Genomic DNA, 115,343 nt, shown 5'->3' with positions numbered 1-115,343 from the left:
ATCCACCAGCAGGACCGCGGCGTGCGCCTCGAACTGCTGAATGCCCCGGCCGACGCCTTCGTCGATGGCGAAATGATCGCCAGCACCCGGGAAATGCTGTTCAGCGCCCTGCGCGACATCGTCTACACCGAAAACGAACTGGACAGCCAGCGCATCGACCTGAGCAGCTCCCAGGGCATCACCGACTACGTGTTCCACCTGCTGCGCAACGCCCGCACCCTGCGCCCGGGCGTGGAGCCGAAGATCGTGGTGTGCTGGGGCGGGCACTCGATCAATACCGAAGAATACAAATACACCAAGAAAGTCGGCCACGAACTGGGCCTGCGCAGCCTCGACGTGTGCACCGGCTGCGGCCCCGGCGTGATGAAAGGCCCGATGAAGGGCGCGACCATTTCCCACGCCAAGCAACGCATTACCGGCGGGCGCTACCTGGGCCTGACCGAGCCGGGGATCATCGCCGCCGAGGCACCGAACCCGATCGTCAATGAGCTGGTGATTTTGCCGGACATCGAAAAACGCCTCGAAGCCTTTGTGCGTGTCGGCCACGGCATCATCATCTTCCCGGGCGGCGCTGGCACGGCTGAAGAGTTCCTGTACCTGCTGGGCATCCTGATGCACCCGGACAACCGCGACGTACCGTTCCCGGTGATCCTCACCGGGCCGAAACACGCCGCGCCGTACCTGCAACAGCTGCACGCGTTTGTCGGCGCCACCCTCGGCGAAGCGGCTCAAGCCCACTACCAGATCATCATCGACGACCCGGCTGAAGTGGCACGGCAGATGACCGTCGGCTTGAAAGCGGTCAAACAGTTCCGCCGCGAGCGCAACGACGCGTTCCACTTCAACTGGCTGCTGAAGATCGACGAAGGCTTCCAGCGTCCGTTCGACCCGACCCACGCCAACATGGCCAGCCTGCAACTGAGCCACGCCCTGCCACCCCATGAACTGGCGGCCAACCTGCGCCGGGCGTTCTCCGGGATCGTGGCGGGCAACGTCAAGGACAAGGGCATCCGCCTGATCGAGCAAAACGGGCCGTATGAGATTCATGGCGACCCGGCGATCATGAAACCGCTGGATGAGTTGCTGAAAGCGTTTGTGGAGCAGCACCGGATGAAACTGCCGGGCGGCGCTGCCTACGTGCCGTGCTACCGCGTGGTGCAGTGAGTCAGCGCTGAACCGCGACGCACTTGATCTCCAGCAGCAAGCCTGGATTGGCCAGTTCTGATACGCCAATGACCGTCCAGGCGCACAACCCTCGGGGGAACAGGCGGTTTTTCACCTCACGGAAAACCGCCATGTGCTCGCTCAGGTTCACGTGGTAAGTGGTCATGTCGACCACGTCTTCGAAGGTACATCCACCCTCCTCCAATACCAGCCGCAGGCTCTCCCAGGCGGCGATGAATTGCGCCTCGGGGTCGGTGATGACTTCCAGGTTTTCCGTGCGGCCGACCTGGCCTGCGCAGTACAACGTCTTGCCGACTTTTACGGCCGGCACGTAGCCGGCGCGCTCGACGATGGGCTGCATGGAGGTGGGGATGATGAGGTGGCGGTCGGTCATATGTTGTATCTCTTTGAGCATCAGTATTCGATGCCGGGAAGAACGCGGTTGGGCTATCTTTTTACCGCCTAGCGCCACTCAGCGCATCCAAAAATTTGCCCAAGGGACCTGACTCATGAACAACAAACCTGAGCCTCAACTAACAACAGTCAGCGTTCAAGCGCTGAAAGGTCTGATTCGTTGCCCCGACAAACCGATCAGCATTGATCAGATGACACAAGCCTGCGCCAAGCAGGCATCAAAATCCTCCTGGCTGGCTGGAACTCTCTTTCACGGTTCGCGTAACCTTTGGCCTATCCACGTCATAGGCATGACTACTGACCCAAATCTGGAAGAACCAAAATGCGCGAACTTCCGCTACTTTTCCTGACGCTGATGCCCTCCCTCGCCCTTGCCGAAGCCATCACCTGGCCCGACCTGCCCTCCACCTGCTTCGTCAGCGGCCGCTCCGCCACCAGCCAGGATGTGGATACCGGTTGTGCGGCGTTTCTGATCAATGTGAAAGGCCAGGCGGCAGGCACGCCGATCAAGCTGGATATCCCGCAATACGCGATGCATGTCGACGAAGGCACAGGCAAGGAAACACCGGTGATCCTCATCCAGGCGGAAGAGAACGGCGATGTAAAAGCGGTCGGTTACAAGGAGCTGGGCACCGGCCAGTTGGGCGCGGCGCTGCTCAGGGAAGTTCGGCTTCTGGGTACGAAGAAGCCGATTTAAGCCACGCAAATACGGTCAGCGAACCCAACCACCGCCCTGCCAGTGATAGCCATCACTGCGCTGTACCCAATGCGGATGCACGTAGCGATAGCCTGGACGCTCCGGCTCCCAGTGACCATGCACCGCCACATAACGCCCGCCTTCCCAACGCCAGTAACCGCGCGACCACAGGTAGCCTGGCCGCCCTTCAGGCTCGACCTCGATGACCTGCACCGGTGGCGGTTGCGGCGCCACGACTTCTACATATTCACGCTGCACCGGTCGTCGATCATGCACGACCCGCTCCTCTACACACCCGGAAGCCGCGACGACCAGGGCCGCCAATGCCGCATAACGTAACAACATACAGAATCCTCGGGCGTCACCGCCCAGCGTTTACACCAGTAAAAAATGCCCCCTTGTTCCAGCCGCGCTCCTGCTTGGCTATAAGACTTTTTAACAGGTGCCAACTGTCAGGTTGCTGAACCCGCGGGCAGACGGCAGGTAAAGAAAAACTGACCTTTTCAAGAAGTACACGCTGCGGCCGGTTGTTTCAGACGCACCAGAATCAGCCCTGCCACCACCACGGCGATCCCTATATACGTGGATGCATAAATCACGTCGCCAAACATCAGCGCGGCCCATACCAATGTCACGGGTGGCTCCAGGTACACCAGCGCCGCCACGTGGGTGGCCGTCATCACCCGCAACAACATCCACAGGCTCAGGTAAGCCAGGAAGGTAGAAAACACCGTCAGCCAAATGATGGAGATCAACACGTCGGGAGCCCGGGGAATGCTCAGCGTGTCGGTGTATAACACTGCGGCGGCAAAGCCGATCAAGGTCAATAAAGACTGGATAAACAACGCCAGGGCAAGGTCGCCGGACTGGGCCTGGGCAGACCGTCGTTCATACAGCGTGGCCAATGTCAGCCCCAGTGCCGACACCAGGGGCAATAAGTACATGATCCACCCGACGTCGGCCCCGCTGTTGCGGTATTGCCCCGAGATCACAATCGATACGCCGGCAAAACCGATCATCAACCCCAGCCACTGCCAACCGCCACTGCGCTCGTTCACGCTGCCCGATGACAAAGCCGCCGTCATCAACGGTTGCAAGGCCGCGATGATCGCCGCAATCCCCGGCGGCAATCCGTTCTGGATCGCCACATAGACACAGGTCAAATAGAGAAACTGCGAGAGAAAACCGACCACCGCGTGATGGCGGATCCGGGCCCGGGAAACCTTCAGCAGCCGCACGTTCAAAAACAGCGCCAGGCACACAGACACCAGCAAAAAACGCCAGAACAGCACGTTGAACACCCCATCACTCCGGGCCGCCAATTTCGCGCCGATAAAGCCCGAACTCCACGACAGCACGAAGACTGTCTGTAACAGCAGCAGCCCTAAGGTCGATCGCTTCATTGAGCCTCCGGTTCGCGTGATTGACCGAAAGGCTAAGTGCTGCGCATGATTCTGTATATTTGAATAAGCCGCACTACTAATCCATAAAAGTGGAATTATGAGCAAGCAACTGAACATCGACCTGTTGCGCACCTTCCACGCGGTGGCCCGCTTCCAGCGATTCAACGAAGCCGCCAACCACGTACACCGCAGTGCCTCGACCGTGACCACCCAGATTCAAAAACTCGAAGACCAGGTCGGCCAACGCCTGTTCAACCGCAGCAACCAAGGGGTTGAGCTGACCATGTACGGCAGGAAACTCCTGGGTGAAACCACCGAATTCCTCAAGAGCCATGACCGCTTGCTGGCATCCCTCACACCGCAACGCATGCAGGGCAAAATCCGCCTGGGCCTGCCTGACTCGTACGCGCCGGATTTCATGCAGGACTTCCTGCCCCGCCTGGTCGCCGACAACCCACTGCTGGAATTGGAGGTGGAAGCACGCTCCAGCGGCGAACTGTTCACCTTGTTCAGCAGCCAGCAGCTGGATCTGGCCCTGATTGTCAGCGCCCAGCCGTTGGAACAAGGCGAGCGCCTGGGAGAGATCCAGCCGTTGTGGGTCGCCGCCGAACACTTCAGCTATCCATCGCAGGCGCCGTTGCCGATTGCCGTGCAACTGACCGGCTGCCCTTATCGTGCCGCGGCGATTCGGGCGCTGAAGGAGCACGGCACTTACTATCGCGTGCTGTTGGAAAGCGCCAGCTCACCCGCCGTTGAAGCGTGCATCCGCAGTGGCATGGCGGTGGGGTTGGTAGAAGAAAGCCGGATGGGCAAGGGATTGACGCGGGAGATTGCGGGGGTTGAATTGCCCCCTTTGCCGGTGCATCACCTGTACCTGCTTTGCGACAGCAGCAACCTGTTGGCGCTGCATGTGTATGAGCAGGTCAAAACCGGCTTCAGCGTCTAGGCCGGGCCGAAACGCAGCAGTACCGCATCGATGAATTGCCGCAGCTTGGCGGTGCGCTGGCGGTTCGCGGTGTAAAGCAAATGCATCTGTCGGCTTGGCGCTTCAAATTCCGGCAGCACGCGCACCAGTTCGCCGCGTTTCAGGGCCGAGCGTAAAAAATCCTCAGGCCCCAGCACAATGCCAAAACCATCCAGCGCCGCAGTCATCAAGGCCCGACTCTCATTCACGTGCAGGCGACTGGTGACCTGCGCCTTGTGCAAGACGGCGCCCTGGTAGAACGACCATTCGCGATCGACCGGGCGCGACCAGTAGGCGTATCCCAGGCATTCGTGGTGTTCAAGGTCTGCAGGAATCAGCGGCGTGCCGCGCTCGGCCAGGTATTTTGGTGCCGCGCAGACCACCAGGCGGTAGGGCTGCAGCGGCCGGCCGGTGAGGCTGCTGTTCGCCAGAGGGCCGATGCGGAACGCCACTTCGTAGCCCTCCTCCACCAGGTCGACAAACCGGTCGGTCAGGTGCAGGTCGATTTCCACCTCGGGGTTGTCCCGTAAAAACCCGGTCACCAATGGCATCAGGCTGTAGGAGCCAAAGGTCACCGGGGCGCTGATCTTGAGCGTGCCCCGCGGCGTGTCATGCATGATCTGGGCGAGGGAGTCCGCCGCCTCAGCCTCTGTGAGGATGTGTTTGCAGCGCTCGTAGTACGCGCTTCCCAGCTCCGTCAGGCTTTGCCGACGGGTGGTGCGGTTGAGCAAGCGGGCACCCAGCCGCTGCTCCAGGGCCGTCACATGCTTGGCCACCATCTGCGGCGACATGCTCAAGCGCTCCGCCGCACGGGCGTAAGAACCCAGCTCGGCAGCCATCACAAAGGCACTCATGCTTGAAAGGCGGTCCATCATTCACCACTCCCAGTAACAACACCAAGCCCAGAACGGCCATTTATCCTCATCCAGTAGCCAATCATCATAACCACTCTCTCAATTCAGGAGCACCGACATGAACATTGGCATCATCGGAGCAGGCTTTATCGGACGTGCCGTTGCGCAATTGGCATTGGCAGCCGGCCATGAAGTGATGTTGAGCAACTCCCGTGGCCCCCAGACGATGAGCAGCGTGGTGAGCGGCATTCGTGGCGTTCAAGTGGGCACGGCGCAGGAAGCGGCTGAATTTGGCGAACTGGTGCTGCTGGCCATTCCGTTCGAGCATTACCCCAGCGTGCCGGCGCAGTGGCTGGAAGGCAAAATCGTGATGGATGCCAACAACTACTACCCGGATCGCGATGGGCGCATTCCTGTGCTCGACCGTTTTGAAACCACCACCAGCCGGCTGGTGGCCGAGCACCTGTCGCAGTCGACAGTGGTGAAGGCGTTCAACGCCATCCGTGCGCCTGAGTTGACCCAGGATGCCCGCAGCCGCGGCGCACCCGACCGGCGTGCGCTCCCGGTGGCGGCGGATGATCCGGTCGCCAAGGCGCACGTGATTGCCTTGCTGGACGAGTTTGGCTTCGACGCGGTGGACGCCGGCGGGCTGGATGAAAGCTGGCGGTTTGAACGCGCCAAGCCTGCGTACTGTGTTGCGCTGGATAAAGAGGGACTGAAAGCGGCCTTGGCGGCAGCAGAACGGGAGGTCGAGTTGCCGCCCGTGGCACCGCCCAAACGCTAAATCCTGGAAAAAGGCCGCCGGCCGTTCTCGGTTCGGCGGGCCTCCACGCACTCCTGGCCCCGCAAATACGACCTATAGTCACACGACGAGCAATTTCGAAGGGTTGCTGCAAAATGCCATCTCGTCGCGTCCCCCTTTACGTGCATATTTCCTACCTGTTCGTCGGGTTGCTGCTGATCTTTGCACTGATCAACCTCAGCTATCAATTCCTCCAGACCAAGCGGTTCATGGCCGATGAAGCGCGCTCGCGCTTTGAGATCGCCGGGCAACTCACCCTCAAAGAGCTGCAAAGCCTGTATGGGCCCGCCGAACTCACCGTTGGCCTGCTGTCACAGCAACGGCTGATGAGCGCCACCACACTGGATGCACGCCTCGACAGCCTCCCGTTTCTGGTGACGATGCTGAAGGCGCAGCCGGCGGTCCGGGGTGTTTACATGGGGTATGGCAATGGCGACTTTTTCATGTTGTTCCGCGGGAATGAAAACCCGACACAGGACCCCACGCTTGCGCCGCCACCGGGTACCGCCTGGACCCTGCAGAACATACAGGCACAGGGTGGCAGACCCGTCGGCGAGTACCTTTATCTGAATGCCAACCTGTCCGTCATGGAGCGCCGGCCCGACCCCACCAATCAGTTCGATCCCCGTACACGCAGCTGGTACACAGGCGCGAAATCCGCAGGAACCTTATTTGTCACACCACCCTACCCGTTTTTTGGAACCGAGGAGGTGGGCGTCAGTTTTGCTCAGCCTACGCAAAATGGTGCCGGGGTGGCTGGCATCGATATCAGCCTGCACTCGATCGACCAACTGTTGCTGTCGACCAAAATAACCCCGGGTTCACACCTGACCGTACTCAATACAAAAAACGAGGTGATCAGTTCTGAAAAAGGCTCGCGGCTGATCGCCACCGGGAAGGGTGAAAATCGCCTGGCGCATCTTGATGAACTGAGCCTGCCAGTGACTCGACAATTTGTGGCAGCAGCCACCGCACAGCACAACGACCAATTGAGCCTCAGTACTGCCGATGGCGAATGGCAAGGCATGCGTGTTGAACTGCCGTTGGCGGGTACGCAAAACCTTTCGTTATGGATGACCACGCCGTATCGGGAGCTGATGGCCAGTGCCATAGCCACCCGCAATCACGGCTTGTTCATCTCCCTGGCGTTTCTGGCCGTGAGCATCCTTGTGGCCCTGGCAATGTCCCGGGCGGCATCCCGGCCGTTGGCGGCGTTGACCCGCCAAGCCACACAGATAGAACAATTCAACTTCGAGGCCTCCGCCCCGGTTAAATCGAACATCGCCGAAGTCATCGACCTGGCGCACGCCATGGACAGTATGAAATCCACCATTCAGCACTTTCTGGAGCTCTCGAGAGTGCTGTCCAGCGAGACTAACTTCCAGAACCTGCTGGCGCGTTTGTTGATGGAAATGCAAGGGACCACCGGGGCTAAAGGCGGCCTGATCTATCTGGCTGATGCCAATGCCAGCCACTTGAAAGTGGCGCGAGTGCGTTGGGGCAATGAGTTACAGGAAACAGCCGGGGATAAGCCGATTGAACTGGCCGATAACCCGAGCCACCCGCTGGTACGGGCGCTCAATACGCCACAGGCCAAGCCTGAGCGGTTAAGCCGGGAACAACTGCAGACTCACTTTGGTTTTCTGGGGGATATCCAGACGTCACTGACGCTTTGGGCTTTACCGCTGAAGGACCGGAGTGGCCTGTTACTGGGCGCCCTCGTGTTGCTGGTAGACGAGAACGAACGCCGACTGACGCCCTCGCTCATGGCCTTCGTCGAAGCACTGTCGAGCACCGCCGCCATCGCCCTTAACACCCAACACCTGATCGACGAGCAGAAGACTTTACTGGAGTCGTTTATCCAACTGATTGCCGGCGCGATCGATGCCAAGAGTCCCTACACCGGCGGCCACTGCCAGCGCGTACCCGAGCTGACCAAGATGCTTGCGCACGCGGCCTGCAATGAAAAAGACGGGCCACTCAAGGATTTCGCACTCAATGAAGAGCAATGGGAGGCGTTGCATATCGCGGCGTGGCTGCACGACTGCGGCAAAGTCACCACGCCCGAATACGTGGTGGATAAAGCCACCAAACTTGAAACGCTGTACGACCGCATCCATGAAGTGCGGATGCGCTTCGAGGTGCTCAAGCGCGACGCCGAACTCGATTACTGGAAGGGTATCGCTGCCGGCGGCCCTACCGAAACACTGCACACCGAACTGACTGAAAAACTCGCGCAACTGGATGACGATTTCGCCTTTGTTGCCCAATCCAATATCGGCGGAGAGTTCATGGCGCCGGACCGCGTCGAACGCATGCAGAAACTGGCCACCTGCACGTGGCGGCGGACACTGTCGGATCGTATCGGCATTTCCAACGATGAAACTGCCCGCAAACAACGCTCGGCCGAGGCAGCGCTTCCGGTGATGGAGCCCTTGCTGGCCGATCGTCCCGACCACCTGTTCCCGCGCAGCAGCCGCGACACCCTGGGTGACGACAATCCCTACGGCTTCAAGGTCAAGGTCCCGGAACACCTCTACAACCGCGGGGAGCTTTACAACCTGTGTATCGGCCGCGGCACCCTGACCGAAGAAGAGCGCTACAAGATCAACGAACACATCATCCAGACCATCAGCATGCTGGAAAAACTGCCGTTCCCGCGCCACCTCCAGGACGTCCCGGAAATAGCCGGCGGCCATCATGAAAAAATGGACGGCAACGGCTACCCGAAACGCCTCACCCGCGAGCAAATGAGCTGGCCGGCACGCATGATGGGGATCGCGGACATCTTCGAGGCATTGACCGCCGCCGACCGTCCCTACAAAAAGGGCAAGACGTTATCCGAGGCGATCAAGATCATGGTGGGCATGAAAAAAGACCAGCACATCGACCCGGAGATTTTCGACCTGTTCCTGCGCTCGGGCATCTACCTTGAGTACGCCAGGCGTTACTTGCCCGACGAGTTGATTGATGCCGTGGATATCCAGCCCTACCTGGACGTGAACCGGACTGAAGACGCTTGATCCGCAGCCAACAAAAAGCCCGCTGACCGTTACCGGTTCAGCGGGCTTTTCACATCGGCGGGGTCCTGAGTCAGGACCTCACCCACGTCTTACAGTGCGAGGTCAGAAGCGGGCTTGCTTGGCTCAGCCGCAGGCTTGGCAGCCTCGGTGGCTTTAGGCGCAGTCAGCTGCGGAATCGCTGGTGGAGGCGTCAGCTGCAGAATGTTGGCGGTGTAGGCCCATTCTTTAGCCACAGCTTCAGGGCTGTCGTTCAGCTTGGTGCCGTAGCTCGGCACGATCTGGTGCAGCTTTTCCTGCCAGGCCGGGGACGCAACCTGTTCCTTGAACACTTTCTGCAGCACGGTCAGCATGATCGGAGCCGCGGTGGACGCGCCTGGCGATGCACCCAACAGGCCTGCAATGGTGTTGTCGGCGGAGCTGACCACTTCGGTACCAAGTTTCAGGACGCCGCCCTGCTCTTCGTCACGCTTGATGATCTGCACGCGCTGACCGGCTTGCCACAGGCGCCAGTCTTCTTTCTTGGCGTTCGGGAAGTACTCTTGCAGCGCCTTGAAGCGGTCGTCATCCGACAGCATCAGTTGGCCGGCGAGGTACTCGACCAGTGGGTATTCGCGGATACCGACTTTGGTCATTGGCCAGATGTTGTGGGTGGTGGTGCTGGTCAGCAGGTCCAGGTACGAGCCTTCTTTCAGGAACTTGGTCGAGAAGGTGGCGAATGGGCCAAACAGAATCACGCGCTTGCCATCCAGCACGCGGGTGTCCAGGTGCGGAACCGACATCGGCGGTGCGCCAACGGAAGCTTTACCGTAGGCCTTGGCCAGGTGCTGCTCGGCAATCGTTGGGTTATCGGTCACCAGGAACGAACCGCCCACAGGGAAACCGGCGTATTCCTTGGCTTCAGGAATGCCCGACTTCTGCAGCAGGTGCAGTGCACCGCCGCCGGCGCCGATGAACACGAACTTGGCGTCGGTTTCAGTCTTGGTGCCGTCTTTCAGGTTTTTGTAGCTGACACGCCAGGTGCCATCGGCGTTCTTGGTGATGTCCTGCACTTCGCTCGACAGTTTCAGGTCGAACTTCGGCGTAGTTTGCAGGTGAGCGACGAACTGGCGGGTGATCTCGCCGAAGTTCACGTCGGTACCGATCGGGGTCCAGGTGGCCGCGATTTTCTGGTTCGGGTCACGCCCTTCCATCATCAGCGGGACCCATTTCTTGATCTGCACCGGGTCTTCGGAGTATTGCATGCCGGCGAACAGCGGGCTCGCCTGCAGCGCTTCATAACGCTTCTTCAGGAACTTGATGTTGTCATCGCCCCACACAAAGCTCATGTGCGGTGTGGAGTTGATGAACGAACGCGGGTTCTTCAGGACGCCCTGCTGAACCTGCCAGGACCAGAACTGACGGGAGATCTGGAACGCTTCGTTGATCTCGACCGCTTTCGGGATTTCAACGTTGCCGTTCTTGTCTTCCGGGGTGTAGTTCAGCTCAGCCAGGGCCGAGTGACCGGTACCGGCATTGTTCCAGCCGTTGGAGCTTTCTTCGGCCACGCCATCCAGGCGCTCGACCATCTCCATCGACCAGTCCGGTTGCAGCTCGTTGAGCCACACACCCAGGGTCGCACTCATGATGCCGCCGCCGATCAGCAGCACATCGACTTTCTTTGCCTCTTCCGCGTGAACGGAGGTGATCCCCATCGACAAAGCCAGCCCCAGCAGGGCAGTGTTTACTTTTTTAAACATCAGTAGCACCTATGATAGAACGCCATCCGCCCCACTGCCCCTGATCATGGGCAACCCTCAATCACGCTGCGCCAGGCAACGCACCGCGGGGTTTGCACATTCATTCGGGGACCGCAGGGTGGGCACACAAGGCCGACGTATCGACCTCACTTTTATGTCCCTTCTGCGCTGACTTCTTATCATTATTGGCTTCAGCTACCTGGGCGACAGCCAACCGCCGGGACGTATACGGGTGTACGCACCGGAGAAAGACTAGACCAAGACGGCGCGCAGAATATCACGGCAAACGGCCGGTATGCGCTGTTTGGCCAATTGACAGCTCTAAATCGCGGGTTTTAACGCGGCAGTGTCAAGCCTGACGGGCGCGACGTGGCGTCACAGGCCGTTTGATGAAACTGAACTCTGCGGCAAAAGGCTGTTCTAGACACCTTCGCCGCTGCTTGCGTAGCATCGGCGACGGTCCTTCGTGCACTTCATCCAAACAGAGTTACCCATGACTATCCAGCAAACACCCGGGCACGTGCTGCCCGCGCGCAGCGCCGCCAAAATGGAAGCTGCCATGGCCGTGGGCGCCTTCGCGATCGGCACCGGCGAATTCGCCATCATGGGCCTGATGCCCGACATCGCCCACAATTTGAACTTGAGTGAACCCCAGGTCGGCCACGCCATCAGCGCCTACGCGTTGGGCGTGATGGTCGGCGCCCCGCTGCTGGCCATCCTCGGCGCCAAACTGCTGCGCAAACACATGCTGCTGTTGCTGATGGGCCTATATGCCCTGGGCAACCTCGCCACCGCCTTCACCCCGACTTTCGGTTCGCTGGTGGCCTTCCGCTTCATCAGCGGGCTGCCCCATGGCGCCTACTTCGGTATTGCCGCCGTGGTCGCCTCCAGCATGGTGCCCAACGACAAACGCGCCGGCGCCGTGGCCCGCGTGATGATGGGCCTGACCCTGGCCATGCTGCTCGGCAACCCCATCGCCACCTTCCTCGGCCAACACCTGGGCTGGCGCTCGGCGTTCGCGCTGGTCAGCGCCATCGCCGTGTGCACCATCGCGCTGGTCTGGCAATTCGTACCGGATCGCCACGACGAACCCCGCAGCGACCCGCGAAAAGAACTGCGCGCTTTCACCAAACCCCAGGTGTGGATGGCGCTGTCGATTGGCGCTATTGGTTTTGCCGGGATGTTCTGCGTGTTCAGCTACCTGGCGCCGACCATGCTCGAAGTGACCAAAGTCTCGCCACAGTGGATTCCATTCGGTCTGGCCGCGTTTGGCGTAGGCGGCATCATCGGCAACATCGCCGGCGGCAAGCTGTTTGATCGCCTGCAATTTCGCGCCGTGGGCTGGATTATGGTGTGGTCGATGGCCGTGCTGATTTTCTTCACCTTCGCCGCCAGCTCGCTGTGGAGCGTCCTGCTGGGCATCGGCCTGGTCGGGACCATGATCGCCATGGCCGCGCCGCTGCAAATCCGCTTGATGGACATTGCTCATGAAGCGCCGAGCCTGGCGGCGGCGTCCAACCACGCGGCGTTCAACCTGGCGAATGCGCTAGGCCCGTGGTTGGGTGGGATGGCGATTACAGCGGGGTATGGGTGGACAAGCACGGGCTATATTGGCGCGGCTACGGCGCTGGTTGGGTTGGGTATTTACCTGATCGCACGGCGTATGAAGGGCGGGCACTAAACCCGAGGAATAAACACCGGGCTGCAAGCGTTATGTTATGGATAGGCCGCTGGTTGACCGACAACCCGGCCCCTTCCATCACTTATAAAAACAAGGGCCCCCATGGACATCACACTCCCCCTTATCAGCATCCTCGGCGCTATCGCCGTAGGCGCCGCCAGCCCTGGCCTCAGCTTCGTCTTCGTCACCCGTACGGCCATCGCCCTCTCCCGCCGTGATGCACTCGCGGCGGCGATGGGTATGGGCGTGGGTGGCGTGGTGTATGGCGGGCTTGGCCTGCTCGGCCTGCAAACCCTGTTGGCCCAGGCGCAATGGTTGTACGTGATTCTGAAGATACTGGGCGGCGCCTACCTTGTGTGGATCGCCGTGCAGCTATGGCGCTCGGCGAAAAGCCCGATTGTTGTGCCGACCACCGCGGATGGGCGACCGCAGAGCGTGCGCAAATCGTTCTCCCTCGCAGCGGTTACCCAATTGAGCAATCCGAAAGCGGCGATTGTGTATGGGAGTATTTTTGCAGCGTTTTTGCCCGCTGATCCGCCAGCCTGGACATTTGCCGTGTTGCTGCCGGCGATCTTCGCCATCGAAGCAGGTTGGTACACCGTGGTTGCGCTGGCCTTCTCATCCGAGCGCCCGCGCGCGCTGTACCTGCGGTCCAAGCATTGGTTTGACCGCACGGCTGGCGTGGTCATGGGCACACTGGGGCTACGGCTGATCCTTGGCTCGGGCCACGTTCAGGTCTGATACTGTTCCGATGCATCCCCCGCCCCAGTGGCGAGGGAGCTTGCTCCCGTCGGGCTGCGCAGCAGCCCAACGCTCCATCAGTCGTCGTGCATCAACCCCGAACCATACTCCCCATAACTACTGCCAAGCCCATTGCCCCCAAAACTCATCTTGGCGGCTTTGCCCGGGGTGTGGTCACCAAACGCCTGGCATCCCCCAGAAAAACAAGGGTCACTGCTCACCCCTGAAGAACCCGACGAACACGCGCTCAACAGCAACGCGCCGGCGATCATCACAACTTTGACGAGGTTCGCGATCATTTTTTCAGTTCCCTGTGGGCTGGAGGCGCGGGGGTCCTCTCTTAGCGAGGATCGTAAACCTCAAAGGCGTTGGGAATGATGAAACTTTTCAGGGGGACAGCGCTGGTTCAGGCTGCCTCCGTTTAACCGATCCCCCATTCACAATTGATCAAGATGCTCATGAATATGCCGGACAAGCTCCACAGCTGCAGCACTCGCCGTCCCTTTTGATCTCAGCAGCGAAATCGCAAACGGCGGCAACTCCGGCAACTGCGCCTGCGCAGGCAGAACTTCCAAACCGGGGGCACTGCCGACTTCAGCCAGGCCGACACCGCCAGATCGCCGCCGACCATCGCGCGTGTTGTCTCAAGATTGCCGTTATCAAAGACCATCTTCCATTGTCGATCCTGGCCTTGCAGGGCCGTGATCACTGACTCACGAAAGGCACACGTCTCGGCGACCAGCGAGATCGCCAACGGCGTATTCAGGAAAGCCGTCCCCCCTTGGCGCCAACCCATACCAAACGATCGATCGACAGGCATTCACCGCTGGCACCACCGGCCGCTTCTTCGATAATGGCCAAGTCCAATGAGCCTTTGCTGACCTCGGCTTTCAGCTCCAGCGACGAGCCACAGGTGAGTGACAAATCCACCTGCCCATTCGCCTCGACAAACGCCTTGAGTATCGGCGCAATCCACTCGCCCGCAAGATCGTAAGGTACGCCCAGGCGCACCCGCCCCTCGAGCGCGCTGCCCTTCACGTCTGCCCAAATTTGCTGATTCAACGCGAGCATTTGCTGGGCCTTGGTAAACAAGCGCTCACCGAGAGGCGCCAGGCGAATGCCACGACGGTCACGTACGAACAACGTCCCGCCCAGCACTTCCTCCAATCGCCTAATCTGTTGGCTGACCGCTCCCTGGCTCACATGCAGATGCTGAGCAGCCACCGTCATGCTGCGTTGCTCAGCGACGACGACGAAGCTGCGCAGGAGTATCAGGTCGAGTGTCTGCATGGCATTAGCAACCCTAATTTATAGCATTATAAACATTAGCTTTAATGCTACCGGGCAACAGGCTATTAAGTCGAGACCACTTAAGGAAACTCGTCATGTTCGGATCAATCCTCCCGCTTCTGCTCTTCGTTATGGTCGCCACCTTCAGCCCCGGCGGCGCGACCACCTTGGCAACGGCATCCGGCGCAAACTTCGGTTGGGTGCGCTCACTTCCATTACTGGCGGGCATCTCGTTCGGCTTGGCGCTCATGGCCGTCGCGGCGGCTGGCGGTCTGGGCAGCCTGATCCTGGCGGCGCCATCGCTGCAACTGGGAATGAAACTGGTGGGCTCTGCTTATCTGTTGTGGCTCGCCTGGCAAATCGCAAAACGAGGAAAACCGGGCAGCGCAGCGATCAGCGAAAGGCCAGCGAGTTTCCTTACCGGCATCTGGATGCTCCTGCAAAACCCCAAAGGCTGGGCGATGACGCTCAGCGCTGCTGCCTCATTCGCTTCACTGACACCAGGGCCTGCGTCACTGGCGCTGCTGCTGAGCCTGGTGTTTGGCGTGTCCTGCATGTGCTCGCTGGCGCTGTGGTGTGGTGCCGGCCTGGCGCTGTCACGGCAGTTGAAGAGTGAACGGCAATGGCGTGTTTTAAACATGATGCTGGGGGCGTTGCTGGTCGTGTCCATTGTGCCGATCTGGCTTTAGCGTGCTCCCCAGGGGAGAGCCCTACAGCCTTATACAAGCCCGTTCCTGATAAACTCTTCCCTCAGCCCCATCCATTCAGATTTTCCAATGTCCCTAACTACCGCGTCACCCCAATCCTTCTCCCGCCGGTTCAGCGTTGCGCCGATGATGGATTGGACGGACAGACACTGCCGCTTCTTCCTGCGCCTACTGTCCAAAAACGCCCTCCTCTACACCGAGATGGTGACCACCGGCGCAATCCTCCACGGCGACCACGAACGCTTCCTGCGCCACAACGAGGCCGAGCATCCGCTTGCGTTGCAGTTGGGCGGTAGCGTTCCTGCCGACCTGGCCGCCTGCGCCCGTATGGCCCAGGACGCCGGTTACGACGAGGTGAACCTCAATGTCGGCTGCCCCAGCGACCGGGTGCAAAACAACATGATCGGCGCGATCCTGATGGCACACCCTGCGTTGGTGGCGGATTGCGTAAAGGCCATGCAGGACGCGGTGTCGATCCCGGTAACGGTAAAGCACCGCATCGGTATCAATGGCCGGGACAGTTACGCTGAGCTGTGCGATTTCGTCGGCCAGGTGAAAAACGCAGGCTGCACCAGTTTCACCGTGCATGCGCGAATCGCCATCCTGGAAGGTCTGTCACCGAAGGAGAATCGGGACATTCCGCCATTGCGCTACGACGTGGCGGCGCAGTTGAAGCAGGATTTCCCGGAGCTTGAGATCATTCTCAACGGCGGGATCAAGACGCTGGAGCAGTGCCAGGAGCATTTGCAGACGTTCGACGGCGTGATGCTGGGCCGTGAGGCTTATCACAATCCGTATTTGCTGGCCGAGGTGGATCAACAGCTGTTTGGCAGCACTGCGCCGGTGATCACGCGCGCCGAGGCGTTGGCGCAGTTACGCCCTTATATAGCCGAGCACCTGGCGACAGGCGGATCAATGCACCACATCACCCGCCATGTTCTGGGGCTGGGGACGGGTTTTCCGGGGGCGCGCAAGTTTCGGCAGTTGTTGTCGGTGGATATTCATAAGGCCACTGATCCACTGGCGTTGCTGGATAAGGCGGGGGAGTTGTTGGAGGGGCGGTGAGTTGGGTGTCAGTGGGTTTATCTGGCGGCTGACACGACGCTTTCGCGAGCAAGCCCGCTCCCACATTTTGGGTGGGGGTGTGTCAGGAGGACTGGGGCCTCATCGCAGGCAAGCCAGCTCCCACAGTTTAGCGGGGTGGTCATCGGGCAGTCGGGTTGAACCTGCCGGCTGTTTTGGCCTCCTATTCAGCAGTGGCCGGTGATTCAAACGGCTGTTTTCAGGTTGTTGCCCTCGCAAACGATCGAATGCATTTGCGCCCTTGAGCGGCTGTCAGCGCTCGGGTAATGTCATCAGACCCACAGGACAGAGCACGCCCATGACTTCCAAGCTGGAACAACTCAAGCAATTCACCACTGTAGTAGCCGATACCGGCGATTTTTCTACCCTCGCCAAGCTCAAGCCGCAAGACGCCACTACCAACCCTTCCCTGCTGCTCAAGGCCGCGTCGATCCCAGGCTACGCCAAGCTGCTGGACGAGGCTGTTGCCGACTGCAACGGTGACGTAGGCCTGGCCAGCGACCGTTTCGCGGTCGCCGTCGGCCAGGAAATCCTCAAAGTGGTGCCCGGCCGCATTTCCACTGAGGTGGATGCCCGCCTGTCGTTCGACACCGACGCCGTACTCAAGCGCGCGCACCGTCTGATCGACCTGTACGACAAGGCCGGCATTGGCCGCGACCGTGTGCTGATCAAGATCGCTTCCACCTGGGAAGGCATCCGCGCTGCCGAGCAACTGGAAAAGGAAGGCATCCAGACCAACCTGACCCTGCTGTTCTCCTTCGCCCAGGCCGTGGCTTGCGCTGAAGCCGGCGTGTTCCTGATTTCGCCGTTCGTGGGCCGTATCTACGACTGGTACAAGAAGGCCAACGGCAACGACTACACCGGTTCCGATGATCCGGGCGTGCAGTCGGTGACGCGCATCTACAACTACTACAAGGCCAATGGCTACAAGACCGTGGTGATGGGTGCGAGCTTCCGTAACCTGAGCCAGATCGAAGAGCTCGCCGGTTGCGACCGCCTGACCATCAGCCCGGACTTGCTGGAAAAACTGGCCGCCGACGACGGCAAGCTGGAGCGCAAGCTGGCGCCAGGCCACGCGGGCGAAGCGCGTGTGCACTTGACCGAAGCGCAGTTCCGTTGGGAATCCAACGAAGATGCGATGGCCACCGAGAAACTGGCCGAGGGCATTCGTCAGTTCGCCCGCGACCAGGAAAAACTCGAAGCGCTGTTGACCGCCAAGCTCTAAAAACGGGCGACGGCAAAAAGGGCGGTACCCTCGCGGGTACCGCCCTTTTTCGTGCCTGGCTCTTTTTTAAAAGAGGCAGCTATAAACTCAATGCCGTTCCAGCGCATTCACCAGGCCGTGGAACGCCTCGCGGTTGGAGTCGTTCAAGCCCATCAGGATCTTGTGGGCCTCCAGCACCTTGACCCGTACCACTTCCTCGGACTGGTCCTGGGACGGCAGGTCGGTCAGGCATTCCGGGCACGGGATCGGGCGGTCAACGATGTTGAACACCTGATCGAAGCCCATGGACTGCAACAGACGGGTGATGTCTTCGTGGGTGGTGACGACGGTCGGCAGCAGTCCGACCTTCTGCCGAGACAGAATGGACAACTTGGCCAACAGCCCAAGGGTGGTGCTATCGATGCTGCGGGTTTCGGTCAGATCGATCACGATCGCCGAGAAATTCAAGGCTGTGAAAATCCGCTCAATCGTCGCATCCAGCGCCGAACACAAGGTCAGGCGCACTTCACCGACAAACTTCAGGACAAAAGTCCCGTCTTGCTCGGCGAACTGGATTCTTCCGGTACTCATCAAAGATTCCTGCTCAACACCAATAGGGCGATATCATCCGGCATCTCCCCTAGCGTGGCCAATCCAAAAACCTGCCGCAGGCCATCCAGGCTGCCGCCCGCCGACCTGACCCGTTGGGGTAAGGCGGCTTCTTTCTCTTTGAGTGTAGGCTCTGGCAAAAGGTCCAGGATACCGTCAGACATCAGCGTCAGGCTGAACGTCGGCGGCAGTTCCAGGATGTGGTCTTCGTAGGTGGCTTCATTGAACAAGCCCACTGGCAAACCACGCCCTTCCAGGTAGCGCACACTGTCTGGAGTGTATAAAACCGGCAATGGCAGGTGACCGCCAATGCTGTAGGTCAAAAGACCCGTTTCTTCATCAATCACGCCGCCGACCATCGTCACGTGCTTGCCCAGCTTGCAGCTGATCAGGCCCCGGTTGATGTGGCCCAGCACTTGCGAAGGGGTGAACTCCGGCAAGGTGCCACTGCGCTTGGATTCGAACAACAGCCGTGTGGTCATGAATTTCAACAACACGGTCACGAATGCCGAGGAGGCGCCGTGGCCGGAAACGTCGGCCAGGTAGAACGCGACACGCCGCTCGTCAACGCGGAAGTAGTCGACAAAATCACCCGACAGGTACAACGACGGGATGATCTGGTGGGCAAACTTGAATTCGTCGATGCTCCACGGGCTCACCGGCAACATGTTCATCTGCACCTGGCGACCGGCGTTCTGGTCTTCCTGGAGCAGGTTCAGGCTGGCTTCGAGTTCGCGGTTGGCGGTTTCGAGCTTTTCACGGTAACGCTGGTTTTCCAGCAGCAACCGTGCACGATCCAGGGCGCGGCGCACCGAGTGCTCCAGCACGGCCAGGTCTTCCAGGGGCTTGATCAGGTAGTCGGCGGCGCCCAGGCGCAACGCCTCGACGGCATCGTTCATCACGCCGGCACCGGACACGACGATCACCGGCGTCTGCGGGGCAATGTCGGTCACCTGGCGGATCAGCTCAAGACCGCCGACCTGAGGCATGCGCAGGTCGCAGATAACCAGGTCGGGCTTGTCGCGCTCGAACACCTGGAGACCCTGGAGGCCGTTGCTGGCCTGCAGGACGCTGAAGCCACTGTCTTCCAAATAGGCCGCGAGACTCGCGCGCACTACTTCGTCGTCATCGATTATCAGCAGCGTGGCACTGGTTTTTTGCATGTGGGCAAACGGCGCCAGAATTAGGTTGGCGTAGGCAGCTCGACAATGGCCGGGCTTACTACTGGATTCGCTTTCTAGCCTCTCTGTCCTACAAAGTGCCGGGATATTGCCCATGCACAAAGGTAAAGCAGAGGTGCCCTTCTAAGGCGCAGACGGTACTCCCATCCGCCAGGGGTTTCAAGCTCATGCCGATGGTCGCCGGGCGTCTTTACATCGCAAATCACCGGTAGTTATAAGAACGTATAAAACCGCGACTTAAAGTAAGGACGTAACCCACGGATAAACCTCGAATCCCGCCCACGAAAAAGGCGACCCGAGGGCCGCCTTTTTCATTTAAGCCCGAGGCTTAAAAGTCGTCTACAACCTTGCCATCCTTGACCTTGAACTCGCGATTCTGCAAGTAGGCGTTGCGGATAAAGGTGTATTTGTCGCCGCTGATCAGCTTCTCGGAGGACAGCAGGCTGGCACGGGTGTCGACGATATTCAGGCCGAAGGTGCTGTTGCGCCAGCCGATATCGTTCATGTAGCGGTAGGGCTGGGTGTAGCTGTCCACGTACTTGGACGGCGCATCACGCAGGGTGCTTGGGCCCAGCAGCGGCAGCATCACGTAAGGACCGCTGCCAACGCCCCAGTGGCCGAGGGTCTGGCCGAAATCTTCGTCATTGCGTTGCAGCCCCATTTTGGTGCCGACATCAATGAAGCCCAGCACGCCGAACGTGGTGTTCACCAGCAAGCGGGCAGTGTCGACACCGGCAGCGTGCGGCTTGAGTTGCAACACGTCGTTGGCAAAGTTGCCGACGTCGCCGATGTTGCGGAAGAAGTTGTGGACGCCGTCCTGCACAAATTGCGGGGTCACGAACTGATAGCCTTGAGCCAACGGCTTGAGGGCGTAGGTGTCAACGGTGTCGTTGAAGGTGAAGATCGGGCGGTTGACGCTTTCCCATGGATCATCTTCCGAGGCCGCCTGGGCCGCGAAAGGAACCAGCAATACGCTGGCACATACGGATAGCTGAGCTAGACATTGGCTCCAGCGCATAGCTTGAACTCCTTGAATGGTCTGTCATGGGCGCTATGCCCTGAATGTGGCCGTCAGTATATGACGGAAGTGTCAGATTAGGCAGCCTTGCAGAAATGTCATTCCGGTAAATGCACAAAATTCCTACAAATAGAACCGATGTAACCTGCTTGTCATCGGCGTCCGCTAGCGTGACTGCTATTTCAGGGACGTCGAAATGCCCCACGCCGAAGTTGTTGTTGCCAGCGCCCCGTCCTTGACGGCCGTACTGTTCGGGCTGAGTGGCTGCCTAGTGGACTTTGGTTCCCAGGCCCGTGCCGACTCCGCCCCCTCAACCGACACACACGCCACTGTCGGCGCGCTGAAGATCCTGCGCAGCCTCGAAGAACAGCGCGTCCCGTGCGCGTGGCTGGACGAACTACCCGTGGCGGTTTCCACGCCCCTGGCCGCCGGGCTGCCCCGCTGGGTCAAGGCCACCCAGCCCTCCTCCACCCGCTGGCCCGCACCCCATGCGTGCTGGCAGGCATTGATGGAACTGAATATCGAACGCCTGGAGGGCTGCGTCCTGGTCAGTGGCGAGCCGCGCCTGCTGCAATCAGGGCTCAACGCCGGGCTGTGGACCATCGGCCTGGCTTCCTGCGGCTCGCTGTGCGGGCTTTCCCCGGCGCACTGGCAGGCACTCACCGAGAAGGAACGCGAACAGAAGCGCGCCAAGGCCACTGTCGCGCTCTATGGCCTGGGCGTGCATTCGGTAATTGACCACCTCGGCGAACTGCCCACCTGCCTGGCAGACATCAGCCTGCGCCAGCTCAAGGGCGAGAAGCCCTGATCGAGATCATGCACAGTCGGCGCCAGTGGATTAATCTACAGGTCAGCCCGTAGACCTTTCACGGCGTGCCGCGGTCTATGCCAGTGCCTATCGATAAAAGGAAGAACGCCATGCCTGCCCGCGAACAACTGCAAGAACAGGTCAAAATTTTGCGCGAGCAATTGGATCAGAATCCAGAAATGCCACTCGAAAAGCGCGAAGAGCTGCAAACACTGATTGCCGAACTGGAAGTTCAGGAGCCGTTGGAAGGCGCCATTCAGGATCCGAGTATCGCCGACGGTGTGAACCTGGCGGTGGAACGCTTTGAGCTGGACCACCCGGGGATTGCCGGGACCTTGCGCAATATTGTGGTGACCCTGGGTAACATCGGGATCTAATAGCCCGACACCTATCAAATGTGGGAGCGGGCTTGCTCGCGAATGCGGTCCGTCAGCTGATACATAGGCTGGCAGATACACCGCTTTCGCGAGCAAGCCCGCTCCCACATTTATTTTGGGTGAAGGCTACTGACGCGCCAGACGCACGTTCTGGAACTGCACAGCTTCCGTACTGCGGTACGGGTTGATATCCAGCCCGCCCCGACGCACATACCGCGCATACACCGTCAATTTCTCCGGCTTGAGCAGACGTTGCAGGTCGAGAAAGATCCGCTCCACGCATTGTTCATGGAAGTCCGAGTGCTGGCGGAAGCTCACCAGGTACTCCAGCAGACTGGCATGATCCAGTGCCGCACCGCGGTACTCCACCGCCACACTGCCCCAGTCGGGCTGGCTGGTCACCGGGCAGTTGGACTTGAGCAGATGGCTGTGGACGCTCTCCTCCACCACACGCGAATCGTCGCAACGCAGCAATTCCGGACGCGGGTGCTCGTAGTTGCTGACGGTAATGTCCAGGTCATCAATGCACACACCCGGCAACGCAACCACGCCTTCGGCTTCAACCTCGCCCAGGCTGCGGATGCGCACGCCAACAGGCTTGCCGGCGGCGGCACTCAGGTCGGAGCGCAAGGTCGCCTCAAGGCTCTGCACATCGGCAAACGCGGTCTGGTTCAGCGAGTTGAGGTACAGCTTGAACGACTTCGACTCGATGATGTTCGGCGAGTCGGCCGGAATGCTGAATTCACCGATGGCCACCACCGGCTTGCCGGATGGCAGCAGCCAGGACAGTTCGAAGCAGTTCCAGAAATCCACGCCTGTGTACGGCAGGGTCTCGGCGCTCAGGCCCAGCTCGGCCCACTTGGCGGCGCGAGGGATCGGGAACAGCAACGAAGGGGTGTAAGTGGAGATGTATTCACTGGACTTGCCCAGCGGCGAATGTTCGGCTGCGGGATGCATGGCGGAAACCTGGCTAAATAAACGCGGCCATTCTACCCGCCTTTGCACCCCAGTTGCTTACTGGCTGACCGTCAGCTTGCCCACCATGCCCGCCTGGTAGTGGCCGGGGATGTTACAGGCGAACTCCAGGCCGGTAGCCTTGGCAAAGGTCCAGGTCAATTCAGCGGTCTTGCCCGGCTCTACCAGCACGCCGTTGGGGTCGTCGTGTTTCATGCCGCCCATGTCGCCATGGCCCATGGCACTGTGGTCCATTTTGCCCATGCCTGTGGCCGTCAGCATGCCGCTGGCCTGCATTTGGAGCATTTCTTTCTGATGGGCCGCGTGCATGGCGGCGTCGCCAAGGTTGAACTCATGCAGCAACTGGCCCTTGTTGACCAGCACAAAGCGCACGGTCTCACCGGCTTTTACATCGATGGCCTTGGGCGAAAAGGAAATGTCCTGCAGCACCACTTCCACAGTACGCGTGGCCTTGGCCGCCGGTGCAGCCTCACCGAAGGCGAAGGTTTCAGCCGGGGATGCCAGCACTGGAAAACTCAGCGCCATCAAGCAACCAGCCAACAGCCAGGATTTACGCAAAAACATGCTCACACTCCAAGGGTTCGGAATCAGTCTGTGGGACACTTTACGAACGCACGGCTGCCAGCCACCTGACTGTCAGATTACAACTTTGTCAGCTTGAGCCTACCGCCGGGTGTGCGCTGTATAAAGTCTGTGTTTACGTAACGCCATGAGCCGCCCATGAAACTGCTGATCGTCGAAGACCAACCGAAAACCGGCCACTACCTGCGCCAGGGCCTGGCCGAGGCCGGGTTCAACACCGAACTGGTGGCCGATGGCACCAGCGGTCAGCACCTTGCGCTGACCGGCGACTACGACCTGCTGATCCTCGATGTGATGCTGCCGGGCCGCGATGGCTGGCAAATTCTTCAGGCCGTGCGCGTGGCCGGGCTGGACATGCCGGTGCTGTTCCTCACCGCGCGAGACGCCGTGGAAGACCGGGTGCACGGCCTGGAACTGGGCGCCGACGACTATCTGGTCAAGCCCTTCGCGTTTTCCGAATTGCTGGCCCGGGTGCGCAGCCTGCTGCGCCGTGGCAGCAGCACACCCCAGGAAACCAGCCTGCAACTGGCCGACCTGCGCCTGGACCTCATCCGCCGCCGGGTAGAGCGCGACGGCCAGCGCCTCGACCTCACGGCCAAGGAGTTTTCGCTGCTGGAACTGCTGCTGCGCCGCCAGGGCGAAGTGTTGCCCAAGTCGCTGATTGCCTCCCAGGTGTGGGACATGAACTTCGACAGCGACACCAACATCATCGAGGTCGCGATCCGCCGCTTGCGCTTGAAAGTCGACGATAACTTTCCCAACAAGTTGATCCACACGGTGCGCGGCATGGGCTACGTGCTTGAGGAGCGGTTCAGTTGATGAAACGGATTTCCCTGGCCAGCCGCCTGGCGCTGCTGTTTGCCGGCTGTACCGCCGTGGTTTCATTGCTGGCCGGCGTGCTGTTCAACCATGCCAGCGAGGCGCACTTTATCGAGCTGGACCAACAGTTGCTCGACGGCAAGCTGCTGGCACTGCGCAGTACGCTAAAGGGTGCCGACACGCCCGCCTTGTTTGCGCGGCAAGAACCAAAGCTGCGGGAAGAACTCAATCGTCAGCCCGATCTCGCGCTACGCATTACTGCAGGCGATCAGCGCTGGTTCGACAGCGCACCGGGCGTCACCCTGCCCCGAACACCTGGCCTGCACAGTGTGCAGAACGCCGGAACCCAGTACCGCGTCTACAACGCGCCGCTCGTTCCCGGGAACGCGGACGCCCCCCAACTGACGCTGATGCTCGACATCACCCACCACCAACACTTCCTGCAACGCATGCAGCATCTGATCTGGTTGACCGTCGGCCTATCCGCCCTGGCCACCGCCCTGCTTGGTGCCTGGGCCGCCCGCAGCGGGTTGCGACCACTGAGGCGCATGAGCGAAGTCGCCGGCAACGTGTCCGCCCATTCCCTGACCCAGCGCCTGCCCCAGGGCCAAATGCCCGCCGAGCTGGCAGAGCTGGCCCAATCCTTCAACGCGATGCTCGGTCGCCTGGACGATGCCTTCCAGCGCCTCTCGGCGTTTTCTGCCGACATCGCCCATGAATTGCGCACGCCGCTGTCGAATCTGCTGACACAGACCCAGGTCATCCTCACGCAGCCACGGGCGCTGGAGGACTACCGCGAAGCCCTGCACAGCAATCTGGAAGAACTGCAATGGATGGCGCAGTTGGTCAATGACATGTTGTACCTGGCCAAGGCGGACCATGGGCTGCTGGTGCCCAAGCGTGAAACCCTGGCGCTGGCGGACGAAGCGGATGCCTTGCTGGAGTTTTTGCGCCGTTGGCGGAAGACGTCCAGGTGAGGCTGGTTCAGGAAGGCGGCGCCAATACCTCAGGTGACCGCAGCATGTTGCGCCGTGCGATTTCCAATCTGCTGGATAACGCATTGCGCTTCACCCCGCCGGGTGGCGAAGTCAGCGTGCGGATTGTCGAGGGTGTGCAAGGCGTGAGATTGAGCGTGGAAAACACCGGGGAAGGCATTCCAGAGGCGTTGTTGCCAAGGTTGTTTGACCGGTTTTACCGGGCAGATCCGGCGCGGCATGAAGGGAGTAGCGAGCATGCGGGGCTGGGGCTGGCGATTACCCAGTCGATTGTTCGGGCCCATGGCGGGCGGATTTCCTGTGAGTCGGCGGCGGGTTGGACGCGGTTTGTGATTGAGTTGCCGCAGGGGCATTGATGCAAGCTGTTCCGACCCTTTCGCGAGCAAGCCCGCTCCCACATTTCGATCGCATTCGTCCTGAATGCACTCGGTCAAAATGTGGGAGCGGGCTTGCTCGCGAAGGCGGCCTTAAGAACTACGAATACCTGAGGGCATGCGCCGGCTCGATCTTCGCCGCCCGATACGCCGGATAGATCGTCGCCAAAAAGCTCAACACAAACCCTGCCGAGCAAATCAGCAACACATCCCCGCCCTGCAATTCCGAAGGCAGGTTGCTGACGAAATACACGTCCGAACTGAAGATATGCTGCCCGGTCACCCGCTCCAGCCACCCCACCAGTTCACTGACGTTCAGCGCCGCGATCACGCCGAGGATGCCGCCTATCAACGTGCCGACTATGCCGATCACCGTGCCCTGCACCATGAAAATCGCCATGATCTGCCGCGGCGTGGCGCCGATGGTGCGCAGGATCGCAATGTCCGCGCCCTTGTCGTTCACCACCATGATCAAGGTCGCGATGATGTTGAACGCCGCCACGGCAACGATCATCAGCAACAGCAGGCCGATCATGGTTTTTTCCATCTTCATCGCGCTGAACAGGCTGCCCTGGGTGTGAGTCCAGTCGTCCGCCTTGTAATCGGCGCCAAGGCTGGCGGCGATGTCCGCCGACACCTTGGGCGCCGCGTACAGGTCTTTCACCGCCAGGCGCACGCTTTGCACCTGGTTCGGCTCCCAATGCTGAATTTCTGCGGCGTCGGCCATGTGGATCAGGGCCATGGAGCCGTCCAGCTCAGCCCCCACCTTGAACACACCCACCACATTCAAGCGCTGCATGCGTGGGGTGATGCCACCGGGGGCGCTGCTGATTTCCGGCACGATCAGGGTCAGCTTGTCGCCCACATTCAAGCGAAAACGCCGGGCCGTGATCTCGCCAATCACCACACCGAACTCGCCCGGTTTCAGGTCTTCCAGATGACCCTGGACAATATGTTGGGCCACGATCGACACCTTGCCTTCCTGGGCCGGATCAACGCCGCTGATCTCGATCGGCTGCATCGCGCCCTTGTAGGAAAGCATGCCGTCCATCTGTGTGAACGGTACCGCAGCGGTGACTTCCGGATTCTTCATCGCCGCATCTGCCACCGGCTGCCAGTCGCTGATGGGCTTCACGCCAACGATGGTCGCGTGGGGCACCATGCCGAGGATGCGTGAGCTCATTTCCCGCTGGAAACCGTTCATCACCGACAACACCACGATCATCGCCAGCACGCCCAGGGCGAGGCCGATCATCGAGGTCATCGAGATAAACGAAACAAAACGGTTGCGGCGCTTGGCGCGGGTATAGCGCGTGCCGATGAAAATCGATAACGGTCTGAACATTCGCGGGCACCGTTGAAAAAATAGAAAACCCGGCGTCACGCGCCGGGCTTGAAACAGGTCAGATGGCGACCAGATGACCTTCCTGCAGGTGCAGCACGCGGTCCATCTGGCGGGCCATGCTCATGTCATGGGTCACCACCAGGAACGCGGTGCGCATCTGGGTGCTCAGCTCCAGCATCAAGTCCTTGATGCCCTGGGCGGTGTGGGAGTCGAGGTTGCCGGTAGGCTCGTCGAGCATCACCAGGCCCGGGTTGTTGACCAGAGCGCGGGCAATCGCCACACGCTGGCGCTCGCCGCCGGACAATTCAGCCGGTTTGTGCTCCAGGCGATGGCCCAGGCCGACCCGTTCCAGCAACGCCTTGGCACGCTGGCGTGCTTCCGGGATCGCGGTCTTGCCGATCAACAGCGGCATGCAGACGTTTTCCAGAGCAGTGAACTCAGGCAGCAAGTGGTGGAACTGATACACAAAACCCAGCGAGCGGTTACGCAACTGGCCACGGGCCTTCTCGCCCAGGGCCGACAGTTCTTCGCCGGCCAGCCAGACGCTGCCCTGGGACGGCGTATCAAGGCCGCCCAACAGGTTGAGCAAGGTACTTTTACCGGAACCGGAACTGCCGACGATCGCCACGCGCTCGCCCGGGTGCAGTTCCAGCTGCAGGTTGGACAGCACCACCACGGATTCCGGGCCTTCCTCGTAGGATTTGCCCAGGTTGCGGCAGCTCAGGATTGCTTTTTCACTCATGCCCGATTCACTCATAACGTAAAGCCTGCGCCGGCTGGGTACGTGCCGCGCGCCAGGCTGGATACAGGGTGGCAAGGAAACTCAGGACCAACGCGCAAGCCCCGACCATCAACACGTCCTGGCTCTGCACCTGGGACGGCAAGTAGTCGATGAAGTAGACGTCGGAGTTCAGGAATTTGTGGCCGATCAACACTTCCAGCCCGGCGATGGCGGCGCTGACGTTCAGCGCGGCGAGAACCCCCACCACGGTGCCGATCAAGGTACCGACGACGCCGATCACCGTGCCCTGCACCATGAAGATCGCCATGATCTGCCCCGGCGTGGCGCCGAGGGTGCGCAGGATGGCGATATCGCCCTTCTTGTCGTTCACCACCATCACCAGCGTGGAGATGATGTTGAAGGCGGCCACGGCGACGATCAGCAGCAACAGCAGGCCGATCATGGCTTTTTCCATGCGGATGGCCTGGTACAGGTTGCCGTGGGTCCGGGTCCAGTCGCGGGCGTAGTACTGGTTCTCACCCAGGTGCTGGGCAATTTCCCACGAGGTACGCGGCGCGTCGAACAGGTCGTTGAACTTGAGGCGCAGGCCCTGGACCTGGTCCGGCTTCCAGCGATGCAGGCGGGCCAGGTCGGTCAGGTTGGTCAACCCCAGGTAGCCGTCGATCTCACCGGCGCCGACATGAAAGATGCCGACCACGGTAAAACGCTTCATGCGCGGGAACATGCCGGCCGGGGTCACGGTGACTTCCGGTGCGACGAAGGTCAGCTTGTCGCCGATGCCCACGCCGAGCTTGGCCGCAGCCTTGTCGCCGATAGCAATGCCAAAGCTGCCGGGCGACAAGTCGTCCAGTTTGCCCTGTTGCATGAAGTTATCGATGATCGAGACGTTGCGTTCCTGCGCCGGATCGATGGCATTGAGCAGGACTTTCTGCACCTTGCCGTCGTTGGTCAACAGGCCCTGCATCTGGGTGAAAGGCGCAACCGCCAGCACTTTGGGGTTCTGCTTGACCTTGGCGGCCAGGCTTTGCCAGTCGCTGATGGGCTCACCCGACTCGATGGTCGCGTGGGGCACCATGCCCAGCACGCGCGTGCGCATCTCATGATCGAAGCCGTTCATCACCGACAGCACCACGATCATCACGACAACGCCAAGGGCGAGCCCGATAATCGAGGTCAAGGAAATGAACGACACAAAATGATTGCGACGTTTTGCACGGGTATAACGCGTGCCAATAAATACGAAGAGAGGTCTGAACATGTCGGGGCTTGTTCGGAGGAAAAGAAGACGTCCTTGTGGCGGGGTCAGGTAAGCAGCTTTACACTCAGACCATCACCGCTGCCTTGGGTTCGCCATGTCGACATTAGATGAAGAAGATCGCCGCGAATACTACCGTATCGAGGACATGATCGCACTGGAAATTACCCCGCTGTCGGGCCCGGAAGCGCTGAGCAAGGAAGTGTTGCTGGATGATTCCCCGCTGTTCAATCTGCTCAGCGAATTGCACCTGAGTGAATTCGAATCCCAGCACCTGCTGCGCCAGATCGGCGAGCGGGACCGCACCCTCGCCGCCTTCCTCAAAGTGCAGAACAAACGCATCGACCTGCTTAGCCAGATCATGGCGCAAAGCCTGCTGGGCGAGATCGGCACCCCGCAGCCCGTGGTCATCTCCGAAGGCGGCATCGAGTTCCTGAACCCTACGGCAATCCAGCCCGACAGCCACCTGGCGGTCAAGCTGGTGTTGATGCCACAAGCCCTCGGCCTGCTGCTGCGGGCCAAGGTCACCCATTGCGATGCCAAGACCGGCGGCTTTGAAGTCGGCACTGAATTCGAAGCCATGACCGATGCCCAACGCCAGTTGCTGGCGCGCTATATCCTGCAGAAACAGGCTCAGGAACGGCGCCTGGCACGGGAAAAAAGCGAAGAGTCCGACACCTGAATACGAACACTGAATGGCGCGTCGCGCCATCCATCCAGCCAGGAACCCTGGCGTAAAGGAGCAACTGTGACCCTGATTTATGGCCACCGCGGTGCCAAAGGCGAAGCACCGGAAAACACCCTGACCAGCTTCCAGGAATGCCTCAAGCACGGCGTGCGCCGTTGCGAACTGGATTTGCACCTGTCCATGGACGGCGAGTTGATGGTCATTCACGACCCGACCCTCAAGCGCACCACCGACCGGCGCGGCAAGGTCGTCGAGTATTCGGCCGCCGACCTGGTGAAGATGGACGCACGCAAAGGCGGCCCGGGCTGGGTCAACCCCTGCCCGATCCCACGCCTGGAAGAGCTGTTCGAACAGTGCGACTTCGATCACTGGCAACTGGAAGTCAAAAGCGCATCGCGCACCCGTGCGGCAACCACCGTACTGGCCATCCGTGAAATGGCTCAGCGTTTCGGGCTGATGGACAAGGTCACCGTGACCTCAAGCTCGCGGGAAGTATTGAAAGCCGCGCTGGACCTCACTCCGGACCTGTCCCGTGGGCTGGTAGCCGAATACGCCTGGCTCGACCCGTTGAAGGTGGCGGCCAACTATGGCTGTGAGATTCTGGCGTTGAACTGGACGTTGTGCACCCCTGAACGTCTGGAAAAAGCCCAGCGCCAGGGTTTGCACGTGTCCGTGTGGACAGTCAACGAACCCGCGCTGATGCGCAGGCTCGCCGACTTCGGCGTAGATAGCCTGATTACAGACTTTCCCGGTTTGGCCACTGCCACCCTCGGGAATTACTGAAATCGGTCTCCCCGGCCGGCTCAGGCCACCGGCCGGAGCCGCTCAAAAAGCCGGTTGAGGCCGTCGTAGGCCGCTACCCGATAGGCTTCAGCCATGGTCGGGTAGTTGAAGGTGGTGTTGACGAAATACTTGAGGGTATTCAGCTCACCCGGCTGGTTCATGATCGCCTGGCCGATGTGCACGATCTCCGACGCCTGGTAACCGAAGCAATGCACGCCGAGGACTTCCAGGGTTTCACGGTGGAACAGGATCTTCAGCATGCCTTGCGGCTCACCGGCGATCTGCGCACGCGCCATGCTCTTGAAGAACGCCTTGCCGACTTCGTAAGGCACCTTGGCCTTGGTCAGTTCGTGCTCGTTCTTGCCGATCGAACTGATCTCGGGAATGGTGTAGATCCCGGTCGGCACGTCGTTGACGTAGCGCCAGCTGCCGTTGTCGACAATGCTGCCGGCCGCCGAGCGGCCCTGGTCGTGGGCGGCACTGGCCAGGCTCGGCCAACCGATCACGTCACCGGCACCGTAGATGTTGGTCACGCAGGTACGGTAGTTCTCGTCCACTTCGATCTGGCCACGGCTATTCACCTTGACCCCGATGTTTTCCATGCCCAGCTTGTCGGTGTTGCCGGTACGGCCGTTGCACCAGAGCAAGGCGTCGGCCTTGATTTTCTTGCCGGACTTGAGGTGCAGGATCACACCGTTGTCCAGGCCTTCGACCCGCTCGTACTCTTCGTTGTGGCGCACAGTGATGTTGTTGTTGCTGAAGTGGTAACTCAACGCCTGGGAAATTTCCGAGTCGAGGAAGCTCAGCAACTGGTCGCGGTTATCCACCAGCTCAACCAATACACCCAGGCCGCTGAAGATCGAGGCGTATTCACAGCCGATCACGCCGGCGCCGTAGATGATCAGTTTGCGCGGGGTGTGGCCCAGGCTGAGGATGGTGTCGCTATCGTAGATACGCGGGTGGTGGAAATCGATATCCGCCGGGCGATACGGACGCGAGCCGGTAGCGATGATGATGTGCTTGGCCACCAGTTTCTCGACCACGCCGTTGGCGCAGACCACTTCGACGGTTTGCTCGTCGGCGAAGCTGCCGGTGCCGAAGAACAGGTCGACGCGGTTACGGGCATAGAAGCCGGTACGCGAGGCAACCTGTTTGGAAATGACTTTTTCAGCGCTCTTGAGCACGTCCGGGAACGAGAACCAGCGCGGCTCACCAATGGCCCGGAACATCGGGTTGGTGTTGAACTGCATGATCTGGCGCACCGAGTGACGCAAGGCCTTGGACGGGATGGTACCCAGGTGGGTGCAGTTACCGCCGACCTGGCGACGGCTATCGACCATCGCCACCTTGCGCCCTGCTTTGGCGGCATTCATCGCCGCACCTTCTCCAGCAGGGCCGGAACCCAGTACTACCACGTCGTAGTTGTAGACAGCCATGCGTACTCCTCAGAACAGGCCATGGCGCACGGTTGGGCGCCTGGCTAAATCATGCCGCGGCCAGCGGTCATGAAGGATCAAATAGGCTCAGTGTGTGAGCCGGGGCACAGTCTATAGAAGGCTTAACGCCGCGCACATTAACCCTTGGTCGCGTCGTAGGCCAGTTTTGCCTTTACTACACGGCGTTCGTTACGGCTTCACTGCCGTCAGTTGCTCGAATGCCTTGTTGCTCCGTGTGACGAAACCAGCGCCCTCACGCATCACAAAAAACGCGGCGACCTGGTGTTTTTCGGCGTATTCCCAACCCTGTTCGGGTCCGAGGATCAGCAGCAGCGTCGATAATCCATCGGCCATCAATGCCGAAGGGTGCAACACCGTCACCGATGCCAGTTGATGGGTGATCGGCGCGCCGGTCCGGGCGTCCAGGGTGTGGGAATAACGCCGACCATCCTGCTGGAAATAATTGCGATAGTCACCCGATGTCGATACACCAACGCCATCCACGGCGATGATTTTTTCGGCCACCTGCTGATCGTCGCGCGGTTCTTCCAGGGCGATGCGCCAGGGCGAGCCGTCGGGCTTGACGCCAGCGGCCTTGAGTTCGCCGGTGGCTTCGGCGAGGTAGCGATGAATGCCAAGCTGGGTGAGTTGCGCGGCAATACGGTCGACCGCGTAACCGGCGGCGATGCTGTTGAAGTCGACTTCGACGGCAGCGTCCTTGCACAGCTGGTTACCGTCGATATGCAAATACTGATGGCCGACGCGCTGGCGGACCTGCTCAAGGGCTCTCGCGTCCGGGACTTTTATCTCACGGGCCTGCGGGCCGAAGCCCCACAGGTTCATCAGCGGTTCGACCGTCAGGTCAAAAGCGCCGCCACTGGCCTGGGACAACTGCTCGCCGGTACGCACCAGGTGCAGGATGGGCGCCGGCATCGGCTGGCAACTGCGGGCCGGCAGGTCGTTGAAACGTTCGATGTCAGAGTCGCTGCGGTAGGTCGACATCTGCCGGTCGACCTCGGCCAGAATGCCCTCCACCAAACGCTGGACCTCGGCGGGGCCGGGCACGCCAGGCGCACGCACATACTGGATCGAATAGGTGCTGCCCATGGTCGGGCCACCGAAGCGCTCCAGCGAATCGCCGCCACATCCGGCCAGCGCTGCAAGTCCGCATAAAACCAAGATGTGCCGCACGCAGCCCATAAAACCTTTCGCTGTCGAAAATTGAATTAACCTGTAGGCAAGCACCTTTTCAGGACGGGGCATTATGCGGCATGTCGTTATCTGTTTATTGCTGATGTTTTCGGTGCCGGTGCTGGCGAATGAGGCGGATCGGCTCAAACAAGCCGGTTTTCCCGCGCAATCTCATCAGTTGCTGCTGAAAAACCAGGCTGTCCTGACCTACCTGTGGGCAGACGTATATGCGGCGGCGCTGTTCGCCCAGGCAGACCTGAGCGCGAAACAGGCCCTGGATCAGCAAAAAGACCTGCGCCTGGAGCTGTATTACTTTCGCGACATCGACCGCAACGATGTGATCAAGGCCGCCACCGCCACCCTTGAACGCCAGCAAACACCCGCAGCCCTCGCCCGCCTGAAGCCTGAACTGGATCAACTGCACAAAAGTTTTCGCGATATCCGCAGTGGTGACCGTTATGCGCTGGATTTTCGGCCTCAGCGCGGCCTGAGCCTGGAAATCAACGGCACAGTGGTGTTCAGCAGTCGCAATGACGAGCTGGCCAAGGCGTATCTCGGCATCTGGCTGGCACCGAAAGGCCTGTCCGACAGCCTGCGCAATACCCTCCTGAATTAATCCCCGCACCCTGCGGCAATTCGCCAGCTTGCTATCGGTTTTTTGTTGCCTGTGGTGGCTTATACACATATGGTTACAAAACTGTTCAGCGCCAGCTTCGTGCCGAGGCTTTAACAGCAGGGACGGTTGCGACCAGGGATTACTAATAAGATAGCCAAAATGAGTGCATGACATGTCCACTACAACGGGCAAGGGCAAGGCGATCTTTCGCGTTGTCAGCGGTAACTTCCTCGAGATGTTCGACTTCATGGTCTACGGCTTCTACGCCACGGCCATTGCCAAGACTTTTTTCCCCACCGACAGCGCTTTTGCCTCCCTGATGCTGTCCCTGGCGACCTTTGGCGCCGGGTTCCTGATGCGTCCTTTGGGCGCGATTTTCCTCGGTGCCTACATCGACCGTCACGGCCGTAAAAAGGGCCTGGTGATCACCCTGGCGCTGATGGCTGCCGGCACCATCCTGATTGCCTGCGTTCCCGGGTATGCCACCCTGGGCGTCGCGGCACCGTTGCTGGTGCTGTTTGGCCGCTTGCTGCAAGGCTTCTCCGCCGGCGTGGAATTGGGCGGCGTGTCGGTGTACCTGGCGGAAATCGCCACCCCGGGCCGCAAAGGCTTCTTCGTCAGCTGGCAGTCCGCCAGCCAGCAAGCTGCGGTGGTATTCGCAGGATTGCTGGGTGTGGGCCTGAACCACTGGCTCAGCCCGGAAGAAATGGGTGACTGGGGCTGGCGCGTGCCGTTCCTGATCGGCTGCCTGATCGTGCCGGTGATCTTCGTGATTCGTCGCTCCCTGGAAGAAACCCCTGAATTCCAGGCGCGCAAACATCGCCCTACGCTGCAGGAAATCGTGCGCTCCATCGGTCAGAACTTCGGCATCGTGATCGCCGGCATGGCGCTGGTGGTGATGACCACTGTGTCGTTCTACTTGATCACCGCCTACACCCCGACTTTCGGCAAGGCCGAACTGCACCTGTCGGACTTCGACGCGTTGCTGGTAACCGTATGCGTGGGCATCTCCAACTTCATCTGGCTGCCGGTGATGGGCGCAGTGTCCGATAAGATCGGCCGTAAACCCCTGCTGCTGGGGGCGACGATTCTGGCAATCCTCACGGCTTATCCGGCGCTGTCCTGGCTGGTGGCCAACCCGAGTTTCAGCCATCTGTTGATCGTGTTGCTCTGGCTGTCGTTCCTGTACGGCTCGTACAACGGTGCGATGGTGGTGGCGCTGACCGAAATCATGCCGGTAGAAGTGCGTACCACCGGTTTCTCCCTGGCCTACAGCCTGGCGACGGCGACCTTTGGTGGCTTTACTCCGGCGGCCTGTACCTACCTGATCCACGTGCTGGACAACAAGGCGGCGCCGGGGATATGGCTTAGCGGTGCGGCGGTGTTGGGCCTGATTGCCACGTTGATTTTGTTTAAAGGCAACCGTCATGAGCTGCGGACTGCGCAGGCTTCGATAGTCGGCGGCGCTTGATGGATCGCTATCGCAGGCAAGCCAGCTCCCACATTTGAGTGGATTCACACATCAACATGTGGGAGCTGGCTTGCCTGCGATGAGGCCGGTACAAACAACATAAAACCCGCAGGCATAAAAAAGCCCCGAACCAGTCGGGGCTTTTTTCATTTACCGCTGATGCTTAGCGCGGAAATGCTGGCGGGTTAACCCCGGCCATGTCTTCCATCACACGAACCACCTGGCAGCTGTAACCGAATTCGTTGTCGTACCAGACGTACAGAACAACGCGGTTATCCTGGGTGATGGTCGCTTCAGCGTCCACCACACCGGCGTGGCGCGAGCCAACGAAGTCGGTGGAAACCACTTCCTGGGAATTGACGAAGTCGATTTGCTTGTGCAGATCGGAGTGCAGCGCCATGTAGCGCAGGTACTCGTTCATCTCTTCACGGGTGGCGGCTTTCTCAAGGTTCAGGTTGAGAATGGCCATCGACACGTTCGGCGTCGGAACACGGATCGCGTTACCGGTCAGCTTGCCGGCCAGCTCAGGCAGGGCCTTGGCAGCAGCGGTGGCAGCACCGGTCTCGGTGATGACCATGTTCAGCGCGGCGCTACGGCCACGGCGATCGCCTTTGTGGAAGTTGTCGATCAGGTTCTGGTCGTTGGTGTACGAGTGAACCGTTTCAACGTGACCGTTAACGATGCCGAACTTGTCATTTACAGCTTTCAGCACCGGCACGATGGCGTTGGTGGTGCAGGAAGCGGCAGACACGATCTTGTCGTCAGCGGTGATTTCACCGTGGTTGATGCCGTGCACGATGTTCTTCAGCTTGCCCTTGCCAGGCGCAGTCAGGACAACGCGGTCGATACCCGGGCAAGCCAGGTGCTGGCCCAGGCCCTCGGCGTCACGCCACACACCGGTGTTGTCCACCAGCAGTGCGTCCTTGATGCCGTACTGGGTGTAGTCCACTTCAGCCGGGTTCTTCGCGTAGATCACCTGGATCAGGTTACCGTTGGCGGTGATGGTGTTGTTTTCTTCGTCGATGACGATGGTGCCGTTGAACGGACCGTGTACCGAGTCGCGGCGCAGCAGGCTGGCGCGTTTGGTCAGGTCGTTCTCGGCGCCCTTACGCACCACGATGGCACGCAGGCGCAGGCCGTCGCCACCACCGGTTTTTTCGATCAGGATGCGCGCCAGCAGGCGGCCGATACGACCGAAGCCGTAAAGCACAACGTCGGTGCCTTTGCGGGCTGCAGCGTTTTGCTGGCCAACCACATCGGCCATTTCTTCACGCACGAACTGCTCGGCGGTACGGCCAGCGCCTTCCTTGCGGAATTTGTAGGCCAGCTTGCCCAGGTCTACCGAGGCCGCGCCGAGCTTGAGCTCGCTCATGGCTTTAAGCAGAGGGAATGTTTCGTGGACGGAGAGTTCGCTGTCGTCGGCGGAACGATGGCGAGCAAAGCGATGAGCCTTGAGAATCGCGATGACTGATTGGTTGATCAGGCTGCGGCCATAGATCGAGCTCACCACGTTGTTATTGCGGTAGAGCTGACCGATAAGCGGAATCATCGCTTCAGCGAGTGCTTCACGGTCGATCCATTCACCAAGACACTGGTCGGGCTTCTGAGTCACGGGAACCTTCCACATGTAGGGGCAGAAAAAAGGGGCTACATTATGCCGCCCGACCGCCCTCGGAGCAATGCGCGGCCAGCAACAAAACCCCTTGCAAAAAAATAACGCCCCGCTGGAGCCCAGTAAACACGTGGCCTTCAGAGCACCCCCTTGTGGACCAATGTGACAAAGTGTCCGTAACCCTCCGAAACATACGCCGATTTCGGCACTACATAATGAGTCAAAAGACGCCTTTGTTTGTCTTAGCCACTACATTTCCTACAAACCGTAATAGGCTCAGTCAGCAACTGACAGGCGGCACTCCGGGCCGTTACAATTACCGACTTTGTCGCAACGCTTGGAGCTCAACCTTCCGTGCCCGTTCTGCGTCTACCGCTTCTCCCTGCTGCGGCAGGTAAACAGCACTGGGGCAATCTGCCCGGTGCCGCCCTGAGCCTGGCCATCGCCGAGGCTGCCAGCGCTGCCAAGCGCTTTACCCTGCTGCTCACCGCCGACAGCCAAAGTGCCGAGCGGCTGGAACAGGAGCTGAGTTTCTTCGCCCCCGATTTGCCGGTGCTGCATTTCCCGGACTGGGAAACCCTGCCCTACGATCTGTTCTCGCCGCACCAGGACATCATTTCCCAGCGCATCGCCAGCCTGTACCGCTTGCCGGAACTGGCCCACGGCGTGCTGGTGGTGCCGATCACCACGGCCTTGCACCGCCTGGCACCGACCAAGTTCCTGCTGGGCAGCAGCCTGGTGCTGGATATCGGCCAGAAGCTCGACGTGGAGCAAATGCGCACCCGGCTTGAAGCCAGCGGCTATCGCTGCGTCGACACGGTGTACGAGCACGGCGAGTTCGCGGTACGTGGCGCGTTGATCGACCTGTTCCCGATGGGCAGCAAACTGCCGTACCGGATCGACCTGTTCGACGATGAAATCGAAACCCTGCGCACCTTCGACCCTGAGAATCAGCGCTCCATCGACAAGGTGGAATCGGTCAAGCTGCTGCCGGCCCGGGAATTCCCGCTGCAAAAAGATGCGGTCACGCGCTTCAAGGCACGTTTCCGCGAACGCTTTGACGTGGACTTCCGCCGCTGCCCGATCTTCCAGGACTTGAGCAGCGGGATTACCCCCGCCGGTATCGAGTACTACCTGCCGTTGTTCTTCGACGAAACCTCCACCCTCTTCGATTACCTGCCCCAGGACACCCAGGTGTTCTCGCTGCCGGGCATCGAACAAGCGGCAGAGAATTTCTGGAATGACGTGCGCAACCGTTATGAAGAGCGCCGCGTCGACCCGTCCCGTCCTTTATTGCCACCGGCCGAACTGTTCCTGCCGGTGGAAGACTGCTTCGCCCGCCTGAAAAACTGGCCGCGAGTGGTTGCCAGCCAACAGGACGTGGATGCAGGAGCCGGCCGCGAGCGCTTCCCGGCGCAAGCGCTGCCGAACCTGGCGATTGAAGCCAAGGCCAACCAGCCGCTGGAAGCACTGTCGAATTTCCTCGGTGATTTCCCTGGCCGTGTGCTGTTTACCGCCGAATCCGCCGGGCGCCGCGAGGTGCTGCTGGAGTTGCTGGAACGTCTGAAGCTGCGACCGAAAACCGTCGACAGCTGGCCAGACTTTGTCGCGAGCAAGGATCGCCTGGCGATCACCATCGCGCCGCTGGACGAAGGCCTGCTGCTGGACGACCCGGCCCTGGCATTGATTGCCGAAAGCCCGCTGTTCGGTCAGCGCGTGATGCAGCGTCGCCGCCGCGAAAAACGTGCCGATGCCAACAACGACGCGGTAATCAAGAACCTCACCGAGCTGCGCGAAGGCGCGCCGGTGGTGCATATCGACCACGGCGTGGGCCGTTACCTGGGCCTGCAAACTCTTGAGATCGATAACCAGGTCGCTGAATTCCTCACCATGGAATACGCCGAGGGCGCCAAGCTCTACGTGCCCGTGGCCAACCTGCACCTGATCGCCCGCTACACCGGCAGCGACGACGCCCTCGCGCCGTTGCACCGCCTGGGCTCCGAGACCTGGCAGAAAGCCAAGCGCAAGGCCGCCGAGCAAGTGCGCGACGTGGCCGCTGAATTGCTCGACATTTATGCCCGCCGCGCCGCCCGCGAAGGTTATGCGTTTGCCGACCCAAAGGCCGACTACGCGACCTTCAGCGCCGGCTTTGCCTTCGAAGAAACCCCGGACCAGCAAACCACCATCGACGCCGTGCGCGCCGACATGCTCGCGCCCAAGCCAATGGACCGCCTGGTGTGCGGCGACGTGGGCTTCGGCAAGACTGAAGTCGCCATGCGCGCAGCCTTTATTGCGGTGCACGGCGGCCGCCAGGTGGCAATCCTCGTACCGACCACCCTGCTCGCCCAACAGCACTACAACAGCTTCCGCGACCGCTTTGCCGACTGGCCGGTGACCGTGGAAGTGATGAGCCGCTTCAAGTCGGCCAAGGAAGTGAACGCGGCGATTGCCGACCTGGCAGAAGGCAAGATCGACATCGTGATCGGCACCCACAAGCTGCTGTCGGACGATGTGAAGATCAAGAACCTTGGCCTGGTGATCATCGACGAAGAACACCGCTTCGGTGTCCGGCAGAAGGAACAGCTCAAGGCCCTGCGCAGTGAAGTCGACATCCTGACCCTCACCGCCACGCCGATTCCGCGCACGCTGAACATGGCGGTGTCGGGCATGCGCGACCTGTCGATCATCGCCACGCCACCGGCGCGCCGGTTGTCGGTGCGCACCTTCGTGATGGAGCAGAACAAAAGCACGGTCAAGGAAGCCCTGCTGCGTGAGTTGCTGCGCGGCGGCCAGGTTTACTACCTGCACAACGATGTAAAAACCATCGAGAAATGCGCCGCCGACCTGGCCGAACTGGTGCCGGAAGCCCGGATCGCCATCGGCCACGGGCAGATGCGCGAGCGCGAACTCGAACAGGTGATGAGCGACTTCTACCACAAGCGCTTCAACGTGCTGATCGCCTCGACCATCATCGAGACCGGCATCGACGTGCCGAGCGCCAACACCATCATCATCGAGCGGGCCGACAAGTTCGGCCTGGCGCAGTTGCACCAGTTGCGCGGCCGGGTCGGGCGCAGTCACCACCAGGCGTACGCCTATTTGCTGACGCCGCCGCGCCAGCAGATCACGTCCGACGCCGAGAAGCGCCTGGAAGCCATCGCCAATACCCAGGACCTTGGCGCCGGCTTTGTGCTGGCCACCAACGACCTGGAAATCCGTGGCGCCGGCGAACTGCTGGGCGACGGCCAGAGCGGGCAGATCCAGGCCGTGGGGTTCACCCTGTATATGGAGATGCTCGAGCGCGCGGTGAAAGCCATCCGCAAGGGCGAACAACCAAACCTCGACCAACCGCTGGGTGGCGGCCCGGAAATCAACCTGCGTTTGCCCGCGCTGATTCCCGAAGACTACCTGCCAGACGTGCACGCGCGGCTGATCCTGTACAAACGCATCGCCTCGGCCACTGACGAAGACGGCCTCAAGGACCTGCAAGTGGAGATGATCGACCGCTTCGGCCTGTTGCCGGAACCGACCAAGAACCTGGTGCGTCTGACCCTGCTCAAATTGCAGGCCGAGCAACTGGGTATCAAGAAGGTCGACGCCGGGCCGCAAGGCGGGCGTATCGAGTTCGAAGCGCAAACGCCGGTGGACCCGCTGGTGCTGATCAAGCTGATTCAGGGCCAGCCCAATCGCTACAAGTTCGAAGGGGCTACGCTGTTCAAATTCATGGTGCCGATGGAACGCGCCGAAGAACGCTTTAATACACTGGAGGCGCTGTTTGAGCGCCTCATCCCGAAATCTGCTTGAAGGACGCCCCAATGCGCCTGTTCCGCATTTTGAGCTTGTTGTTGGTGGTCGTTGCTCCTTCGGCGTTTGCCGACAGCCCGTACCTGGTGGAGATGATCCTGGTGCGCCAGAACGCCGAGCCGGTGATCAATAGCCGCGCGGCGCCGGAAAACTGGGACGCCGGCGCGCCACGCCTGCCGGCCGACAAAATGAGCCCGCCGCGGCTGGGCAACATCGTCGACAAACTCAGCGCCGACAGTAATTACACTGTGCTACTGCACCGCGCCTGGGACCAGAACCTCGGTGACCAACCCGTGAAACTGGCCATCAGCGACGGTCAGGAACAGTTCGGCCAGTTTCCCATCGAGGGCACACTGAGCCTGCAATTGGGGCGCTTTACCGATATCGACGCAGATTTCTGGATCAACCAGTTCGACGCCAACGGCAGCGTCATCGCCAGCGAGCACCTCAGCCAGCAAGACGTGCGCACCAAGAATAACCAGCTCAACTACCTGGACGGCGGCCACCTCGCCCTGCTGATCAAGATCACTTCGCTGACCGCCAAACCGCCCAGCGCTCCACCGCCCGACGTCCAGGACTGATCCAGCACCATGCCCCTGACGTCGTCGTTGACCAAACCCCTGGCCCCTTCGTGGGCCAATCGCTTTAAAGAGCAAAGCCTTGAGCGCGGCCGGCGCTACGCCCTGGAAAACCGTGTGCGCATCGTCGAGTCCGGCGACAGCACCATCATTGCCAGCTGTGAAGGCTCGGGCGGCAATGTCTATCGCCAGACCATCTCCCTGCGCGAATCCGCCAAAGGCACGCTGATCCTGGTAGACAGCCGTTGCACCTGCCCCGTGCACACCAACTGCAAACACATCGCCGCGGTGCTGCTCAAGGTCCAGGAAACCCTGGCCTACCCGGCGGCGGCCCAGGATGCCGAGTTGCTGGAGAAGCTCCAGGCGGTGCTGGATAACCGCGTGGTGCTGCCGCAAGTGGTGATGGAGGACGTACAGCCGGTGCCACGCTTGTGGCTGGCCAGTATCGAGTTCAGCGCCTTCGAACCGCGCAACGGCAAGATGCAGCGTTACATCCAGCATCGCGCGGCATTGTCCTTCAACTATCTGGGCAACTACGTCAGCGGCCAGAAAAACGCCGACATCATCGTGCGCCAGGAACAGCAGAGCCTGCGGATCAAGCGCCACCCCGAGGTGGAGCAGCAGTTTCGCGAACAGCTGCGCCTGCTGGGCTTCAAGATCGCCACACGCCAGAGCAAGGCCCTGCCGGAAAGTGCCGGCGAACTGTTCGAAATGGTCAATGACAGCGCCTGGCTGAACTTCACCCTGAACGCGTCACCGACCCTGCGTGCCCAGGGCTGGGAATTGCAGATCGATGAGGATTTCGGTTTCGACCTGAGCGCCGTCGACGACTGGTACGCCAGCGTCGACGAAATGCCGGAGCGCGACTGGTTCGACCTGGAGCTGGGGATCATCGTCAACGGCGAACGCCTGAGTTTGCTGCCGATCCTGCTGAACCTGATGCGCTCCCACACCGAGATCCTCAACCCGGAAAAACTCGCCCGGCGCCGTGATGACGAACTGATTCTGGTGAACATCCCCGGCCTGCCCAATGGCCACGGCCCGCTGCAAGTGGCGCTGCCTTATGGCCGGCTGAAACCGGTGCTGGCAACCCTTGGCGAGTTCTACCTGCAAGAACCCGGCACAACCGCGCTGCGCCTGGCCAAGGCAGACGCCATTCGCCTGAACCCGCTGGAAGACCTGCCGCTGCAATGGGAAGGCGGCGAAAAGATCCGCAACTTCGCCCAGCGCCTGCGGGACATCAAGGATTTCAGCTGCGAAGCGCCCGAAGGGCTGAATGCGACGTTGCGCCCTTACCAGCTGGAAGGTTTGAGCTGGATGCAGTCGCTGCGCCAGCTCGACGTCGGCGGGATTCTTGCGGATGACATGGGCCTGGGCAAAACCCTGCAAACCCTGGCGCATATTCTCAGCGAGAAAATCGCCGGACGCCTGGACCGGCCGTGCATGGTGGTGATGCCCACCAGCCTGATCCCGAACTGGCTCGACGAAGCCGCGCACTTCACGCCGCAGCTCAAAGTATTGGCGCTGTATGGCGCCGGGCGTAAGAAACATTTCCCGCAGTTGCAGGACTACGACCTGCTGCTGACCACCTACGCCCTGCTGCCCAAGGACATCGAGCAACTGGCCGCCCTGCCCTTGCACGTGCTGATCCTGGACGAAGCGCAGTACATCAAGAACCCCAACAGCAAGGCCGCCCAGGCGGCCCGTGAACTGAATGCCCGCCAGCGCCTGTGCCTTTCAGGTACGCCGCTGGAAAACCACCTGGGCGAGCTGTGGTCGCTGTTCCACTTCCTGCTGCCGGGTTGGCTGGGGGATGTAAAAAGCTTCAACCGCGATTACCGCGTGCCGATTGAAAAGCGCGGCAGCGACGTGCGATTGCAGCACCTCAATGGTCGGATCAAACCGTTCCTGCTGCGCCGTACCAAGGAGCAGGTGGCGACCGAACTGCCGCCCAAGACCGAGATCATCCACTGGGTCGACCTCAACGAAGCCCAGCGCGACGTATACGAAACCATGCGCTTGGCGATGGACAAGAAAGTCCGCGACGAGATCACCCGCAAAGGCGTGGCCCGCAGCCAGATCATCATCCTGGAAGCGCTGCTCAAGTTGCGGCAGGTGTGCTGTGATCTACGCCTGGTCAATGATGCAACCCTGCCGGCAAAGGGCAGCAGCTCGGGCAAGCTCGACAGCTTGATGGAGATGCTCGAAGAGTTGTTTGCCGAAGGGCGCAGGATCCTGCTGTTTTCCCAGTTCACCTCGATGCTGAGCCTGATCGAAGCCGAGCTGAAGAAGCGTGGCGTGGCCTACGCGCTGCTGACCGGGCAAACCCGGGATCGGCGCACGCCGGTGAAAGACTTCCAGAGCGGCAAGCTGCAGATCTTTCTGATCAGCCTGAAAGCAGGCGGCGTGGGGCTTAACCTGACGGAAGCGGACACGGTGATTCACTACGACCCGTGGTGGAACCCGGCGACGGAAAACCAGGCGACCGACCGCGCGTATCGCATCGGCCAGGAGAAGCCGGTGTTCGTCTACAAGATGATTGCCCGGGGCACGGTGGAAGAGAAAATCCAGCATTTGCAGAAGGAAAAGTCTGATCTGGCGGCGGGCGTTCTGGATGGGCGGACGACGGGGGATTGGAAGCTGGGGAATGAGGACATCGAGGCGTTGTTTGCGCCGTTGCCTCACAAGCAAGAGAAGCGCTGACTTTAAGACCGCTATCGCGGGCAAGCCCGCTCCCACATTTGGAATGCATTTCCCTGTGGGAGCTGGCTTGCCTGCGATGGACGCGACACGGTCTTAATCAATCAATTGAGCATCCCGCAGCGCACTCAATGCCGCCAGCCAACGCGGATCCTGCTTGTACTCGGTCGACGCCACCGCCTGCCCACGCATCCGCGCGATACGCGCCGACGGCGTGACTTTCATGCGCTGGGCAGCACTCAGGGCCAACTCGGCGGCGGCGCGGTCATTGCACACCAGACCCATGTCGCAGCCGGCCGTCAGCGCGGCTTCGATACGGCTGGCGGCATCACCGACCACATGCGCACCGGCCATGGACAGGTCGTCACTGAAGATCACCCCGTCGAACTGCAACTCGCCGCGCAAGATGTCCTGCAACCAGCGCCGGGAGAAACCGGCAGGTTGCGCATCCACCTGTGGATAAATCACATGGGCCGGCATAACGGCCGCCAGTTGCTTGCTCAGCCGTGCGAAAGGCACCAGGTCATTGGCGCGAATCTGTTCCAGGCTGCGTTCATCATTGGGAATCGCGACGTGGGAATCGGCTTCAGCCCAGCCGTGGCCGGGAAAGTGCTTCCCGGTGGCCGCCATGCCGGCGCTGTTCATACCTCGGATAAAGGCACCCGCCAACACGGCGGCGCGCTCCGGGTCGCCTTCGAAGGCGCGCGTGCCCACGACGGCGCTGCGCTGGTAATCGAGGTCCAGCACCGGGGCGAAACTCAGGTCCAGGCCAACCGCCAGCACCTCTGTCGCCATGATCCAGCCACACTGCTCGGCCAACTGTTCAGCATTCGGATTGTCAGCCAGGGCGCGCATCGCCGGCAGCCGCACAAACCCCTGGCGCAAACGCTGCACCCGGCCGCCTTCCTGGTCGACCGCCAGCAGCAGGTCCGGGCGCACCGCACGAATCGCGGCACTCAACTCACGCACCTGGCGCGGGTGCTCGATATTGCGCGCAAAAATGATCAGGCCGCCCACCTCGGGCTGACGCAACAAGTGACGATCTTCAGCCGTCAGCCAGGTACCGGCGACATCCACCATCAAAGAGCCTTGCAGGGCTTGAGTCATAAAGCTTCCTTAAATAACGCACGCAGCCCGGAGCCCTCGCGAGATCGCATCGCCAGGATTAAATCTGGAGACGGACGCTCAGCGAGCGCAACGGGCTGTGGATAAATAGCTGAAATCGGCATGGGCGGCTAGCTTAGCGGATGCAAGCGGCCGCGCACACCCGAAAGGGGTTAAACCTTGGCCGGCGCCGGCACCGACTTGCTGCGCGGGCGCAACTGGGCGGCGGCCATGGCCTGGTCGGTGACACCGGTTTCGGCCCGCATGCCGGCGGCGAGAAACGGCACCATCAGGCGCATCACCTGCTCAATGGAGGTGTTGACGCCAAAGTCGGTCTCGGCAATCGCGCGCAGGGCCTTGATCCCGGACATGCTGAACGCGGCAGCGCCGAGCATGAAGTGCACGCGCCAGAACAGCTCGATTGGCGGGATACGCGGTGCGGCCTCATTGACCAGCAACATATAGCGGCGAAACACCTTGCCGTACATGTCTTCCAGGTAACGACGCAGGTGGCCCTGACTCTGGCTGAACGCGAGGCCCAGCAGGCGCATGAAGATCGACAGGTCATTGCCGCTGCGAGGCTGGACCACAAGGGCCTGCTCGACGAGGATTTCCAGCAGGTCTTCCAGGCTTGGCTTGTTTTCAGGCTTGGCCTGGCGACGCTCCAGCTCACGGTCGAGGCTGATGCAGAAAGGCCCCAGGAACCGTGAGAACACAGCCTGGATCAGCGCTTTCTTGGAGCCGAAATGATAATTCACTGCCGCCAGGTTGACCCCGGCCTTGCTGGTAATCAGCCGCAATGAGGTTTCAGCAAATCCTTTTTCCGCGAACAACTGCTCGGCAGCATCGAGAATGCGTTCAACGGTTTCCGACTGGGCCATGGCTACTCCGCCTGACAAACACTTGTTTGAAACATACGTTTCAAGCTATGTCTTGTCAAGCCTGCAGGTCCGTTTGCGGCTGGCCGGTCAGCTATTTCATGGCCATTTAATCACATTCGCCAAGGTCTGTAGGCAGCGCTGTCTTCCGCGTGTAGGACAGGTGACTAACGACCGTCCAGCGGAGTGACTGAAAACGGTGATTGCCAAGCGCAGTCCACTGTATATAATCCCAGTCACTGTATAAAAAGACAGAGCGATCAACATGCTAAAACTGACGCCACGCCAAGCTGAGATTCTGGCTTTTATCAAGCGCTGCCTCGATGACAACGGCTACCCGCCGACCCGGGCGGAAATTGCGCTGGAACTAGGATTCAAGTCGCCCAACGCTGCTGAAGAACACCTCAAGGCCCTCGCCCGCAAAGGCGCGATCGAGATGACCCCGGGTGCTTCACGCGGCATTCGTATCCCTGGCTTCGAAGCCAAGGCCGACGAGTCGACACTGCCGATCATCGGCCGGGTCGCAGCCGGTGCGCCGATCCTGGCGCAGCAGCACGTCGAGGAATCCTGCAACATCAACCCGACCTTCTTCCATCCCCGTGCCGACTATCTGCTGCGGGTCCATGGCATGAGCATGAAGGACGTGGGCATTTTCGACGGCGACCTGTTGGCCGTCCACACCACACGTGAAGCCCGCAATGGCCAGATCGTCGTCGCCCGTATTGGCGATGAAGTGACGGTCAAACGCTTCAAGCGCGAAGGCAGCAAGGTCTGGCTACTGGCCGAGAACCCTGAGTTCGCGCCGATTGAAGTGAACCTGAAGGATCAGGACCTGGTGATTGAAGGCTTGAGCGTCGGCGTAATTCGCCGCTAACGGAGGCATCATGCAGTTCCTACAGACCCCACAACACACTCAGCTGTCGCTGTTTGAGGCCTTTATGGCCCAGCCCCTTGCGCCCATCCTCAAGGAAACGGTCGAAGCGCCCTGGAGCGCCGAACCCGAGGCGTTCAGTGAACTGTCGTTGCGCGGTGCTGCCGGGAGCTGCCTCAGCCTGCTGGCGCCGATTCTTCGCGAACTGAGCGAGGAGCAGGATGCACGCTGGCTGACGCTGATTGCCCCGCCCTCCAGCCTGACCCAGGCCTGGCTGCGGGACGCCGGCCTGAATCGCGAGCGTATCCTGTTGCTGCAACCCCGCGGTGCTCAGAGCGCCCAGCAACTGACCTGCGAAGCCTTGCGCCTGGGCCGTAGTCATACGGTGGTCAGTTGGTTGAACCCGCTGACTACAGCGGCCAGGCAACAACTGGTCAGCGCCGCACGCACGGGCGATGCGCAGAGCTTGAATATTCGGTTGGGATAAAACGATGTGCCGCTACTATGTGCCACTGGCCAGCCCTGTGGAGGGGCTTGTGGCAGGGATTATTGTGGTGAGCGGGCTTGCCCCGCGCAGGGCTGCGAAGCGGCCCCAAAACAGGCACTGTGGAATACCTGATACATCGCGTTCATTCTATTGAGGGCCGCTTCGCAGCCCAGCGCGGGGCAAGCCCGCTCACCACAATAGGTCCACTCAACACAATCAGTGAAGAATTCGCGGACCGTCTTCCTTCTCAGGCTCGCCTTCAGCCAAGCGCCCCGCCATCTGCACGCCTACGCTCAACATGGCTTTTGCCACTTCCACGTGCTGGCCTTGCAGGAACGCTTTTGCGTCCTCGGAAAAATCCAAAATCACCAGAGAACCCTCGTCCTCAGCCCGGCGCAGCTCGATTCGGCCGTCGGGCAGTTCAACAATTTCCAGAAAGGACGTTGGCATAAAAATCTGTTCTCCACGAAAGGCCGGCATTATATCAGTGTTGTGACGAGCGGGCTTGCCGACGTTGGGCGGCGCAGCAGCTCCCCGACAGCTGACACTACCGACCTTGAAAAAACTCGGGGCCGCTTCTCAGCCCAACGGGAGCAAGCTCCCTCGCCACAAAAGCCTGGGCCCTCAGCACTCGTTCAACCCATCCCGAAACCGAATGGCCAGCTTCTTCAGCTCCTGCCGCCAGCTTTCCAGCTCTTCCCGACTCAACGGCTCAGGCCCCTCTTCGTCCAGGCTCACGGCCACGATCAGCGGCTGGGTCACGTCGCCTTTGGGCGTGTGTTTCACCCGTGGCGGCTGGAACATCTCAGCGTGGGCCACCAGCAAACGCGCCAGCCAGCTGTCCGGGCTCTGGGCCATCTCCACCAGCTCGGCCAACTCCGGGATGGCCATGGCCTCCAGCACCTCACGGCTGATGATCATCTCTGCACGCGGCGAACCGGCCTGAGGCAAGCGATAGAACCCGGCAATCTCATGACACAGGCCGAGCAAGGCGCCGTACAGGTGGAACAGCGCGGCTTCACGCCCGGCCTGTACCAGCGCGATAGCGTTCATCTCCTTTCCTTCCTCGGCACGGCCAAGGGCTTCCAGGGACAAACCCGCGAAGTAAATTTTCTGGTTGGTACGGGTATAGAGTTCGTTGGCCATGAAGGCAGTCTCCACAACGAATAAGGCGTGATGCTGGCTGAACAGTGTCACGGATCAACCAAGTCCACTGCAAGCGCAAAAAAGGCCGCCCATACAGGCGGCCTTTGTTGATGCGGCTGATCGAATCAGGCGCCCTGGCGCTTGTCCTCGACCTTCCACTTGCCACCGTCATAGAACGCTTTCCAGCCGGTAGGCTTGCCTTCAACCTCGGTCTGCACGTACTGCTCCTTGGTCTTGCGGCTGTAGCGGATCACGGCCGGGCGACCGTCCGGGTCCTTCTTCGGCGCTTCGCAGAGGAAGTGGTACTTCGGATCGATCTCGTCCTTGTGGGGCACAATCTCGAGCACCAGCGGGGCACGAGTCTCGCGGTTTTTCGGGAACTGGCTGGCAGCCAGGAACAGGCCCGAAGCGCCATCACGCAGGATGTAGGTGTCGTTGACCTTCTCGCACTTGAGTTCAGGCATCTTCACCGGGTCCATCTTCGGCGGCGCCGCGTCACCGCTTTTCAGCAGTTTGCGGGTGTTCTTGCAGGTCGGGTTGGTGCAACCGAAGAACTTGCCGAAACGGCCGGTCTTGAGCTGCATCTCGCTGCCACACTTGTCGCACTCCAGGCTCGGACCTTCGTAGCCCTTGATGCGGTAAGTGCCCTCTTCGATCTCGTAGCCGTTGCAATCCGGGTTGTTACCGCAGATGTGCAACTTGTGCTTCTCGTCGAGCAGGTAGGCATCCATCGCCGTGCTGCAGATCGGGCAACGGTGCTTGCCACGCAATACCAGCGACTCGGATTCACCCTCGTCATCGGCAGCGATTTCATCGCCCGGCACCAGGTTGACGGTAGCCTTGCAGCGCTCTTTCGGCGGCAGGCTGTAACCCGAGCAACCCAGGAACACGCCGGTGGACGCGGTACGGATCTGCATCGGGCGGCCGCAAGTGAGGCACGGAATGTCCGTCATCACTGGCTGGTTGGCCCGCATGCCGTTCTCGGCGCTTTCAGCTACTTCAAGCTTCTTCTTGAAGTCGCCGTAGAACTCGTCGAGCACGTTTTTCCAGTCGCGCTCACCTTGGGCCACGTCATCGAGGTTCTCTTCCATGCCGGCGGTGAAGCCGTAGTCCATCAGGTTGGAGAAGCTCTCGGACAGGCGCTCGGTGACGATGTCGCCCATCTTTTCCGAGTAGAAACGACGGTTGTGCAGCGCAACGTAGCCACGGTCCTGGATGGTGGAAATGATCGCCGCGTAGGTCGAAGGACGACCGATACCGCGTTTTTCCATTTCCTTGACCAGGCTGGCTTCCGAATAACGCGCCGGCGGCTTGGTGAAGTGCTGGGACGGGTCGAGCTTGATCAGCTTCAACACATCACCCTGGGCCATGTCTGGCAGCACGTCGTCGTCGCCCGGCTTGGCGATTTGCGGCATCACGCGGGTGTAACCGTCGAACTTGAGGATACGGCCCTTGGCGCGCAACTCGAAGTCACCAGCCCCCACGCTGACGGTGGTGGACAGGTATTGGGCCGGCAGCATCTGGCAAGCCAGGAACTGGCGCCAGATCAGCTCGTAGAGGCGCTCAGCGTCGCGCTCCATGCCGCTCAGCTTGCTTGGCTCGGTGTTGGCATCAGACGGACGAATCGCTTCGTGAGCCTCTTGTGCGCCTTCCTTGCTGCTGTAGACGTTCGGCTTCTCCGGCAGGTACTTCTTGCCGAACTCGCTTTCAATATAAGTGCGCGCCATCGCCACCGCGTCTTGCGACAGGTTGGTGGAGTCGGTACGCATATACGTGATGTAGCCCGCTTCATACAGACGCTGGGCCATCATCATGGTCTTCTTCACGCCAAAGCCCAGGCGGTTGCTCGCGGCCTGCTGCAGGGTGGAAGTGATGAACGGCGCAGACGGCTTGCTGCTGGTCGGCTTGTCTTCACGCTTGACGATGCTGTAGCTGGAAGCCTTGAGCTTCTCCAGCGCGGCCATGGCCTGGGCTTCGTTGAGCGGCTTGAAGGCCTCGCCTTTCTCGCGGGCCACTTCGAAGCGCACGTTGTTGCCCTTGGCAGTACCCAGGTCAGCGTGCACTTCCCAGTATTCTTCAGGGTTGAACGCACGAATCTCGCGCTCACGCTCCACTACCAGTTTCACCGCAACCGATTGCACACGGCCGGCGGACAGGCCACGGGCGATCTTCGCCCACAACAGCGGCGAGACCATGTAACCGACCACGCGGTCGAGGAAGCGACGGGCCTGTTGGGCATTGACGCGGTCAATGTCCAGTTCGCCCGGCTTGGAGAAGGCTTCCTGGATCGCCTTCTTGGTAATTTCGTTGAACACCACGCGCTTGTAGCGGCTGTCGTCACCACCGATGGCTTCCCGCAGGTGCCAGGCAATAGCCTCCCCTTCGCGGTCCAAGTCGGTTGCGAGATAGATGGTGTCAGCATCTTTGGCGAGCCGGCGCAGCTCTTCGATGACCTTTTCCTTGCCCGGGAGGATCTCGTACTTGGCTTTCCAGCCATGATCGGGATCGACACCCATGCGCGAGACCAGCTGCTTGCGCGCTTTCTCTTTAGGCGTGAGCACCGGACCTTCGCCCGCAGCCGCCTTGCCGCGCTTGGCGGCAGGCTCCTTGCTGGCGCTAGCCGAACCGCTGGTGGGCAGGTCTCGGATATGGCCGATACTCGACTTCACCACGTACTCGTTACCCAAGTACTTGTTGATGGTCTTGGCCTTAGCCGGGGATTCCACAATGACCAGCGATTTGCCCATGGATCGGAAAATTCCTGAATTCGAGAAGTGAAAGGCGGTTGGCGCCTGACGCGGCAACGCTATATATAGTGGCAACAAGGTGAGGTCAAGCGCAGCATTCTGCGCGGCCTGCCTTTATTGCGCGGAAAAAAGGCTGGGTTCGACCTGGATCAAAGCAAAGCGCGGGACCTGTTCGCCGTCAACTTCGACGGTCTCCAGGAACATGCTCAAGGGACGCACCCAAAAGCCGTAATCGCCATACAGTGCTTGGTAAAACACCACTTCCTCTTCGGTCTCGGAATGCCGCGCCACATTAAAAACGCGGTACTGGGGACCTTTATAATGCTGGTAGAGCCCTGGTTCGACTTTCATGCTCTGGCCCTCTTACAAAATTTGTTAAAAAAAATATAAAAAATTCCAAAAACAAAAACCGGGGCACTGGGCCCCGGCTTCCGTCAGCGAAACGTTTAGATACGTTCGAAGACGGTGGAGATGCCTTGGCCGAGACCAATGCACATGGTTGCAACCCCAAGGTTGCCGCCATTTTGCTTCATCACGTTAAGCAACGTGCCGGAGATACGCGCACCGGAGCACCCAAACGGGTGACCCAAGGCAATCGCGCCGCCGTGCAGGTTAACCTTCTCGTTCATCTTGTCGAGCACTTTCAAATCTTTCAGCACTGGCAGAGCCTGTGCGGCGAAAGCTTCGTTGAGCTCGAAGAAGTCGATGTCGGAGATGGTCAGGCCTGCGCGCTTCAATGCTTTTTGTGTGGCCGGTACTGGACCATAGCCCATGATTGCCGGGTCCACACCTGCGACTGCCATCGAACGGATCACCGCCATCGGCTGGATGCCCAGGTCCTGGGCACGCTGGGCCGACATCACGATCATGCACGAAGCACCGTCGGTGATCTGCGACGACGTACCGGCTGTCACGGTGCCGCCCTTTGGATTGAAGGCAGGCTTCAAGGCCGCCAGGCTTTCCAGGGTGGTGTCCGGACGAATGGTTTCGTCGTAGTCGAACAGTTTCAGGAAACCGTTCTCGTCGTAGCCGTTCATCGGGATGATTTCATCCTTGAACTTGCCTTCCAGGGTCGCCTTGTGGGCGAGCTGGTGGGAGCGCAGGCCGAATGCATCCTGGGCTTCGCGGGTAATGCCGTGCATTTTGCCGAGCATTTCTGCGGTCAGGCCCATCATGCCCGAGGCTTTCGCCGCGTACAGGGACATGTGCGGGTTCGGGTCGACACCGTGCATCATGCTGACGTGGCCCATGTGCTCCACGCCGCCGACCACGAACACATCACCGTTACCGGTCATGATCGCTTGGGCAGCGGTGTGCAGCGCGCTCATGGACGAGCCACACAGGCGGCTGACGGTCTGGCCGGCAGCGGTGTGAGGGATCTGCGTCATCAGGGAAGCCATGCGGGCGATGTTCCAGCCCTGCTCCAGGGTCTGGTTGACGCAGCCCCAGATCACGTCTTCGACTTCGTTAGGGTCGACTTTGACGTTGCGCTCCAGCAATTTGCTGATCAGGTGCGCCGACATGTCTTCGGCGCGGGTGTTGCGGTGCATGCCGCCCTTGGAGCGGCCCATCGGAGTACGACCGAAGTCGACAATCACGACGTCTCTTGGATTCAAGCTCATAAATATTCTCGCTCTAGTCGTCTGGGCACTTAACCGAAGAAGCTCTGGCCGTTCTTGGCCATCTCGCGCAGCTTCGCAGTCGGGTGGTACAGCGGGCCCAGATCAGCGTATTGATCAGCCAGGGCAACGAACTCGGCCACACCGATGGAATCGATGTAACGCAGCGCACCACCACGGAATGGAGGGAAACCAATACCGTACACCAGGCCCATGTCGGCCTCGGCGGCGGTTTCAACGATGCCGTCTTCCAGGCAACGCACGGTCTCCAGGCACAGGGCGATCATCATCCAGTTGACGATGTCCTCGTCGGACACCTCACGCTGTTCGTAGATGACCGGTGCGAGTACTTCGTGAACCGACGGGTCGGCCACTTTCTTCTGCTTGCCCTTCTTGTCGGCCTCGTAGGCGTAGAAGCCCTTGCCGTTCTTCTGGCCCAGGCGCTTGGCTTCGTAGAGAGCGTCGATCGCCGAACGGCGGTCGTCTTTCATACGGTCCGGGAAGCCTTCAGCCATGACGTCACGACCGTGGTGGCCAGTGTCGATGCCGACCACGTCCATCAGGTATGCCGGGCCCATTGGCCAGCCGAATTTTTCCATGACCTTGTCGATGCGCACGAAGTCCACACCGGCGCTGACCAGCTTGGCGAAACCGCCGAAGTACGGGAACAGCACGCGGTTGACCAGGAAGCCCGGGCAGTCGTTAACGACGATCGGGTTCTTGCCCATTTTCTTGGCGTAGGCAACGGTGGTGGCAACCGCCAGCTCGCTGGACTTCTCGCCACGGATCACTTCCACCAGCGGCATCATGTGCACCGGGTTGAAGAAGTGCATGCCGACGAAGTTTTCCGGACGCTTGAGGGCCTTGGCCAGCAAGGTGATGGAAATGGTCGAGGTGTTGGACGCCAGGATGGTGTCTTCTTTAACCTGGGCTTCAACTTCAGCCAGTACCGCCTGCTTGACCTTCGGGTTCTCGACAACCGCTTCGACCACCAGGTCGACGTGGCCGAAATCACCGTAGGACAGCGTAGGACGAATGCCGTTAAGCACTTCAGCCATTTTCGCTGCGGTCATGCGGCCTTTATCAACGCGGCCCACCAGCAGTTTTGCGGCTTCTGCCAGACCCTGCTCGATGCCGTGTTCGTTGATGTCCTTCATCAGGATCGGCGTGCCTTTGGACGCCGACTGATAGGCGATACCGCCGCCCATGATACCGGCGCCGAGTACGGCAGCCTGTTTCACGTCGCGGGCGATTTCGTCGTAGGCCTTGGCCTTTTTCTTCAGTTCCTGATCGTTCAGGAACAGACCGATCAAGCTCTGCGCAGCAGAGGTCTTGGCCAGTTTGACGAAGCCGGCAGCTTCGATTTCCAGGGCTTTGTCGCGACCGAAGTTCGCGGCCTTCTGGATGGTCTTGATCGCTTCAACCGGCGCCGGGTAGTTCGGGCCGGCCTGGCCTGCCACGAAACCTTTGGCGGTTTCGAACGACATCATTTGTTCGATGGCGTTGAGCTTGAGTTTTTCCAGCTTTGGCTGACGCTTGGCCTTGTAGTCGAATTCGCCGCTGATGGCGCCTTTGATCAGGTTCAGTGCGGCTTCTGCCAGCTTGTCGGGAGCAACCACGGCATCCACGGCGCCGACTTTCAGCGCGTCTTCAGCACGGTTTTCCTTGCCGGCGGCAATCCACTCGATGGCGTTGTCGGCACCGATGATGCGCGGCAGGCGCACGGTACCGCCGAAGCCCGGGTAGATGCCCAGCTTGACTTCCGGCAGGCCGATTTTGGCGGTGGCCGACATCACGCGGAAGTCGGCAGCCAGGCACATTTCCAGACCGCCGCCCAGGGCGATGCCATTGATCGCGGCAACGGTCGGCACGTTGAGGTCTTCGAAATCGCTGAAAATCTTGTTGGCTTCGAGGTTGCCAGCCACAAGCTCGGCATCGGGCAGCTTGAAGTTGTCGACGAATTCGGTGATGTCAGCGCCGACGATGAACACGTCCTTGCCGCTGGAGACGATCACGCCCTTGACCGACGCATCTGCTTTGATGGTGTCTACGGCCTGACGCAATTCATTCAGGGTTAGACGGTTGAACTTGTTGACGGACTCACCCTTGAGGTCGAATTTCAATTCGACGATGCCACTTTCAAGAGCCTTAACCGTGATGGCTTTACCTTCGTAAATCATCAACTGATCTCCACGATATGGAAGCTGAACAGTACACGTCGGACGCAGGATTCAGCGTAGGCACTGACGTTACCGTCGATGCTAACGCCAATTTGCCAGGCACACCCGCCAACGCGATAGTCGGGATTCTGTACGAACGGTCTGAAAGACAAACGCTCAATTCATACGCCCGTTTGATTTGGGTACGTCACCTTCAGCCAAATCCGAAGAATTGTCAATCGCTCGAAAGGCCTGCAAAAACGCGACTTTTCAGTCATTTCAGAACCCGGGGCAGCCGGCATCGCCCCGCCAATGTTTAATCATTCGCGAAATCAATAATAAGAAATTTGATTTAAAGGGCTGTACAGAACCGAATATGCGGCTAGGCTAGCGGCACGTTAAACAAATTACCGGCCTGCCTGGCCAACTCCAGCCCGATGATGCTTTCGGGCTTTTTAATGCCCGCAGCAAACTCAGGCCAGCGCCTTGAGCACCGCATCAATGTCCTGCAACACGCTCAACTCGCCCTTCTCGCCCCAGTACAGGGTGATCATTTGCTTGTCGGCTTCGACTTTGTAGACGTTCGCCGGCAGCGTCGCAAAATGTGGCAACAACTTTTCATCGACGCAGATTTCCTGCCACTGATTGACCCAAACCCCCGGCTCCAACTGCCAATAACTCCAGGTGACCCGTTTGGTGCCGCGCCGTGGCCGGTGATATTGCGCACACGGGCTTGGCGGCTCGTACTTAAGCCAGTGCGGCCAGTCCTGGGGTGTCAGTTGCATGGCCAAACCGATGCGCCGCGCCTCCATGCGCAGGGCCATGCGCCCGCTCGAATGGCGCGAAGGACGCAACCACGCCAGAGGGCTTAAAACCAGCGCAAGGATTGACACCACTATCCAGACCGTCATATGTGTACTCCCGAATTTCTTGATGAGCGGATTTGACCTGACGCAACCCCATCCGCTTGAAACCAGCCATACTGAACTTATCGCTTTCCTTTGGAGGAACTCCTCATGCCCTACGAACATATTCTGGTCGCCGTGGACCTGACCGAAGAATGCGACCCCGTGATCAAGCGGGCCGTAGGCCTTGCAGGCGACTCAGTGAAACTGTCCCTGGTGCATATCGTCGAACCGATGGCCATGGCCTTTGGCGGTGATGTGCCGATGGACCTGTCCCAACTGCAACAGCAGCAGTTCGATCAGGCCAAGGAACGCCTTGAGCGACTTATCAACAAGTACCCCGCCCTGAAAAAAGACCAGAGCCACCTGACCTACGGCCAGCCGCGCCAGGAAATCCACCACCTGGCCAAGGAGCAAGGTTGCGACCTGATCGTGGTCGGCAGCCATGGCCGCCACGGCCTGGCGCTGCTGCTGGGCTCCACCGCCAATGACGTGCTGCACGGCGCTCCTTGCGATGTGCTGGCAGTGAAACTGGTCAAAGAACCGAAGTAAACCGATATGAAAAGCCCGGCGCTCACATCCGTGAGGCCGGGCTTTTTTATTGCTGCGGTGTCACTCAGGCATCCAGCTCGGCCCAGCGCTCAACCAGTGCTTCCAGCTCACTGTTCAACTGCTCAAGGGAGGCAATCACCTTGGCGGTTTCTGCAGCAGGACGCAGATAGAAACCCGCGTCAGCCATTTCAGCTTCAACGGCCACGATCTGCTGTTCCTTGGCGTCGATATCACCCGGCAGTGCTTCCAGCTCACGCTGCAGCTTGTAGCTGAGTTTCTTCTTCGCAGCAGGCGCTTCCTGGGCTGGCGCCGGAGCGGCCGCCACCGGGGCAACCACGGCTGAAGTCAGGTCAGCCTTGCCGGATTTGCTCTCGGTCACGCCCAGCAGGCGCGGCGAGCCGCCCTGACGCAACCAGTCCTGGTAACCACCGACGTATTCGCGAACCTTGCCTTCGCCTTCGAAGACCAGGGTGCTGGTGACCACGTTGTCGAGGAATGCCCGGTCGTGGCTGACCATCAACACGGTGCCGTTGAAGGTCAGCAAGACCTCTTCCAGCAGCTCCAGCGTTTCAACGTCGAGGTCGTTGGTCGGTTCGTCGAGCACCAGCAGGTTGGCCGGTTTGCTGAACAGCTTGGCCAGCAGCAGGCGCGCACGCTCACCACCGGACAAGGCCTTGACCGGCGTACGCGCACGTTGCGGGCTGAACAGGAAGTCGCCCAGGTAGCTCAGCACGTGGCGGCTCTGGCCGTCGATGTCGATAAAGTCGCGACCTTCGGCGACGTTGTCGATCACGGTTTTTTCCAGGTCCAACTGGTGGCGCAACTGGTCGAAGTAAGCCACGTCGATGCGCGTGCCCTCTTCCACTTTACCGCTGGTAGGTTGCAGGCCGTTGAGCATCAGCTTGAGCAGGGTGGTCTTGCCGGTGCCGTTGGCGCCCAGCAGGCCGATACGGTCGCCGCGCTGCAGGACCATCGAGAAGTCCTTGATCAGGAACGGGCCGTCCGGGTGATGGAAGCTGACGTTTTCCAGCACCATCACCTGCTTGCCCGACTTGTCGGCGGTATCCAGCTGGATATTGGCCTTGCCGGTGCGTTCGCGACGCTCGCTGCGCTCAACGCGCAGGGCTTTCAGGGCGCGTACGCGGCCTTCGTTACGGGTGCGGCGAGCCTTGATGCCCTGGCGGATCCAGACTTCTTCCTGGGCCAGCTTCTTGTCAAACAATGCGTTGGCGGTTTCTTCGGCGGACAGTGCAGCTTCCTTGTGCACCAGGAAGCTGGCGTAGTCGCCGTTCCAGTCGATCAGGCCACCACGGTCCAGTTCGAGGATGCGGGTTGCCAGGTTCTGCAGGAAGGAACGGTCGTGCGTGATGAACAGCACGGCGCCCTGGAAATCCTTGAGGGCTTCTTCCAGCCAGGCGATTGCGCCGATGTCCAGGTGGTTGGTCGGCTCGTCGAGCAGCAGCAGGTCCGGCTCGGACACCAGGGCCTGGGCCAGCAGGACACGACGACGCCAGCCGCCGGACAATTCGGCGAGGGTCTTGTCGGCCGGCAGTTGCAGGCGGCTCAGGGTGCTGTCGACCAGTTGCTGCAAGCGCCAGCCGTCACGGGCCTCGAGGTCTTGCTGGACGTGCATCAGCTTGTCCAGGTCGGCTTCGGTGACACAGTTCTGCGCCAAGTGATGGTATTCGGCGAGCAGTGCGCCCACGCCGTCGAGGCCTTCGGCAACCACGTCGAACACTGTCCGTCCGTCGGCCACCGGCAATTCTTGCGGCAATTCGCCAATCTTGAGGCCCGGGGCGCGCCAGACAGAGCCGTCATCGGGCTTCTGGTCGCCTTTTACCAGCTTCATCATGCTGGACTTGCCGGTGCCATTGCGGCCGATGATGCACACCCGCTCACCACGGGCGATCTGCCAGGACACCTTGTCCAACAACGGCATAGCGCCGAAAGCAAGGGACACATCGCTGAATTTGAGCAGGGTCATACGCTTCTCCAAAAACTGGGCGCGCATTCTACCTGACTTAGGGCGCGAGGCGGCCGGCATTTTCGCCGCTGACATGTTCTGTTGGACATTTGAGATGAACTTGAACGAAGCGACCGGCAAAGCTTTCACCGGTCGCGACCAAAAGGCTAAGCTAGGGGCAATCAGTGTCGGCGACGTCGGCACTAGTCCAGATTCCTCTGCACGGACGTCTCATGCGCAGTCGCCTTTTCAGCTTTTTATCTTGTCTGCTTCTTTCTGCCACCGCCGTTCAATCCGCCCAGGCCGTGGACCTCACCACCCAACGTCAATATTACGATGAAGCCAAACGAGCCCTCGCCAAAGGCGACAGCGGCCCGTATTTCCAATACAGCCAGGCCCTGGCCGACTACCCGTTGACGCCGTACCTGGCCTACGACGAACTGACCGCACGCCTGAAAACCGCCAGCAATGAGGAAATCGAACAATTCCTCGCCAAGAACGGCGACCTGCCACAGGCCAACTGGATGAAACTGCGTTGGTTGCGCTGGCTGGCCGACCGTGGCGACTGGCAAACCTTTGAAAAGTACTACGACCCAAAACTTAATTTCGTCGAATTGGACTGCCTCCATGGCCAATTCCAGCTGACCCATAACCAAAAAGCCGAAGGCTACAAAACCACCGAGAAGCTGTGGCTGACCGGTAAATCCCAGCCTGCCGCCTGTGATGCAACGTTCGGCCAGTGGGCCGCTGACGGCCAACTGACCGAACAGAAAATCTGGGACCGCGCCAAACTCGCCGCCGAAGCCCGCAATTACCCGCTGGCCAACAGCCTGGTAAAAACCTTGCCGACCCTCGGCGCCCAAGGCCGCCTGATGGTGGACGTGGCACAGAAGCCCGACATGCTCAGCGACCCGTCGCGCTTCCTGCCGGCCAACGAAGCCATGTCCGACGCCGTCGGCCTGGGGCTCCGCCGCCTGGCGCGCCAGGACCCGGACAAGGCCATGGCCCTGCTCGACGGTTATGCCAGCAGCATGCACTTCTCTCGTGACGAAAAAGTGTCGATCGCCCGGGAAATCGGCCTGACCCTGGCGCGCCGCTACGACCCGCGCGCCCTCGACGTGATGACCAAATACGATCCGGAACTGCGGGACAACACCGTTTCCGAATGGCGCCTGCGCCTGCTGCTGCGCCTGGCCCGCTGGGAAGACGCCTACCAGTTGACCCGTAAACTGCCTCAGGACCTGGCCACCACCAACCGCTGGCGCTACTGGCAGGCCCGCAGCCTGGAACTGGCAGAGCCGAAGAACCCGCAAGCCCTGGTGCTGTACAAGGGCCTGGCCAAGGAGCGTGACTTCTACGGTTTCCTGGCGGCGGATCGTTCCCAGTCCCCGTACCAACTGAACAACAAGCCGCTGATGATGAGCCAGGCACTGATGAACAAGGTGCGTAATACACCGGGCGTACGTCGCGCCCTGGAGTTCTACGCCCGTGGCCAGATCGTCGATGGCCGTCGCGAGTGGTACCACGTCAGCCGGCACTTCAACCGTGACGAAATGGTCGCCCAGGCCAAGCTGGCCTATGACATGAAGTGGTACTTCCCGGCGATCCGCACCATCAGCCAGGCGCAATACTGGGACGACCTGGACATCCGCTTCCCGATGGCCCACCGCGACACTCTGGTGCGTGAAGCCAAGATCCGCGGTGTGCATTCGAGCTGGGTGTTTGCGATCACCCGCCAGGAAAGCGCCTTCATGGACGACGCCCGCTCCGGCGTTGGCGCCACCGGCCTGATGCAACTGATGCCCGGCACCGCCAAGGAGACTGCGCGCAAGTTCAGCATTCCTCTGGCCTCGCAACAGCAGGTGCTCGACCCCGACAAGAACATCCAGCTCGGTGCCGCCTACCTGAGCCAGGTCCACGCTCAGTTCAACGGTAACCGCGTGCTCGCTACCGCCGCCTACAACGCCGGCCCCGGCCGTGTGCGCCAATGGCTGCGCGGTGCCGACCACCTGAGCTTCGACGTGTGGGTGGAGAGCATTCCGTTCGACGAAACCCGCCAGTATGTGCAGAACGTGCTGTCGTATTCGGTGATCTACGGGCAAAAGCTCAATGCGCCACAGCCGCTGGTGGATTGGCATGAGCGGTATTTTGATGATCAGTAAGTAACGCCCCCCATAAAAAAGCCCGCATATGCGGGCTTTTTTATGGGGGGTTATTTAGTGGACGCTGGACTCACCATCACTGAACTGCAACGCCGCCAATCGCGCATACAGCGGGTTATTGGCGATCAACTGCTGATGCGTACCCACCGCCACCAGCTTGCCTTGATCCATCACGGCAATCCGGTCAGCGTTCTTCACCGTGGCCAGCCGATGGGCAATCACCAGCGTGGTGCGCCCTTCCATCAACTGCGGCAGCGCTTGCTGGATCAAGTGTTCGCTCTGGGCATCCAGGGCGCTGGTGGCTTCGTCCAGCAACAGGATCGGCGCATCCACCAGCAACGCCCGGGCGATGGCCAGGCGTTGCCGCTGGCCGCCGGAGAGCCCCAGGCCACCATCGCCCAGGTGGGTCTGGTAGCCGTCGGGCATTTGCAGGATGAAATCGTGGGCGTGAGCGATGCGCGCCGCCTCTTCGACCTGGGCGGAGGTGGCCGACGGGTTGCCGTAGCGGATGTTTTCTTCAACGGTGCCGAAAAACAGCGCCGGGCTCTGGGACACCAGGGCGAAGCAGCGGCGCAGGTCCGGCGGGTCAAGCTCGGTGAGCGGTTGCCCTTCCAGCAGGATGCGACCTTGCTGTGGGTCATAGAAACGCAGCAACAGGTCGAAGAGGGTTGATTTGCCCGCGCCGGAGGGGCCGACCAGGGCCAGTGTTTCGCCGGCATTGATGTTCAAGCTCAAGCCGTCGATGGCAAAACGATCCGGGCGCGAAGGATAGGAGAAGCGCAGGTCCTGGATGTCCAGGCGGCCGCTGACACGCTCCGGCAGCTTGATCACGCCGGCCTCGGGTGCCTTGATCTCATTGCTCGACTGCAACAACTCGCCAATTCGCTCGGCCGCACCAGCCGCGCGCTGCAACTCGCCCAGCACTTCGCTCAACGTGCCGACGGCGCTGCCGACGATCAGGCTGTAGAACACGAACGCCGCCAGTTCACCACTGGAAATACGCCCGTCAATTACGTCCATGCCTCCCACCCAGAGCATCACGCCCACGGCGCCCAGCACCAGCATGATCACCAGGGTAATCAGCCACGAGCGCTGCAGGATACGCTTGCGGGCGGTGGTGAACGCCTCTTCCACCGTCACCGCGAAGCGCTGCTCGTCCTGCACCTGGTGGTTATAGGCTTGTACGGTCTTGATCTGACCCAGAGTCTCGGACACATAGCTGCCCACGTCGGCAATACGATCCTGGCTCAGGCGCGACAAGCTCCGCACCCGGCGGCCGAAGATCAAAATCGGCGCCAGCACCAGGGGCAAGGCTACGACGACAATGCTGGTGAGCTTGGGGTTGGTGATGAACAGCAGCACGATCCCGCCGATCACCATCAGGCCGTTACGCAGAAACAGCGACAGCGAGGAGCCGATGACTGATTGCAACAAGGTGCTGTCGGTGGTCAGGCGGGACTGGATTTCCGAGCTGCGGTTGTTTTCGTAGAAGCCCGGATGCAGGTAAATCAAGTGGTTGAACACCTGCCGCCGGATGTCCGCCACCACCCGCTCGCCGATCCACGACACCAGGTAAAACCGCGTAAACGTACCCGCGGCCAGGCCCAGCACCAACATCATGAACAGGCCGATGGACTGATTGAGCAAGTGCGGCGACCGGGTCATGAACCCCTGGTCCACCAGCAGACGGATGCCTTGCCCCATGGACAAGGTGATGCCGGCGGTGACGATCAACGCCAACAAAGCCCCCAGGGCCTGCCAGCGGTAGGGGGCGATGAAGCGGCTGGCGAGGCGAATCGCGCGGCGGTGGCGGGCTGAGAACATGAAGGGTTTCACCTGAGGTGTTGGGGACGGGAACCTGCATAGCTACATGGGGGGAACTTGAGCGAATCACAATGAGTCAGGTTAATTATGCTTACCGAACCTAGCCCCTAGAGGCTATCGGTCTAAGGCCCGGCTGGAAATTCGTATCGGTTTCTGCTGGACTGGGCATTCGATCCGCTGGCCGTGTATGGAGTTGTAACAACGTGGTCACGCGGGGGTTTTAGAGTAGGTACACAACCTGATGAGGAGACGGGCCATGTCCTTGCAAAACAGCAGCGATGCCAAGATTGAAGTGATCCGCCAACCGCAGCAGTTGCCTTGCTCGTACATCGACGCTCAAGGCCGCGAAGTGCAAATCACCGAAGAGATGATCCAGAGCGCATGCGCCGAACTGGAGCAAAAATTGGTCAAGCCTGCCAAGCGAGGCTGATTCGCCCACGCTCTTTTAAACCCGGCCTTGAGGGCCGGGTTTTTTATGCCCTCAGATTGCCTGTGCGCCCAACGCCGAGACAATGTTCGACAGGGCTGCAGACTCGCCGCTGACCCGTACCTTCAGACCATCAATCTCACGCCGCGGCGGGTAGTGCTTGCGCAGTTGGTCAAACGCCTTGCGCTGTTCGTCCACGGTGCCTACCAGGCTGCGGCGGAAGTCCGCGTCATCACGTCGCGGGTCGTACACGCCACGGCACAGGGCCGCCAGCGCCCAGGCCGGGTCGGTATTGGCGTTGAGGCTGACCTCGGCCAGCCAGGGCTCCGGCAACAAGTCGCTGAGTTGAATGGTTGGCTTCTGGCCCAGATACCGGCACAGCGCCTGGTAGATCTGCGCCGTGCCACGCTGCCGGCCGTCCAGGCTGTAGCCGGCGATATGCGGGGTGGCCAGCACACACAAGTCAGCCAGGTCGACATCCACCTGGGGCTCGCCTTCCCACACATCCAGCACCGCCTGCAGGTCTTCACGTTCCAGCAGCACGTCCTTGAGGGCTGCGTTGTCCACCACCGGGCCACGGCTGGCGTTGATCAGCCAGGCGCCGGGCTTGAGCTGATTGAGACGCTCGCGGTCAAACAGGTGCCAGGTCGAACCGTTGCCGGATTTGTTCAGCGGCGTGTGCAGGCTGATCACATCGCACTGCTCGACAATCTGCTCCAGACTGACGTAATCGCCGTCCTCGGCGATCTGCCGGGGCGGGTCGCACACCAGCACGTTCCAGCCCAAAGCCTTGAGCACCTTGACCAGGCGCCCGCCAACTTCACCGGCACCCACCACGCCGTAGGTACGCTGGGCCAGGTCGGCGCCTTCGATCTCGGCCAGGGTCAGCAGGCTGCCCAGCACATAGTCGACCACGCCACGGGCGTTGCAACCCGGGGCACTGGACCACTGGATACCGGCGCGCTGGAAGTAATCGAGGTCGAGGTGGTCGGTGCCGATGGTGCAGGTACCGACAAACCGCACCGGCGTGCCTTCGAGCAACGCCCGGTTGACGTTGGTCACCGAACGCACCAGCAGCACATCGGCCTGCTCAAGGGTTGCGCGGTCGATGGACCGGCCCGGGACCCGGCGAATCTCGCCAAATCCTTCGAAGAATGCATCGAGCAGCGGGATATTTTCGTCGGCAACAATCAGCATGGCAGGCTCCTTTCGCGGATCAGCAGTGTACAGCGGTTTTCCTTGTGGCGAGGGAGCTTGCTCCCGCTGGAGTGCGGAGCGCTCCCAAATGAAGCAACGTGTTTTTTCAGGTACACATCGGTTGCCCGTCCTGGGGCTGCTGCGCAGCCCAGCGGGAGCAAGCTCCCTCGCCACAAAAAGCAATCTTTGCGCGCAGAAGTGCTTACAAATCCACAACACAGGTTTTTTCCTGACCAACACGTCAGGGCGTAGAATGCGCCGTCCTGCGCTCCGCCTCTCTGGACATCCGTACGTGAACACTGCCGCAACCACCACCGCCCTCTCCCGCCCAGCCCGCGTCAGCCTTGAGGTGCGTAACCTGCTGGCGCTGGCCCTGCCGATCATGATCGGGCAACTGGCGACCACCGCCATGGGTTTTGTCGATGCGGTGATGGCCGGGCGTGTCAGCGCCCGGGACCTGGCGGCGGTCGCCCTGGGCAACTCCATCTGGATCCCGGTATACCTGCTGATGACCGGCACCCTGCTGGCCACCACGCCGAAGGTCGCGCAACGTTTTGGCGCCGGCACTCACGGTGAGATCGGCCCGCTGGTGCGCCAGTCGATGTGGCTGGCACTGGTGGTGGGGATTACCGCGCTGCTGTTGCTGATCAGCGCCGAACCGATCCTGCACCTGATGAAGGTCGATCCGGAGCTGATCAAGCCGTGCATGGGCTACCTGCACGGCATCGCCTCGGGCATGCCGGCGATTGCGCTGTATTACGTGCTGCGCTGCTTCAGCGACGGCCTGGGCCGCACCCGGCCGAGCATGGTCATGGGCCTGTGCGGGCTGGCGCTGAATATTCCGCTGAACTATGTGTTTATCTACGGCCACTTCGGCGTGCCGGCCATGGGCGGCATCGGGTGTGGCTGGGCCACGGCGATCGTGATGTGGGTGATGATGTTCGGCCTCGCCGCCTGGACCCGTTGGGCGCCGGTCTATCAGAGCAGTGAGCTGTTCAAGCGCTTTGACTGGCCGCAGTGGTCGGTGATCAAGCGCGTATTGAGCATTGGCTTGCCGATCGGGATTGCGGTGTTTGCCGAGTCGAGCATCTTCGCGGTGATCGCGCTGCTGATCGGCAGCCTCGGCGCCACAGTGGTGGCCGGGCACCAGATCGCGCTGAATTTCAGCTCGCTGGTGTTCATGATCCCCTACTCGTTGAGCATGGCGGTCACCGTGCGCGTGGGCCAGGCCCTGGGCCGTGGCGAACCCCGTGAAGCGCGCTTCGCTGCCGGTGTGGGGATGGGCACGGCGCTGGTTTACGCCTGCCTGTCCTGCAGCCTGATGCTGCTGTTTCGCGAACAGATCGCCACCATTTACACCCAGGACCCGCTGGTGATCCAGGTGGCGGCGATGCTGATTGTGTTTGCGGCGCTGTTTCAGTTCTCGGACGCGATTCAGGTCACGGCCGCCGGTGCGCTGCGCGGTTATCAGGACACGCGGGTGACCATGGTGCTGACGCTGTTTGCGTATTGGGGCGTGGGCTTGCCGGTGGGCTACGCGCTGGGGCTGACCGACTGGCTGGGCCAGGCCCGCGGCCCGAGTGGCTTGTGGCAGGGCCTGATCGTGGGCCTGAGCTGTGCGGCGGCGATGCTGGTGATCCGCCTGGTGCGCAGTGCACGCAAGCGGATTCGCAGGGTTTAAGCGGACTTCTTGCGGATCCAGTACAGGTAAGTACCGGCTTGTTCCTGCTGGTCCACCAGTTCATGGTCAAGAAATACGCAGAACTTGGGGATGTCGCGGCGGGTCGACGGATCGGTCGCGATGACCTTGAGCAAGCCACCGGGCGCCAGGTCGCGGATGTGCTGGTGCAACATCATCACCGGTTCAGGGCAGTTGAGGCCGGTGGCGTCGAGAACGGCATCGACGGGTAAATCAGGGGTCAGGCTCATGGTTTACTCCTAAACAGGCCGGCATTTTAACGGTAACGCGGGGCGCCAGGTAGTCAGCGGCGCCCTCAAGGTTTTCGCGAGCTAGCTCGCTCCTACAGGGGGCGGTTTACCGGGCCTTCGGCTTCTTCACATCCAGCCGACGCAAATGGCAGGTCACTTCTTCACGGTCGTGGTACAGCTGCTTGCAACCGATCTCCACCCGAATGCCCCGCTCCTTGAAGCCTTCCGCGATCCGGTCGAGCAGGCGCCTCACCTCCGCATAGCGCTGCTTCATCGGCAACTTCAGGTTGACCACTGCCTCGCGGCAATGTCCCTCGCCAATCCAGGTTTCCAGCAAGGCCGCGTTGCGCGCCGGTTTCTCGACGATGTCGCAGACCATCCAGTCCACCGGCTGCTTGGGCGTGTAGATGAAGCCATCGGCCATCAAGTGCTGCACCAGCCCGGTGTCCATCAGGCTCTCGGCCATCGGGCCGTTGTCGATGGCGGTCACCAGCATGCCACGGTTGACCAGTTGCCAGGTCCAGCCGCCCGGCGCTGCGCCGAGGTCGACGCCGGTCATGTCGCTGTGCAGGCGCTCGTCCCACTGATCACGGGGGATAAAGTGGTGCCAGGCCTCTTCCAGCTTCAAGGTCGAGCGGCTTGGCGCGTCCCGGGGGAATTTCAGGCGGGGAATGCCCATCGGCCACATCGCCGAGTTGTTCGACTCGGCCAGGCCCATGAACACTTCGCGACCGCTCTTGAAGGTCAGCAACAGGCGCGGCTTGGCGGCGTCTTCCACCAGCTTGCCGGCAGCCATCAGCGCCTTGCGCAGGTGCCCTTCGAACTTCTTGCAGAAGTTCGACAGCTCCTTGCCATCGTTGGTGTCGACCATTTCCAGCCACAGGCTGCCACACACCGGGAAATCCCGCAGGTGCGCCAGGATGACGCTGATGCGGTCGGTTTCCGGCAAATCGATGAACACCCCACGCGCCCACTGCCTTGGAAAGATCAGCTCGGCAAAGCGTTGGCCGCGCATCAGGCGCTGGGCGCCGTCTTCTTCGGTGCACACAAATTCGGCGCAGGCGCTGCCGGTCTTGGCCTTGGCGTAGCCCGAAACGTTCAGGCGCGCGGCGTGTTCCGCGATCTCGGAACAGACTTCGCCTTCAAAACCCGGGCGGCAGTGCATAAAAAGGGTGTTCATCAACTCTCCTGGATCACGGGCTTGCTATAGCGCAATGCCTGTCATGAAAACGCGCGCATGATAGCCGAGTTCGGAACCTTGGACTTATTGATAGAGTCCAGTAATTAGCCAGCTACTTAAAACAGGGCTAATTTGTAAGCTCTGTTCGTCCCGTCAGGTCCGTAGCCGTGCGGACCATAAGGAGTCATGTAATGTCATCCCTTGATAGCCTGAGAACCCTTAAAACCCTACAGATCGACGACAAGACCTATCACTACTTCAGTCTGCCCGAAGCCGCCAAGAGCCTGGGTGACCTGGACAAACTGCCCATGTCCCTCAAGGTGCTGCTGGAAAACCTGCTGCGCTGGGAAGACGAAAAAACCGTCACCGGCGCCGACCTCAAGGCCATTGCCGCCTGGCTCAAGGAGCGCCGCTCCGACCGCGAGATCCAATACCGCCCGGCCCGGGTGCTGATGCAAGACTTTACCGGCGTTCCCGCCGTGGTCGACCTCGCCGCCATGCGCGCCGCGGTGGCCAAGGCCGGCGGTGACCCGCAGCGCATCAACCCGCTGTCACCGGTAGACCTGGTGATCGACCACTCAGTGATGGTCGACAAATTCGCCACCACCGGCGCCTTCCAGGAAAACGTCGACATCGAAATGCAGCGCAACGGCGAACGCTACGCCTTCCTGCGTTGGGGCCAGAGCGCCTTCGACAACTTCAGCGTGGTACCGCCAGGCACCGGCATCTGTCACCAGGTCAACCTGGAATACCTCGGCCGCACCGTGTGGACCAAGGATGAAGACGGCCGCACCTATGCCTTCCCCGACACCCTTGTAGGCACCGACTCCCATACCACCATGATCAACGGCCTCGGCGTATTGGGCTGGGGCGTGGGCGGGATTGAAGCGGAAGCCGCGATGCTCGGCCAGCCAGTGTCGATGCTGATCCCGGAAGTGATCGGCTTCAAGCTCACCGGCAAGCTGAAAGAAGGCATCACCGCCACCGACCTGGTGCTGACCGTCACCCAGATGCTGCGTAAAAAAGGCGTGGTCGGTAAATTCGTCGAGTTCTATGGTGATGGCCTGGCTGACCTGCCCCTGGCCGACCGTGCCACCATCGCCAACATGGCCCCGGAATACGGCGCCACCTGCGGCTTCTTCCCGGTGGATGAGGTGACCCTGGACTACCTGCGCCTGTCGGGCCGTCCTGCAGAAACTGTCAAACTGGTAGAGGCGTACACCAAAGCCCAAGGCCTGTGGCGCAAAGCTGGCCAGGAACCGATCTTCACCGACAGCCTGGCCCTGGACATGGGCAGCGTCGAAGCCAGCCTGGCCGGGCCTAAACGCCCGCAGGACCGCGTCTCGCTGCCGAACGTCGGCCAGGCCTTCAGCGACTTCCTCGACCTGCAATTCAAACCGACCAACAAAGAAGAAGGCCGCCTGGAAAGTGAAGGCGGTGGCGGTGTGGCTGTCGGCAATGCCGACCTGATCGGTGAAGCCGATTACGACTTCGAAGGCCAGACCTATCGCCTGAAAAACGGCGCGGTGGTGATCGCGGCGATCACCTCCTGCACCAACACCTCCAACCCGAGCGTGATGATGGCCGCCGGCCTGGTGGCGAAAAAGGCCGTGGAAAAAGGCCTCAAGAGCAAGCCGTGGGTGAAAACCTCCCTGGCGCCCGGCTCGAAAGTGGTCACCGATTACTATAAAGCGGCGGGCTTGACCCAGTACCTCGACAAGCTGGGCTTCGACCTGGTGGGTTATGGCTGCACCACCTGCATCGGCAACTCCGGGCCGCTGCCCGAGCCGATCGAGAAAGCCATCCAGAAAGCCGACCTGGCCGTGGCCTCGGTACTCTCGGGCAACCGTAACTTCGAAGGCCGGGTGCACCCACTGGTGAAAACCAACTGGCTGGCCTCCCCGCCCCTCGTCGTGGCCTACGCCCTGGCCGGCACCGTGCGCATGGACATCAGCAGCGAACCCCTGGGCACCGGCTCCGACGGAAAACCGGTGTACCTGCGGGACATCTGGCCCAGCAGCAAGGAAATTGCCGACGCCGTCGCGCAAGTCAGCACCCAGATGTTCCACAAGGAATACGCCGAAGTGTTTGCCGGCGACGAACAGTGGCAAGCCATTGAAGTGCCACAGGCCGCTACCTACGTCTGGCAAAAGGATTCGACCTACATCCAGCATCCACCGTTCTTCGACGACATTGGCGGGCCACTGCCGGTGATCGAAGACGTCAAAGGCGCCAACGTGCTGGCACTGCTGGGAGACTCGGTGACCACCGACCACATCTCCCCCGCCGGTAACATCAAGACCGACAGCCCGGCCGGCAAATACCTGCGCGAGCAGGGCGTCGAGCCACGGGACTTCAACTCTTACGGTTCGCGTCGCGGCAACCACGAAGTGATGATGCGCGGCACCTTCGCCAACATCCGCATCCGCAACGAAATGCTCGGTGGTGAAGAAGGCGGCAACACGATCTACATCCCTACCGGCGAGAAAATGCCGATCTACGACGCTGCCATGAAATACCAGGCGTCGGGCACCCCTCTGGTGGTGATCGCCGGCCAGGAATACGGCACCGGCTCAAGCCGCGACTGGGCCGCCAAGGGCACCAACCTGCTGGGGGTCAAGGCGGTGATCGCCGAGAGCTTCGAGCGGATTCACCGCTCCAACCTGGTGGGCATGGGCGTATTGCCACTGCAGTTCAAGCTGGACCAGAATCGCAAGGCCCTCAAGCTGACCGGCAAAGAGAAGATCGACATCCTGGGCCTGACCCATGCCGAGATCGAACCGCGCATGAACCTGACACTGGTGATCACCCGGGAAGACGGCAGCAGCGAGAAAGTCGAGGTGCTGTGCCGCATCGACACCCTGAATGAAGTCGAGTACTTCAAGGCGGGCGGGATCCTGCACTACGTGTTGCGGCAGTTGATTGCCTCGTAACTGACACCCGCGACACAAAACACCGCCTACAAAGGCGGTGTTTTCATTTTTGCGGCGCAAGACGGTCGTTATACTGCCGGCCTCAGATTTTGATAGTCACAAGGATTTCCCATGCTCGCGATGCCATGGCTGTACCTGGCGCTTCTTTCCATCGGCTATGTACTTGCCTTGAGCTACGGGCAACTGGGTTTGATGGCGGGGTTGTCCGTCGCTATGTTGCTGTTGGCCGGGTTTGCCGTACGCCAACAGCGAAACCCTTGGGTGCGCTATCTCGGCCACGGCCTGTTTATCGTGCTGGCGTTGGGGTTGGCAATGCATTGGTTGCCGGGGTTTTACAACGGCCGCGGAATCGCGCCACAGCGCTTTACTGATGATGCCGTACCGTTCTCGATGTATTTGAACCAGGACAAGCCGCTGATTGGCTTCTGGCTGCTGCTGGCCTGCCCGTGGATTGTTGCGCGGCGCTCGTTGCGCCTGTCGATCTATGCCACCGCCCTGGCGTTGACCTTGACGGCGATTGCCGCACTTGGCGGCGCGGTGTTGCTGGGGATTATCAGTTGGGCGCCGAAATGGCCGGAGCAGGCCTGGTTGTGGGTGTTGAATAATTTGTTGCTGGTGACGCTGGTGGAGGAAGCGTTGTTTCGGGGGTATATCCAGGGTGGGTTGAGCCAGCGGTTCAGGCAGTTGCCATATGGGGAGAATTTGGCGCTGTTGTTGGCGGCGTTACTGTTCGGGCTGGTGCACTTGGGTGCGGGTTGGCAGTGGACGTTGCTGGCGACTATTGCTGGCGTCGGCTATGGGCTGGCGTATCGGTTTGGCGGGTTGGGGGCGGCGGTTGTTACGCATTTTGGGCTGAATTTGCTGCATTTTGCGTTGTTTACTTATCCGATGTTAGGGTAAAGATCCCCCTCGGGGATCCCGAACTCCTGAAAGCGAAGAACAACGCCCAGAAGGAGGCGCCAATTGTTTGTGCAGGCCGACAAATCAATGACCACTCTGTAATACCTGTATTCGCCCCAAACCGCGTCAGTGTAAGAATGTCTGCTAATTCAGAAACGCTGGTTAGTGAACGACCTATCCGATCTGCGTTAGCCATGATTGTCAACATATGCGATTTGTCGGTAACGCTGGGCAGGCAAGCAGCGTCAACCACATGTACGCAGGGAGCTCCTTCCACTTCACCGATGATATAAGTCTGCCCGATTCTTCGCTTGGCGGTCTCGACCAAGCTATATATCTGCACACTGCCGGTGACACCTTTCGGCCTATCACTGAACAGCCAAGCCTTGCGACGCGCGCATGATTACAAGCGTAATGGCGCCTTCAGTTTGTATGCCCCTTTTGATATTGTGGCGGGCGAGACCATAGGGCAGATAGCCAGCGCCACCGTGTTAAAGAGTTTCTGGCGTTTTTGCAACAGATCGACCACGCTAAATCCGCAGCGCTCGACCTGCTTGTCATCCTGGGAAACAACTCGACTCACAAAACGCCGCCCATCAAGCATTGATTCGAGAACCAACCGCGTTTCAAGCTGCACTTCACACCAACCAGTGGTTCGTGGGTGAGCGCCGTGGAAGGCTGGCTCGCGCAGCTGGAAAGACGCCACTGTATCGTATTCGTCAATTTTTTGAGGCTCATGATAATCGTTCGGCCAAGCCCTTACGATGGAACAAAACGGCTGGATCAGCCATCCGTTGCTGTAAGCAAAGCTGTGGGCCATAAAGAACAGGTTGTTGCATTGATTGTTCGGGACACTGGAGACAGCAGAGCTGATAGCGGATGACACCATCACATTTGACCATTCGCATCCCCGCCCTTCCGCCACCTGTGAGATCCGCAATACGGCAAGACTTGCCTATTCTTGCTGGCATTCAGCTCTTCCTTAGCTTTATTGGTTACGATGCGTCTGCGATACTCTGATTACTGCCCCCCAAAAAACAGGGCGTTGAAAAAGGGGGGGCTCATGTGCGTTGGTTTACCGACTTATTAAGGAACCAAAGCGCCAAGGACCTTCGGTGGTAGCACTACTGTCAAGCGGATATGCACCCGCAGGAATTTAATGCAACGACATCTAATTCAGTTCACTCGCTACCTGCTCGTCGGGGGGCTAACTTACGGCGCGGATCTTAGCGTGTTCCTTCTGCTGTTTAATGTTTTTGAAATGGATTTGCTCATTGCAAATATGATCAGCAAGGTTTTAGCCGGCGTTTTTTCGTTCGCAGCACACAGGGCCTTCACTTTTGGCGTGACCGACGCAAAGGGGCGGGCACAGCAAGCGGTGCGTTACTTCACTCTCTTGGCACTGAATATTCCACTTTCAGCATTGATTCTGTCTGCCATACTGTGGATCACATCAATGGAGGTCGTCGCCAAGATCCTTGCCGACATACTCCTTATCTTCATCAGTTATGCACAATCGAAACTTATAGTTTTCAAAAGGAGCGAGACTTCTCATGAATGAATTATTGGATGATGGCATTTATATTGTAACGCGTAACAGCTATAGCAATGCATTCATTGCGCAATGGATTCGCTTATTCCAGAGATGTTTCGGAGGCACCGAGGAAAATGCGACCCGGGTCTTTCAAAAGTACTTGCTCAATGACTCAAGAATTTGTTACACCGTCAAAGACGGCACCATGGTTGCCGCGTATTGCGGATTAAAATTAAGCCATGAAGACTCCGCTATTTTCCTTTCTACTGATACCATGTCCGATGGAACCCAAAAAGGATCATCGGTGATTCTTGGAAAACGGCTGTATAAGTCCTTTCTTGAGGAAGATATATATGTGGTTTGTGGCTACCCTAATAAAAACATTAGAAGAATACGTGAAAAAGGACTGGGTTGGACCCTTGATGGAAATTTGTACCTGTATGTAGGCGTACCATTTCTTTGGCGCTTTTTTAGAAAGCCGATCCACCAAAATGGTTTATGGAAATTGGTAAGGCCAACAGGTGGATGGTTCACTAGAAAAAAACCACTTCTGGTCAACCTACTCGGCAGTGATGGGTTGTACTCTTCCAACTCCGGGCTTGCCATCACCTTGTCCGCTTACCGACCTGGCATATTTTTTATCAAGGTGCCAAATTTCCTTTTCGAGCCGAGAAGCTTTGGCTACAAATGCCTTACCGAACAGACGGAAAAAATAATGCATTTCTGGAAAAAATCAAGCTTCTCAATATCGATACAATTGATATACCTTGATTTCGGAGTACGGACGTGAAACCAAGTTCTATATTTCTGATGGCCCATCAAGATGACGAATTCGGGGTATTCCATCAAATCGAGCGAGAGCTAGATGCTGGCCGCTGGGTCCGCTGCATATACGCCACGGATGGGGCTGCCACCGCTGATTCTGACTGTCGAGACCATGAGTCGCGAGAAGTGCTTCGGAAGTTAGGTGTTGCAATGACAGACATCATTTTTGTCGGCCGACAACTGTCAATTGGTGATGGGCAACTGCATCAGCATGTTGGCATATTTACCGAATGGCTTGATTGTTTTATTAATGACCACTCAACTCTTCAGGCCTGTTTTGTGCCCGCCTGGGAAGGCGGGCACCCTGATCATGACTTGCTGCATGCTATTGCCGTGGAGTTACTGGGGGCACGAGCAACTTCGGTCACCGTCCGGCAGTATTCACTTTACAATGCTCGAAATTGCATTGGTCCACTTTTTCGCGTGTTGTCACCACTTCCAGAGAATGGCCCCGTTGAGCGACAGCCTATTGCTTTGCGAAATCGTTTTCGGTACATAAGGTTTTGTCTGTCCTATCCGTCCCAATGGCGAACGTGGTTGGGTTTATTCCCATTCGTAGGCGGTCATTATTTACGCCATGGCGTCCAACAGCTACAAGCTGTCAATAGACAGCGACTGGAACAGCCTCCTCATAAACAACCTCTTTATTACGAACGGCGCGGCTTTCTCGATTGGCCTACGATGCGAAATGCTATTGATGAGCTGCATCAAAAACTATCACACTTGAATTCACCATGAGCGTTCCGTAAACCCCACATTCAAAGCCAGCAGTTGATCCCCGATACTGTACTCCGGTTTTTCTCTTGAGCCAGCACGCTATGATGCGACCTGATGCTAAACGAAAAATTTACCTCTACCCTAAGTAGAAGCTGGTTGTTATCGATCGACTACAACCCGGTAAAGCGAGCAATATAGCTGTTCATGATCGGACGGAAGGCTTGGCCTTTCAGCGATACACACAAAGGCGCCATCGCCGGGGTGCAGGTCGAGACCGCCAAGGTTAACAGCCGGGAGCCCAGTACGTTGCGGTGTCACGTACTGGAGCGGTTGCCGCCGCAGTACATGACTGAATACGAGCCGTTGTTTCCCTAGAACTGCTCACCGGAAATATCAAGATAAACAGGAGTGCACCTAGTATTAGGTGTGTTTGATGGATCGTATACCTTAAAAAATATTACTCATTATCTCTTTTAAACTTGGACCTTAATTTGGACAGGTGAAATGGCCTCCTAGGCACAGACGCGATATCCTGTCCAAGAAAAGCAAGAATTAGCTGAATACCCAAAATAACAGGCAGCGCTGCGAGCATCACTGTACCAGCCGGCGTTGGAAGGCCCGAATATATAGAGTTTACCCAATGGCTAGCGCCAAAAATCAAGCCGCACACCAACATGAACAAGCCGACAGGAAGTTCAATAGATGCCAGCGACATATCCCTCAGATAGTAATTATAAAATATTCGCTTACTAAAATTCCGAACATGCTTAAAAAAAAACTCACCCACCACTTGGGATATTTTAAGGTTACTAACCTCATCACCATATTTTGCATGCATTGGAATATCGACTACGACCGCTCGCAGCGTGTTCAACCTAAACAACATATCCGTTTCAAAAAAATAACGACGACTGATCTTAGTAAACGGCAAATGCCTGGCAACCTCGCCATGTATCGCAGTATAACCGTTAGTCGGGTCAAACAGATCCCAATAGCCAGAAGAAAATTTCGTCATAAAAGAAAGTATGGCATTGCCAAATAGACGAACTTTTGGCATTGCGCGAATTTCCTCCAAATCAAAGAACCGATTCCCCTTCGTATAATCTGCCTCTCCATTAAGTATTGGATTCACGAAACTCATAATCAGTGCCGGATCCATTTGACCATCCCCGTCGATTTTGACGATCACGTCCATATCATCTTCAATCGCGGCCTTATAACCAGTCATTACCGCGCCACCAACACCCTGATTTTCAGGATTGCGCAACACTGTCACCCGAGGATCGGCACAGTTCTTTTCGACGTGCGCGCCAGAGCCGTCTGGACAACAGTCGTCAATGACGTAGATTCGTTCGACTTCCGGGCCGATTGCTGAAATCACACCCAAAACATGGGGAGTTACTCGATAGGAGGGAATCAATACTGCTATTTTAGTACGCGGCTCCGTGCCGGTACCGTTCCCGATTTCTAGCCTAATTTTATTCTGATGGTCAATGGTCATATTTAAATCTGCCCGTTCTTCTCAGTCTGCCAATAAGTGCTCACGATTTAGACATTTCGCCGCAATTCTTTTCAGTTACGCTAATACTCTTATTCGTCTACAATCATTCCCCACATAGAAGTCTTATCACAAATTACTTAATTTTGCTTAGCCCCCAACTCATATAATAGAGGACTCAGCCCTTTAGACGCCTCCTTGGCGACTTATCAGATCAGAGTAAAGCTTTACATAAGCCGCCCCCATCGAGTGCGAAGTAAACACATTCAAATAACGCTCTCTGGCAGCCTTTCCATAGCGCGCCGCCAACTCTTCAGACTCCCACAACAGACCCATTGCAGCACGCATCGCCAAGGCATTCTGCGGCGGAACGACTAATCCCGAAACCTCATGCTGATTGATGAAGCTGGTTCCAGTGCCGATTTCACTACAAACCATGGGTTTTCCAAACATCGCGGCCTCAAGCAGGCTTATCCCAAACGCTTCTGAGCGTAAGTGCGAGGGAAAAACAACGGCATAACATGCCTCAAACAGATTTACTTTTTCTTGCTCACTGACCTGTCCAATAAAATGCACATTATGTAATTCACGTTCAGCCGCCACCTGCATCAATTCTTGCTCGAGCGGCCCCGCCCCCACAATCAACAGCGGCCAGCCCGTACCCTCTATCGCCTGCAGCAAGAACTCCAACCCCTTGTAATAGCGCAGAACTCCAACGAATAGAAAGAATCGACCATAGTGCTTACGTAACTCGTCAACCCTGTTATTATCAGCACTTGGATACATCGACTGCTCCAACCCAATAGGAATAGAGGTTGATTTGTCACGATAGCGAGCGAGCACTGGCGAGCTTTCAAGATAATTAGGGCTTGTGGCGACGATTACTTCCACGCTGTTCAGAAATGCACTCTGTAGAGGGCTGTAGAGGCATTTAAGCAATCTTTGGCGAACAATATCAGAGTGATACGTAACTACCGTCGGCTTTTTGCAGCGGCTAAAAAAATGAACTAAATCCATGAAAGGCCATGGAAAGTGGTAATGAATAACATCTACCGTGTTTACGAGCTGCGAAAAAATTCTGAACGCTGAAACAGAGAACCCTGTTGATGCCAAATTGAAAGTTTCTTTGGCATGGATCAACTGATAATCTGCCTCTTGAATCAATGAAGTACCCTCTGAAGCCAATGAAAGCACGACATTTTCACACCCTTGATTAGTAGTGGCATGGGTCAAATGCCTGATAAACATTTCAACGCCCCCGTGTTGTTCGGCAGCAAAGGTTTTGTAAAAATGTAATACTTTCAAATAGCACCTATCTAACAAAAATAAAACTCAGTAAGAAAATCGCACATCTATTTCTACACTGGTGCGAGTTGTGCCGCTTGACCAGAAATATATCGCTGTCCATCTTCTGCTATTATCTCAAAGAGGTACAGCATAAGAAAATCTTCTTAAAAACCCATCGCGACGCCCCATCAATTTCGACCCACTGCATTGATGTAAACCTTAAGGGTTTCCTGGGCGCAGCGCGCCCACGAAAAGCGCCGAGCTTGCACTATTCCTGAATGGGCAATACGAATACGCTGCCTTGCATCCTCAACCAATTCCAAAATTGCCAAGGCCAAAGCATCTGCATCGCCTACCTCAAAAAGCTTGCACGCACCTTCAGCAAATTCGGCCATTGATGTGCCGGCACCACATATGACAGGGACACCACTAGCCATGGCCTCAAGCACCGGTAAGCCAAACCCTTCGTAGACAGAGGGATAAACAAAAGTAGCAGCCCCAGCGTAAATGAACGGCAGGTCTTGGTAACTCACAAATTGCAGGTACTTCACCTCCCCCTTTGCCCGTAATGCCTCGATCCGACTCATCAGCTCAGCATTACGCCAACCAGGCGCCCCAGCGATCACCAACGGCCATGATCGGCGGATCGCCGGTGTTAGACGCTGCCAGGCATCCAGCAGTACGGAAATCCCCTTCCGGGGCTCGATGGTTCCGACGAATGTCAAGTAACTGCCATGAACCAATCCATACTTTGCCAACACGGCCTGGGTGCTCTCTACGGAGCGCGGGAGAAATCGAGCGTCCGCCCCCAAATAGATGGCCTTGACTCTATCCCTTGCTACACCGAACTGTTCAATCAGTTCAGTACGTACAACCTCTGAGTCAGTGATTACAAAGTTCGCTCGATCCAAGGTTCGAGGCAATTGACGACTCAACCAAGCGACCCGTTCCGCCGGGTGAAACTCGGGGTGCCGCACGAACGAAAGATCATGCACCGTGGTCACGCTAGGTCCGTCATGGGACTTGAGGATGAAATTTGGCTCGTGATACACGAAGTCCTTTCGTCCTGGGCTCCCTTGCTTAAAACGTACATTCGAAAAAGCTGATTTCAGGCTGTACGCGAGCGGCATAGCCCGTACAGTCTTGCGTAATTGCTCCCGCCATTGACCGCCCGCACGATGATATGAGGATGGCACCATGTGACGGTCCACTCCTGCGAGAACATCCCCCACCGGAAAAAATCTATTCCCGTCAAAACAATCAACTGCCTCAACATCCGAGATTGCCTGAAACTCACGCAACAGGTTGAGCGTGTAATTGCCAATACCGGTCAATGGGGGACGTAACGACTCGGTTCCCATCAACACCTTCACTGTTTGGCTACCACGCGCACGCGCCAGTCTGCCAACAATGAAGCCAGCGTTTCTTTCAACGGAATCTTCGGCTGCCAGTTCAGGACATCACGGATACGATCACAATTGCCCACAGCAAACGGTATGTCGGAAGGTCGCAGGCGTTGCGGATCGAGTTCAACGGTAATACTGGCACTGCTCTGGCTAATCAGCTCATCAAGAATGCTGCGAATCTTGCGTGCATTACCGGAAGCGATATTAAAAAGCCGTGGATGGTCTTGTGTCTCGCTCAACGCCAATAATTGCAAGTAGGCTGCACACACATCGCGTACGTCGAGGAAATCCCGGCACGCTTCAAGATTGCCCACTTGCATGATCGGCGCCTGCTTTCCGCTCTCGATCAACGCGATTTGCCTGGCAAAAGACGCTGTGACGAAATCGGGAGATTGACCGAGCCCGATGTGGTTGAACGGGCGAGCGATTACGCCACGGATGCCTTGCTTGAAATACTGCTCAAACGCCAATTCCGCAGCCAATTTACTCGCCGCATAGGGATTCATAGGCAAACAAGGGCTGTCTTCATCCAGCGCAACACCCGCCTTGAAGGCTTCACCGTAGACTTCCGAAGAACTGGCGAATACAACGAAAGCATCAGGTGCTTGCTGTTTGATTGCTTCCAGCAGATTCAAACTGCCCAGGACGTTGGTATTCCACGTCAGCAAAGGGTCGCGAAAGCTGGTCGGCACATGTGAAATAGCTGCCAGATGAACGATGTGGCTTGGCTTGATGCGCCCGAGGGTCTCGGCGCACGCGTCAGCATCCCGAATATCCAACAGAACCTGTTCCACGCCTGTACGCGGTGACAGATTGGGGGACGTGCAAGCACAGCTCACCCGATAACCAGCCGCAAGTAATTGTTCCTGCAGCACCTTACCGACAAAGCCATTGGCTCCGGTCAATAGAACATGTTTCACGGCTATTCACCTTTGGCCTGAACAACATGAGTAGGACGAGCGGGCCGATAAACTGGCCCGCCCGCTCGGGGCGCCAAAAAGCGCCCTGTCGGCCTTAGAACGAAAAGCCTTTTTCATTGCGGCGCAAGTCCGCCTCAACCATCATCCGGCACAGCTCTTCCAGATTGGTTTTAGGCTCCCAGCCCAGCACTTTCTTGGCTTTTGCAGGATCGCCAATCAACAGCTCCACTTCGGCTGGGCGGTAGAACTTCGGATTGACCTGCACAACGGTCTTGCCGCTGGCTGCATCGATCGCGTGCTCCTGGTCGCCCTGGCCTTTCCAGTCGAGGTTGATATCTACTGCCTTGAATGCAAGCGATACGAAGTCGCGTACGGTTTCAGTACGGTTGGTAGCCAGCACGAAGGTATCCGGCTCATCGGCCTGCAGCATGCGCCACATACCTTCAACGTACTCCTTGGCAAAACCCCAATCGCGCTTGGCATCCATGTTGCCCAGCTCCAGGACGTCCAGCTTGCCCTGGGTAATCTTGGCCACCGAGTCGGTAATCTTGCGGGTCACAAACTCACGGCCACGCAGCGGGGACTCATGATTGAACAGGATGCCGCTCGCACCGAAGATACCGTAAGACTCGCGGTAGTTTATGGTCATCCAGTGTGCATACAGTTTGGCCACACCATACGGGCTGCGCGGGTAGAAAGAGGTCGTTTCGATCTGGGGGATCGCTTGTACCTTGCCAAACATTTCTGAGGTAGATGCCTGGTAGAAACGGACCTTCGGGTTAACGATACGGATCGCTTCCAACAGGTTGACTGCGCCCAGGCCGGTGATCTCAGCGGTGGTCACCGGCTGATCGAAGGACACACCGACAAAGCTCTGCGCGGCCAGGTTGTAGACCTCAGTCGCCTCAGTGGTTTGCAGCAAGCGAATACTGGAGGACAGGTCGGTCAGGTCATATTCGACCAAGTGCAGGTTAGGGTGCTGGGTGACACCCAACTCATCCATACGCCAGAAATTGACCGAGCTGGTTCGGCGATAGGTGCCATAGACCACGTAGCCTTTTTCCAGCAACAGCTGAGCAAGGTAGGCACCGTCTTGGCCGGTGATGCCGGTAATAATTGCTTTTTTCATGAGTCGCTCCGTTAACATCAATTTGCCTCAACCCGCAGTTTAACAAGCCCGATTCCGAGCATACGCCCATCAGTACTAGCCCCCATTTCCATTGGACTTACGGGATCTGGAACATCTATAAAGACTGAGCGGGAATAACCATCGTTCCGCAGATATATCACTTTCTCTTCAATTGCCGCACCCAAGGAGAACTCCGCCTTCTCAGCACCCAAATTAAGAGTTATGACCTTTCCAACATTGGGCCCAAAGGCCCGACCAACAATTGTGACTTTAAGGTGTTCAGGTAATGGTTCCAGAAATTTTAAACTAATTGTTTTGGTATCCGACCAACGCCCCCACGGCTCAGCCCAAGAAAGTCCACCAACAGACTCTAATATTCCTGGCCAAGAGTCACGAGCAAAATCGACCTCCATGTTCCTGCCGACCCTAACGAGTTGAAAACCATTCATTTCAACACGAAATTCACCTGCCTTTCTTTCTGGCAGCAAGCGGTCACCTATCGCCAAAACCCACTGGGTATCCTCAGGAGTAGTAGAGAAATTATATAGCTGGCCTTCAGGCAGCGCCTCAAACTTAGCACCAGCACTGTCAATATGAAATAAAGCACGATATAAACCCGCAACATCCTTACCGACCACTAGAGTATGCGGCAACTCTTGAGACGGCAAATACTGCCTGGCAAAAATACCGGCCGTATCAAAAACAGTTGGTTTTATAGCAGCGTACATTTCCTTATTTAGGTAAAACGAAGAGAACGCCATTGAAAGAGGAACATAGCAGTACAAAAACACAACTATGGACTTTTTCGAACCCACCACCCACAAAGTAATCAAGCCGAAAGAAACCAAACAAAATGCAAAAAACACATTCACATTAGATGTAATACCTCGAAGGCTTGGACTATCAACAAATCCGGGGCTATAGCCATCCAATCCATTATAAACGACATATAAAGCAGAAGCAGAGATAGTGAGCCCACACACTATATCTATCCATCTACGCTCACTTACTTCGACATTTTTAATCTGAGCAGCCGCTACTATCAAAAACATAGGGAATAAAAAATCATAGTACCGCATGTGCAGTCTACCAATAGTCTCGTATCCACCGCCACCAGCCACAGACGCGGTGAATAGCGCTACAACAGCAACTAGCACCAATAGACTAAAAATCAAAAAAAATGAAATTTTTTGTCTCGGACACAACTCACCCTTTGACAAAAATGATTTACCTAGCGTCGTAAGCGCAATGGCGAGAGGAAGACCAAACAATACGCTCAACGACAAAATATGCCCGATGGCACTATAGACACCCAAGCGAGCAAGGCTTATATATTTTTGCAGTCCGCCAGACGCTTTGCTAGCTTCAGAGGAGTAAAAAGCACCAAAAACAGAAAAACCACTCTGCCCTGCGATAAGGTAGCCCAGTAAGACTCTGACCAAAAAAACCGCCAACACAAAAACAAGAACCCTTGCAACTACACTTCTAGAATAAATACCAAGGATTTTGTACCCTGAGTATGAAATATATAAAACAACTACGGGAACAAAAAAAAATGCGTGCGGCTTAACAACACTGCACACTCCGAGAATTGCACCACTTGCCGACCACGAAGCTAAACCAGAGCGAAGATCCAGCCTCAAAGTAAACCAACAAAACACCCAAAAGAAAAAAAAGTAAAGCGAATCAGGCATATAGTACGCAGTGTAAGAATTCAAAGGTCCTAAAATACATACAAGCGCTATAAAAAACGAAACTGCTCTCGCAACAACCAATCTTGACACTAAATAAATAAACGGAAATGAGCAGACAAAAAAGGCGACATTAAAGACCCTTGAACACTGCAAAAAACCATCCCCACAGTAACTAGTAGCACTGTATATAAGAAAATACAGATAATTAGGTAGAAACCCCTGAGAAAACGGTAACAATCTGGAGTACTTACTGTAGTTATACTCATCCGACATGACTAGGGGATAGAGACCAATACTTTTAAATAGAATATATAAAAAAGAAACAAAGACAACTACCACGGCTAAAATAAGACCCTTGGCAACTCTCGATTCAGACCTGGAAACCTCACTCATTTACCCACCCCATGACGCGCGCACCCCGAAAAATTAAAAACACCCCCCTGACTCCCACAGTGAACCCATCGCAGCCTAGAGCAAGAAACGTCTACCCTAAGCCTAAATAAGCTGCTCTGATAGGGCGTCAAGAGTGGCAGCTAAAAACTGCCTTCTCTGACGCTAGTTCCCTTCTATTTAGATAAAAACACCCCCGCAATATTTCTCCAGGAGTTCTCATTTGCGTATTGTAAAGAAGCCTCCACCAAAGACGCATAACGTTCGGGGTCTGCCAATACATTCAAAATACCTTGAGATATTTGCTCAACCTCTGGTGGAACTGTTAATGCAACGCTCCTTACCTCATCGAAAATCTCAGCTGTTGAAACGATCAATGGCAGCCCCACGCACATACAATCTGCAGCAGTAGCACTTCCACCTTCGTTACTTTGTTCATAAGGCAAGACAGCAAGATCTGCCTTAGCCAACTCTCCCAAAACCAAGTCTTTGTCAAGAAAGCGCGTATCTAATCTGACAGCACCTTGGATACCAAGTCGAGTTAGCTCCATCTCGCAGTCCTTGAGTTCTTGCTTAGAGTCTTCACTGGAGTATAAGGCGCATTGAACAATCAATTGCGCACCAGGAAACTTCGTTAGCACTTCGGGCATAGCACGAATCAGGGAAACGACACCTTTGTGTTTGCGCAAGAAACCAGTAGTGATAATGATCGGTGGTTTAGCGATCCAATCTCTATGGACAATGGTCTTGGGTGGAAGGCCTTCTTTAAACTCCATCGCCAAGGGCACCTTTTCAAGGACGACACCTAGCTCCTTAGCCTGAAAGACCTCCGTTGTCCGGTGCGAAAACAACGTGACACCCAAATTATTGAGCTTACGCATTGCAGAGGTGCTGCCTTCAACGAAATTATGCACGACCACCGAGACCGTAATTCCATGACCCAATACCGACTCCACAAAGGAACTCAACACTTCAGCAGGATAATAGCCTGGGTGATATTGAATAACTAAGTGAGTAACCTCCCACCCTAGTAAACTCTGGAGCGTGCTGATCTCGATACGACTGCTATTCCATGTTACGTTATCAAAAAACCAAACTATCTTGGCAGGCACGCTAATACCTGAAAGATCAGGTTGTTCATTTGCAGCCTGCGCGCATAAAATGAAATTGGAAATACCACTATCCTGATAAACACTTATTAACTTTCTAGTGTACTCACCAATTCCGCACTTAAGGCCAACGGTGCTTAGATGTGCAACTCTGAGCTTCGCTTTTTTATCTGCACCTGACAGCAATGCGGATCCCCGCCTGCGCAAGTTTGCATTGCGGACAATACAACCCAATGCAGGAGAAATACTTTCCCAAGAGAAACACTTCTCTACAGTACGCCGATTACTCTGGCCACCCGAGATCAGCGAATCACGATCATTAAATATGTTTCCTACCAAGAGACTCACACCGTCCCGATCAGCAAGGTAAATTCCGTCGGTGCTTTTAGAGACAATCCCCCTCGCGCCAATGTGAGTTGAGATGATAGGAAGACCGGCCGACATAAAATCGAACATTTTAATATTAGTGCCAGACCCAGAAAACATTGGGTTAATCGCGAAGTCACTTGCATGCAGCCAACGGACCTTATCTTCCTCTTCAAGAAACCCAATCCGACGAACGTTCTTGGGCAACTTTTCAGGCAACTGGCTGCATACGCCTCCACCAATTGCAAAAATACAATTCGGGTGCTCCTTCGCCAGTTCCTCGACTATAAACAGTCCTGCCTCAACATTCGGCGCATAGTTACTACCTATAAAGAAAGCTACGCGATCACTGTGAACAAAACCTAAAATCTTTCGCGCTGCGCTCTTCTCTTCATGTGTTGGAGGCCGAATTACATCGCTGAAAACACCATTTGGGACAAGTTTTAGTTTGCTTTTGCTCCAGCCGAAGCGATCAAAGAAACCGTCTATGTCCTCTTGCGAACATGCAAGGACAATATCGGCCCGGTCCCCTACGAGCTGTTCCGAACGAACAACTTCGTCCAGTACGCTTTGCTCAAATGGGTTATTCAAGTTCAACAGCTGCGAACGCAGCTCTGACTCAACATTCTGCGAGTCATAAACTACGGTCTTCCCTCTCAAGAAATTGTCACCCACCAATGGAGCAACCCATGGGTGCGAGAACACCACAACCTCTGCCCATTCAACCGCATCAAAAACCTCCTTTAGATAGTCCGGAGATAAGTGCGCTTGCTGGGAAAACAACATGTCGATTACCGTCTTCCCCCGCTTGGCGTGCGGCTTGTTCAGCGGCAGCATGATGCTCAGCACTTAGAGGGACATCAATCTCTTCAAACATGGGAGCGATCGTATGGCGTCGATATTTTTCACCCGGCCAATCGTAGGACCCCACATACCTGACATTAAGGTCTTTTCCAAGCGCATGATAGAGCCCAAGCAAACGAAGCCTGCCGCCACCGACAGCGGGAATGATCGGCTGCATATCAAGTACTGCAACCTTGAGTGGTGGTTTAAGATGACCTACAGGAATTCTAATCTCGGGAAAGCCAGCTTGCAGTAAGCGACTGGAAACCCCCGCCCAATTAATAGCGGACACGCGTTCTTTTCCCGCATTACCCATTCGAGTAGCAAGCGGACGATCAAGCCAAAGCCGTTCGAAAGCTTGGCACACCGTCTCCGGCTGCGGCAGACAAACCAATCCCGAAACTCCATGTTCGACAATAGCCTGAGGCTCGCCGGAATCGGCGCATGTAATAACTGGTTTACCGGACGCAAACGCTTCAAGAGTGACGTATCCGTAGTCTTCTCGAATAGGTAGAAAGGGAACAGCCAACGCACCGGCATATAAGCATTTAAGCGTGCCATCATCCACTCTTCCCAGAAACTCAATTCTAGCATCCCCATCAGCGAGTTTACGCAAGTACAGCTCGGCGTCTCCCTCTCCCGAAATAACCAGTTTCATCGGTAACGATGAATACTTGATTGCCCTAATAGCCAAGTCAACTCGCTTCCACTCATGAAGACGACCAGGCATAAAGAAATAATCGCCGGAACCTGCATTGTAAAGCCCATCAATATCCATCGGAGGATGGAGCACCTCGGCATCACAGTCATTCCAATCAACTAAACGCTTGGATACTTCAGCCCCAATGGAAAATCGGTGCTTCACCTGGGAAAAGGCTTGGCCGTCTTCGTGATGAATCCAGCGCTGCTGCGCCTTTATCTCATCATTAGCATTAGGAAAAACATCGCAAAACATATCATAAAACACCCTAACCGTATGAACTAGATAAAGAATGTGATTAGGGTGTTTTACCGCGTAAGAAGGTGCCTTAGTAGATATCACCAAATCAAACGCGCTCAAGTCCAAAGCAGCAAAATCCTGATAACCTTGTTTAATGCCATCAAAAGTAGCTTCATCAACAGACAGGCAAATCAGTTCGACGACGCAGCCGTGAGCTTGTAGAGCTTTAACCAGTCCTGAATACAGACGTTCCGCACCACCTGCCACACCTGAACTCGAAATAGGCGCCAGAACAGCGATCCTCTTCTCAGAGTATTCATTCTCTGTAACTGGCGCATCCTCAAAATCCGCAGAAGGGTCCTTAGCCTGTACTAAGTCGCTCTGCAACGACTTCGTCCGAGAAGTGAGAAAACTAGAATTAGCCGTGGAAATCAGACTCCCTCGAATCAAACCTCGATGACTAGCAAAACGATGAAGGTGTCCGTAAATACGTGGGTAACGCTTCAGGAAAACGATAAGGGGTCTGCTCAACGCCGGTAAAGCTAGCAGAGACTGAATGAGCATTTCCGCCCCTTTACGCATAACGGTCCTGATTAGTCGCACCGGGAGCAACAACGTCCAGCGCAATGCCCGAGTTATCGCACGCATAGGCCAGGTAATACGCCACGAAGTGCTTTTATGAAGCGCAGTTACCAGCTTTTCATTAGCTGTTGCCTGAGCATACCAATAATGTGCATTTGCAAGCGCTTCATCTAATGTGTTCTGCATCTGCTGGTGTGCAGCCTCGATCTCCTTGCCTTTCTCCCTCCAACTTTGGGCGTCAGACAACGCAACAGCAAGACGTTGCCGTGCCTCCTGTAGCTGTCCATCCAGCTCGATCTCGCGCAACTTGTGAGTATTTAGCTCGTCAGCTAACCGTTGCCTATACTTCTCAACAGAATCTAACTGCCCTGTCAAAGCCTCAATTTGTAAACCCCAGTGTTTTGGATGGCTCTCCAAATATTCGATTTGCGCTAGGGCGCCAACAGCCTCGCTACGAACAACGTCGCGCTCTGCCTCCAATACACGGGCGCGCTCCTCGACACTCGCAATCTGCGCTTCCAGACTTAAACGAAGCCGCTGTTCGATCTCGAGCTGAAGCATCATCTTTTGATGACCTTTGCAGAGTTCCAGCAAATCATTGGTCGATTGCCTGGACTGCTCTCGCAATGAGTCATTCAAGTGCTCCGAGGCTTCCCGTCTTGCATCTGCCTGGGCTGCACGGCCAATGCTTTCACGCAGCGCCAACTCAGTCTCATGACTGCGCCGCTCTGCAGACTGAATACGCTGGCTCACCTCTTGAAGCTGTAAACGCAACTGCTCAGCAATCGCTTCACTGTGTATCGCCCGCCGTTCAAAATCCTTCATACTCCCCTGAACATCTAGAGTAAACTCGGCAACCCGTGTCACTTGGTCCCGAACTCTCTCAAGCTGTATATCCATATCGTGACTTTTCCCTAAAAATTGTCCACCTAAATCTCGTATGCAACCACTGTGCAGGTCTATCGCCTCTTCAATCGCTTGCATCCAAAGCTCTTCATTTTTTTCTGGCTCCCCGTTTGTTGGCTGTTCACCTAAAGCATTAAGGTGATCAAGCATCAGACGAAAACTCCATTTCGTTGCAGGTAAAGCCCATAAACCGGACGCCCAACTCCGAAAAGGTTGTGGTAAGTTAAAAGGCGTAATTGAAATCTGTCGAATAGGGGCTGGATCAGCAACGTGCCCCGTTGCCAACTCATGAACAAATACCATAAAGGCAAGATAGACATTATAAGGCCAAACGCAGTCCCTAATTTCTTGCGAAATAGCGCCATAATCAATTAAATACGCACCACCACACGCTGCAATCAGAATATTCCAAGATCTAACATCACTATGATAAAGACCGGAAGACTCCAGCTTTACTAATTGCTCTAAAACATCTTTAAGTATACGCTTACGATCCAGCAAAGAGTCGTCAAGTACGTTAAGCAGCAGTTCTCCTTGAAGACGCTGCATAACCACCCAGCCCTCCCGCTCAGTTTCAGAAATAACTATTGGTACGGCCACAGGGTAGCCAGGAGGCGCACTAGACAAAAACATCCTTTCACGAAGAAACTCGAGGCGATTGTGTTCTGTTCTTGGACCTACAAAATGGTACTGCTTGACTACTTCTTGGGGCCCAAAAAAGTATCTCCGGGTTCCTTCATGCGTGTTATTTGCTAGCGCGTGGGATTCGTTGCTCCATGTATCGAACACCCCAGCTTTGTCTTTGACGATCCAATAGTTATTGCTGGCAACATAAAGCGGACGCTCCACGCTTGTAAGATGCGTCTTACAACGAGCGGCCTCACGAACGAACGTTACAGCCTCAAGCAAAATTAAAGGATCTTCGGGCTGAGAGCCAGCCCAATATAAATCTCCCTCACGAAGTGCAACTTCCAGAATCAGCGCACCACACATAGCCGCAGCCTTCTGAAATAAACGCTTTACCTCATCAATTCCACGCTCATGAATCACATGGTGAAAAACGCTCAACCCGAGTACTAAGTCGTACTGCCCAGGCTGTAACTTATCAATTACGTCTTCAACACGCCCTATTTCAAAAGCCGCGTTAAATTCAGGATTTTCCTCTGCGAGCGCATCGCATAGAGCAATATTTTTATCAAGAAAATCGATCCCCCTAACCGACGCGCCACGAGAGGCGAGACTTAAGCTGAAATACCCCTGAGCACAACCCAAATCCAGAACTTTGAGAGGTCGACCGAGAAGCGCCTGTAACGCGTCATAAATAACTGCGATAACTTCGAGCCTATCCGCACAGGGACGCGAAGCATGATCTGAAAAATCAGAATGGCCAAATATGGGTTGGTATACCTCTGGCAAGTCCGCTACCAATTGCTCAATCATGCGCTACAACCTCGGCTTCCGAAGGGTCCTGATACTCGATATTGAAGGTGGCCTGCATATCCGATAGCCCCCAGAACTGGACGACCCTAATAATTTTCAACATAACCGCATCATAGCGTCGGTCTAATGGCAGCAAATCCCCCATCAACGGGTTGCCCGACGAAATACCAAATGAGACCAAATGATCTCCAGCGTTCAAATTCAACGGGAGTGAGAACCTGAACATTCTGATATCGCCGGCCCTCACCGAGATAGCAGATTGACCGCGACTTGAAACAAAGGAGTTCGTGCCATACAGGAAGACACCATCCAGCGTTTTTATCAAAAAGCCAGGCACGACACTTTCAAAATCGGCATCGAACCTGACCTTGAAGTAAAAATCACCATTTGAGTTACTCTCGATCCGTGAGGGGAAGCGCTCACCATCGACAATGACCAGATAATCCAGAATCGCAGCGCCACCGTGGCCCCACCGATATTCAGCGGGGTTGTAACCTGCGCGAGTGGCAAAAACATCGTTGGTGTCCAAGAAGTCTTCTGAAACAAGGCCCGGACTTGCGACTTCCGTTTCATGACCTGCACCTTTCTTCTTGCCAAAAAGCTCATCGAGATAGCGATTGGTAACCTCCCGGGAAGGGCCATCGAACTCAACACGACCGTTCTTGAGCAGAATGGCCCTTTCGCAATGCCGAACAATATCATCAGCACTATGGGACACCAGAATCAGGGTCATCCCCTCTTCCCGATATTGCTTGATTCGCTTGAAGCACTTGGCTTGAAAATAGCTATCGCCGACCGAAAGGGCCTCATCGACAATTAACAAATCAGGTCGAAACGCGGTGGACACCGCAAAAGCGACCCGCATTTGCATACCGCTGGAGTACGTTCGCACAGGCTCATCAAAGTACTCGCCGATCTCGGCGAAGGCCTCGATTTCCGGCATCGCCTCAGCGATCTGGGCAACGCTGAAGCCCATCAAGCCGGCAGAGTGAAAGACATTCTGGCGGCCAGTCAACTCAGGAGTGAAACCCATCCCCAACTCCAGGATGGCGGCAATGCGACCATTCACCTGCACGCTGCCTTCGCTGGGCTGCAGAGTGCCCGTAATCATTTTAAGCAACGTCGACTTGCCGGCACCATTTTGGCCCACAATCCCGATCGACTCGCCGGGACGGATCGAAAAACTTACATCTTTCATTACCCAATGTTCTTCACTGGGTTTTATCGGCAAGCCAAACCAGCGACCGATACGTTGAAACTCCGAGGCGTAGACTCTGTAGGCTTTGCCCAGATGACTGACACTTAACAGGTTCATAGCACATCCACCATTTCTGGCGCTGCACGCCTGAACATAATCAAGCCTAACAACATGAGTACAATCGCAATAACCGCCGGCACCAACAGCCCATCGAGATTCGGCGTTCGCGCATGCACCAACGCATCATGATAAGCAGTCACAATCGGGTACATCGGATTGAAACCCATCAGGCCCTTGAATTCCTCGGGGATGATATTGTCGGGATAAACAATCGGCGTAAACCAGAACCAGGCTTGCAGGACTATCGGTACGACCTGGCCGGTATCGCGAACAAATACATTCAACACCCCTAACACCAGGCCAATGCCCACTGCCAGCGCCGTAATAACAACAGTCAGCGGCACAATCCAGAGAATCTGCAAGCTGACAGACTGACCAAGCAGCGCAAAAACCACCAGCAACGCAACAAATAGCAACCCGTAATTAAGCAAACACGACCCCACCGCAATTACCGGCAAGGTAATTCGCGGAAAGCGCATTTTCTTCATCAAGTTACCCTGATCGATAAACAGCGTCAGGCACCGTCCGATGATTTCAGCGAACAAGCTCCACGCCAGAATGCCCGCCATCAGGTAGAGGGCATACGCATACTTATTATCAATGCCCGGCAACTTCGCAGCCAACACGTTGGACAGCACCAGGGCATAAATCGCAACTTGCGCCAGCGGGTTAATAATCATCCAAAGCCCACCCAGACGACTACGGGCGAAACGGGCTACGAATTCATTGCGAATAGACGACCAGACGAAGCCCCGATAATCCCAAAGACTTCTAAACAACCCCAACATCGCTGACTCCTGAAAAAAAGTCAGGCTGGTGCCTGACTTATTGCAACACCTACTGTCCCGCTCAATCCCTTCTTGCACAAGGAACCGAAGCGCAAGAAGCGGACCATCGATCAGTTTTGAGACAAGTCTCAGTTAGCGACCCTGCCATAGATATCTTCAAAACGAACAATGTCGTCTTCACCCAGGTAGTCACCGCTTTGTACTTCGATCAACACCAAGTCGATCACACCGGGATTTTCCAGGCGGTGGGTATGCCCTGCAGGAATAAACGTCGACTCGTTGGTATTCAGCAAGAACTCACGGTCATTATTCACCACGCGCGCCATCCCACTGACCACAATCCAGTGCTCACTGCGATGGTGATGCATCTGCAGCGACAACGAACCTTGAGGTTTGACCACAATGCGCTTGATCTTGAAGCGCGTCCCCTCTTCCAGGGTGGTGTAAGCCCCCCACGGACGCTGCACGGTGGTGTGATCAAGGTGGGAGCAATGGCCGTTTTTCTTCAACTGCGCAGTGATCACCTTGATGTCTTGCGCATGGTCCTTGTGGGCAACCAGCAAAGCATCCGGCGTATCGACAATGATCAGGTTTTCAACCCCGACCAACGCGGCCAGGCGACGCTGGCTGCGCACGTAGTTGTTGGTGGAGGCATGAAGGATGGCTTCGCCTTCGATACGGTTGCCTTGCTCGTCCGCTGGCGAGAGTTCACTCATGGCATTCCAGGAGCCAATGTCACTCCAGCCAATATCGCAAGGTATGGTCGCCACTTTGCTGGAGCGTTCCATCAGTGCGAAATCGATGGAAATGTCCGGGACTTTGGCAAAGCTTTCCGGCTCCAGATGCAGGCTGCGATGGCTGTTGCCTTGCATCACACCGGAGCCAGCGAGGCACAGATCTACGGCACTGGCGACGTCCGGTGCACAGAGCGCCATTTCTTCAATAAGCGTGCCCGCCCGGAAACAGAACATCCCGGAGTTCCAGTAATACTCACCGGACGCCAGGTAGTCTTTCGCGGTATCCAAATCTGGTTTTTCGACGAATCGCTTGACCTTGAAGCCCTTGCCTAATGACGCGCTGGTATCTTTTTGAATGTAGCCGTAGCCCGTTTCCGGGTATTCGGGCTTCACACCAAACGTCACCAACCAGCCGTCCCGGGCCAGCTGCGATGCGGACTCGACTGCGGCAGTGAACGCCGCCTGATTCTCGATCAGGTGGTCCGCCGGCAGCACCAGCATGATCGCGTCGGGGCCGTGAGTTCGGGCCACTTCCTGCGCCGCCAATGCAACGGCGGCAGCGGTGTTGCGGCCAAAAGGCTCGAGGACGAAACCCAGGTTGGTGAAATTCGGAGCCGTGGCGCCGTATTCATCCAGGGTTTTGAAATAGAGATCCCGGTTTGTGATCGTCAATACTTCAGTTACGTCATTTAACGCCAAGGCACGACTGTATGTTTTTCGAATCAAATTGCCACCATCGGGCAATTCGATAAACGGCTTGGGATGAGCAGTACGTGAAACAGGCCATAGACGGCTGCCAGAACCGCCACAAATAATGACTGGAACGAGTGTCACGCTGTACTCCTTTACTAAATATCACATCATTTATCAGGCCAAAAACTCACCAACACAAATGCCGCGGGCTCGAAGGAGCCGACATAGAGCCCTCCTGGCCCTAGACAAACCACACCGGGAAAATGCTGGACATGTATAAAAGTAAGTCACTTTTCTTACAGAAATACGCGTGCATTCTTCACTGGATGGTAATTTTTGTCTAGGAAAAGCCGGATCTATACCCGCGCAGCTACCCGCATTCAGATAGGTAAAAACTGGCCTGCCATTCACAACGGTTCACTTCTTGTGAACTCAGACATACAGCTTTACAAATCGTGCGATGGTTCTTTATGACTTTTCGCTCGCATTTCGCGCGGGCCGGGATGTTACGACGCACAAAAGGCTTGCACACTGTCGCCGGACATTTAGAGAAATTTCCTTCAACAATTCCGGAAACCTGCCGACAACCCATCAAAGCCTTGCGGATTGAAAACTCATGCGTAATAACCAACCCGTTACCCAGCGCGAACGTACCTTCCCCGCTCAGCAACGGTTGATCTCCACCACGGATGCCAAAGGCGTGATCACCTACTGCAACGACGCTTTCGTCGAGATCAGTGGGTTTTCCCATGACGAACTGCTGCGTGCTCCGCACAACCTGGTTCGTCATCCGGATGTTCCGGCGGCAGTGTTCGCACACATGTGGTCCACGCTCAAACAAGGCTTGCCATGGATGGGCATCGTCAAGAACCGCTGCAAGAGCGGTGATCACTATTGGGTCAACGCCTATGTGACACCGGTCTTCGACGGCAACCAGGTGATCGGCTACGAGTCGGTGCGGGTCAAGCCCACCGCCGAGCAGATCCGCCGTGCCGAAGCGCTTTACCAGCGCATCAACCAGGGCAAGCCGGCCATTCCGCGCCGCGACAAGTGGCTGCCGGTGTTGCAGGATTGGCTACCGTTTATCCTGGTCAGCCAGTTGAGCTTTCTGATTGGCGTCTGGCTCAATTCCCACTGGGGGTTTGCCCTGGCCGCCGCGCTCTCGGTGCCGCTCGGCCTGCTGGGCCTCAGCTGGCAACAGCGCGGACTCAAGCGTTTGCTGCGCCTGGCCGAGCAGACCACGTCCGACCCGTTGATCGCACAGATGTACACCGACAGCCGCGGCGCCCAGGCGCGCCTGGAGATGTCGATCCTCAGCCAGGAGGCGCGCCTGAAGACGTGTCTGACGCGCTTGCAGGACACCGCCGAGCACCTCAACGACCAGGCAGCGCAGTCCAACACCCTGGCGCACAACAGCTCCAGCGGTCTTGAGCGCCAGCGCGTGGAGACTGAACAGGTAGCCACGGCCGTCAACCAGATGGCCGCGACGACCCAGGAAGTCGCCAGCCATGTACAGCGCACCGCCGATGCCACCCAGGAAGCCAATCGCCTGACCGGGCGTGGCCGTGATATCGCCGGTGAAACCCGCGAGGCGATTCAGCGCCTGTCGGTTGCCGTCGGCGAAACCGGCGTGACCGTGACCCAACTGGCCAAGGACAGCGACGAGATCGGCGGCGTGGTGGATGTGATCAAGGGCATCGCCGACCAGACCAACCTGTTGGCACTGAACGCGGCCATCGAAGCAGCCCGAGCCGGTGAGATGGGCCGTGGCTTTGCGGTGGTGGCGGACGAAGTGCGGCAATTGGCCCAGCGTACCAGCGAGTCCACCGGACAGATTCATGCGCTGATCGCCAAGCTGCAGCAGACGGCCAATGCCGCCGTACAGACCATGGATGCCGGGCATCGCCAGGCGGAGGAAGGTGTGGCGCGGGTGATGGAAGCGGACCAGGCGCTGATTGGGATCAGTGAAGCGGTGGCGCACATTACCGACATGACGGCGCAGATTGCTGCAGCGACTGAAGAGCAAAGCTCGGTGGCTGAGGAGATCAGCCGCAACATCAGTACCATTGCGTTGCTGGCGGATCAGACATCGGAACAGGCGTTGAACTCGGCACAGTTGAGTGAAGAGCTGACCCATACGGCGAATACCCAGTATTCGCTGGTAGAGCGCTTTAACCGGTAATTGATTCAATTGTGGCGAGGGAGCTTGCTCCCGCTGGGCTGCGTAGCGGCCCCAAAACAGGAGCGCTGCGCACTCCAGCGGGAGCAAGCTCCCTCGCCACAGGTTTCACTCAAGCCCCGCGAGAAACCCGGCCACCTTCACCGCCGCAGCCTCCAGATGCTGCTCATGGCTAAACCCCGACGCCTTCAACGGCTTCAGATCATGATCCCCCGCCACCAGCCACATCACCTCGATACCCGGCGACAACACATACCCTTCCACCGCCGCCCGATTACCCAGTGCATCCCGCTCGCCCTGCACAATCAACGTCGGCGTCTTCAACCCGGCCAGATGCTCGGTCCGCGGCTTCTCCGGCTTGCCCACCGCATAGAACGGATAACCCAGGCACACCAGCGCATCTGCGCCCAATTCATCCGCCAATAGACTGGCCATCCGCCCGCCCATCGACTTGCCGCCAACCGCCAGTTTCCCAGCGACATGACGTCGCACCTCGGCATACACCTCGCGCCAGCATTCCAGCAATTTCGGGGCCGGATTGGGCGGACGTTTGCCGCCGTCCACACGACGCTGGGCCATGTAGGGAAATTCGAAGCGCAACACGTTCACGCCATGCCCGGCAAGGCGCGCAGCCATGTCGTTCATAAAGCCCGAGTCCATCGGCGCACCTGCACCGTGGGCCAGGATCAGCGTCACCGGCGCGCGCGCGATAGACCCTGTCGCGGCATCCCACAACCAGCCACGTTCCCGCACACACTGCGCCCATTGATCCCCGTCAATACTGGCCTTGTGCTCTTTGCCCATGCTTGCCTCGCTTTTTAGTCTGCCTATAACTCCAGCCCAAGTGCCGCATTTGCTTGGGTTGAACCGTGGATGGGGAACCATGAACACTACTTTAAGTACCGCCTATAACTACAAGGTGGTCCGCCAATTCGCCATTATGACGGTGGTGTGGGGCATCGTCGGCATGGGGCTCGGGGTTTTTCTCGCCGCCCAGTTGGTATGGCCCGAACTCAACTTCAATTTGCCCTGGACCAGTTTCGGCCGCTTGCGCCCGCTGCACACCAACGCGGTAATCTTCGCCTTTGGCGGTTGCGCGCTGTTTGCCAGCTCCTTCTACTCGGTACAACGCACCTGCCAAACGCAACTGTTTGCGCCAAAGATCGCCCAGTTCTGCTTCTGGGGCTGGCAGTTGGTCATTGTGCTGGCCGCGATCACTTTGCCGCTGGGCTACACCAGCTCCAAGGAATACGCCGAGCTGGAATGGCCGATCGATATCCTGATCACCATCGTCTGGGTGGCCTACGCCATCGTGTTCTTCGGCACGGTGATGAAGCGCAACACCAAGCACATCTACGTCGGTAACTGGTTCTTCGGTGCGTTCATCATCACTGTGGCCATCCTGCATATCGTCAACAACCTGGAAATCCCGGTCAGCCTGACCAAGTCCTACTCGCTGTACGGCGGTGCGACGGATGCCATGGTGCAGTGGTGGTACGGGCACAACGCGGTAGGCTTTTTCCTCACTGCGGGCTTCCTGGGGATGATGTACTACTTCGTGCCAAAACAGGCCGAGCGTCCGGTGTACTCCTATCGCCTGTCCATCGTTCACTTCTGGGCACTGATCACCCTGTACATCTGGGCAGGCCCGCACCACTTGCACTACACCGCGCTGCCGGACTGGGCACAGTCCCTGGGCATGGTGATGTCCCTGGTGCTGCTGGCACCGAGCTGGGGCGGGATGATCAACGGCATGATGACGCTCTCGGGCGCCTGGCATAAGTTGCGCAGCGACCCGATCCTGCGCTTCCTGGTGGTGTCCCTGGCGTTCTACGGCATGTCGACGTTTGAAGGGCCGATGATGGCCATCAAGACGGTCAACGCCCTCTCCCACTACACCGACTGGACCATCGGCCACGTACACGCCGGCGCCCTCGGCTGGGTGGCGATGATTTCCATCGGCGCGCTGTACCACATGATCCCGAAAATCTTCGGTCGCGAGCAGATGTACAGCCTCGGCCTGATCAACGCGCACTTCTGGCTGGCCACCATCGGCACCGTGCTCTACATCGCCTCGATGTGGGTCAACGGCATCGCCCAGGGCCTGATGTGGCGTGCGGTCAACGAAGACGGCACCTTGACCTACTCCTTCGTCGAAACCCTGGTGGCCAGCCACCCGGGCTTCATCGTGCGGCTGGTGGGCGGGGCAATCTTCCTCAGCGGCATGTTCCTGATGGCTTACAACACTTGGCGCACCGTGCGTTCGGCACAGCCTGCCGAAGTCGCCAACGCCGCGCAGATGGCCTGAGGAGTCGATGATGAAACACGAAACCATTGAAAAGAACGTCGGCCTGCTGATGCTGCTGATGGTGCTCGCCGTGAGCATCGGCGGCCTGACCCAGATCGTGCCGCTGTTCTTCCAGGACGTGACCAACAAGCCGGTGGAAGGCATGAAGCCCTACACCGCGCTGCAATTGGAAGGCCGTGACATCTACATCCGCGAAGGCTGCGTGCAGTGCCACTCGCAGATGATCCGCCCGTTCCGCGCCGAAACCGAGCGCTACGGCCACTACTCGGTCGCCGGTGAAAGCGTGTGGGATCACCCGTTCCTGTGGGGCTCCAAGCGCACCGGGCCAGACCTGGCCCGCGTCGGCGCGCGCTACTCGGACGACTGGCACCGCGCGCACTTGTACAACCCGCGCAACGTGGTGCCGGAATCGAAGATGCCGGCGTATCCATGGCTGGTCACCGCCCCGGTCGACAGCAGCCACACTGAGACCAAGCTCAAAGTGATGCGCACCCTGGGCGTGCCGTACACCGACGACGACATCGCCGGCGCCGTGGCCACACTCAAGGGCAAGACCGAGATGGACGCGCTGGTTTCCTACCTGCAAGTGCTCGGCACTGCCATCAAGAGCAAGAGGTGAGCCATGGGATTTGAATTCGATGCTGGAACCATCCGCGGCCTCGGCACGCTGGTCGTGGCCATCGCCTTCATCGGCCTGTCGCTGTGGGTGTTCAACTCGCGGCGCAACGCGGAGTTCGCAGAAGCCTGCCTGCTGCCGTTTGCCGATGAACCCCTACCGCCAACCCCCGACGCTCAAGAAGAGCCTGCAACAAGGAGCAACCGGCCATGACTACCTTCTGGAGTACATGGATCTGTGTACTGACCCTCGGCAGCCTGATCGGCCTGACCTGGCTGTTGATCGGCACCCGCAAGGGCGAGACCAAGGGCAGCGTGGACCAGACCATGGGCCACGCCTTCGATGGGATCGAGGAGTACGACAACCCGCTGCCGCAATGGTGGTTCATGCTGTTCGCCGGCACCCTGGTGTTTGCCGTCGGCTACCTGATCCTCTACCCGGGCCTGGGCAACTGGAAAGGCGTGTTGCCGGGCTATGAAGACGGCTGGACCCAGACCAAGGAATGGGACAAGGAAATGGCCAAGGCCGACGCCAAATTCGGACCGATCTTCGCCAAATTCGCGGCCATGCCGGTGGAAGAAGTCGCCAAGGACCCGCAGGCGCTGAAAATGGGCGGCCGCCTGTTTGCCTCCAACTGCGCGGTGTGCCATGGCTCGGACGCCAAGGGCGCCTACGGCTTCCCGAACCTGGCAGACAACATCTGGCGCTGGGGCGGTTCGGCGGATGCAATCAAGATGACCATCATGAATGGCCGTCACGCCGCGATGCCGGCCTGGGGTGAAGTACTGGGTGAAGACGGTGTGAAAAACGTCGCCGCCTATGTGCGCCACGAATTGGCGGGCCTGCCGTTGCCGGCCGACAGCACTGCGGATGTCGCCGCAGGCCAGGTCGCGTTCAGCACCACTTGCGTGGCGTGCCACGGCCCGCAAGGCCATGGCGTGGAAGCCATGGGCGCACCGAACCTGACGCAGCCAAGCGGCTTTATCTACGGCACCAGCCTGGCACAGTTGCAGCAAACCATTCGCCACGGCCGCCAGGGCCAGATGCCGGCGCAGGAAGTGCTGCAAGGCAATGACAAGGTGCACCTGCTGGCCGCCTACGTTTACAGCCTGTCCCACAATGCCGATGGCGCAACGCCTGACAGCCAACCCGAGTAATCCAGTACTACCCAAAAGCCGCGCCTGATTCAGGTGCGGCTTTTTTGCGACCCATTGTCGCACCCTTCCGATCGCTGACTTTCCCCTCCTGCCATTCGGGTCTACGCTTGTTTGCACAGTGGACCGGCATTGGCCGGTCGATGGCCGACTTGCACTCGATGGGTTGAAACATTTCTGCTCGATGACAGGCGCAAAGGCTGGTACTTACCGGCTGTCGTGCCACTGACCATTCGTCACCCGGGCCGCTTGTTTACACACACCTAGTTACAAGTACCTTCGACCCCTCTAAAATCCTGTCCAAGTCGTCAGCTTTTAACCCTGAATTTTGTCCTTACGCCAAACATGGAAAGGGCGCAGAATCTGGTTTGGAACGCATTGACGCAGGTCACCTTGCGTTGCAATGGAATCTTGCTTTCTCCATACTTGCGACCGATTTTTACCCTATAAAAAAACCTAAACCGTGGAACCTTAGAATGAGCACAGCAATCAGTCCGACTGCTTATAACTATAAGGTAGTCCGCCAGTTCGCCATCATGACGGTGGTCTGGGGGATCCTTGGCATGGGGCTCGGCGTTTTCATTGCCTCGCAACTGGTTTGGCCAGAGTTGAATTTTGGCCTGCCATGGACGACGTTTGGACGCCTGCGCCCGTTGCACACCAACCTGGTGATTTTCGCCTTCGGCGGATGTGCACTGTTTGCCACTTCTTACTACGTCGTGCAGCGAACCTGCCAAACGCGACTGATTTCCGATGCATTGGCTGCCTTTACCTTCTGGGGCTGGCAAGCGGTCATCGTTGGCGCGATCGTCACCCTGCCGCTGGGCTACACCACCACCAAGGAATACGCCGAGCTGGAATGGCCGATCGCCATTTTGCTGGCCATCGTCTGGGTGACCTACGCAGTGGTGTTCTTCGGCACCATCGTCAAGCGCAAGACCAAGCATATCTACGTCGGCAACTGGTTCTACGGGGCGTTTATCCTGGTAACGGCGATGCTGCACATCGTCAACCACGCGTCCTTGCCGGTGAGTTTCTTCAAGTCCTACTCGGCCTACGCCGGGGCGACCGACGCGATGATCCAGTGGTGGTACGGCCACAACGCCGTAGGCTTCTTCCTCACCACCGGCTTCCTGGGGATGATGTACTACTTCGTGCCGAAACAGGCCGAGCGTCCGATCTACTCCTATCGCCTGTCCATCGTGCACTTCTGGGCACTGATCACCCTGTACATCTGGGCAGGCCCGCACCACTTGCACTACACCGCACTGCCGGACTGGGCCCAGTCCCTGGGCATGGCGATGTCGATCATCCTGCTGGCCCCGAGCTGGGGCGGCATGATCAACGGCATGATGACCCTGTCGGGCGCCTGGCATAAATTGCGCACCGACCCGATCCTGCGGTTCCTCGTGGTCTCCCTGGCGTTCTACGGCATGTCGACCTTCGAAGGCCCGATGATGGCCATCAAGACCGTCAACTCGCTATCCCACTACACCGACTGGACCATCGGCCACGTACACGCCGGCGCCCTCGGCTGGGTAGCGATGATCTCCATCGGCGCGCTGTACCACATGATCCCGAAACTGTTCGGCCGTGCGCAGATGCACAGCGTCAGCCTGATCAACACGCACTTCTGGCTGGCCACCATCGGTACCGTGCTCTACATCGCCTCGATGTGGGTCAACGGCATCACCCAGGGCCTGATGTGGCGTGCAATCAACGATGACGGCACCCTCACCTACTCCTTCGTCGAAGGGCTGCAAGCCAGCCATCCGGGTTACATCGTGCGCGCCCTGGGCGGTGCGATCTTTGCCAGCGGCATGCTGTTCATGGCCTACAACGTGTGGCGCACCGTGCGTGCCTCCGACCCTGTAGAAGCCGAAGCCGCTACCAAGATCGCCGTTGTGGGAGCTCACTGATGAAGCATGAAGTAGTCGAGAAGAATATCGGCCTGCTGGCCTTCTTCATGGTCATCGCCGTGAGTATCGGCGGCCTGACCCAGATCGTTCCGCTGTTTTTCCAGGACGTGACCAACAAGCCGGTGGAAGGCATGAAGCCGCGCACCGCCCTTGAACTGGAAGGCCGCGACGTCTACATCGCCAACGGTTGTGTCGGCTGCCACTCGCAGATGATCCGTCCGTTCCGCGCCGAAACCGAACGCTATGGCCACTACTCGGTGGCGGGTGAAAGCGTGTGGGACCACCCGTTCCTGTGGGGTTCCAAGCGTACCGGCCCGGACCTGGCCCGTGTCGGCGGTCGTTACTCCGATGACTGGCAGCGTGCGCACTTGTACAACCCGCGCAACGTGGTGCCCGAGTCGAAAATGCCGGCGTACCCGTTCCTGGTCGAAAACAAACTCGACGGCAAGGACACCGCCAAGAAGATGGAAGTCTTGCGCACCCTGGGCGTGCCTTACACCGACGAAGACATCGCCGGCGCGGCCGCTGCCGTGAAGGGCAAGACCGAAATGGACGCACTGGTGGCCTACTTGCAAGGCCTTGGCACCATCATCAAAAGCAAACGGTGATCTGGATGGATATCGGGATGATTCGAGGCCTGGGCACCGTTGTCGTGATGGTGGCCTTTATCGGCCTGGCCTTGTGGGTGTTCAGCCCCAAGCGCAAGTCGGAGTTTGAAGACGCGACGTTGCTGCCCTTCGCGGATGATCCCGAAGCCATCAAGCACGTCGTAGAAGCGTCTAGGAGTAACAAAGAATGACTACGTTCTGGAGTCTGTACGTCACAGTCCTCAGTCTGGGTACCATTTTCGCCCTGACCTGGCTGCTGCTGTCGACCCGCAAGGGCCAGCGCGCCGAACAAACCGATGAAACCGTTGGCCACTCGTTCGACGGCATCGAGGAGTACGACAACCCGCTGCCCAAATGGTGGTTCATGCTGTTCGTCGGCACCATCATCTTCGCCCTCGGCTACCTGGCGCTGTACCCCGGCCTGGGCAACTGGAAAGGCCTGCTGCCGGGCTACGCCTACCTCGACAACGACAAGCAAACCCCGTTTGCCAACGGCCAGACCGGCTGGACCGGCGTGCACGAATGGGAAAAGGAAATGGCCAAGTCGGACGCCCGGTTCGGGCCGATCTTCGCCAAATTCGCAGCGATGCCGATCGAAGAAGTGGCCAAGGACCCGCAAGCCTTGAAGATGGGCGGCCGTTTGTTCGCCTCCAACTGCTCGGTGTGCCACGGTTCCGACGCCAAGGGCGCCTACGGCTTCCCCAACCTGACCGACGCCGACTGGCGCTGGGGCGGTGAGCCGGCGACCATCAAGGAAACCATCATGAAAGGCCGCCACGCGGTGATGCCGGCCTGGGCCGAAGTCATTGGCGAGCAAGGCGTGGCCGACGTGGCTGGTTTTGTGGTGACCAACCTCGACGGGCGCAAACTGCCGGAAGGCGCCAAGGCCGACGTGGCCAACGGTGCGAAACTGTTCGCCGCCAACTGCGTGGCCTGCCACGGTCCGCAGGGCAAGGGTACGCCAGCCATGGGCGCACCTGACCTGACGCATCCGGGCGCGTTCATCTACGGTTCGAGCTTCGCACAACTGCAGCAGACCATCCGTTATGGCCGTCAGGGCCAGATGCCTGCGCAGGAGCAGTTGCAGGGGAATGACAAGGTGCACTTGCTGGCGGCATACGTTTACAGCCTGTCCCATGGGGATAAGGCGGCTGAGGCCGAGTAAGGCAGAAAGGCAATAAAAAACGGCCCCGCCAGTGAAGATTGGCGAGGCCGTTTTTGATTTCAATCCAAAAAAATCCGGCGCTACCTAGCAACGTATCTACATTTGAGGTTGATCAAGAAAAACCGCAGTAGTAACGTATCTACATTCGTACCCCATGAGGAGGCTAGCCCCCATGACCATCACCACCATCTCCAGCCGTGAATTCAATCAAGACACAAGCGGTGCCAAAAAAGCCGCCCGCCAGGGCCCGGTTTTTATCACTGATCGGGGCAAGCCTGCCCATGTACTGCTAAGCATTGAGGACTACCAAAAACTGACAGGCCTCAATGCCGACATCGTTGACCTGTTGTTGATGCCTGAAGCGGCCGATATCGAGTTCGAAACCGAACGCGCCGTGATCATTCATCGACCCGTGGACTTTTCTTGATGTATCTACTCGACACCAATGTCATTTCTGAACTGCGCAAACCCCAGGCCGATGCAAACGTGGTCGCCTGGGCCAAAAGTGTCATCGCACCACGGATGTATATTTCAGCCATTACCTTGAAGGAGCTGGAAACAGGGGTCCTGCGAATGGAGCGGCGTGATCCTGCTCAGGGGAAGATTTTACGTACCTGGCTCAAGCGCCATGTGATGCCGGCATTTGATGCCAGAATCCTGCCGATTGATGCAGCAGTGGCGTTGCGCTGTGCCAGTTTGCATGTGCCAGACCAAGCCAACGAAAGTGACGCGCTAATCGCTGCAACCGCTCTGGTGCATGGACTGACCGTCGTCACACGCAACGTCAGCGATTTTCAATCCAGCGGTGTCGCGTTGATCAATCCATGGAACGAATGACCGGTAAGGCTGCAAAAACCGTCCATACTTCACAAGTCAATTGATCCAGATCACGTACACCATCAAATGATTTCCCCCAACGCGACCAAAGGTCGCACCCGTTGAAGGGGATCAGGGGCGTATCATTACGCCACTGCAACACCCCTATTTTGACCCCGGTTGGCACGTACTGGCCGAGGCAAATCTCCACCGCCGTGGGATGCAATGATGAGCAACCAGATACCGGTACAGAACGTTACCCCGCCTGCCAAAAATTCGAACAACACCGTCGACCTCTACGCGTCCAGGGAGAAAATCTACACCCGCGCCTTCACCGGTTTGTTCCGCAATTTGCGGATGCTCGGTGGCGCCGGTCTGTTCCTCCTGTACTTCGGTACCGTGTGGCTGAATTGGGGTGGCCATCAGGCCGTCTGGTGGAACCTGCCGGAGCGTAAGTTCTTCATTTTTGGCGCGACCTTCTGGCCCCAGGATTTCATCCTGCTGTCGGGCATCCTGATCGTGGCGGCGTTTGGCCTGTTCTTCATCACGGTGTACGCCGGCCGTGTCTGGTGTGGTTACACCTGCCCGCAAAGCGTGTGGACCTGGATTTTCATGTGGTGCGAAAAGGTCACCGAAGGCGACCGCAACCAACGCATCAAGCTGGACAAGGCGCCGATGAGCGCCAACAAGTTCCTGCGCAAGTTCAGCAAGCACAGCCTGTGGCTGATCATCGGTTTTGTCACCGGCATGACCTTCGTCGGCTACTTCTCGCCGATCCGTGAACTGGTGTTCGACTTCTTCACCGGCCAGGCCGATGGCTGGTCGTATTTCTGGGTCGGTTTCTTCACCCTCGCCACCTACGGCAACGCCGGCTGGCTGCGGGAGCAAGTGTGTATCTACATGTGCCCGTATGCGCGCTTCCAGAGCGTGATGTTCGACAAGGACACCCTGATCGTTTCCTACGATCCGCGCCGTGGCGAAGCCCGTGGCCCGCGCAAAAAAGGCATCGACTACAAGGCCGAAGGCCTGGGGGATTGCATCGATTGCACGATGTGCGTGCAGGTATGCCCCACCGGTATCGACATCCGTGACGGCCTGCAAATCGAATGCATCGGCTGCGCCGCCTGCATCGACGCCTGCGACAACATCATGGACAAGATGGAATACCCTCGCGGCCTGATCAGCTACACCACCGAGCACAACCTCTCGGGGCAGAAAACCCATAAGCTGCGCCCGCGCCTGATCGGTTACGCCCTGGTGCTGCTGGCGATGATCAGCCTGTTGGTGGCCGCGTTTTTCATGCGTTCGCTGGTGGGTTTCGATGTCAGCAAGGACCGCGTGCTGTACCGCGAAAACGCCGAAGGCCGGATCGAAAACGTCTACAGCCTGAAGATCATGAACAAGGACCAGCGCGACCACACCTACGTGCTCGACGCTGCTGGCCTGCCGGACCTCAAGCTGCAAGGCCGGCGCGAGATCAAGGTGGCTGCCGGGGAAATCTTCAGCATGCCGGTGGAGCTGTCGAGCGCACCCGAGCAACTGCCGTCGAGCACCAACGAGGTGAAATTCATCCTCAGGGACGCCGATGACCAAAGCGTTCACATTGAAGCCAAGAGCCGATTCATCGGCCCACAAGTTCGTTAATAGAGAGCACAACAATGCCCGCAGCTACAGCCGCAAGCCCCTGGTACAAGCACCTCTGGCCCTGGATCATCATTGGGATCCTGGCGTGCTCGGTAACGTTGACCTTGTCCATGGTGACCATCGCGGTGAACAACCCCGACAACCTGGTCAACGACAACTACTACGAGGCCGGCAAAGGCATCAATCGCTCCCTGGACCGCGAGTTGCTGGCCCAGACCCTGCAACTGCGCGCCAAGGTGCACCTGGACGAACTGACCGGCGAAGTCGAGTTGCACCTCACCGGCAACAGCGGGCCCGGCACCCTGGAACTCAACCTGATCTCGCCGACCCAGCCGGAGAAGGACCGCAAGATCATCCTGACCCGCAGCGACAGCGAACCCGGCCGCTACATTGGCCAGGTGACCGACAAGGTCGAAGGCCGCCGCTTCGTCGAATTGCTCGGCGTGGAAGGCGACCGGACCTGGCGCATGTTTGAAGAAGAACAGGTCAGCCATGACAAGGACTTGCTGCTGGGCGACGAGCCGCTGCAGGGTGCTGAAGACCTGAAAAAATAGCACCGTACCTGTTCGATCGTTCCCGCGCTCTGCGCGGGAATGCAGCCCGTGACGCTCCGCGTCACAAGAGCGGACGCGGAGCGTCCAGCGAGGCGTTCCCACGCAGAGCGTGGGAACGATCATCGGAACTGAGCCATGACCACCCCTACCCCTTGCTACCACTGCGCACTGCCCGTTCCGCCCGGCAGCCGGTTCACCGCCGTGATCCTCGGCGAGTCCCGCGAGCTGTGCTGCCCGGGCTGCCAGGCAGTGGCCGAGGCGATTGTCGCCGGTGGCCTGGAAAGCTACTACCAGCACCGCAGCGAAGCCTCGGCCAACCCCGAGGCGCTGCCGGTGCAACTGGTGGACGAACTGGCGCTGTATGACCGTGCGGATGTGCAAAAACCCTTCGTACGCCACGACGGTGATCTGTCGGAAGCCACCCTGTTGATGGAAGGCATCAGTTGCGCCGCCTGTGGCTGGCTGATCGAAAAACACCTGCGCAACCTGCCCGCCGTGGCCGAGGCGCGACTGAACCTGTCCAACCATCGCCTGCACGTGCGCTGGGCCGACGGGCAATTGCCGCTGAGCCAACTGCTCGGCGAGTTGCGCCACATCGGCTACGCCGCCCACCCGTATCAAGCCGACCGCGCCGCCGAACAGCTGGCCAGCGAAAACCGCCTGGCCTTGCGCCAATTGGGCGTGGCCGGGCTGCTGTGGTTCCAGGCAATGATGGCGACGATGGCCACCTGGCCGGAATTCAATATCGACCTGAGCCCGGAGCTGCATGTGATCCTGCGCTGGGTCGCGATGTTTCTCACCACACCGATCGTGTTCTACAGCTGCGCGCCGTTCTTCAAGGGCGCGATGCGCGACCTGCGTACCCGCCACCTGACCATGGATGTTTCGGTATCCCTGGCGATCGGCGGTGCGTACCTGGCCGGGATCTGGACCGCCATCACCGGCACCGGCGAGCTGTATTTCGATGCGGTCGGCATGTTTGCCCTGTTCCTGCTCGCCGGGCGTTACCTGGAGCGCCGCGCCCGGGAACGCACGGCGGCGGCCACCGCACAGTTGGTCAACCTGCTGCCGGCCTCGTGCCTGCGCATGAGTGCCGATGGCCAGAGTGAACGCATCCTGCTCAGCGAGCTCGCCTTGGGTGATCGGGTTCTGGTACACCCGGGCGCGGTACTGCCGGCGGACGGCATCATCCTCGACGGCCAGTCGAGCATCGACGAATCCCTGCTGACCGGCGAGTACCTGCCGCAACCACGACAGGTCGGCGATGCAGTCACCGCCGGCACGCTCAATGTGGAAGGCGCGCTGACCGTCGAAGTCCGCGCGTTGGGCCACGACACGCGCCTGTCGGCCATCGTGCGCCTGCTGGAACGGGCCCAGGCGGAAAAACCCCGGCTGGCGGAAATCGCCGACCGCGCCGCTCAATGGTTCCTGCTGTGCTCGTTGATCGCCGCCGCAGTCATCGGGCTGGTGTGGTGGGAGCTGGATTCATCGCGAGCCTTCTGGATTGTCCTGGCGATGCTGGTTGCAACCTGTCCTTGCGCCCTGTCCCTGGCCACGCCCACCGCCCTGACGGCGGCCACCGGCACCCTGCACAAACTCGGCTTGCTGCTGACCCGGGGCCACGTATTGGAAGGCCTGAACCAGATCGACACGGTGATCTTCGACAAGACCGGCACCCTCACCGAAGGCCGCCTGGCTTTGCGCGCGATTCGTCCGCTGGGCGTGCTGGGCAGCGACGAATGCCTGAGCCTTGCCGCCGCGCTGGAACAACGCTCCGAACACCCGATCGCCCGCGCATTCGGCCGTGCACCCCTGGCGGCAGATGAGGTGCTCAGCACACCGGGGCTGGGCCTGGAAGGGCGCGTCGGCGAACGCCAGTTGCGCATTGGCCAGCCGGGTTTTGTCTGTGAACTGAGTGGTTGTGCCCTCCCCGACTCGCCAAAGGACGCCGGCCAATGGCTGCTGCTGGGCGACACCCAAGGTGCCCTGGCCTGGTTTGTCCTGGATGACCGCCTGCGCAGTGACGCGCCCGCCTTGCTCGCGGCCTGCAAAGCCCGGGGCTGGCGCACGTTGCTGCTGTCGGGCGACAGCTCGCCGATGGTCGCCAGTGTCGCTGCGGAGCTGGGTATCGATGAAGCCCGCGGCGGCCTGCGCCCCGACGACAAGCTGCACATGCTGCAACAACTGCACAAGGAAGGTCGCAAGGTGCTGATGCTCGGCGATGGCGTCAACGACGTGCCGGTGCTGGCCGCTGCCGATATCAGCGTGGCCATGGGCTCGGCCACCGACCTGGCCAAGACCAGCGCCGACGCGGTGCTGCTGTCGAACCGCCTCGACGCCCTGGTACAAGCCTTTACCCTGGCCCGGCGCACCCGTCGGGTAATCATTGAAAACCTGCTGTGGGCCGGGCTGTACAATGGCCTGATGTTGCCGTTTGCCGCCCTTGGCTGGGTCACCCCGATCTGGGCGGCGATCGGCATGTCCCTCAGTTCGTTGACCGTGGTGCTCAACGCCCTGCGCCTGACTCGCATGCCGAGCACGCCAGCCGCGAGCCCCGCCCCCGTAACCCGTCCGCTGCCGGCTTGAGCCGCGCGGGCATGGAGTGCAGATGCCAGCTCTTTACGTGATGATCCCGGCGGCACTGTTGATCGTGGCCATCGCCATTTACATCTTCTTCTGGGCGGTGGACAGCGGCCAGTACGACGATTTGGACGGCCCGGCCCACAGCGTGCTGTTCGACGACCAGGACCCGAATCACCTGGCCGCCGTCGATGAAGCCAACGGCCCCGAGCAACCGCCCAAGCCCAAAGACCCGCCCCATGCTTGAACTGGCGCCCCTGCTGGTCTCGGCGGTGATCCTCGGCCTGCTGGGCGGCGGCCATTGCCTGGGCATGTGCGGCGGCCTGATGGGCGCGCTGACCCTGGCGATACCCAAGGAGCAACGCAGTCGGCGCTTTCGCCTGCTGCTGGCCTACAACCTGGGACGCATCCTCAGCTACGCCACCGCCGGCCTGTTGATCGGCCTGGCCGGCTGGGCGGTGGCCAACAGCCCGGCAGCGATGTTCATGCGCCTCCTCGCCGGGCTGCTGCTGATCTGCATGGGCTTGTACCTGGCCGGCTGGTGGAGCGGCCTGACCCGCATCGAAAGCCTCGGTCGCGGCCTGTGGCGCCATATCCAGCCGGTTGCCAACCGTTTGTTGCCGGTGTCCAGCCTGCCCCGGGCATTGCTGCTGGGCGCGCTCTGGGGCTGGCTGCCGTGCGGCCTGGTCTACAGCACCCTGCTGTGGGCGGCCAGCCAAGGCAATGCGCTGGACAGTGCAATGCTGATGCTCGCGTTTGGCCTTGGTACCTGGCCGGTGCTGCTGGCCACCGGCCTCGCAGCCGAGCGTGTCACTGCTCTGTTGCGCAAACGCAGCGTGCGCATGACCGGAGGCCTGCTGGTGATTGTGTTTGGCCTGTGGACACTGCCAGGCCCCCATCAGCACTGGCTAATGGGCCATTAAAAGGCCATGTGGCATAGCGCCGCTCCCCGTTGATGCAAATCAAGATGGCCCCTGCACCCAGCCCCTAGACTCGGCCCACTAGCCTATCCGGGGGAACGCCCGCATGCTCGACGCCATTCGTTGGGACACTGATCTGATTCACCGCTACGACCTGGCGGGGCCGCGCTACACCTCGTACCCCACCGCCGTACAATTCGACAGCCAGGTCGGCACCTTCGACCTGCTCCACGCCCTGCGCGACAGTCGCAAGGCCGCACGGCCCTTGTCGCTGTACGTGCATGTGCCGTTCTGCGCAAATATTTGCTACTACTGCGCCTGCAACAAGGTCATCACCAAGGACCGCGGGCGGGCCCAGGCCTACCTGCAGCGCCTGGAGCAGGAAATCCAGCTGGTGGCCTGTCACCTCGACCCGAAACAGCCGGTGGAGCAACTGCATTTTGGCGGCGGCACCCCGACCTTTCTCAGCCACGACGAACTGCGTCAGGTGATGGGCCGGCTGCGCCAGCACTTCAACCTGCTGGACGATGATTCCGGCGACTACGGGATTGAAATCGACCCACGGGAAGCCGACTGGGCGACCATGGGCCTGCTGCGCGAGCTGGGTTTCAACCGCGTCAGTATCGGCGTGCAGGACCTGGACCCCGAAGTGCAGCGGGCCGTGAACCGCCTGCAAAGCCTGGAAGAAACCCGGGCGGTGATCGACGCCGCGCGCACCCTGCAGTTTCGTTCGATCAACATCGACCTGATCTACGGCCTGCCCAAGCAGACACCGTTGAATTTCGCCCGCACGGTGCAGGAAGTCATCAGCCTGCAACCCGACCGGCTTTCGGTGTTCAACTATGCACACCTGCCAGAGCGTTTCATGCCCCAGCGGCGGATCAACACCGACGACCTGCCCTCCCCGGCCGAAAAGCTGCTGATGCTGCAAACCACCATCGAGCAGTTGACCCAGGCCGGCTACCGCTACATCGGCATGGACCACTTCGCCCTGCCGGACGACGAACTGGCCATCGCCCAGGAAGAAGGCACCCTGCAACGCAACTTCCAGGGCTACACCACCCACGGGCATTGCGACTTGATCGGGCTCGGGGTGTCGGCGATCAGCCAGATTGGCGACCTGTACTGCCAGAACAGCAGCGACCTGAATCACTACCAGAACGCCCTCGCCGGCGCGCAACTGGCCACCAGCCGTGGGTTGTTGTGCACCACGGATGACCGGCTGCGACGGGAAGTGATTCAGCAGTTGATCTGCAATTTCAGCCTGAATTTCGAGAAGATCGAACAGGCGTTCAACATCGATTTTCGCGGCTATTTCGACGAACTTTGGCTGCAGCTGGAAGCGATGACCGAGGACGGACTGATCGAAGTCGACCCACAGGGCATCCGCGTATTACCGGCGGGACGCCTGCTGGTGCGCTCGGTGTGCATGGTGTTCGATGCCTACCTGGAGCATCAGAACCGGCAACGATTTTCGCGGGTGATCTGAGGGTGTTACTTCGCCATCAGGCTCATTGCTTCCATCTGGGCCTGGGGCGTCTCGTCTTTCAAGACTTTGGCCAATTGCGTCTGGGCTGTCATCAAGCCGGCCTGGATGGTCGCCACGTCGCCCTGCAAGCCTGCCACCTTGGCCTGGCGTGCCTCCGGACTCAGGGAGGTGTTAGCCATGGCTGCGGAGAGCTCCGCCATCTTCTGCGCAAGCTGCTTTTTCAGCTCGCGGATCATTTTCAACAGTTGCTTGGCGCTGTCGCTCAGGCTGCTCTCGTCAATATCGCTGTTGGAGGACTTCTTCGCCGAGGCCATGCCCATCCCCGCACCGGAAATGGTGACCTTTACGCCTTCAGTGGCGCTGGGCTCCGCCGCCTTGGTTTCAGCAGCCGGCGCTTTGGCGGCCGCTTCTTTTTCCTTGGCTGCATCGGCAGCTTTCCAAATCGACACCGCTGCCGCGTTGATAATCGGGTTTTGGACCGTGCTGACTGACATGATCTGAGCTCCAGCTCATTTGAGAGACATCCATGTATCGGCGCCGATACATAAAGCTTTATACCGTTGCTGCTTTTTTGTACACGCTGGCCTGATCGCCCCCCAGTGCGTTACCCTTACGTCTTATGTGTGTTTTCCCACAAGGATTTAAGAAATGTCCGAGCCAGTTAAACTGCGCGCTCATAGCCAGGCTCATTGCAAGGATTGCAGCCTGGCCCCCCTCTGCCTGCCACTTTCGTTGAATTTGGAAGACATGGAAGCGCTGGACGAGATCGTCAAACGCGGTCGCCCACTGAAGAAAGGCGAGTTCCTGTTTCGCCAGGGCGACAAGTTTGATTCCGTTTATGCAGTACGTTCGGGTGCGTTGAAAACCTTCAGCCTGAGCGATGGCGGCGAAGAGCAGATCACCGGTTTCCACCTGCCCAGCGAGCTGGTCGGGTTGTCGGGCATGGACACCGAGATTCATCCGGTGTCGGCCCAGGCCCTTGAAACCACCTCGGTGTGTGAAATCCCGTTCGAGCGCCTGGATGAACTGGCCCTGCAGTTGCCACAACTGCGCCGCCAGTTGATGCGCGTGATGAGCCGGGAAATCCGCGACGACCAGCAGATGATGCTGCTGTTGTCGAAGAAAACTGCCGACGAGCGGATCGCCACGTTCCTGGTCAACCTCTCCGCGCGTTTCCGTGCCCGGGGTTTCTCGGCCAACCAGTTCCGCCTGAGCATGTCGCGCAACGAAATCGGCAATTACCTGGGCCTCGCGGTGGAAACCGTGTCCCGCGTATTCACCCGCTTCCAGCAGAACGAGTTGATTGCGGCCGAAGGCAAGGAAGTGCACATCCTTGACCCGATCCAGCTCTGCGCTTTGGCTGGCGGTTCGCTCGACGGTTGATCCAGACACCTGCGGCCGCGCCAATCGGCTGGGTCGCAGGTATACTTCGAGTCCGTTTTCCGCCCCAGGACTCCTCGACGATGGTCTTCGATTCGTTCGACATCAAATCCCTGATTCGCCCAGTCATCGACTTCCCCAAGCCTGGGGTGATCTTTCGCGACATCACGCCGCTGTTCCAGTCGCCCAAGGCCTTGCGCCTGGTGGCCGACACCTTCGTTCATCGCTACGTCGAGGCCGAGTTCACGCACATTGGTGCGATGGACGCCCGGGGCTTTTTGATCGGTTCGATCATTGCCTACCAGCTGAACAAACCGCTGATCCTGTTCCGCAAGCAAGGCAAACTGCCGGCTGACGTGCTGGCCGAGGGTTACCAGACCGAGTACGGCGAAGCTTTCCTGGAAGTGCACGCCGACAGTTTGTGCGAGGGTGATTCGGTGCTGATGTTCGATGACCTGATTGCCACCGGCGGCACGCTGATCGCAGCGGCCAACCTGGCACGGCGCATGGGCGCACGGATTTTCGAAGCGGCAGCGATCATTGACCTGCCGGAGCTCGGTGGGTCCCAGCGTCTGGAAGACATGGGCATTCCTACGTTCTGCCTGACGCAGTTTGCGCTGACGGACCGTTGATCCGGGTTACAAGCCCATCTGCTTGCTGATGATTTCGTTCATCACTTCCCGAGTCCCGCCACCGATGGACAGGATGCGGTTGTCGCGATACAGCCGCTCCACCAGGTTGCCGCGCATGTAACCCTGGCCGCCGAGGATCTGCACCGCGTCATAGGTCACGCGGTCGGCGGTATCGGTGGCGAGGTTCTTGGCCATGGAAATCTCCTTGATCACACTCTTGCCTGCGGCCATCTTGGCGGCCTGGCGGTAGGTGAATTCCCGGGAGACTTCCACCGCCGTGGCCATTTCCGCCAGGCGATGCTTGAGCACCTGGAACTTGCCGATAGGCTTACCAAACGCTTCGCGCCGGGCCGCCCACTCCAGGCTTTCCTCCAGGGCCATCTGCGCCGTCATGTTGGCCATCAAGGCCAGGGCCAGCCGTTCGCTCTGGAAGTTACCCATGATGCAGGCGAAACCCATGTTCTCGGCGCCAATCAGGTTGCCTACCGGTACGCGGCAATCGTCGAAGAACAGCTCGGCGGTGTCCGACGCCCACCAGCCCATTTTCTTCAGTGGCGTCCCGGTGGTGAAGCCAGGCGTGTCCTTTTCGATCAACAACAGGCTGATACCGCCAAACCCCGGCCCACCGGTGCGCACTGCCACGGTGTAGAAATCGGCGCGCTGGCCGCTGGTGATAAAGGTTTTGCTGCCGCTGACCCGGTAATGGTCGCCGTCGAGCACGGCGCGGGTTTGCAGGTTGGCGACATCGGAGCCGCCGCCGGGCTCGGTGACGGCCAGGGCGCAGATCTTCTCGCCGCACAAGACCTGCGGTGCGACACGATCACGTATTTCAGGCCGGGCCCATTTGACGATGGGTGGCAAGCCGATATCCAGCGAGCCCAACCCCGCTACCACGCCGCCGGAGCCACAGCGCATCAGCTCTTCGCTGGCCGCGACCTTGGCGAACAGGTCACCTTCGTGGCTGCCGCCCAGGGCTTCGGGGTAACCGATGCCGAGGATCCCCGCCGCGCCAGCCTTGAGGTACAGCTCCCGGGGGAAGCTCTCGGCTTCTTCCCACTGCTCGATGCCCGGCAACATCTCGCGCTCGACGAAACGTCGCACGCTGTCACGGACCAATTGGTGGCTGGGGTCGAAGTATTCCTGATAGGCAGACATCGGCAAGCTCCACGGGAAGGTGGAGCGAACTTACCAAGCGCTTGCTTGGTTATCAAGCAAGAAGAAAGACTCCTGAACACCACAAAACAAATGTGGTGTTTGTTACAGGGCGATCGGCTTACGCCCGGCAAACGAATGCGCCAGGGTACCACCATCCACCAGTTCCAACTCGCCACCCAGCGGTACGCCGTGGGCGATACGCGAAGTGATCAGGCCTTTGTTGGTCAGCAACTGCGCGATGTAATGGGCTGTCGCTTCGCCTTCCACCGTAGGGTTGGTGGCCAGGATCACCTCGACAAAGGTGCCCTGCTCCTCGATCCGCGTCACCAGTTGCGGAATACCAATGGCCTCCGGCCCCAGCCCGTCCAGTGGCGACAGATGGCCCTTGAGCACAAAGTAACGCCCGCGGTAACCGGTCTGCTCCACCGCGTACACGTCCATCGGCCCTTCGACCACGCACAGCAGCGTGTCGTCGCGGCGCGGGTCGGCACATTGCGGGCAGAGTTCTTCTTCGGTCAGGGTGCGGCACTGGCGGCAGTGGCCTACGCCTTCCATGGCCTGGCTCAAGGCCTGGGCCAGTCGGGACCCACCGCTGCGATCACGCTCCAGCAGTTGCAGCGCCATGCGCTGGGCGGTTTTCTGGCCCACGCCCGGCAAAGTACGCAGGGCGTCGATCAGTTGACGAATCAGGGGGCTGAAGCTCATGGGGAAAGGTCCGACAAAACAACGAGACGCGGTTTATACCCGCGCCCCAGATTAGCGTCAAATGCTCAATCTTGTGCGACGCGCACCACCAACTTGCCGAAGTTACGCCCCTCCAGCAAACCGATAAAGGCTTCAGGCGCCTGCTCCAGACCTTCCACCACGTCCTCGCGGAACTTGATCTTGCCGTCCCGCACCCACGGCGCCATGGCACTGAGGAACTCCGGCTGGCGGTCGCCGTAGTCATCAAACACGATAAAACCCTGGATCCGCACACGCTTGGTCAGCAACGTACGTTGCAGCGCGGGCAGCCGGTCAGGGCCGCTGGGGGCTTCGTGGGCGTTGTAGCCGGCGATCAGGCCGCACAACGGAATGCGCGCCTTGGCATTCAGCAGCGGCACCACCGCGTCGAACACCTTGCCGCCGACGTTTTCAAAGTAGATGTCGATGCCTTTGGGACAAGCCTGGGCCAGCTCTTCGGCAAAGTTGTCGCCCTTGTGATCGATGCACGCATCAAAGCCCAGCTCATCCACCACATAACGGCACTTGTCGGCGCCACCGGCCACGCCGACCACCCGCAGGCCCTTGATCTTCGCCACCTGGCCGACCACCGAGCCCACCGCACCGGAAGCCGCCGCCACCACCAGGGTTTCCCCGGACGTGGGTTGGCCGATGTCCGTGAGGCCCATGTAGGCGGTCATGCCGGGCATCCCCAGCACACCCAAGGCCATGGACGGACTGGCCAGGCCCTTGGGCACCGGGATCAGGTTGCGGCCATCGGAGATGCTGTGGCTCTGCCAGCCGGTGGAACCGACCACCAGGTCACCCACTTCGAACTTGGGATTGCGGGATTGCTCGATACGGCTGACAGCGCCACCGGTGATCACCTCGTCGATTTCTACGGGTGCGGCGTAGGACGGTGCATCACTCATGCGCCCGCGCATGTACGGGTCCAGAGACAGGTAAAGGGTTTTCAGCAGGACCTGGCCGTCGGCCAGTTCCGGCAGCGCGACGCGTTCCAGGCGAAAGTTTTCCGGCACCGGTGCGCCGTGAGGGCGTGAGACCAGCACGATGCGCTGGTTGAGGGTCAATGCTTCGGTCATCAGCGAGGCTCCTTCTATCGGTGATTGAATTCAACGGTATAGGGTGCAGACAGCATTCAAGGGTTACGCGTTCGATCAGCTTACCCCCAAAAAAAATGCCAGGCACGGGGCCTGGCATTTTCAGTCGCGGGCTTGCCGGTCAGAACGGCAGCTTCATCCCCGGTGGCAGTTGCATGCCAGCGGTCACACCGGACATTTTGTCCTGGCTGTTGGCTTCGATCTTGCGCACGGCGTCGTTGACGGCCGCGGCGAACAGCGCCTCAAGCATTTCCAGGTCATCTTCGCCAACACCCGGCAATACGCTTGGGTCGATGCTCACGCGCTTGATGTCGTGACGACCGGTCATCACGACGCTGACCATATCGCCACCGGCTTTACCGGTGACTTCGGCGTTGGCCAGTTCTTCCTGCATCTTGGCCATCTTTTCCTGCATCTGCTGCGCCTGCTTCATCAGGCCGGCCATGCCACCTTTCATCATGGGAATCACCTCAAAAGTACGTGGATCAATTATTGGCCCCGGCTTACGACGCTTGGGGAACCGGGGCTTCTACAGGTTCAATAGTATCGTGACGCACCACCGCGCCAAACTGCT

Annotated in this window: 102 protein-coding genes and 2 pseudogenes (2 of these 104 running past the window's edge); 53 read left to right on the top strand and 51 right to left on the bottom strand. The window is 58.6% G+C overall.

Annotated features, from left to right (window positions below; genetic code table 11):
- On the top strand, window positions 1-1,164 hold the 3' portion of the coding sequence (gene ppnN, locus JFV30_RS05490; RefSeq protein WP_003218868.1) for a nucleotide 5'-monophosphate nucleosidase PpnN. The gene continues 210 nt to the left of window position 1, outside the view; the window shows 1,164 of its 1,374 coding nt (coding positions 211-1,374); the start codon falls outside the window, past its left edge; its stop codon occupies window positions 1,162-1,164.
- Window position 1,165: 1 nt separating this feature from the next.
- Here the strand turns inward: ppnN and JFV30_RS05485 are convergent, their stop codons facing one another.
- Window positions 1,166-1,558: a RidA family protein gene (locus tag JFV30_RS05485; RefSeq protein ID WP_010176260.1), complete on the bottom strand. Its 393-nt coding sequence runs from the start codon at window positions 1,556-1,558 to the stop codon at window positions 1,166-1,168.
- A gap of 115 nt (window positions 1,559-1,673) precedes the next feature.
- Between JFV30_RS05485 and JFV30_RS05480 the strand changes: the two genes are divergently transcribed.
- Both JFV30_RS05480 and JFV30_RS05475 read left to right on the top strand, forming a co-directional pair.
- Window positions 1,674-1,928: a hypothetical protein gene (locus tag JFV30_RS05480; RefSeq protein WP_201122358.1), complete on the top strand. Its 255-nt coding sequence runs from the start codon at window positions 1,674-1,676 to the stop codon at window positions 1,926-1,928.
- Window positions 1,901-2,275: a hypothetical protein gene (locus JFV30_RS05475; RefSeq protein WP_201122356.1), complete on the top strand. Its 375-nt coding sequence runs from the start codon at window positions 1,901-1,903 to the stop codon at window positions 2,273-2,275. The genes JFV30_RS05480 and JFV30_RS05475 overlap by 28 nt, the downstream gene beginning before the upstream one ends.
- A gap of 15 nt (window positions 2,276-2,290) precedes the next feature.
- Here JFV30_RS05475 and JFV30_RS05470 read toward each other — a convergent pair whose 3' ends face one another.
- On the bottom strand, window positions 2,291-2,620 hold the full coding sequence (locus JFV30_RS05470; RefSeq protein ID WP_169387457.1) for a YXWGXW repeat-containing protein: 330 nt from the start codon (window positions 2,618-2,620) through the stop codon (window positions 2,291-2,293).
- A gap of 158 nt (window positions 2,621-2,778) precedes the next feature.
- Complete coding sequence (locus tag JFV30_RS05465) at window positions 2,779-3,678, bottom strand: DMT family transporter (protein WP_201122354.1); 900 nt, start codon at window positions 3,676-3,678, stop codon at window positions 2,779-2,781.
- A gap of 97 nt (window positions 3,679-3,775) precedes the next feature.
- Here JFV30_RS05465 and JFV30_RS05460 point away from each other — a divergent pair, with 97 nt between their 5' ends.
- Window positions 3,776-4,624, top strand: a complete 849-nt coding sequence (locus tag JFV30_RS05460) for a LysR substrate-binding domain-containing protein (protein ID WP_201122352.1) — start codon at window positions 3,776-3,778, stop codon at window positions 4,622-4,624.
- On the opposite strand, the gene JFV30_RS05455 is transcribed toward JFV30_RS05460, so the two are convergent.
- A complete protein-coding gene (locus JFV30_RS05455) occupies window positions 4,621-5,517 on the bottom strand; it encodes a LysR family transcriptional regulator (RefSeq protein ID WP_201122350.1) in 897 nt (298 codons plus the stop codon). The two genes, JFV30_RS05460 and JFV30_RS05455, sit on opposite strands and share 4 nt — an antisense overlap.
- A 97-nt stretch (window positions 5,518-5,614) precedes the next feature.
- Between JFV30_RS05455 and JFV30_RS05450 the strand changes: the two genes are divergently transcribed.
- Both JFV30_RS05450 and JFV30_RS05445 read left to right on the top strand, forming a co-directional pair.
- Window positions 5,615-6,280, top strand: a complete 666-nt coding sequence (locus JFV30_RS05450) for an NADPH-dependent F420 reductase (RefSeq protein WP_201122348.1) — start codon at window positions 5,615-5,617, stop codon at window positions 6,278-6,280.
- Between the two features lie 113 nt (window positions 6,281-6,393).
- Window positions 6,394-9,321, top strand: coding sequence for an HD domain-containing phosphohydrolase (locus tag JFV30_RS05445; protein WP_201122346.1), 2,928 nt, complete (start codon window positions 6,394-6,396; stop codon window positions 9,319-9,321).
- A gap of 89 nt (window positions 9,322-9,410) precedes the next feature.
- Here JFV30_RS05445 and mqo read toward each other — a convergent pair whose 3' ends face one another.
- Complete coding sequence (gene mqo / locus JFV30_RS05440; protein WP_201122345.1) at window positions 9,411-11,057, bottom strand: malate dehydrogenase (quinone); 1,647 nt, start codon at window positions 11,055-11,057, stop codon at window positions 9,411-9,413.
- A 493-nt stretch (window positions 11,058-11,550) separates the two neighbouring features.
- Here mqo and JFV30_RS05435 point away from each other — a divergent pair, with 493 nt between their 5' ends.
- A complete protein-coding gene (locus JFV30_RS05435; protein ID WP_201122343.1) occupies window positions 11,551-12,738 on the top strand; it encodes an MFS transporter in 1,188 nt (395 codons plus the stop codon).
- A 102-nt stretch (window positions 12,739-12,840) separates the two neighbouring features.
- Entirely contained in the window at window positions 12,841-13,479 is a 639-nt protein-coding gene (locus tag JFV30_RS05430; RefSeq protein WP_201122341.1) for a LysE family translocator, read from the top strand.
- Window positions 13,480-13,556: 77 nt separating this feature from the next.
- Here JFV30_RS05430 and JFV30_RS05425 read toward each other — a convergent pair whose 3' ends face one another.
- Entirely contained in the window at window positions 13,557-13,778 is a 222-nt protein-coding gene (locus tag JFV30_RS05425; RefSeq protein ID WP_201122339.1) for a hypothetical protein, read from the bottom strand.
- 463 nt (window positions 13,779-14,241) lie between these two features.
- The gene (locus JFV30_RS05420; protein ID WP_201122338.1) at window positions 14,242-14,769 is read right to left on the bottom strand and encodes a LysR family transcriptional regulator; all 528 of its coding nucleotides are present in this window, start codon (window positions 14,767-14,769) and stop codon (window positions 14,242-14,244) included.
- A 95-nt stretch (window positions 14,770-14,864) separates the two neighbouring features.
- On the opposite strand from JFV30_RS05420, the gene JFV30_RS05415 reads away from it, so the two are divergent.
- From JFV30_RS05415 to tal, 3 genes are all read left to right on the top strand, one after another.
- The gene (locus JFV30_RS05415; protein WP_201122336.1) at window positions 14,865-15,458 is read left to right on the top strand and encodes a LysE family translocator; all 594 of its coding nucleotides are present in this window, start codon (window positions 14,865-14,867) and stop codon (window positions 15,456-15,458) included.
- A gap of 87 nt (window positions 15,459-15,545) precedes the next feature.
- Window positions 15,546-16,541: a tRNA dihydrouridine(20/20a) synthase DusA gene (gene dusA / locus JFV30_RS05410; RefSeq protein ID WP_201122334.1), complete on the top strand. Its 996-nt coding sequence runs from the start codon at window positions 15,546-15,548 to the stop codon at window positions 16,539-16,541.
- Between the two features lie 316 nt (window positions 16,542-16,857).
- Window positions 16,858-17,784, top strand: a complete 927-nt coding sequence (tal, locus tag JFV30_RS05405) for a transaldolase (RefSeq protein ID WP_201122332.1) — start codon at window positions 16,858-16,860, stop codon at window positions 17,782-17,784.
- Between the two features lie 87 nt (window positions 17,785-17,871).
- On the opposite strand, the gene rssC is transcribed toward tal, so the two are convergent.
- The 3 genes from rssC to JFV30_RS05390 form a co-directional block, all read right to left on the bottom strand.
- The gene (rssC, locus tag JFV30_RS05400; RefSeq protein WP_201122330.1) at window positions 17,872-18,354 is read right to left on the bottom strand and encodes an anti-sigma factor antagonist RssC; all 483 of its coding nucleotides are present in this window, start codon (window positions 18,352-18,354) and stop codon (window positions 17,872-17,874) included.
- Window positions 18,354-19,535 carry a two-component system response regulator RssB gene (rssB, locus tag JFV30_RS05395; protein ID WP_201122328.1) on the bottom strand — a complete coding sequence of 394 codons (1,182 nt, stop codon included), beginning with the start codon at window positions 19,533-19,535 and terminating at the stop codon, window positions 18,354-18,356. The genes rssC and rssB overlap by 1 nt, the downstream gene beginning before the upstream one ends.
- 346 nt (window positions 19,536-19,881) lie before the next feature.
- Window positions 19,882-20,571 carry an MlaA family lipoprotein gene (locus tag JFV30_RS05390; protein ID WP_029616133.1) on the bottom strand — a complete coding sequence of 230 codons (690 nt, stop codon included), beginning with the start codon at window positions 20,569-20,571 and terminating at the stop codon, window positions 19,882-19,884.
- A gap of 196 nt (window positions 20,572-20,767) precedes the next feature.
- Here JFV30_RS05390 and JFV30_RS05385 point away from each other — a divergent pair, with 196 nt between their 5' ends.
- Together JFV30_RS05385 and JFV30_RS05380 are read left to right on the top strand one after the other, a co-directional pair.
- The gene (locus JFV30_RS05385) at window positions 20,768-21,379 is read left to right on the top strand and encodes an HAD family phosphatase (protein ID WP_169387445.1); all 612 of its coding nucleotides are present in this window, start codon (window positions 20,768-20,770) and stop codon (window positions 21,377-21,379) included.
- 110 nt (window positions 21,380-21,489) lie between these two features.
- Entirely contained in the window at window positions 21,490-21,756 is a 267-nt protein-coding gene (locus tag JFV30_RS05380) for a DUF4404 family protein (RefSeq protein WP_003218929.1), read from the top strand.
- 126 nt (window positions 21,757-21,882) lie between these two features.
- On the opposite strand, the gene queF is transcribed toward JFV30_RS05380, so the two are convergent.
- Both queF and copI read right to left on the bottom strand, forming a co-directional pair.
- Window positions 21,883-22,713, bottom strand: coding sequence for an NADPH-dependent 7-cyano-7-deazaguanine reductase QueF (gene queF, locus JFV30_RS05375; RefSeq protein WP_201122326.1), 831 nt, complete (start codon window positions 22,711-22,713; stop codon window positions 21,883-21,885).
- 57 nt (window positions 22,714-22,770) lie between these two features.
- Complete coding sequence (gene copI / locus JFV30_RS05370; protein WP_201122323.1) at window positions 22,771-23,295, bottom strand: copper-resistant cuproprotein CopI; 525 nt, start codon at window positions 23,293-23,295, stop codon at window positions 22,771-22,773.
- A 156-nt stretch (window positions 23,296-23,451) separates the two neighbouring features.
- On the opposite strand from copI, the gene JFV30_RS05365 reads away from it, so the two are divergent.
- Entirely contained in the window at window positions 23,452-24,132 is a 681-nt protein-coding gene (locus JFV30_RS05365; protein WP_201122321.1) for a heavy metal response regulator transcription factor, read from the top strand.
- Window positions 24,132-25,483 (top strand): annotated as a pseudogene (locus tag JFV30_RS05360) (heavy metal sensor histidine kinase). The gene JFV30_RS05365 and the pseudogene JFV30_RS05360 overlap by 1 nt, the downstream one beginning before the upstream one ends.
- A 118-nt stretch (window positions 25,484-25,601) precedes the next feature.
- Here the strand turns inward: JFV30_RS05360 and JFV30_RS05355 are convergent.
- Genes JFV30_RS05355 through JFV30_RS05345 form a run of 3 tightly spaced genes read right to left on the bottom strand, consistent with a single transcriptional unit; the run spans window position 25,602 to window position 28,846 of the window.
- A complete protein-coding gene (locus JFV30_RS05355) occupies window positions 25,602-26,846 on the bottom strand; it encodes a lipoprotein-releasing ABC transporter permease subunit (protein ID WP_010176339.1) in 1,245 nt (414 codons plus the stop codon).
- A 58-nt stretch (window positions 26,847-26,904) separates the two neighbouring features.
- Complete coding sequence (lolD, locus tag JFV30_RS05350; protein WP_017477213.1) at window positions 26,905-27,588, bottom strand: lipoprotein-releasing ABC transporter ATP-binding protein LolD; 684 nt, start codon at window positions 27,586-27,588, stop codon at window positions 26,905-26,907.
- A 7-nt stretch (window positions 27,589-27,595) separates the two neighbouring features.
- On the bottom strand, window positions 27,596-28,846 hold the full coding sequence (locus JFV30_RS05345) for a lipoprotein-releasing ABC transporter permease subunit (RefSeq protein ID WP_201122319.1): 1,251 nt from the start codon (window positions 28,844-28,846) through the stop codon (window positions 27,596-27,598).
- Window positions 28,847-28,940: 94 nt separating this feature from the next.
- Between JFV30_RS05345 and JFV30_RS05340 the strand changes: the two genes are divergently transcribed.
- Together JFV30_RS05340 and JFV30_RS05335 are read left to right on the top strand one after the other, a co-directional pair.
- A complete protein-coding gene (locus JFV30_RS05340; RefSeq protein ID WP_010176342.1) occupies window positions 28,941-29,525 on the top strand; it encodes a PilZ domain-containing protein in 585 nt (194 codons plus the stop codon).
- Between the two features lie 66 nt (window positions 29,526-29,591).
- Entirely contained in the window at window positions 29,592-30,314 is a 723-nt protein-coding gene (locus JFV30_RS05335; protein WP_003218946.1) for a glycerophosphodiester phosphodiesterase, read from the top strand.
- Window positions 30,315-30,334: 20 nt separating this feature from the next.
- Here the strand turns inward: JFV30_RS05335 and sthA are convergent, their stop codons facing one another.
- Together sthA and JFV30_RS05325 are read right to left on the bottom strand one after the other, a co-directional pair.
- On the bottom strand, window positions 30,335-31,750 hold the full coding sequence (gene sthA / locus JFV30_RS05330) for a Si-specific NAD(P)(+) transhydrogenase (protein ID WP_201122317.1): 1,416 nt from the start codon (window positions 31,748-31,750) through the stop codon (window positions 30,335-30,337).
- A 189-nt stretch (window positions 31,751-31,939) separates the two neighbouring features.
- Window positions 31,940-32,950, bottom strand: coding sequence for an FAD:protein FMN transferase (locus tag JFV30_RS05325; protein ID WP_201122315.1), 1,011 nt, complete (start codon window positions 32,948-32,950; stop codon window positions 31,940-31,942).
- A 64-nt stretch (window positions 32,951-33,014) separates the two neighbouring features.
- On the opposite strand from JFV30_RS05325, the gene JFV30_RS05320 reads away from it, so the two are divergent.
- Window positions 33,015-33,557: a chalcone isomerase family protein gene (locus JFV30_RS05320; RefSeq protein ID WP_201122313.1), complete on the top strand. Its 543-nt coding sequence runs from the start codon at window positions 33,015-33,017 to the stop codon at window positions 33,555-33,557.
- A 172-nt stretch (window positions 33,558-33,729) separates the two neighbouring features.
- Window positions 33,730-35,028: an MFS transporter gene (gene tcuC, locus JFV30_RS05315; protein ID WP_201122311.1), complete on the top strand. Its 1,299-nt coding sequence runs from the start codon at window positions 33,730-33,732 to the stop codon at window positions 35,026-35,028.
- A gap of 163 nt (window positions 35,029-35,191) precedes the next feature.
- Here tcuC and JFV30_RS05310 read toward each other — a convergent pair whose 3' ends face one another.
- Entirely contained in the window at window positions 35,192-36,655 is a 1,464-nt protein-coding gene (locus tag JFV30_RS05310; protein WP_029616136.1) for a glyceraldehyde-3-phosphate dehydrogenase, read from the bottom strand.
- Between the two features lie 339 nt (window positions 36,656-36,994).
- Between JFV30_RS05310 and mfd the strand changes: the two genes are divergently transcribed.
- From mfd to JFV30_RS05295, 3 genes are read left to right on the top strand one after another with little or no spacing between them, the layout of a single operon-like run.
- Complete coding sequence (gene mfd / locus JFV30_RS05305; protein ID WP_010176349.1) at window positions 36,995-40,444, top strand: transcription-repair coupling factor; 3,450 nt, start codon at window positions 36,995-36,997, stop codon at window positions 40,442-40,444.
- Between the two features lie 11 nt (window positions 40,445-40,455).
- Window positions 40,456-41,025 (top strand): CsiV family protein, encoded by a 570-nt coding sequence (locus JFV30_RS05300; protein ID WP_010176350.1) that lies wholly within the window; start codon window positions 40,456-40,458, stop codon window positions 41,023-41,025.
- A 9-nt stretch (window positions 41,026-41,034) separates the two neighbouring features.
- On the top strand, window positions 41,035-43,725 hold the full coding sequence (locus tag JFV30_RS05295; RefSeq protein WP_177075715.1) for a DEAD/DEAH box helicase: 2,691 nt from the start codon (window positions 41,035-41,037) through the stop codon (window positions 43,723-43,725).
- A gap of 93 nt (window positions 43,726-43,818) precedes the next feature.
- On the opposite strand, the gene nagZ is transcribed toward JFV30_RS05295, so the two are convergent.
- Together nagZ and JFV30_RS05285 are read right to left on the bottom strand one after the other, a co-directional pair.
- Window positions 43,819-44,829: a beta-N-acetylhexosaminidase gene (gene nagZ / locus JFV30_RS05290; RefSeq protein WP_010176353.1), complete on the bottom strand. Its 1,011-nt coding sequence runs from the start codon at window positions 44,827-44,829 to the stop codon at window positions 43,819-43,821.
- Between the two features lie 170 nt (window positions 44,830-44,999).
- Window positions 45,000-45,707: a TetR/AcrR family transcriptional regulator gene (locus JFV30_RS05285; RefSeq protein WP_010176354.1), complete on the bottom strand. Its 708-nt coding sequence runs from the start codon at window positions 45,705-45,707 to the stop codon at window positions 45,000-45,002.
- A 262-nt stretch (window positions 45,708-45,969) separates the two neighbouring features.
- On the opposite strand from JFV30_RS05285, the gene lexA reads away from it, so the two are divergent.
- Window positions 45,970-46,578 carry a transcriptional repressor LexA gene (gene lexA, locus JFV30_RS05280; protein WP_003172575.1) on the top strand — a complete coding sequence of 203 codons (609 nt, stop codon included), beginning with the start codon at window positions 45,970-45,972 and terminating at the stop codon, window positions 46,576-46,578.
- Window positions 46,579-46,588: 10 nt separating this feature from the next.
- Window positions 46,589-47,062, top strand: a complete 474-nt coding sequence (gene sulA / locus JFV30_RS05275) for an SOS-induced cell division inhibitor SulA (RefSeq protein WP_010176355.1) — start codon at window positions 46,589-46,591, stop codon at window positions 47,060-47,062.
- Window positions 47,063-47,278: 216 nt separating this feature from the next.
- Here the strand turns inward: sulA and JFV30_RS05270 are convergent, their stop codons facing one another.
- The 7 genes from JFV30_RS05270 to JFV30_RS05240 all read right to left on the bottom strand — a co-directional run bounded on the left by JFV30_RS05270 (window position 47,279) and on the right by JFV30_RS05240 (window position 55,644).
- Window positions 47,279-47,512: a hypothetical protein gene (locus JFV30_RS05270; protein ID WP_003218969.1), complete on the bottom strand. Its 234-nt coding sequence runs from the start codon at window positions 47,510-47,512 to the stop codon at window positions 47,279-47,281.
- A 174-nt stretch (window positions 47,513-47,686) separates the two neighbouring features.
- Window positions 47,687-48,208, bottom strand: coding sequence for a DUF6586 family protein (locus tag JFV30_RS05265; RefSeq protein ID WP_201122309.1), 522 nt, complete (start codon window positions 48,206-48,208; stop codon window positions 47,687-47,689).
- A gap of 125 nt (window positions 48,209-48,333) precedes the next feature.
- Window positions 48,334-50,955, bottom strand: coding sequence for a type I DNA topoisomerase (topA, locus tag JFV30_RS05260; RefSeq protein ID WP_010176358.1), 2,622 nt, complete (start codon window positions 50,953-50,955; stop codon window positions 48,334-48,336).
- Between the two features lie 114 nt (window positions 50,956-51,069).
- On the bottom strand, window positions 51,070-51,306 hold the full coding sequence (locus tag JFV30_RS05255; RefSeq protein ID WP_010176359.1) for a DUF1653 domain-containing protein: 237 nt from the start codon (window positions 51,304-51,306) through the stop codon (window positions 51,070-51,072).
- Between the two features lie 95 nt (window positions 51,307-51,401).
- Window positions 51,402-52,577, bottom strand: a complete 1,176-nt coding sequence (gene fadA, locus JFV30_RS05250; protein ID WP_010176360.1) for an acetyl-CoA C-acyltransferase FadA — start codon at window positions 52,575-52,577, stop codon at window positions 51,402-51,404.
- A gap of 29 nt (window positions 52,578-52,606) precedes the next feature.
- Complete coding sequence (fadB, locus tag JFV30_RS05245) at window positions 52,607-54,754, bottom strand: fatty acid oxidation complex subunit alpha FadB (protein ID WP_010176361.1); 2,148 nt, start codon at window positions 54,752-54,754, stop codon at window positions 52,607-52,609.
- Window positions 54,755-55,206: 452 nt separating this feature from the next.
- Window positions 55,207-55,644 (bottom strand): hypothetical protein, encoded by a 438-nt coding sequence (locus JFV30_RS05240; protein ID WP_201122307.1) that lies wholly within the window; start codon window positions 55,642-55,644, stop codon window positions 55,207-55,209.
- A 105-nt stretch (window positions 55,645-55,749) separates the two neighbouring features.
- Between JFV30_RS05240 and JFV30_RS05235 the strand changes: the two genes are divergently transcribed.
- Window positions 55,750-56,190, top strand: coding sequence for a universal stress protein (locus JFV30_RS05235; RefSeq protein ID WP_010176363.1), 441 nt, complete (start codon window positions 55,750-55,752; stop codon window positions 56,188-56,190).
- 64 nt (window positions 56,191-56,254) lie between these two features.
- On the opposite strand, the gene JFV30_RS05230 is transcribed toward JFV30_RS05235, so the two are convergent.
- Complete coding sequence (locus JFV30_RS05230; RefSeq protein ID WP_201122305.1) at window positions 56,255-58,174, bottom strand: ATP-binding cassette domain-containing protein; 1,920 nt, start codon at window positions 58,172-58,174, stop codon at window positions 56,255-56,257.
- Window positions 58,175-58,386: 212 nt separating this feature from the next.
- Between JFV30_RS05230 and JFV30_RS05225 the strand changes: the two genes are divergently transcribed.
- Window positions 58,387-60,315: a transglycosylase SLT domain-containing protein gene (locus JFV30_RS05225; RefSeq protein WP_010176365.1), complete on the top strand. Its 1,929-nt coding sequence runs from the start codon at window positions 58,387-58,389 to the stop codon at window positions 60,313-60,315.
- A gap of 54 nt (window positions 60,316-60,369) precedes the next feature.
- Here the strand turns inward: JFV30_RS05225 and JFV30_RS05220 are convergent, their stop codons facing one another.
- A complete protein-coding gene (locus tag JFV30_RS05220; RefSeq protein WP_201122303.1) occupies window positions 60,370-62,139 on the bottom strand; it encodes an ABC transporter transmembrane domain-containing protein in 1,770 nt (589 codons plus the stop codon).
- 256 nt (window positions 62,140-62,395) lie between these two features.
- Between JFV30_RS05220 and JFV30_RS05215 the strand changes: the two genes are divergently transcribed.
- Window positions 62,396-62,569 (top strand): PA1571 family protein, encoded by a 174-nt coding sequence (locus JFV30_RS05215; RefSeq protein ID WP_201122301.1) that lies wholly within the window; start codon window positions 62,396-62,398, stop codon window positions 62,567-62,569.
- A gap of 51 nt (window positions 62,570-62,620) precedes the next feature.
- Here the strand turns inward: JFV30_RS05215 and pdxB are convergent, their stop codons facing one another.
- Window positions 62,621-63,763, bottom strand: coding sequence for a 4-phosphoerythronate dehydrogenase PdxB (gene pdxB, locus JFV30_RS05210; protein WP_201122299.1), 1,143 nt, complete (start codon window positions 63,761-63,763; stop codon window positions 62,621-62,623).
- A gap of 292 nt (window positions 63,764-64,055) precedes the next feature.
- Here pdxB and JFV30_RS05205 point away from each other — a divergent pair, with 292 nt between their 5' ends.
- Window positions 64,056-65,444, top strand: a complete 1,389-nt coding sequence (locus JFV30_RS05205; RefSeq protein WP_201122297.1) for an MATE family efflux transporter — start codon at window positions 64,056-64,058, stop codon at window positions 65,442-65,444.
- Here JFV30_RS05205 and tusA read toward each other — a convergent pair.
- On the bottom strand, window positions 65,441-65,692 hold the full coding sequence (gene tusA / locus JFV30_RS05200) for a sulfurtransferase TusA (protein WP_003218998.1): 252 nt from the start codon (window positions 65,690-65,692) through the stop codon (window positions 65,441-65,443). The genes JFV30_RS05205 and tusA overlap by 4 nt on opposite strands.
- 106 nt (window positions 65,693-65,798) lie before the next feature.
- Window positions 65,799-66,872 carry a 23S rRNA (cytidine(2498)-2'-O)-methyltransferase RlmM gene (gene rlmM, locus JFV30_RS05195; protein WP_201122295.1) on the bottom strand — a complete coding sequence of 358 codons (1,074 nt, stop codon included), beginning with the start codon at window positions 66,870-66,872 and terminating at the stop codon, window positions 65,799-65,801.
- Between the two features lie 191 nt (window positions 66,873-67,063).
- On the opposite strand from rlmM, the gene acnA reads away from it, so the two are divergent.
- Complete coding sequence (gene acnA / locus JFV30_RS05190) at window positions 67,064-69,805, top strand: aconitate hydratase AcnA (RefSeq protein WP_201122293.1); 2,742 nt, start codon at window positions 67,064-67,066, stop codon at window positions 69,803-69,805.
- Window positions 69,806-69,916: 111 nt separating this feature from the next.
- Window positions 69,917-70,705, top strand: a complete 789-nt coding sequence (locus JFV30_RS05185; protein WP_201122290.1) for a CPBP family intramembrane glutamic endopeptidase — start codon at window positions 69,917-69,919, stop codon at window positions 70,703-70,705.
- Window positions 70,706-71,108: 403 nt separating this feature from the next.
- Here JFV30_RS05185 and JFV30_RS33565 read toward each other — a convergent pair whose 3' ends face one another.
- Window positions 71,109-71,594, bottom strand: coding sequence for a hypothetical protein (locus JFV30_RS33565; RefSeq protein WP_201122288.1), 486 nt, complete (start codon window positions 71,592-71,594; stop codon window positions 71,109-71,111).
- 270 nt (window positions 71,595-71,864) lie between these two features.
- Between JFV30_RS33565 and JFV30_RS05175 the strand changes: the two genes are divergently transcribed.
- The 4 genes and pseudogenes from JFV30_RS05175 to JFV30_RS33005 form a co-directional block, all read left to right on the top strand.
- Window positions 71,865-72,266: a GtrA family protein gene (locus JFV30_RS05175; protein WP_201122286.1), complete on the top strand. Its 402-nt coding sequence runs from the start codon at window positions 71,865-71,867 to the stop codon at window positions 72,264-72,266.
- The gene (locus tag JFV30_RS05170; RefSeq protein WP_201122284.1) at window positions 72,259-73,029 is read left to right on the top strand and encodes a hypothetical protein; all 771 of its coding nucleotides are present in this window, start codon (window positions 72,259-72,261) and stop codon (window positions 73,027-73,029) included. Before JFV30_RS05175 ends, JFV30_RS05170 begins: the two co-directional genes overlap by 8 nt.
- On the top strand, window positions 73,026-73,802 hold the full coding sequence (locus JFV30_RS05165) for a PIG-L family deacetylase (RefSeq protein WP_201122282.1): 777 nt from the start codon (window positions 73,026-73,028) through the stop codon (window positions 73,800-73,802). Before JFV30_RS05170 ends, JFV30_RS05165 begins: the two co-directional genes overlap by 4 nt.
- A gap of 138 nt (window positions 73,803-73,940) precedes the next feature.
- Window positions 73,941-74,156, top strand: a pseudogene (locus JFV30_RS33005) (IS66 family transposase); the annotation flags it as partial.
- Between the two features lie 82 nt (window positions 74,157-74,238).
- On the opposite strand, the gene JFV30_RS05160 reads toward JFV30_RS33005, so the two are convergent.
- The 11 genes from JFV30_RS05160 to JFV30_RS05110 form a co-directional block, all read right to left on the bottom strand.
- Entirely contained in the window at window positions 74,239-75,282 is a 1,044-nt protein-coding gene (locus JFV30_RS05160; RefSeq protein WP_201122280.1) for a glycosyltransferase family 2 protein, read from the bottom strand.
- A 183-nt stretch (window positions 75,283-75,465) separates the two neighbouring features.
- Window positions 75,466-76,584, bottom strand: coding sequence for a glycosyltransferase (locus tag JFV30_RS05155; protein WP_201122278.1), 1,119 nt, complete (start codon window positions 76,582-76,584; stop codon window positions 75,466-75,468).
- Between the two features lie 170 nt (window positions 76,585-76,754).
- Window positions 76,755-77,939 carry a glycosyltransferase gene (locus tag JFV30_RS05150; RefSeq protein ID WP_201122276.1) on the bottom strand — a complete coding sequence of 395 codons (1,185 nt, stop codon included), beginning with the start codon at window positions 77,937-77,939 and terminating at the stop codon, window positions 76,755-76,757.
- Entirely contained in the window at window positions 77,936-78,892 is a 957-nt protein-coding gene (locus JFV30_RS05145) for a GDP-mannose 4,6-dehydratase (protein WP_201122274.1), read from the bottom strand. Before JFV30_RS05145 ends, JFV30_RS05150 begins: the two co-directional genes overlap by 4 nt.
- A gap of 94 nt (window positions 78,893-78,986) precedes the next feature.
- The gene (gene gmd / locus JFV30_RS05140; protein WP_201122272.1) at window positions 78,987-80,021 is read right to left on the bottom strand and encodes a GDP-mannose 4,6-dehydratase; all 1,035 of its coding nucleotides are present in this window, start codon (window positions 80,019-80,021) and stop codon (window positions 78,987-78,989) included.
- Between the two features lie 17 nt (window positions 80,022-80,038).
- Window positions 80,039-82,108, bottom strand: coding sequence for a DUF7024 domain-containing protein (locus JFV30_RS05135; protein WP_201122270.1), 2,070 nt, complete (start codon window positions 82,106-82,108; stop codon window positions 80,039-80,041).
- 173 nt (window positions 82,109-82,281) lie between these two features.
- Complete coding sequence (locus tag JFV30_RS05130) at window positions 82,282-84,366, bottom strand: glycosyltransferase family 4 protein (RefSeq protein WP_201122268.1); 2,085 nt, start codon at window positions 84,364-84,366, stop codon at window positions 82,282-82,284.
- Window positions 84,311-88,291 (bottom strand): glycosyltransferase, encoded by a 3,981-nt coding sequence (locus JFV30_RS05125; RefSeq protein WP_201122266.1) that lies wholly within the window; start codon window positions 88,289-88,291, stop codon window positions 84,311-84,313. Before JFV30_RS05125 ends, JFV30_RS05130 begins: the two co-directional genes overlap by 56 nt.
- Window positions 88,284-89,606, bottom strand: coding sequence for an ABC transporter ATP-binding protein (locus JFV30_RS05120; protein ID WP_201122264.1), 1,323 nt, complete (start codon window positions 89,604-89,606; stop codon window positions 88,284-88,286). The genes JFV30_RS05125 and JFV30_RS05120 overlap by 8 nt, the downstream gene beginning before the upstream one ends.
- Window positions 89,603-90,397 carry an ABC transporter permease gene (locus JFV30_RS05115; RefSeq protein WP_201122262.1) on the bottom strand — a complete coding sequence of 265 codons (795 nt, stop codon included), beginning with the start codon at window positions 90,395-90,397 and terminating at the stop codon, window positions 89,603-89,605. Before JFV30_RS05115 ends, JFV30_RS05120 begins: the two co-directional genes overlap by 4 nt.
- Before the next feature lie 128 nt (window positions 90,398-90,525).
- On the bottom strand, window positions 90,526-91,968 hold the full coding sequence (locus JFV30_RS05110) for a mannose-1-phosphate guanylyltransferase/mannose-6-phosphate isomerase (protein ID WP_201122260.1): 1,443 nt from the start codon (window positions 91,966-91,968) through the stop codon (window positions 90,526-90,528).
- A gap of 475 nt (window positions 91,969-92,443) precedes the next feature.
- Between JFV30_RS05110 and JFV30_RS05105 the strand changes: the two genes are divergently transcribed.
- Window positions 92,444-94,009 (top strand): methyl-accepting chemotaxis protein, encoded by a 1,566-nt coding sequence (locus JFV30_RS05105; RefSeq protein ID WP_201122232.1) that lies wholly within the window; start codon window positions 92,444-92,446, stop codon window positions 94,007-94,009.
- Between the two features lie 105 nt (window positions 94,010-94,114).
- Here JFV30_RS05105 and JFV30_RS05100 read toward each other — a convergent pair whose 3' ends face one another.
- Complete coding sequence (locus JFV30_RS05100; protein ID WP_201122229.1) at window positions 94,115-94,810, bottom strand: alpha/beta family hydrolase; 696 nt, start codon at window positions 94,808-94,810, stop codon at window positions 94,115-94,117.
- A 79-nt stretch (window positions 94,811-94,889) separates the two neighbouring features.
- Between JFV30_RS05100 and ccoN (JFV30_RS05095) the strand changes: the two genes are divergently transcribed.
- The 16 genes from ccoN (JFV30_RS05095) to hemN all read left to right on the top strand — a co-directional run bounded on the left by ccoN (JFV30_RS05095) (window position 94,890) and on the right by hemN (window position 109,779).
- Window positions 94,890-96,314, top strand: coding sequence for a cytochrome-c oxidase, cbb3-type subunit I (gene ccoN, locus JFV30_RS05095; RefSeq protein ID WP_010176374.1), 1,425 nt, complete (start codon window positions 94,890-94,892; stop codon window positions 96,312-96,314).
- 10 nt (window positions 96,315-96,324) lie between these two features.
- The gene (gene ccoO / locus JFV30_RS05090; RefSeq protein ID WP_010176375.1) at window positions 96,325-96,933 is read left to right on the top strand and encodes a cytochrome-c oxidase, cbb3-type subunit II; all 609 of its coding nucleotides are present in this window, start codon (window positions 96,325-96,327) and stop codon (window positions 96,931-96,933) included.
- A gap of 3 nt (window positions 96,934-96,936) precedes the next feature.
- Window positions 96,937-97,143 (top strand): cbb3-type cytochrome oxidase subunit 3, encoded by a 207-nt coding sequence (locus JFV30_RS05085; RefSeq protein ID WP_003219012.1) that lies wholly within the window; start codon window positions 96,937-96,939, stop codon window positions 97,141-97,143.
- A complete protein-coding gene (gene ccoP / locus JFV30_RS05080) occupies window positions 97,140-98,087 on the top strand; it encodes a cytochrome-c oxidase, cbb3-type subunit III (RefSeq protein WP_076017219.1) in 948 nt (315 codons plus the stop codon). The genes JFV30_RS05085 and ccoP (JFV30_RS05080) overlap by 4 nt, the downstream gene beginning before the upstream one ends.
- Window positions 98,088-98,560: 473 nt before the next feature.
- Window positions 98,561-100,003 carry a cytochrome-c oxidase, cbb3-type subunit I gene (gene ccoN / locus JFV30_RS05075; protein ID WP_003219015.1) on the top strand — a complete coding sequence of 481 codons (1,443 nt, stop codon included), beginning with the start codon at window positions 98,561-98,563 and terminating at the stop codon, window positions 100,001-100,003.
- Window positions 100,003-100,611 carry a cytochrome-c oxidase, cbb3-type subunit II gene (gene ccoO / locus JFV30_RS05070; RefSeq protein ID WP_003193167.1) on the top strand — a complete coding sequence of 203 codons (609 nt, stop codon included), beginning with the start codon at window positions 100,003-100,005 and terminating at the stop codon, window positions 100,609-100,611. The genes ccoN (JFV30_RS05075) and ccoO (JFV30_RS05070) overlap by 1 nt, the downstream gene beginning before the upstream one ends.
- Before the next feature lie 5 nt (window positions 100,612-100,616).
- Complete coding sequence (locus tag JFV30_RS05065; RefSeq protein ID WP_008437575.1) at window positions 100,617-100,802, top strand: CcoQ/FixQ family Cbb3-type cytochrome c oxidase assembly chaperone; 186 nt, start codon at window positions 100,617-100,619, stop codon at window positions 100,800-100,802.
- Entirely contained in the window at window positions 100,799-101,776 is a 978-nt protein-coding gene (gene ccoP, locus JFV30_RS05060) for a cytochrome-c oxidase, cbb3-type subunit III (protein ID WP_201122227.1), read from the top strand. Before JFV30_RS05065 ends, ccoP (JFV30_RS05060) begins: the two co-directional genes overlap by 4 nt.
- Before the next feature lie 172 nt (window positions 101,777-101,948).
- Entirely contained in the window at window positions 101,949-102,203 is a 255-nt protein-coding gene (locus JFV30_RS05055) for a type II toxin-antitoxin system Phd/YefM family antitoxin (RefSeq protein WP_201122225.1), read from the top strand.
- The gene (locus tag JFV30_RS05050) at window positions 102,203-102,613 is read left to right on the top strand and encodes a type II toxin-antitoxin system VapC family toxin (protein ID WP_201122223.1); all 411 of its coding nucleotides are present in this window, start codon (window positions 102,203-102,205) and stop codon (window positions 102,611-102,613) included. The genes JFV30_RS05055 and JFV30_RS05050 overlap by 1 nt, the downstream gene beginning before the upstream one ends.
- 207 nt (window positions 102,614-102,820) lie before the next feature.
- Complete coding sequence (gene ccoG / locus JFV30_RS05045; RefSeq protein ID WP_169387425.1) at window positions 102,821-104,236, top strand: cytochrome c oxidase accessory protein CcoG; 1,416 nt, start codon at window positions 102,821-102,823, stop codon at window positions 104,234-104,236.
- A 14-nt stretch (window positions 104,237-104,250) separates the two neighbouring features.
- On the top strand, window positions 104,251-104,790 hold the full coding sequence (locus tag JFV30_RS05040) for a FixH family protein (RefSeq protein WP_010176382.1): 540 nt from the start codon (window positions 104,251-104,253) through the stop codon (window positions 104,788-104,790).
- A 135-nt stretch (window positions 104,791-104,925) separates the two neighbouring features.
- Complete coding sequence (locus tag JFV30_RS05035) at window positions 104,926-107,376, top strand: heavy metal translocating P-type ATPase (RefSeq protein WP_201122221.1); 2,451 nt, start codon at window positions 104,926-104,928, stop codon at window positions 107,374-107,376.
- A gap of 22 nt (window positions 107,377-107,398) precedes the next feature.
- Complete coding sequence (ccoS, locus tag JFV30_RS05030; protein ID WP_003219033.1) at window positions 107,399-107,617, top strand: cbb3-type cytochrome oxidase assembly protein CcoS; 219 nt, start codon at window positions 107,399-107,401, stop codon at window positions 107,615-107,617.
- Complete coding sequence (locus JFV30_RS05025; RefSeq protein WP_201122218.1) at window positions 107,610-108,293, top strand: sulfite exporter TauE/SafE family protein; 684 nt, start codon at window positions 107,610-107,612, stop codon at window positions 108,291-108,293. Before ccoS ends, JFV30_RS05025 begins: the two co-directional genes overlap by 8 nt.
- A gap of 103 nt (window positions 108,294-108,396) precedes the next feature.
- Window positions 108,397-109,779, top strand: coding sequence for an oxygen-independent coproporphyrinogen III oxidase (gene hemN, locus JFV30_RS05020; protein ID WP_201122216.1), 1,383 nt, complete (start codon window positions 108,397-108,399; stop codon window positions 109,777-109,779).
- Window positions 109,780-109,784: 5 nt separating this feature from the next.
- Here the strand turns inward: hemN and JFV30_RS05015 are convergent, their stop codons facing one another.
- Window positions 109,785-110,273: a hypothetical protein gene (locus JFV30_RS05015; RefSeq protein ID WP_201122214.1), complete on the bottom strand. Its 489-nt coding sequence runs from the start codon at window positions 110,271-110,273 to the stop codon at window positions 109,785-109,787.
- Between the two features lie 154 nt (window positions 110,274-110,427).
- Here JFV30_RS05015 and fnr point away from each other — a divergent pair, with 154 nt between their 5' ends.
- Together fnr and JFV30_RS05005 are read left to right on the top strand one after the other, a co-directional pair.
- On the top strand, window positions 110,428-111,162 hold the full coding sequence (gene fnr / locus JFV30_RS05010; protein ID WP_003219044.1) for a fumarate/nitrate reduction transcriptional regulator Fnr: 735 nt from the start codon (window positions 110,428-110,430) through the stop codon (window positions 111,160-111,162).
- Window positions 111,163-111,242: 80 nt separating this feature from the next.
- Window positions 111,243-111,791, top strand: a complete 549-nt coding sequence (locus JFV30_RS05005) for an adenine phosphoribosyltransferase (protein ID WP_010176387.1) — start codon at window positions 111,243-111,245, stop codon at window positions 111,789-111,791.
- Window positions 111,792-111,797: 6 nt separating this feature from the next.
- Here the strand turns inward: JFV30_RS05005 and JFV30_RS05000 are convergent, their stop codons facing one another.
- The 5 genes from JFV30_RS05000 to dnaX all read right to left on the bottom strand — a co-directional run.
- Window positions 111,798-112,946 carry an acyl-CoA dehydrogenase family protein gene (locus JFV30_RS05000; RefSeq protein ID WP_201122212.1) on the bottom strand — a complete coding sequence of 383 codons (1,149 nt, stop codon included), beginning with the start codon at window positions 112,944-112,946 and terminating at the stop codon, window positions 111,798-111,800.
- Window positions 112,947-113,048: 102 nt separating this feature from the next.
- On the bottom strand, window positions 113,049-113,651 hold the full coding sequence (recR, locus tag JFV30_RS04995) for a recombination mediator RecR (RefSeq protein WP_003219049.1): 603 nt from the start codon (window positions 113,649-113,651) through the stop codon (window positions 113,049-113,051).
- Between the two features lie 65 nt (window positions 113,652-113,716).
- Complete coding sequence (locus JFV30_RS04990; RefSeq protein ID WP_201122210.1) at window positions 113,717-114,751, bottom strand: NADP-dependent oxidoreductase; 1,035 nt, start codon at window positions 114,749-114,751, stop codon at window positions 113,717-113,719.
- A 139-nt stretch (window positions 114,752-114,890) separates the two neighbouring features.
- Window positions 114,891-115,229 (bottom strand): YbaB/EbfC family nucleoid-associated protein, encoded by a 339-nt coding sequence (locus JFV30_RS04985; RefSeq protein WP_003193199.1) that lies wholly within the window; start codon window positions 115,227-115,229, stop codon window positions 114,891-114,893.
- A gap of 43 nt (window positions 115,230-115,272) precedes the next feature.
- Window positions 115,273-115,343: the final stretch of a DNA polymerase III subunit gamma/tau gene (gene dnaX / locus JFV30_RS04980; protein WP_201122208.1), read on the bottom strand. 1,987 nt of this gene lie beyond the right edge of the window; the window shows 71 of its 2,058 coding nt (coding positions 1,988-2,058); its start codon lies off the right edge, out of view — the gene reads right to left on this strand; the stop codon is at window positions 115,273-115,275.

Source organism: Pseudomonas sp. TH32 (genome assembly GCF_016650855.1).
GTDB lineage: Bacteria > Pseudomonadota > Gammaproteobacteria > Pseudomonadales > Pseudomonadaceae > Aquipseudomonas.
The sequence above is the reverse complement of the archived record's forward strand: the minus strand, read 5'-3'. Positions and strand labels throughout refer to the sequence as shown.

Coding starts and splice junctions, on each gene's coding strand:
- JFV30_RS05485 (WP_010176260.1), bottom strand. CDS start 1,558: ATGACCGACCGCCACCTCATCATCCCCACCTCCATGCAGCCCATCGTC.
- JFV30_RS05480 (WP_201122358.1), top strand. CDS start 1,674: ATGAACAACAAACCTGAGCCTCAACTAACAACAGTCAGCGTTCAAGCG.
- JFV30_RS05475 (WP_201122356.1), top strand. CDS start 1,901: ATGCGCGAACTTCCGCTACTTTTCCTGACGCTGATGCCCTCCCTCGCC.
- JFV30_RS05470 (WP_169387457.1), bottom strand. CDS start 2,620: ATGTTGTTACGTTATGCGGCATTGGCGGCCCTGGTCGTCGCGGCTTCC.
- JFV30_RS05465 (WP_201122354.1), bottom strand. CDS start 3,678: ATGAAGCGATCGACCTTAGGGCTGCTGCTGTTACAGACAGTCTTCGTG.
- JFV30_RS05460 (WP_201122352.1), top strand. CDS start 3,776: ATGAGCAAGCAACTGAACATCGACCTGTTGCGCACCTTCCACGCGGTG.
- JFV30_RS05455 (WP_201122350.1), bottom strand. CDS start 5,517: ATGATGGACCGCCTTTCAAGCATGAGTGCCTTTGTGATGGCTGCCGAG.
- JFV30_RS05450 (WP_201122348.1), top strand. CDS start 5,615: ATGAACATTGGCATCATCGGAGCAGGCTTTATCGGACGTGCCGTTGCG.
- JFV30_RS05445 (WP_201122346.1), top strand. CDS start 6,394: ATGCCATCTCGTCGCGTCCCCCTTTACGTGCATATTTCCTACCTGTTC.
- mqo (WP_201122345.1), bottom strand. CDS start 11,057: ATGTTTAAAAAAGTAAACACTGCCCTGCTGGGGCTGGCTTTGTCGATG.
- JFV30_RS05435 (WP_201122343.1), top strand. CDS start 11,551: ATGACTATCCAGCAAACACCCGGGCACGTGCTGCCCGCGCGCAGCGCC.
- JFV30_RS05430 (WP_201122341.1), top strand. CDS start 12,841: ATGGACATCACACTCCCCCTTATCAGCATCCTCGGCGCTATCGCCGTA.
- JFV30_RS05425 (WP_201122339.1), bottom strand. CDS start 13,778: ATGATCGCGAACCTCGTCAAAGTTGTGATGATCGCCGGCGCGTTGCTG.
- JFV30_RS05420 (WP_201122338.1), bottom strand. CDS start 14,769: ATGCAGACACTCGACCTGATACTCCTGCGCAGCTTCGTCGTCGTCGCT.
- JFV30_RS05415 (WP_201122336.1), top strand. CDS start 14,865: ATGTTCGGATCAATCCTCCCGCTTCTGCTCTTCGTTATGGTCGCCACC.
- dusA (WP_201122334.1), top strand. CDS start 15,546: ATGTCCCTAACTACCGCGTCACCCCAATCCTTCTCCCGCCGGTTCAGC.
- tal (WP_201122332.1), top strand. CDS start 16,858: ATGACTTCCAAGCTGGAACAACTCAAGCAATTCACCACTGTAGTAGCC.
- rssC (WP_201122330.1), bottom strand. CDS start 18,354: ATGAGTACCGGAAGAATCCAGTTCGCCGAGCAAGACGGGACTTTTGTC.
- rssB (WP_201122328.1), bottom strand. CDS start 19,535: ATGCAAAAAACCAGTGCCACGCTGCTGATAATCGATGACGACGAAGTA.
- JFV30_RS05390 (WP_029616133.1), bottom strand. CDS start 20,571: ATGCGCTGGAGCCAATGTCTAGCTCAGCTATCCGTATGTGCCAGCGTA.
- JFV30_RS05385 (WP_169387445.1), top strand. CDS start 20,768: ATGCCCCACGCCGAAGTTGTTGTTGCCAGCGCCCCGTCCTTGACGGCC.
- JFV30_RS05380 (WP_003218929.1), top strand. CDS start 21,490: ATGCCTGCCCGCGAACAACTGCAAGAACAGGTCAAAATTTTGCGCGAG.
- queF (WP_201122326.1), bottom strand. CDS start 22,713: ATGCATCCCGCAGCCGAACATTCGCCGCTGGGCAAGTCCAGTGAATAC.
- copI (WP_201122323.1), bottom strand. CDS start 23,295: ATGTTTTTGCGTAAATCCTGGCTGTTGGCTGGTTGCTTGATGGCGCTG.
- JFV30_RS05365 (WP_201122321.1), top strand. CDS start 23,452: ATGAAACTGCTGATCGTCGAAGACCAACCGAAAACCGGCCACTACCTG.
- JFV30_RS05355 (WP_010176339.1), bottom strand. CDS start 26,846: ATGTTCAGACCGTTATCGATTTTCATCGGCACGCGCTATACCCGCGCC.
- lolD (WP_017477213.1), bottom strand. CDS start 27,588: ATGAGTGAAAAAGCAATCCTGAGCTGCCGCAACCTGGGCAAATCCTAC.
- JFV30_RS05345 (WP_201122319.1), bottom strand. CDS start 28,846: ATGTTCAGACCTCTCTTCGTATTTATTGGCACGCGTTATACCCGTGCA.
- JFV30_RS05340 (WP_010176342.1), top strand. CDS start 28,941: ATGTCGACATTAGATGAAGAAGATCGCCGCGAATACTACCGTATCGAG.
- sthA (WP_201122317.1), bottom strand. CDS start 31,750: ATGGCTGTCTACAACTACGACGTGGTAGTACTGGGTTCCGGCCCTGCT.
- JFV30_RS05325 (WP_201122315.1), bottom strand. CDS start 32,950: ATGGGCTGCGTGCGGCACATCTTGGTTTTATGCGGACTTGCAGCGCTG.
- JFV30_RS05320 (WP_201122313.1), top strand. CDS start 33,015: ATGCGGCATGTCGTTATCTGTTTATTGCTGATGTTTTCGGTGCCGGTG.
- tcuC (WP_201122311.1), top strand. CDS start 33,730: ATGTCCACTACAACGGGCAAGGGCAAGGCGATCTTTCGCGTTGTCAGC.
- JFV30_RS05310 (WP_029616136.1), bottom strand. CDS start 36,655: ATGTGGAAGGTTCCCGTGACTCAGAAGCCCGACCAGTGTCTTGGTGAA.
- JFV30_RS05300 (WP_010176350.1), top strand. CDS start 40,456: ATGCGCCTGTTCCGCATTTTGAGCTTGTTGTTGGTGGTCGTTGCTCCT.
- JFV30_RS05295 (WP_177075715.1), top strand. CDS start 41,035: ATGCCCCTGACGTCGTCGTTGACCAAACCCCTGGCCCCTTCGTGGGCC.
- nagZ (WP_010176353.1), bottom strand. CDS start 44,829: ATGACTCAAGCCCTGCAAGGCTCTTTGATGGTGGATGTCGCCGGTACC.
- JFV30_RS05285 (WP_010176354.1), bottom strand. CDS start 45,707: ATGGCCCAGTCGGAAACCGTTGAACGCATTCTCGATGCTGCCGAGCAG.
- lexA (WP_003172575.1), top strand. CDS start 45,970: ATGCTAAAACTGACGCCACGCCAAGCTGAGATTCTGGCTTTTATCAAG.
- sulA (WP_010176355.1), top strand. CDS start 46,589: ATGCAGTTCCTACAGACCCCACAACACACTCAGCTGTCGCTGTTTGAG.
- JFV30_RS05270 (WP_003218969.1), bottom strand. CDS start 47,512: ATGCCAACGTCCTTTCTGGAAATTGTTGAACTGCCCGACGGCCGAATC.
- JFV30_RS05265 (WP_201122309.1), bottom strand. CDS start 48,208: ATGGCCAACGAACTCTATACCCGTACCAACCAGAAAATTTACTTCGCG.
- topA (WP_010176358.1), bottom strand. CDS start 50,955: ATGGGCAAATCGCTGGTCATTGTGGAATCCCCGGCTAAGGCCAAGACC.
- JFV30_RS05255 (WP_010176359.1), bottom strand. CDS start 51,306: ATGAAAGTCGAACCAGGGCTCTACCAGCATTATAAAGGTCCCCAGTAC.
- fadA (WP_010176360.1), bottom strand. CDS start 52,577: ATGAGCTTGAATCCAAGAGACGTCGTGATTGTCGACTTCGGTCGTACT.
- fadB (WP_010176361.1), bottom strand. CDS start 54,754: ATGATTTACGAAGGTAAAGCCATCACGGTTAAGGCTCTTGAAAGTGGC.
- JFV30_RS05240 (WP_201122307.1), bottom strand. CDS start 55,644: ATGACGGTCTGGATAGTGGTGTCAATCCTTGCGCTGGTTTTAAGCCCT.
- JFV30_RS05235 (WP_010176363.1), top strand. CDS start 55,750: ATGCCCTACGAACATATTCTGGTCGCCGTGGACCTGACCGAAGAATGC.
- JFV30_RS05230 (WP_201122305.1), bottom strand. CDS start 58,174: ATGACCCTGCTCAAATTCAGCGATGTGTCCCTTGCTTTCGGCGCTATG.
- JFV30_RS05225 (WP_010176365.1), top strand. CDS start 58,387: ATGCGCAGTCGCCTTTTCAGCTTTTTATCTTGTCTGCTTCTTTCTGCC.
- JFV30_RS05220 (WP_201122303.1), bottom strand. CDS start 62,139: ATGTTCTCAGCCCGCCACCGCCGCGCGATTCGCCTCGCCAGCCGCTTC.
- JFV30_RS05215 (WP_201122301.1), top strand. CDS start 62,396: ATGTCCTTGCAAAACAGCAGCGATGCCAAGATTGAAGTGATCCGCCAA.
- pdxB (WP_201122299.1), bottom strand. CDS start 63,763: ATGCTGATTGTTGCCGACGAAAATATCCCGCTGCTCGATGCATTCTTC.
- tusA (WP_003218998.1), bottom strand. CDS start 65,692: ATGAGCCTGACCCCTGATTTACCCGTCGATGCCGTTCTCGACGCCACC.
- rlmM (WP_201122295.1), bottom strand. CDS start 66,872: ATGAACACCCTTTTTATGCACTGCCGCCCGGGTTTTGAAGGCGAAGTC.
- acnA (WP_201122293.1), top strand. CDS start 67,064: ATGTCATCCCTTGATAGCCTGAGAACCCTTAAAACCCTACAGATCGAC.
- JFV30_RS05185 (WP_201122290.1), top strand. CDS start 69,917: ATGCTCGCGATGCCATGGCTGTACCTGGCGCTTCTTTCCATCGGCTAT.
- JFV30_RS33565 (WP_201122288.1), bottom strand. CDS start 71,594: ATGGTGTCATCCGCTATCAGCTCTGCTGTCTCCAGTGTCCCGAACAAT.
- JFV30_RS05175 (WP_201122286.1), top strand. CDS start 71,865: ATGCAACGACATCTAATTCAGTTCACTCGCTACCTGCTCGTCGGGGGG.
- JFV30_RS05170 (WP_201122284.1), top strand. CDS start 72,259: ATGAATGAATTATTGGATGATGGCATTTATATTGTAACGCGTAACAGC.
- JFV30_RS05160 (WP_201122280.1), bottom strand. CDS start 75,282: ATGACCATTGACCATCAGAATAAAATTAGGCTAGAAATCGGGAACGGT.
- gmd (WP_201122272.1), bottom strand. CDS start 80,021: ATGAAAAAAGCAATTATTACCGGCATCACCGGCCAAGACGGTGCCTAC.
- JFV30_RS05135 (WP_201122270.1), bottom strand. CDS start 82,108: ATGAGTGAGGTTTCCAGGTCTGAATCGAGAGTTGCCAAGGGTCTTATT.
- JFV30_RS05130 (WP_201122268.1), bottom strand. CDS start 84,366: ATGTTGTTTTCCCAGCAAGCGCACTTATCTCCGGACTATCTAAAGGAG.
- JFV30_RS05125 (WP_201122266.1), bottom strand. CDS start 88,291: ATGATTGAGCAATTGGTAGCGGACTTGCCAGAGGTATACCAACCCATA.
- JFV30_RS05120 (WP_201122264.1), bottom strand. CDS start 89,606: ATGAACCTGTTAAGTGTCAGTCATCTGGGCAAAGCCTACAGAGTCTAC.
- JFV30_RS05115 (WP_201122262.1), bottom strand. CDS start 90,397: ATGTTGGGGTTGTTTAGAAGTCTTTGGGATTATCGGGGCTTCGTCTGG.
- JFV30_RS05105 (WP_201122232.1), top strand. CDS start 92,444: ATGCGTAATAACCAACCCGTTACCCAGCGCGAACGTACCTTCCCCGCT.
- JFV30_RS05100 (WP_201122229.1), bottom strand. CDS start 94,810: ATGGGCAAAGAGCACAAGGCCAGTATTGACGGGGATCAATGGGCGCAG.
- ccoN (WP_010176374.1), top strand. CDS start 94,890: ATGAACACTACTTTAAGTACCGCCTATAACTACAAGGTGGTCCGCCAA.
- ccoO (WP_010176375.1), top strand. CDS start 96,325: ATGAAACACGAAACCATTGAAAAGAACGTCGGCCTGCTGATGCTGCTG.
- JFV30_RS05085 (WP_003219012.1), top strand. CDS start 96,937: ATGGGATTTGAATTCGATGCTGGAACCATCCGCGGCCTCGGCACGCTG.
- ccoP (WP_076017219.1), top strand. CDS start 97,140: ATGACTACCTTCTGGAGTACATGGATCTGTGTACTGACCCTCGGCAGC.
- ccoN (WP_003219015.1), top strand. CDS start 98,561: ATGAGCACAGCAATCAGTCCGACTGCTTATAACTATAAGGTAGTCCGC.
- ccoO (WP_003193167.1), top strand. CDS start 100,003: ATGAAGCATGAAGTAGTCGAGAAGAATATCGGCCTGCTGGCCTTCTTC.
- JFV30_RS05065 (WP_008437575.1), top strand. CDS start 100,617: ATGGATATCGGGATGATTCGAGGCCTGGGCACCGTTGTCGTGATGGTG.
- ccoP (WP_201122227.1), top strand. CDS start 100,799: ATGACTACGTTCTGGAGTCTGTACGTCACAGTCCTCAGTCTGGGTACC.
- JFV30_RS05055 (WP_201122225.1), top strand. CDS start 101,949: ATGACCATCACCACCATCTCCAGCCGTGAATTCAATCAAGACACAAGC.
- JFV30_RS05050 (WP_201122223.1), top strand. CDS start 102,203: ATGTATCTACTCGACACCAATGTCATTTCTGAACTGCGCAAACCCCAG.
- ccoG (WP_169387425.1), top strand. CDS start 102,821: ATGAGCAACCAGATACCGGTACAGAACGTTACCCCGCCTGCCAAAAAT.
- JFV30_RS05040 (WP_010176382.1), top strand. CDS start 104,251: ATGCCCGCAGCTACAGCCGCAAGCCCCTGGTACAAGCACCTCTGGCCC.
- JFV30_RS05035 (WP_201122221.1), top strand. CDS start 104,926: ATGACCACCCCTACCCCTTGCTACCACTGCGCACTGCCCGTTCCGCCC.
- ccoS (WP_003219033.1), top strand. CDS start 107,399: ATGCCAGCTCTTTACGTGATGATCCCGGCGGCACTGTTGATCGTGGCC.
- JFV30_RS05025 (WP_201122218.1), top strand. CDS start 107,610: ATGCTTGAACTGGCGCCCCTGCTGGTCTCGGCGGTGATCCTCGGCCTG.
- hemN (WP_201122216.1), top strand. CDS start 108,397: ATGCTCGACGCCATTCGTTGGGACACTGATCTGATTCACCGCTACGAC.
- JFV30_RS05015 (WP_201122214.1), bottom strand. CDS start 110,273: ATGTCAGTCAGCACGGTCCAAAACCCGATTATCAACGCGGCAGCGGTG.
- fnr (WP_003219044.1), top strand. CDS start 110,428: ATGTCCGAGCCAGTTAAACTGCGCGCTCATAGCCAGGCTCATTGCAAG.
- JFV30_RS05005 (WP_010176387.1), top strand. CDS start 111,243: ATGGTCTTCGATTCGTTCGACATCAAATCCCTGATTCGCCCAGTCATC.
- JFV30_RS05000 (WP_201122212.1), bottom strand. CDS start 112,946: ATGTCTGCCTATCAGGAATACTTCGACCCCAGCCACCAATTGGTCCGT.
- recR (WP_003219049.1), bottom strand. CDS start 113,651: ATGAGCTTCAGCCCCCTGATTCGTCAACTGATCGACGCCCTGCGTACT.
- JFV30_RS04990 (WP_201122210.1), bottom strand. CDS start 114,751: ATGACCGAAGCATTGACCCTCAACCAGCGCATCGTGCTGGTCTCACGC.
- JFV30_RS04985 (WP_003193199.1), bottom strand. CDS start 115,229: ATGATGAAAGGTGGCATGGCCGGCCTGATGAAGCAGGCGCAGCAGATG.